Genomic DNA, 115343 nt, shown 5'->3' with positions numbered 1-115343 from the left:
AGAATAAAGGCCGCCTACTGACACCGCGTGTCTTGAATACCGCTAATGCTGGCTTTGCTGGTCTCGATCGCGAACTGAAAAACACCAACACTATTTTCGATACGATACTGGTGTCGCCAGTCGGGGAAGATCATCTGCTAACGGTTGGTGGGCAATTCTGGGATGCGCGCCTGAAAGATGGCATTGTGCTGGCAAACAGCGGTGAAACATTTGAGCAGAAGAGCTGGTCGTTGTATGCAGAAGACGACTGGCAATTACTCGACCCGTTGTCACTGACGTTAGGCGCTCGCTATGAGAAACATGATAGCTTCGGTGGTCATCTGAGCCCACGCGCTTATCTGGTATGGAATGTGGCCGATGACTGGACGGTCAAAGGTGGCGTCAGTACCGGATATAAAGCACCATCGCTTGCGCAATTGCATAACGGCATTAGCGGTGTTGGCGGAAACGGAACAACGAGTACGATCGGGAATCCGAATCTTAAACCGGAAGAGAGCACTAACTTTGAAGCCGGGGTGTACTACGATAACCCCGCGGATGTAAAGGCAAATATCACCGGATTCGTTAACCACTATAAAAATGCCATCGACTCGGTCGAACTCAATAGTTCAACGGGGACATATCGCAATATTGGAAAAGCCAGAACGCAGGGGGTGGAACTGGCGACATCTTTCCCGGTATTCTTGCCAGATGTCACTCTGGCGTTGAATTACACCTATACACATAGCGAACAAATTGGTGGAGACAATCCCGGTGCGGCGCTGACGACAACGGCGAAGCATATGGCGAATGCCCGCTTGAACTGGCAGATTGATGAGCAGTGGAATAGCTGGCTAGCGGCAGAATACCGGGCGAATACGCCACGCTTTACGACTAATTATGCGAATCTGAATGCTGCGCAAAAGCTGGTTTATGACTCTCGTGGCGCTGACCTTAAGGCTTGGACGGTAGTAAATTTGGGCACGTCTTACAAAGTAACGAAAAACGTGACATTGAATGGTACAGTGAACAATGTACTGGATAAGGATTTCTCAGATGTACATCCTTATACTGCTATCGTAAATGGTCGTTCTGGCACCTACTATGCTGGTGATTACTACGGTTCCCAAGCTTCCACTACGGGTTATGTTATTCCTGGTCGTAACTACTGGGCATCAGTAAACGTCAGCTTCTGATAGACTCTTTTCCCCGAAACGGCGCTTCTTACGTTTCGGGGAACTTAACCTACGAAGATGGCATATCACGTTTCATCACCGCTCTCGTTTACGTTCACGTTGTCTGCTTTTCGCCGAGATTATCTTTCTCCCTTTCTCTATTGTGCTTCCACACTTATTATTTTTTTGTGATATTTCTGAATATCGCCGTTAACAACGTCGATGAATGGAATTCATTATATTAGGTATTGTTAATTGCTTTAATGCTGACTACGCTTCACGTTACGGAGTGATGGATTCCCGATGAGGCAGGAAGTGTAACGTTATTAATACGTTCGTTGTCTTGTGTCGTACAGAGAATTTAATTCATTATTTTTGTATGAGAATACTTGCCGTGATTGCCGATTGCGGAGCACTTGATATCGGCAATCAGTGTATGAATAGCAACCAGGGCACGATGATGTTAAAAATTACCTTTTTGGATAAAGGCTCACTGCCTGAAACCATTTTCCTGAAAAAGACGAATTTTAGGCGGCCACAATGCCGCCATGAATGGATTGAATATAACTATACCTCGCCCGATCACGTTATCGCCCGAGCAAAAGACACCCACGTTATCATCACGAATAAAGCCCTTTTAACGCGAGACACCCTGTCTGCGTTGCCTGAGTTGAAGCTGATTGCCGTGACGGCAACGGGAACCGACAATATCGACCTTGTTGCTGCCAAAGAGCTAGGTATCACGGTCAAAAATGTACCGGGCTACTCAACGCAGGCGGTATCCGAGCACGTGATTGCCATGATTTTCGCGTTAAAGCACAGCCTGATGGCGTGGTATCGCGATCAGTTGAGCGATCGCTGGGCCAGCCAGTCGCAGTTTGCTTATTTTGATCATCCCGTCAAAGACATTGCTGGCGCGACGTTGGGCATCATCGGGGCAGGTGCGATTGGGCGGGAGGTCGCGCGTCTGGCGCAGGCGCTGGGGATGAAGGTGATTTTTGCCGAGCGCCGGGGGGCCGCACAGTGTCGTGCCGGTTACCTGCCTTTTGAGGACGTTCTGCGGCTGGCGAATGTGATTTCACTCAACTGCCCGCTCAATGCGAGTACGCAGCATCTGATTAATGCGGAGACGCTTGCACTGTGTAAGCCCACCGCATTTATTATTAACACTGCCAGAGGCGGATTGATTGATGAACACGCACTGGCAGAGGCATTGCAGCAGCGCGTCATCGCCGGCGCAGCGCTGGACTGCCTGACGCAGGAACCACCGCAAAAAGACAATCCATTGCTAATCGCGATGAAAACCCTGCCGAACCTTTTGATTACGCCGCATATCTCTTGGACATCAGCTTCATCGCTGCAACTGTTGATGGAAAAGACGATTGAAAATATTGATGAGTATGCTCAGCAGAACGGATACAAATAAGATGTAGTTTGATTTCGCCGGGTATGCGGGAATATTGCCCGGCAGCGAAAATATGATATTCATCAATTTTAATTGATTACCAAAATTGAACGTTTCATCAGATTGAATCCTGTGTCATAGATTATCTACGTCAGATGCACGATATCTATGAAGGAATGAAAGATATCTGAGCGGGAATGAAAGTAGTGTACATGATGCCTAAAGTGAAAATGTTATTCGTTGTGATTATTCTGAATTGCCTCTTTATCTTATGGGGGAATATTCATTCCTTAATAATAACATTGGTAAATAATAAAAGGGTGTGGCGATATACTTTTTGCGGGAAAAATCCTATTTAATGCAGATTGGCATTGATGGATTGTATTGTGAGCCCGCCCCGAATACGGATGCTCGGGGCGGAAGTCAGCGCATATCAGCGTTTCTGGATATAAGTCATTGCCAGCGCGAGCGCCAGAACCAGACCTTTGATGATATCCATGGCGTAATACGGCACGGAGAGCATCACCAGCCCGTTCTGCAAGACACCAAGAATAACGGCGCCGAGCAGCGTACCTAGCGCGTTCGGTTTGCCGGACCCCGCCAGCGAGAAACCGATGTAGGCAGCGGCAACGGCATCCATTAAATAGCCGCCTCCGGCATTGACTTGAGAAGAGCCGATGCGTGATGCCAGTAAAATGCCGCCCAGCGCCGCGAGTAATGAAGAAAACACATACGCTTGTACCCGATAACGCGCCGTGCGAATCCCTGCCAGTCTCGCCGCCTCGGGGTTGCCGCCGATGGCGTACATCCGGCGACCGTGTTTGGTGAGGGACAGATACAGCTGCACCAGTACCGTTACTGCCAGCATGATGACAACAATGACCGGTACCTGACCCAGCGTGGCAAAGAACTCAGGAATGACGCCCTCCGCCATCTCACCGCTGGGCAACACCATGTTCTGCGTAATAGAGCCGCCATAGCTGTAGGTCATCGCAACGCCCTGAATGACGAACAGGCTGGCGAGCGTCGCCAGCATATCGGGAATCTTCAGTACAACGATGAGAAAGGCGTTGAATAGCCCGACCAGCGTACACAGCAGCAACGTCAGAACGATCGCACCTGTAGTGCCGAATCCGTACCAGACAAATAGCGAGATAACCAGCGCATTAGCCAGCGAGGCGGTCGATCCCACGGAAAGATCGAATCCGCCGACGGACAGTGAAATGGAGACGCCAATGGCAATCACCGTGACGATGGCGATAGAGCGCAGAATATTGATGATGTTATACGGATCGAGAAAGTTGTCCGACGCCAGCCCGAAGAGCGCAATCAGCGCGACAACCGTGATCAGCATCCCCCACTTATAGAGAAACTCAAAAATGTGGTGACGGAAGGGGAGCGCTCCGTTAGATGAAAGTGGGTGACTCACGCGGGAGTTCCTCCAGTTGAATAGAAAAGTAGGGTTTCTTCGTCAATCTCGGCGGCGTTCAGCTCTGCGACAATGCGGCCATCCCAGAGCACGCAGATGCGATCGCAGAGCCCGACCAGTTCGGAGAACTCGCCCGACGCATAAATAATGCCTTTGCCCTGACGGGCGAGGCTGTCAATCAGCGAGAATAAGTCCTGTTTGGCCTTGATATCCACGCCTTTGGTGGGTTCGTCAAAAATCAGAACCTGTGCTTCACTGCGTAGCCACTTGCCGATCGCCACTTTCTGCTGATTTCCACCCGACAGGCGCGCCAGCTTTTGTGCCGGACCGGTGGTACGAACCGCAAGCTGTTCAACGATTTGTTTCGCCCAGTTCACTGCCTTACTGCGGCTGAAGAAGCCCCAGTGGGAAAAACTGTCGGTGGCCGTGATGCTCAGATTCATGGTGACGGATTCATCAATAAAAATGCCTTCTTTGCGCCGCTCTTCAGGAACCAGCGCCAGACCCTGTTCGACGGACTGGTGTGGAGAATGTGGTCGCCAGGGCTTGCCACGATATTCGCCCTGTGCGATCTGGCAGGGTTCCGCACCGAACAGCGCTTTACACAGCTCGGTTTTCCCCGCGCCAGCCAGCCCGGCAATGCCCAGAATTTCTCCTTTGCGTAGCGTAAGAGAAATATTGTGCAGCAGTGTTTCGTCGTGTAAACCGGTGACCTGAAGCAGCGTCTCGTTGGCAGGTGTCGCTCGACGCGGTGGGAAAATGTCATCAAGCCGGTGCCCCAGCATTCTCTCTACGATCGCTTCCCCGCTGAGTCCCTGCATGGCGCCGCTGCTAACAAACTCGCCGTCGCGCAGCACGGTCAATGTATCGCAGATCTCGCTCAGCTCATGAATACGGTGGGAAATAAACACGATCCCGATGCCATCGGCCTGTAAACGGCGTACTACCTCAAAGAGGCGCGCGCTTTCGGCCTGATCCAACGGGGCTGTGGGTTCATCCAGAATCAGGAAGCGACATTCGTGGGATAAGGCGCGCGCGAGCAGAATTTGCTGCTTCTCGGCCAGCGAACAGTTATCCAGTCGCTGACGAACATTCAGGTGAACGCCAAGCTGATCGAGCAGCGTCTGCGCCTGACGGTATATCTGCGACCAGCTCAGCAGATGTCCGCCCTGCGCCAGCGTATCCAGCATAATGTTTTCCGCCACAGATAGGGTGGGGACCAGCGCGACATCAACTTCCTGCTGCACCAGATGAATACCGTACCGCTTGGCATCACGGGGTGAATGGACGTCGACCTGCTTGCCATTAATCAGAATGTCGCCCTGATAGTGATCGTAAGCGCCTGATAAGATCGACATGAGCGTGGATTTACCCGCGCCGTTTGCGCCCGTCAGGGCATGAATCGAACCACCTTCCAGTGTGAAATTAACCTGCTTGAGGGCGTGGAAACCAGAAAAGGAGATGGAAATATTGTGCATTTCCAGTCGGCTTTGGGAGGTAGGAAGCATGGTCGGTAACGCTCTTGGCGGTCAAGTCATGAAATAACGGAAAAGAAAGGTAGCACATATCTCAGAGTATTTAATATAGCTTCAAGTGTTTGAGATTGGTTGGCTATGAACGAAAAAGCATAAATTAAGTAAAAAAGTTCTTAAGCTGGCGCAGGCAAGTGAATAAGATGGAATTATCAACAGGGTAGCGCAGCAGATTCATCTATCAGGCAAACATAGTATAAGAGCCGGGCTTAAGAGAGCACGGCGAGGAATATTTAAGCATGCACACAACGACAGTTCGCGTACAGGTTGGCCCTGCTAACTATTTTTCTTTCTCTGGCGCTATCGGTAAGCTGCTGGAGTTTTATCCGCCAGACGTGCTGAAAAACGCACTGTGGATCTACGGTGAGCGGGCGATAACTGCGGCGCGACCGTATTTGCCTGCCGAGTTCGATGCCCCTTCAGCTCGACGCGTTCAGTTTGGCGCGCATTGCAGTGAGGGGGAAGTCGCAAAACTGGTGGCGCAGGCGGGAGATGACTGCCGAGTAGTTATTGGCGTCGGTGGCGGGGCGGTGCTGGATACGGCGAAGGTCGCTGCGCGCCACATTGGTGTGCCGCTGGTGGCTATTCCGACTATTGCGGCGACCTGTGCGGCCTGGACGCCGCTGTCCGTCTGGTATAACGATGCCGGACAGGCGTTGCGCTTCGAGATTTTCACTGATGCTAACCATCTGGTGCTGGTGGAACCGAGGATTCTGCTGGCGGCACCGGTGGAATACCTGCTGGCTGGCGTCGGCGATACGCTGGCGAAATGGTATGAAGCCGTTGTGCTTAGTCCCCAGCCAGAAACGCTGCCGCTTTCTGTTCGGCTGGGGCTGCAGGCTGCGCTGGATATCCGCAATGTGTTGCTGCAACAAAGTGAATCTGCGCTGGAAGCCGTCAAACGTGGTGAACTGACGCAGGATTTTCTAGATGTGGTCGATGCGATCATTGCTGGCGGCGGCATGGTTGGCGGGCTGGGTGAGCGTTACACGCGTGTGGCAGCGGCGCATGCGGTTCATAACGGTTTGACGGTGTTGCCGCAAACGGAACGCTTCCTGCATGGTACTAAAGTGGCTTATGGCATTCTGGTGCAGAGTGCTTTGCTGGGGGATTGTGAGACGCTGCGCCAACTGAAGGTGGCATTTAAGGCATTCGGTTTGCCAACCTCACTGGCCGCGTTGGATGTGGATATTCACGATCGTGCGGCGCTTCAGGCCGTTATTACCCGTACCTTGCAGGAGGGGGAATCCATTCATTATCTGCCGTTGGCACTGAATGAAGACGTTCTGCTAGCGGCGTTTAATACCGTTGAGGCAGTGGAAGAATAGAGCGGTGAGAAGAGGCGGAGAGGACTCTCCGCCCTTAAAGACGATGTTTTATCTTCAAAAACAGCGTGTTATATTTAAAAGGCTATTGTGTTTTCTCGTAGGGGAATGAATTTTTGATGTAGCTGGCGTAGTAGCGGTACTTCGTCTTGCTTGCCATTAGCTCTTCATAAATCATACGTGCGACGCCACTATAGAGGTAAATACTCCCATTCAGCAGTTCGACTTCCAACTGACTTTTTTCTGCATCGTATCCGACGGAAAACAACTCTGTTGATGAAACGCGTTTTCTCTGCAAAATTAATCACTCCCAACGTATTAATGCCGCATCCTGACGGTATACCACCCTCTTTCGAGCCCTCAAAAATAGTGTTATAACTCGAAATATATCGGGGGTAAACCGCAGGATATCGTTATTACTGCATGAATAATCAGTAAACGCTCACAGAATTCTTTCTCTGTCGCTCCTGACCGGTTTGTTATTTATCACCGATGAGGAGGTGCTCTGATTACCCCGTTAATCCTGAGCGAGAGCCCGTTGAAACGCTGGCTGGCTTTCTATCCGCTCAATGTATTGCTTGATGTGCGGGTAGTGGCTGAAATCCAAACGCGTTTTCGCCAACACCAGCGGGACGGCCATTTGTATATCGGCACCGCTGAGCGACGTTCCCGCAAACCACTCTTGTGTACTCAAATGTTGTTCGATGAACTGCAACTGCGTCGTCAGCCGCGGCAGAATAAAAGCCTGCTCAATACTGTGCACAATTTTTCGCGCCACGGGGCGGACGAAGAATGGCATTGGCGCGGATTCCGTTTTCGCTAATACCAGACGCATCACCAGCAGCGGCATGAGTGAGCCTTCAGCAAAATGCAGCCAGAAACGATAGTCCAGTAGCGCTTGTCCGCTCTGTGGACGAAGTCGGCCGTTGCCGTAAGTCTCAATCAGATATTCCACAATGGCTCCGGATTCGGCAATCGTCAGTTCGCCATCGGTAATCACCGGCGATTTCCCTAGCGGGTGGATTTGTTTGAGTGACGCCGGGGCGCTAAACGTTTTTGGGTCACGGGCGTAGCGAATGATTTCATAGTCAACGCCCAGTTCTTCCAGTAGCCAGGTCACGCGGGTCGAACGGGATTTTTCGAGGTGATGAACGTGTATCATCAAGGTTTCCTTTTTTTCTTTTTTTATCCGTCATGTTGCACGCGGCAGGCGCGCTCATGTTGTTCAGGGATGATGACGATGGGGAGAGAAAACGCGCTCAGGAGAATCCTGAGCGCGGCGCTCAACGAGGTAAGCATAGCACCATTATTCTTCCAATAAATAGCGGGCGTGGAAGCGCAGGTGATCCTCAATGAAACTGGCGATGAAGAAATAGCTGTGGTCATAGCCGGACTGTGTCCGCAGCGTTAGCGGCCAGGCATATTGGCTGGCGAGCTCTTCCAGTTTTGCCGGTTGCAACTGGTCGGGGAGGAACTGATCGCAATCCCCCTGATCGACCAATATTGGCAGCTTCTTCTGGCTATTGGCCAGTAAATGACAACTGTCATACTGCAACCACTGCGTTTCATCCTCGCCAAGATAGGCAGTCAGCGCTTTGCGCCCCCAGGGAACCTGACTGGGGTTAACGATAGGCGCGAACGCGGATGCAGACAGGAATTTTTCCGGGTTGCGCAGCGCCAGCATCAGCGCGCCGTGACCGCCCATCGAATGCCCACTGATGGACTGACGGCTATTCACGTTAAAATGCTGCTGGATTAACGCTGGCAATTCACTTCTGATGTAGTCATACATCCGGTAGTGTGCTGCCCAGGGTGCCTGCGTGGCATTCACGTAGAATCCCGCGCCCTGACCCAGATCGTACCCAGCATCGTCCGCTACGCCATCGCCGCGCGGGCTGGTGTCTGGCATGACCAGCACCAGACCCAGCTCTGAGGCAACGCGCTGCGCGCCGGCTTTCGTCGTAAAATTTTCGTCGTTGCAGGTTAACCCAGACAGCCAGTAAAGCACGGGCGGCGGCGTGTCATCCTGCGTCGGCGGCAGATAGATGCTGAACGTCATCGCGGTGTTCAGCGTGTCTGACACATGGCGGTAGCGCTGTTGCCAGCCGCCAAACATACGGTGTTCTTCCAGCAGTTCCAGTGATGAAGTCATCGCTGTACAGCCTCCTTTTTCTGTTCCTGACGGTGGTGCAATTAACCGAAATGAATCACTGAGCGAATCGATTTACCTTCGTGCATTAAATCGAATGCGGTGTTGATGTCGTCCAGCCCCATGGTGTGGGTGATGAAATCATTCAGCGGGAACTCGCCTTTCAGGTAACGATCGACAATACCTGGCAGTTCGCTACGGCCTTTTACGCCGCCGAAGGCGGAACCGCGCCATACGCGACCGGTCACCAGTTGGAACGGACGAGTAGCGATTTCTTCGCCTGCACCCGCTACGCCGATGATGATGGATTCCCCCCAGCCTTTATGACAGCATTCTAGCGCGGAACGCATGACATTGACGTTACCGATACACTCGAAGGAGAAGTCCACGCCGCCATCGGTCAGCTCAACGATGACGTCCTGAATCGGCTTATCGTAATCTTTCGGGTTGATCAGATCGGTGGCACCCAGTTTACGCGCCAGCTCGAATTTGCTGGTGTTGAGATCGATCCCGATGATGCGTCCGGCTCCCGCCATCTGTGCGCCGATAATTGCCGACAAACCAATGCCGCCGAGACCGAAAATCGCAACGGTATCGCCCGCTTTAACTTTGGCGGTATTCAGCACGGCACCCATACCGGTAGTCACGCCGCAGCCCAGCAGGCAGACTTCTTCCAGCGGTGCTTCTTTATTCACTTTCGCCAGAGAAATTTCAGGCACGACGGTGTGCTCTGCGAAGGTGGATGTGCCCATGTAGTGGAAAATCGGCTGGCCGTTTTTAGAGAAACGGGTGGTGCCGTCTGGCATCAGGCCTTTGCCCTGTGTGGAGCGAATAGCCTGACACAGGTTGGTTTTGCCGGAGCGACAGAATTTACATTCGCCGCATTCTGGCGTGTAAAGCGGAATCACGTGGTCGCCGACGGCGACGCTGGTGACGCCTTCCCCAATCGCTTCCACAATCCCGCCACCTTCATGACCCAGAATTGCCGGGAACACGCCTTCAGGATCTTTGCCCGACAGCGTGTAGGCATCCGTGTGGCACACGCCGGTTGCGACGATACGTACCAGGACTTCACCTTTCTGTGGCGGCATCAGATCCACTTCTTCAACCGACAGTGGCTGGTTGGGACCCCAGGCGATGGCAGCACGGGTTTTAATCATTTGCATGGTGGAGACTCCTAATGGCATTCCGTTATGGGTTGTAAATTGAATGAAGGACGGGGTATTCATCGCCGCGTCGTCCTGTCTCGAAAAAGGTTACTCAGAGAAAATAAGGGTTATTCCTGCTGAGCGGGTGGTTCAATCATGCTGCTCTGTTCAATAATGAGCTTTTTCAGCGCCTCGACATTGGGGCCGAAGGCGTCGCGTCGCCAGACGAGCCACGTAGACGCGGTGGCGATGTCGGGCGGTAATTCATGTATCTGAACGCGTGCGCCAGCGGGCAAAAATTCAAGAATGGCATACGGGAGCATGGCCAGCCCGGCCCCCCCGGCTACACAGGCAAGCATGGCATGGTATGAGTGGATTTCCATGATAGTACCGGGTACTACGCCATCCTGTCGGAGCCAGCTCTCGAGGTGCTTTCGATAGGAACAACTGGGGCGGAAGGCAAACAGCGTATCGTGGCTGGCATCCCGCGCATGAGTAATCGGTGCGTGCGTTGTGTCGGATATCAGTACGAGTCGTTCCGTAAAACATGCACAACCATTCAGCTCATCGTAGACGACGGGGCCATCGACTAACGCGGCTGCCAACGTTCCCGCCCGCACGCGCTCAATGATTTCTCCGGAGGTACCGGTATTCAGAGACAGCGACACGTTGGGATAACGCTGATGGTAAGACGCTAATAGCGTAGGCAAACGGGTTGCCGCCGTGCTTTCCATCGAGCCTAGCGCGAAATTACCTGCAGGTTCACCCGTGCGCGTCATGCTGATCGCTTCTTCACTAAGCGCCAGAATGCGCTGCGCATAACATAAGAAATTGTGCCCAATAGGGGACAGGCGCAGGCGCTGTTTCTCACGGATGAACAGATCGGTACCCAATTCCTGTTCCAACTGGCGTAACCGTGTGGTCAGATTTGAAGGCACCCGATGAAGCTGTTCTGCGGCGCGCGCGACTGAGCCCGTTTCAGCAACGAGACAAAACATGCGGAGCTGGGTCAAATCCATATATTTCTCTTTTTGTAATGAACTTGGGTTTTATTATTCATTTTTTGTGAATTTTAGCGGCAAGCTGCGCATTTCGCAACTGGCTTACGCCACACTGATGTGAACGTTACGTAAACCCGGAGTGATGGAATGTGATTTGAATGATGAAAATGACGGGCATAATTATCATCATGATTAATATTTTGGCTTAGAAAGAGATAAAACGATGGCGGCCTGAATTACTTGCACCGTAATCAACTTTATAAGGAATAGGGACATATTTTTCTAAAAATGGGACCAGAATAGAAAATAAGAATAATCACAGAAAAATAGAACTGTTTTTTATCCTGACGTAATAATGAAGGCGGGGAGATAAATAGATAATTAAAATAAATAGTTAAATGCGCAGATCCATTGTTGCAATGAAGCAATAGTTAAAAACTATCGTGATTATTGCTTTTGATCGCATTTGTTGATGGAAAAGCGTAAAGTGCCTGCCATAAGTGCCGATAATGTTAATGCATGATAGGAATATCTTATCGTTATTGTAAGGAAATGTATCTTTTTGTCATTAAAGGAAAATAACTCTAACTAATGAGAGCCTCTGCTCTTCATTAAATGACGTAACACTGGGCGTATTTCCAATTAAAAATGTGCAGCCATGTTGCATAAAGCACAGAGGAAAGTCGCCAGATAATTTATAGGAGTCTTCTGTGAATTTTTTAAAAAATATCACCATCAGGGCAATGCTTTTAACAATATTGGGTCTGTTTCTGGTTGTATGGGGCGGTGCGTCTTTCTTTACTACCACCTCGTTAAGCGACATGACCAAACTGTTGGAATCCGGCGAAACTCAACGTAAAAACGTAGAGATGCTGGTAAAAGGCAATGACCAGTATTTTCGTACGGTTACTCGGTTGTTACGCTCGATGGATTTCCAGCAAACGGGCGAAACGGCGGAAGCAGAAAAAGTATTTACGTCAGCAACCACCGCGTTTAAAAACACGTCAGATCAACTGGCTGCGTTTAAAGCCGTTGAGCACGCTGGCGTCGATAAAGAAACCACGGACAATATGATCGCCGCGTGGACCCAGTTACTGGATAACGGGGTGACGCCGATGCTGAACGCTGCGCGTGAGAATCGACAGGAGGAGTTCCGTCAGCTTTTCCGTAAAACCTACCCGCCGTTGAGCGTGGCGTTTGGCGCGAACATGGATAAGTACCAGATTGCGATTATTTCGTCGTCAGAGCGGTCAATGAGCGAGGTCTACGAGCTGGTTGGCTGGAGCAACCATATTCTGCTGGGGGCGGCGGTGCTTGGATTGATCATCCTGCTGCTGACAGATCGTTATCTGGTTCACTATCTGGTTAAGCCGTTGAATATGATCAAAGGGTATTTTCAGGTGCTGGCTGCCGGGCAGCTTAACCACCCGATTGACGAGTTTGGTCGTAACTGTGCTGGACAGTTGATTCCTTATCTGAAGGAGATGCAGGGCAGTCTGGTTAATACGGTGTCCATTATCCGCGACAGCTCTGCATCAATTCATCAGGGCTCCAGCGAAATCAAAAGCGGCAATAACGATTTGTCCGCACGTACCGAGCAGCAGGCTGCGGCACTGGAACAAACGGCCGCCAGCATGGAAGAACTGAGTGCGACGGTGAAACAGAACGCCGATAACGTTCATCAGGCCACCAAGCTGGCGCAGGACGCTTCCGTTGCGGCGAAGAAAGGGGGCGACGTCACGGCAGATGTGATGGCGACGATGGCGAGTATTACGACCAGCTCGAAGAAAATTGCTGATATCACCAGCGTGATTAACGGCATTGCCTTCCAGACTAACATTCTGGCGTTGAACGCGGCGGTGGAAGCTGCCAGAGCTGGTGAACAGGGGCGTGGTTTTGCGGTGGTTGCGGGCGAAGTGCGTAATCTGGCACAGCGCAGTGCTCAGGCGGCGAAAGAAATTGAAAGCCTGATTACGGAATCGGTTGAACGTATCAACACGGGGTCAAATCAGGTTACGCAAACTGGCGAAGCGATGGATTCCATCATTTCTGCCATCACCCGGGTGAACGATCTGATGGGGGAAATCGCATCGGCATCGGATGAGCAAAGTCGCGGTATTACTCAGATTGGTCAGGCGGTGACCGAGATGGATGGCGTGACACAGCAGAACGCCGCGCTGGTTCAGGAATCTGCCGCTGCCGCTGCATCGCTGGAAGATCAGGCTCGCCAGTTGACTGAGGCGGTATCGGTATTCCAACTGTCGGCCGCAGAGGCGCATCGTCGCCCTCAGCCGCGTCTGGCGGAGAAAGCGCCAGCCGTCGAGAAACCGATGTTATTAGCGGCCGCTGGCGGTAAAAAAGGCAATGCTAACGACAACTGGGAAACCTTCTGATAGCCCCGTGACACGCGGCGTTAGCGCGCTGACGCCTGCAAAAATCAGATGATTTATCGCTAAAAGCACCGGGATTTTCCCGGTGCTTTTTTTGTTTATCACGGAGTCATTGATGACTGAATTGTGGTTTTTCTGTGCGTAAAATTTGCCCCTCGTTACGGTACACAGGGGCACCTGCTACGTGTGATAACCTGAATCTATTTCAACAATCATGACGTACAATCACTGGATAATCGTAACTCTCTCAACTAGAGTGTTGACGGCGCTAGGGTCTGATCAAGGCCGTGATAGTGCGATAGGCATAGTTACACCTGCAGGAGAATAATAATGTCATCACTAAGTAAAGAAGCCGTTATGGTGCACGAAGCCCTGCTGGCACGCGGTCTGGAAACGCCGCTGCGCGGGGCGCTGTTGGATCGGGATACGCGTAAGCAACGTATTGCCGAGCATATGACGGAAATTATGAATTTGCTGAGTCTCGATCTGAGCGATGACAGCCTGGCTGAAACACCGACTCGTATCGCCAAAATGTACGTTGATGAAATATTCTCCGGCCTGGACTACGCCAATTTCCCCAAAATCACCATCATTGAAAACAAAATGAAGGTCGATGAAATGGTTACCGTACGGGATATCACACTGACCAGCACCTGCGAACACCATTTCGTGACAATCGATGGGAAAGCGACGGTGGCGTATATTCCGAAAGATGGCGTCATCGGTTTGTCGAAGCTCAACCGCATCGTCCAGTTTTTCTCTCAGCGCCCTCAGGTACAGGAACGCTTAACGCAGCAGATTTTAGTCGCGCTGCAAACGCTATTGGGTACCAATAACGTTGCGGTGTCGATTGATGCGGTGCATTACTGCGTGAAGGCGCGCGGCATTCGTGATGCGACCAGCGCCACAACCACGACATCGCTCGGCGGGCTGTTTAAATCCAGCCAAAACACGCGTCAGGAATTCCTACGCGCGGTTCGCCACCACAATTAAGCCCGTTCTTATTGGCGATGATGAAGGAAATACACTTTGTCATCGTCAAATCGGACATCATCAAATCTATCGTCTTCGCTTTTTCCCTTTCTGTGCATACAATCGCTATTTCGATGATTTGAAAATGTAATTTGTATGCCTTCTCACACTATACCGTCACCTCATTTGCCACTTTCGCGGCCACCTTCACGGATAGTTACGCTGGATTTCGTGCGCGGCGTCGCCATCCTGGGTATTTTACTGCTGAATATTACGGCGTTTGGTTTACCGCATGCGGCATACCTCAATCCAGCCTGGCAAGGAGACCCCACGTTGCCCGATGCCTTGACGTGGGCGGCGATGGATCTGCTGGCGCAGGCAAAATTCCTGACGCTGTTTTCTCTCCTTTTTGGTGCGGGGCTACAGCTATTGCTGCCGCGAGGGAAACGCTGGGTACATGCACGTCTGTTCTGGCTGATGATCATCGGGCTAATTCATGCCATTTTTCTGTGGGATGGTGACATTTTGCTCGACTATGCGCTGATAGGGCTGGTGTGTTACGGCATGGTTCGCCATGCAGAAAGCAGCCAGTTGCTAATGCGCACGGGGGCGGTTCTGTATCTGGTGGGAATCGGCGTGCTGTTTGTACTGAGTCAGATTCTGAGTCTGCAACCGGGGCGATTCTGGCTGCCGGGTATGGCGGATGTCACCTACGAGGCTTATTGGCGGGCGTTAGGCGGGCCGGAAGCATGGAGTAATCGCGTCGATCTGCTCACGGAAAGCCTGTTGTCGCTGGGCGTGCAGTACGGCTGGCTGTTGGCGGGATCGATGCTATTAGGTGCAGGGTTGATGCGCAGTGGCTGGCTGAAAGGGGAATTCAGCACGGCGCACTATCGTAAGGTGGCACTGTGGCTGATTCCGCTGGGCGTGGCGATTAACAGCATTGGCGTGGTGGGGCAATGGCTGGTGGACTGGGAATATCGCTGGAGCGGGCTGTTATTGCAAATTCCACGCGAGCTGAGTTCACCCTTGCAGGCGATAGGTTATCTGGCGTTGTGCTACGGTTTTTGGGGGACGCTGTGCCAATGGCGCATCACGTACTGGATTACCGATGTCGGGCGCATGGCGTTAACCAACTATTTGCTGCAAACGCTGATTTGTGTGCTGCTGTTTAACCAGCTTGGTCTGTTTATGGCCTTCAGCCGCCTGCAATTGTTGGCACTGGTTCCCATTATCTGGATCGCCAATCTGATCTTTTCTCACTACTGGCTGCGCTATTTCCGTCAGGGGCCGCTGGAATGGCTATGGCGCAAACTCACCAATGCGGTAGGGAAAACCGAGTAGAAAAAACCTTACGGTGCGGCGTGCTCGTTCTGCGGTTTGGATTCGGGCTCGGTTTTCGCTGGTTGGTCAGGTTTAGCCTGATGAACGGGCGAGGGCAGCACCTGCTCCGGCAGGACGGCAGGATAATCCGGGGCATCTTCTGGAATGGTATGTTCTGCGGGAATTGGCACCTGCGGCCCTAAAAAGCGTGGTTCGCGTTTGAGGATATACAGATCGAACAGCGCGCCCAAACGAGCGCCAAACTCACGAACCCGCACGGTCATCATATTTTTAGGAGAAGGCACAGCATAACATTGCGCCTGAATGCCGAGGTGCAGCGCAATGAACAGTGCTCGTTCGCAGTGGAAACGTTGGGTGATGATGGTGAAATCGTTGGTATCAAACACCTTGCGTGTTCTGACGATGGAATCCAGCGTGCGAAACCCCGCATAGTCCAGCACGATATCCGAAGGCGGAACGCCCGCAGCGATCAAATCGCGACGCATTGTCATCGGTTCATTGTAGCTTTGCAGCGCGTTATCACCGCTGAGGAGCAGATAGCTGACTTTTCCGCTGTTGTAGGCGTTAATCGTCCCTTGCATACGGAACAAGTAATACTGATTGATCACGCCGGTACGGTAGTATTTCGCCGTCCCCAGCACGACACCAACCTGACGCTTCGGCAAGGCTTGAAGTTCATCGTAAATAAATGGCGCGGTTTTCCAGCTGATCCAACGATCGAGGGCAAAAGCAGAGAGCAGCAGCACGCCAATGAGAGCTAACAAACCGAATGTCAGGCGTTTCCACATGCTTATGCCTCGGGTAAGGCTAGTCGACTAATCATGCCTCAAGGCTACTTTACCTGACAGAGTGACGCAAGACGAAGGCGAGGAAGGGACGGTCTATTGATTGAATTTTCAGCGTTAGGGTGAAAGGTCGAGAAAATAACACGCCAGCTTTTCGGGCAGAAAAGCTGGCGTGGTGGGGCATACCGGTCTTGCTCCTAACCGATTGGCATGAAGCGTGATGGGCGTGTTAAACCCGGCTACCCCACAGATCGTATTCATCGGCGTGTTCGACTTTGACCTTAACGATATCGCCGACTTTCACACCCGTTTCTCCGTTCAGGTAAACCGCACCGTCGATTTCAGGAGCGTCGGCCATGCTGCGGCCAATCGCGCCTTCTTCGTCGATTTCATCGATCAACACCAGCACTTCACGGCCAATTTTATCCTGCAAGCGCTGGGTAGAAATGGCCTGCTGAAGCTGCATGAAACGATGATAACGTTCTTCCTTGATCTCTTCCGGCACCGGATCCGGCAATGCGTTGGCGGCTGCGCCTTCGACCGGACTGAATTTAAAACAGCCCACGCGGTCGAGTTTGGCTTCTTTCAGGAAGTCGAGCAACATCTGGAAATCTTCTTCCGTCTCGCCGGGGAAACCGACAATAAAGGTAGAACGCAACGTTAAGTCTGGGCAGATTTCGCGCCAGCGCTTAATACGCTCCAGCGTTCTTTCTACTGCGCCTGGACGCTTCATCAGTTTGAGAATTTTCGGGCTGGCGTGCTGGAGCGGGATGTCCAGATAAGGCAGGATTTTGCCTTCCGCCATTAATGGGATCACATCGTCTACGTGCGGGTAAGGGTAGACATAGTGCAGGCGCACCCACACGCCGAGAGACGCCAGTTGCTCACACAGGCTGACCATGCTGGTCTTGACCGGCTGCCCGTTCCAGAATCCAGTGCGCTGTTTCACATCCGCGCCGTACGCCGAGGTGTCCTGAGAAATCACCAGCAGCTCTTTTACGCCGGCATCCACCAGACGTTTCGCTTCATCCAGCACTGAACCGATTGGGCGGCTGTCCAAGTTGCCACGCATGGAAGGGATAATGCAGAATGTACAGCGGTGGTTACAGCCTTCTGAAATTTTCAGATACGCGTAATGGCGCGGCGTGAGTTTCACTCCCTGCTCGGGAACTAAACTGGTAAACGGGTTGTGTGTCGGTTTAGGAACATATTGATGCACGTGCGACAGCACCTGCTCGTAGCTATGCGGACCGGTAATTTCCAGCACTTTTGGATGCACTTCGCGTATTTGATTTTCTTTGGCACCCAGACAGCCTGTGACGATCACTTTACCGTTCTCATTCAGCGCTTCGCCGATGGCTTCCAGCGACTCTTGTACGGCGCTGTCAATAAAACCACAGGTATTGACGATCACCAGTTCAGCGTCGTCATAGCGGGGGACGACCTGATAACCTTCAGTACGCAGTTCGGTCAGAATCCTCTCGGAGTCGACGAGGTTTTTCGGGCAACCGAGGGAAACAAAGCCGATACGTGGTTGTTGCATATTATTCGCTCACAAAATAAACAGAAAATAAAAACCGGAGGATTCTACACCATAGTTGATTATCCTTATAGTCAGTGGTGTAAAACTCAGCATTTTATCGCCGTGGTGATGAGGTCTCGTGGAAGGTGCTTCGCAAAGCGGCGCTAAATAGTAAATGCATGCAGAACGTTATGGTATAATTTTTCATCATTACCACGAGTCAGGAGGCAGGATGGTGCAACGAATTAAAGTCGTGCGGAAGCATCAGCGTAAAAGCAAGATTGATGATAATCGAACCTTAATGCAGATTGGTGCCCGTGCCTCAAAGCAGGCAATCAAAGAAGCGTTAGATTCCGGTGTATCAATCACTTATATCAAAGATGGCTGGCTGGTCAGTCAAGCACCTGATGGTACGCTCTCAGAAATTAAACCCGTGGACGGTCAACCGCCAATTAAGCTCAGGGAGCTGCTTTGCCGAGCCTGAGATTGGTTGCAGGCCCGAATGGATCGGGCAAAACGACGTTGACTAAAGAATTGCGAGAAACCTACGCCGTTCCTTTGGGGCAGTACCTGAACCCCGACGATATTGCAAAGCACATTGATCTACCTGCGTTGCTGGGGGAGACGGTCGATAAAGCACTATTGTCTGATGAATCAGCGGCCAGGCTGGCACAGAGAATTTCCTTAGGTTTGAGGGAGGACTGGATTCGCGATCGGCTTTCTTTTACCTATGAGTCCGTGATGAGTCACAAAAGTCATCTCGATTTTGTAAAAGCGGCAAGAGAAAGCGGTTATAAACCTTACCTTTATTATGTCTGTACGTCAGATCCAGAACTCAACGAGGAGCGAATAACTCAGCGTGTTGCATTAGGCGGGCATAGTGTGCCGAAGGATAAGGTATTCGGGCGTTATCAGCGTAGCTTGATGTATCTCTCTGAGATGATCCGACTCTGCCATCGTGCTTATTTTTTCGATAATTCAACGACGACGTTGACGTTTCTTGGTGAGGTTACACCGGATGGCTTTCTTGATATCGTTGAGGGGTCGTTTGATAACGTGCAACCTATGTGGCTGTACAACAGTGTGATGACGTCGTGGGATGGAGATAAAATCAGGATGATTCAGCCGAGATAATCTCACTTATTCATTTCCGCCGCTTTAGCTACTGGTTTCTTTGAATTTCTTCAATAAATGTAAACCTTGCCCCGTTTTTTTGCACAAACATTGCCCGCCGCCTAAATTTACAGGACTTTTTGTTGGATGGAGACAACGCTATGTCCTATTGCCTGATGCCTCGCAATTCTGCTTCACCCCCCCTGTTACGACGATTTCTTGTTGCGCCGCATTGGCTGCTGCTTAGCGCGACGCTGCTGTTTTCCAGCCCGTTATTGGCGGCGGAACCGAAGGTGACGGAATTGCAGGATAAGCTGGATCACCCGTGGTCATTAGCATTCTTGCCGGAAGATCAGGGAATCCTGATTACGGAACGCGCCGGGAATCTACGCTTATGGAAAGCGGGCAGTGCGCTGTCTGCGCCGATAGCGGGTGTACCGAAGGTCTTCGCTAAATCACAGGGTGGACTGCTGGAGGTCGCGCTATCGCCGGATTTTGCGCAGGATCGACGCATCTACCTGAGTTTTGCTGAAGAGGGCAGTGATGGTAAAGCGGGAACCGCAGTCGGCTATGGCAAACTCTCCGAGGACAATAAGCGGTTAGAGAACTTCACGGTCTTCTTCCGTCAGGAACCGAAGCTGTCGACGGGTAACCACTTCGGCGGCAAGCTGGCGTTTGATCGACAAGGTCACCTGTTTATTGCGCTGGGTGAAAACAATGAGCGCCCGACCGCACAGGATCTGGATAAATTACAGGGCAAAATTGTGCGTCTGACGGCAGAGGGTAAGGTGCCGTCCGATAACCCGTTTGTGAATACCCCTAATGCGCGGCCGGAAATCTGGTCTTACGGACACCGTAACCCGCAGGGGTTGGCGATTAATCCGTGGTCTGGCGTGCTGTGGGAAAATGAACATGGCCCGAAAGGCGGCGATGAAATCAATATCCCTAAAGCCGGTGAGAATTACGGCTGGCCGATTGCGACACACGGCATTAACTATTCAGGGTTAAAGATTCCAGAAGCGAAAGGAAAAGAGATCGCAGGGATGGCGAACCCTGACTTTTATTGGGAAAAATCACCGGGCATCAGCGGAATGGCCTTCTATAACAGCGACCGTTTCCCGCAGTGGAAAAATTCAGTCTTTATCGGCGCGCTGGCAGAGAAGAACCTGATTCGTTTGACGCTTGATGGCGACAAAGTCGCTTCACAAGAGCGCTTGCTGAGCGATCGCGGTGAACGTATTCGTGAGGTAAGGCTGGGGCCTGATGGCTACCTCTATTTGCTGACCGATCATGACAATGGCAAATTGCTGAAAGTCGGGCTGGAGTAAGAAATCAGGCACCTTACGGTGCCTGTTCTACTTAAGACAGTGGAATCATGACGTGTTTCTGATACGCCGGGTGTTCGGTGAGTTGTTGATACCAGCGTTCCAGATGCGGGTGCGGCTGCTGCTCAATCGGCATATTCAGCCAGCCGTAGACAATACAGCCTAGCGGAATATCGCCAATGCCAAACTGTTCGCCAGATAGCCACGGCTGATTAGCCAGAACGGTATCGACAATATCGAACAGGCGTTCGCATTCGGCGATGCCTTTCTGTACTAACGCCATATCGCGTTTTTCCGGCGCGACGCGCACCATATTGATGAACACTGGCCCGAAAGAGACGGCGAGGGCGCTGGCCCAGTCCATCCACTTTTCAGCACTGGCGCGTTTGCCGGGATCCGCGAGATACAGCGAATCCTGACCATACTGCGCCGCCAGATAACGGACGATGGTGTTGGACTCCCACAGCACCAGCTCGCCGTCCCGCAAACAGGGGATAAGGCCATTCGGGTTCATCGCCAGATAATCGGCTTCATGGTTAAGGCCGAATTGCCCACCCGCCGCAATATGCTGATAAGGCAGCGCCAGCTCTTCCGCGCACCACAGGACTTTCTTTACGTTGGTCGAATTATCACGACCCCAAATCGTTATCATACCTGCCCCTCTTTCTTCGTGAAGCCTGCCCGATCATCCGCAGCAGTCGATGAGAAATAATGATATGCCTTTTTAGTCTTTATGATTTAGCTTGTCATTCTTAATAATGACAGCAAGTTACATTCAGACAGGAAAGTTACACAATGACATTGACGCATTCTGTTCGTGCCGTGCTGGGCATCACTCTGCTGGCTGCCGGCATGCAACTGGCGATGGCCAGCAGCGATCCGCAGACGATCACATTTGGCGTGGCGCCAGGGCCGTATGGCGACATGGTGAATCTGGCGATCAAACCTGAGCTGGTGAAGAAAGGCTACAAGGTCGTCGTGCGTGAATTCAGCGATTACGTTCAGCCCAATTTAGCGCTGGCTAACGGTAGTATTGATGCCAACCTTTTCCAGCATACGCTGTATCTGGAAAAATTTGCCGCCGATAAAGGGTTAAAAATTTCCCCGCTGATTACCGTACCGACGGCCAGCATGGGCTTCTACTCGAAGAAAATCAAATCGCTGGATGAGCTGAAGAAAGGGGATGTCGTCACGCTTTCTAACGACGCCACCAATCTGGCGCGTGGTCTGCGTTTCCTGCAATCGCTGGGGCTGATTACGATTAAGGCGGACATCGATCCGACGAAGGCTTCCGAGAAGGATATTCTTGAAAACCCACGCGGGTTGGTCTTCAAACCGATGGAAGCGGCGCAACTGCCCCGCACGCTGGATAGCGTGACGGCATCGTTGGTGAACGGTAATTTCGCGCTGGCGTCTGGCCTGAAACTGTCATCTGCCATCAAGCTGGAAACGCTGGATGAGAACCTGAAAAACGTTATTGCCGTGCGCACCGGCGATCTCGATAAACCCTTTGTTAAAGATACCAAGGCGATTGTCGAATCACCCGCGTATGCCGCGGTGATCAACGATCCGGCATTGATGTATAGCCAGTTCCAGAAACCTGAGTGGATGCAGGCAAAGACGCCAGCGCCCGCACAGTAAGCGTCAGGCTTGCACAGAATATCCTTTGGCCGGTCTATGACCGGCTTTCTTCTTTTCCGCTCAGGCCAGGAGTTTGCGGATAATGATTCAGTTAGAAGGGGTAAGCGTTGACTTCTCTCATGGGAAGCAGCCAGAAAACCGCGCGGTAGACAACGTGTCGCTGCACATCCAGCGCGGGGAAGTTTACGGCATTGTTGGCACCAGCGGTGCGGGAAAAAGTACGCTGCTGCGAACCATCAATCTCCTACAGCGGCCGACGTCAGGCCGTGTGCGCGTCAATGGCGTGCTCATCAGCGAACTGTCAGGTCAGCCTCTACGGGAACAGCGGCAAAAAATCGGCATGATATTTCAGCATTTCAACCTGATGCAGACGCGTACCGTGGCGGAAAACGTGGCCTTTAGCCTGAAAGCCGCCGGGAAATCCAACGCGGATATCGCGACGCGCGTGCCGGAAATCCTGAATCTGGTGGGGCTGGCGGATAAAGCATCGTCCTATCCGGCGCAGCTTAGCGGTGGTCAGAAACAGCGCGTAGGGATTGCCCGAGCGATTGCCAACGATCCCGAAGTCTTGCTGTGCGATGAGCCAACGTCGGCGCTCGATCTGGAAACTTCCGCTGCTATTCTGGCGCTGTTGAAAGAGATTAACGACAAACTGGGCATTACCATCGTACTGATTTCTCATGAAATGAGCGTGATTAAAGCTGTTTGCGATCGAGTGGCGGTGATGACGGGGGGGCGGGTGGTGGAAGAAGGCGATGTTTTCGATATCTTCGCGACGCCGCAGCACGCGTTCACGCGTCAACTGGTGTCCCATACGCTCGATCTCGCCTTGCCGCCGCGCCTGCTGAAAGATTTGCAGGGCACATTATTGAAGATTCTGTTCGTCGGCGAATCGGCGGAACAACCCGTGTTGTCGGATGTCGCGACGCGCTTTGGCGTGTCCGTCAATATCTTGCACGGTAAGATCGAATACATCGGCAATCGTGCGCTAGGCATCCTCGTGGCGCTATTGACCCATCCATCCGACCCCGTAAAAGTGACGGAAGCGGTGGAACATATTCAGGTAAGGACGGCGAACGTGGAGGTGCTGCATGGCTGATTTATGGATCGATCTGGTCGCGGCGTTCGGCGAAACGTTCCAGATGGTGGGGATTTCCACGCTGCTTGCTGTCATCGGCGGTTTACCGCTGGGGCTGCTGATTTACGTTACGGACAGGAATCTATTCTGGCAAAACCGTGCCGTCTATCTGTTTGGTACGCTGTTGGTGAATATTATCCGCTCGATTCCCTTCGTTATTCTGCTGGTCTTGCTGTTACCGCTCACGCAGTTTCTCTTGGGGAACACGATTGGCCCAGTGGCGGCGGCGGTGCCCATGTCGGTGGCAGCCATTGCGTTCTATGCGCGTCTGGTGGATAGCGCACTGCGTGAAATTGACCCCGGCATCGTGGAGGCGGCCGAAGCATTTGGCGCCAGCCCGATGCGTATTATCGGCACGGTGTTACTGCCAGAAGCGAAAGCAGGATTATTGCGTGGCCTGACGATTACGCTGGTGAGCCTCATCGGCTATTCGGCGATGGCAGGCATTGTCGGCGGTGGTGGCGTCGGGGATCTGGCGATCCGCTTCGGCTATTACCGCTATGAAACCGAGGTGATGGTGATCACCGTGGTTGCGCTGGTCATTCTGGTGCAGGTGGTACAGACGCTGGGCGACTGGCTGTCAAGGCGTGCAGATAAGCGCGAACGCCGTTAAGGGTTTTCCATGCACTGGCACGAGGGCAGGGGTGCCATGTTCCTCGTGCCATCCGTTATTTCCTCTGATTATCTGATACCTACATTTTCAGATATTCCTTATTTTCCCTAAGTCATTTTTTTATCAGCGTTTTTTTAGAGGCTTCCATTTCTTTGACTATCTTTACAGAAGGAACGGTTTTCATCCCAGAGATGACGCGTTACCTTTATGTGTTACTAAAGTTTTCAAAGCATATTGAAAATTAATAATTTTTAACGACTGATGGACATTGTGGCGAACTCATGAAAACAACCCCTTTCCTGACCAGACTCACGTCTTTCTCTGTAGGCGCGGTATTGCTTGTTGGTTTGGTGCCCTTCACCTATGCGGAACAGTTGCCAGCGGTGCCGCAGATCGACGCCAAAGCCTATATCCTGATGGATTACCACAGCGGCAAAGTGCTGGCGGAGAGCAATGCTGATGAGCGCCTTGATCCTGCCAGCCTGACGAAAATCATGGCGAGCTATGTCATTGGTCAGGCGATTAAATCCGGTAAAATTAGTCCGACGGATGAAGTGACCGTCGGAAAAGATGCCTGGGCAACCGGCAATCCAGCGCTGCGTGGCTCGTCGCTGATGTTCCTTAAGCCGGGTGACCGTATTCCCGTTTCTGAGTTAAATAAAGGGATTGTCATTCAGTCTGGTAACGATGCCAGTATTGCACTGGCGGATTATGTAGCGGGCAGTCAGGATGCGTTTGTCAGCCTGATGAACAATTATGTGAAGGCGCTTAACCTGACGAATACGCATTTCCTGACCGTACACGGACTTGATGCCACAGGGCAGTATAGCACCGCACGCGATATGGCCCTGTTAGGGCAGGCGCTAATTCGCGACGTGCCGGAAGAGTATGCGTTGCACAAGGAAAAAGAGTTTACCTTCAATAACATTCGCCAGCCTAACCGCAATCGCCTGTTGTGGAGCACGAATCTGAATGTGGACGGTGTGAAAACCGGCCATACCAACGGCGCAGGGCACAATCTGGTCGCCTCGGCAACCGAAAGCAATATGCGCCTGATTTCCGTGGTGTTGGGCGCACAGACCGATGCCATCCGTTTCCGTGAAAGTGAAAAGCTACTCACATGGGGCTTCCGCTTTTTTGAAACGGTGACGCCTGTCAAGGCGGATGCCCCCTTTACCACGCAGCGGGTTTGGTTTGGTACCGAGAAAGAAGCGAGACTTGGCGTCGCACAAGATGCCGCACTGACTATCCCGAAAGGGCAGATGAAGAACCTGAAAGCCAGCTTTACGCTCAATCAGCCGCAGCTTTCCGCACCGTTAACCAAAAATCAGGTTGTCGGCGCCATCGATTTTCAACTGGATGGTAAAAGCATTGGGCAGCGCGAACTGGTAGCAATGGATGATATCCCCGAGGCCGGTTTCTTTAGCCGCCTCTGGGATACGGTGATGATGAAGGTGCAGCAGTGGTTCGGTGGGCTATTCGGTTAAGAGCCTATCCCATTAAGGCTATTTTATTTGCCATTTTGAACCTGGGCAGTGCTCAAACAAACGCAATTGCGTTTGAACGCCCCTTGGGGCGGCCCGTAGGGTGAGCGTAGCGAATAATCCTCACGTACTACGTGTACGCTCCGGTTTCTGCGCGCTGTCCGTGTCCAAACTGGCTGCACCAATAACGCCTACTGGGAAAGACTCTGGTTCCCGGCGTGGATTAACTGAATGCCGTTGTTGGCGAAGTAGCGTAGGTACGGTTCGCCTGGGGCGCTGTCGGAAATGATTGTATCAAACAGCGTGATCGGGCCGATACAGGCACGCTTAATCTTACCGAACTTGCTGCTGTCTGCCACCATAATGATTCGCTGTGCGGTTGCCATTGCGCGTTGCTTCATACTCAACTCGGCAAAGTTAAAGCATGTTGCGCCCGCGTTAAGTTCAATACCCGCCGCAGAGATAAACGCTTTATTCGGGCAGATGTTGTCCAACTCGCTGCGCTGGTTGAGCGGAGTGAAAATTGCGTTATCCGGATGGTATTCCCCGCCGCACAAAATCACTCGGCACGCCTTTTTTTCCTGTAGTGCTAAAAAAGTATTCAGGGAATAGCAAATCGCGGTAAAAGGCAGTTCATCAGGAATGGCATCAATGATGAAGGGGATTGTGGTGCCGCAGTCGAAAAAAACGGTATCGTTTGCTTCCACGAGCTGCGCAGCAGCCACACCGATAGCCCGCTTTTCCCTCACCTGTTTGTTCTGCTGGTCGGAGACAAAATAATTCGTGACGCCGTTATTTTTCAGGTCGCTCACGACGTAGCCGCCGAGTAGCATAACGCAGGTGGAATCTGCATTCAGATCGCGGCGCACGGTCATCTCGGACACGCCGAGTAGCTGTGCGGCGTCCTTCAGATGGAGTTTATCGGTTTTCTTTAATGCCTGAGCCAGTCTGCCGATTCGTTCGTCGCGCCGCGTTTCCATAAAATTCCCAGCTCGTAAGCTATTTTTGTTGTTAGTAGTTTCCTGCTGCGGCAGCTTCGCCTGAAACGATAGCAACGCCTGAGCTGGTGCCGATACGCGTGGCGCCTGCTTCAATCATACGCTGTGCCGTTTGGCGATCGCGAACCGCGCCGGATGCTTTGACACCCATCTCGCTGCCGACGGTGCTACGCATCAGTCGAACGTGCTCTTCGCGTGCGCCGCCGGTGCTGAAACCGGTAGACGTTTTGACGAACGCGACATCCAACTGACGACACATTTCACACACCAGTACAATCTGTTCGTCATCAAGCAGACAGGTTTCCAATATTACCTTCAACGGTATAGCGGCGCAAACCTCGCGCACGGCCTGAATATCCGCTTTGACGGCGTCAATCTTCCCGCTTTTCAGCCAGCCGACGTTAATTACCATGTCGATTTCCTGAGCACCGGCATCAATCGCCGCTTTGGCTTCAAAAGCCTTGCTGGCCGTCAGACCTGCACCGAGAGGGAAACCGATAACAGAGCACACCTGAACGTTAGTGCCTGTCAGCTTTTCGGCGACTAAGGGTACATAGCCTGAATTCACACAAACGGCATAAAAACGGTGTGCGACCGCTTCCTCGCACAGCGTGATGATTTGCTGTTCGGTGGCATTGGCGGCCAGCAGTGTGTGGTCGATATAGCGTGCGTAATCAGTCATGGTAAATCCTCGGTGGTATCGATAAAAATCAGATGGTGCGATTATGACACTCAATGATTTATATGTCATAAAAATAACAATAAAATTAATTTTTGTTATTTTAATAACAAATAATGAAGCGAATGTGATTATCTGTGCATGGGGGGAGATAGAAAGAGAGAGGGGTTTACATCGCGTACAGTAGAAAAGAAAACGCCCATCGTTCTTGAACCTGAAAGGCGGGAACGATGGGCTCCTCAATAAGGGGAATCAAAGAAAAGCAGTGGCACTTATTCAGACTTTAGAGCACAGAAAAAGTTCTCACTTCTCTGGAAAAAATATTGACGATTTTTTACATTTTTTCAGCCGGGTAATTCGGGCCAGATAATCACGATAAGTGAACCTGCCAATGTCAGCAGCACGTTAGCGATAGCGTAGGTGCCCGCATAGCCGAGCGCAGGGATGTTACTGCGAGCCGTATCACTGATAATGTCCATGGCAGGGGCGCAGGTTCGTGCGCCCATCATCGCGCCAAACAGCAGCGCCCGGTTCATTTTCAGTACATAGGCACCGAACAGGAAACAAATTACCACTGGCACCAGACTGACAATGAGCCCCGAAGCCAGCATCTGAATACCGACTTCTCCCAGGCTGCTGTTGATTGTGCTACCCGCACTCAGGCCAACGCCAGCCATGAAGACCATCAGGCCAAATTCTTTGACCATGTTGAGGGCACCTTGCGGAATATAGCCGAAGGTCGGGTGGTTGGCGCGCAGGAACCCCAGCATGATACCGGCGAATAGCAACCCGGCTGCGTTACCGATACCAAAAGTGAAGTTGCTAAATTGGATGGTGATCAGTCCGACCATGATACCGATAACGAAAAAAGCGCAGAAAGCCAGTAGATCGGTGACCTGGCTGTGAATAGAAATAAACCCGATTCTGTCAGCGATGCTTTTTACCCGACGGGCGTCGCCGCTGACCTGCAAGACATCCCCTTTATTCAGCACGACGCTATCGTCAATCGGCATTTCAATCTGGCTGCGGACAATACGGTTCAGGAAACAGCCGTGATCGGTCAGCTTCAATTGGCTAAGGCGCTTGCCGACGGCATTGTGGTTCTTGACGACGATCTCTTCGGTGACAATACGCATGTCCAGCAAATCACGATCGAAAACTTCCTTGCCGTCGCGGAAATTGGAGTTCAGGCGGGAGTGCGAGTCTGGGTAGCCAACCAGCGCGATCTCATCGCCGATTTGTAAAACGGCATCGCCGTCGGGGCTGGCCAGAATGCCGTTACGTCGGATGCGTTCGATGTAGCAGCCAGTCTGGCGATAGATTCCCAGTTCGCGTAAGTTCTTACCGTCCGCCCAGGCAACCAACTCCGGCCCGACGCGATAGGCGCGAATCACTGGCAGATAGACTTTTCTCTGACTGTCTGCGTCCAGCCCACGCTCACGTGCAATCTGCTGTGCGCTGGTGGGCAGGTCCTGATGTTGGAGTTTGGGCAGATAGCGTGCACCAAAAATGAGGCTGACCAACCCGACCAGATACGTCAGCGCATAGCCCAGGCTCAGGTGGTCTTGCTCAATACCGAGCTGGCTGCCCATACTGGCGGTATTGCGCAGCGTGTCGCCCGCACCGACCAGCACTGGCGTCGATGTCATGGAACCGGCCAGCATCCCCGCCGTCAGGCCAATCCCCCAACCAAATAATTTACCTAAACCCAGCGCCAGTAGCATCGCGCTACCGACCATCACCAGCGCCAGCATGAAATAATTTTTCCCGTCGCGGAAGAAAATAGAAAAGAAATTGGGTCCGGCTTCCACTCCCACGCAAAAAATAAATAACATAAAACCGAGGCTCAGCGCTTCGGTATTAATCGAAAAGTGTTGTTGTCCGAGTAATAAAGAAACCACTAAAACGCCAATAGAATTACCGAGTTGTACTGGCCCGAGGCGCAATTTCCCCAGACAGAGTCCTAATGAAAGAACTACAAATAACAGCAGAATGTAATTCCCATTTAACAAATCAGCGACGTTTATATTCATGGAATGTAACTTGTTGTTTACCAGTAAGTTCTTGATGTTATTCATTATAGCGGCTAGATTTAGCCATGAAATGCATGAATTCCCGTGACGGTATCAATACGCGTCAGCTGAAAGGAATCAGCCTCGTTCAGTATAATTTATCCGATAAAAATTGTTCAGTGTAATTATTGTTTAATTTAATGATTGTGGTGTCGCTGTTGAAGGAATGTAGCAGGTTATTGTCTTTTTCTGCGGACAACCTGCGCGTCGAATAAATCGTAGCGAAGCCTCATGTTTTTCATATCGGGGAATACGATAACCATCATTTTTACCATGCCGCATGTTTTCTCGCATGTTGCGGTATCTGGTGGATGCAGGTTGGGAGGCATATTGAAAGGGGCGATTTATGGCAAAAAATAAAGGTTGGGTGGGCGCGATCTGCTGTTTTCTCTTGTTCACCGTCGTATTTCTGAGCCAAAAATTTGAGGTATCGGATGTCGCGGTGAATGACGGGTTGCGTGGCAGTCCGGGGATGTTGCTTTTTCTGCTGCCCGGCATGGTAGCCTGTTTTCTTTCCGCGCGTGGTCGCTTGCTTTACCCGCTGTTTGGTGCGCTGGCGGCGATGCCTGTATGTTTACTGGTGCTTCACCTGTGGAATACGCCGATGCGCTCTTTCTGGCAAGAGCTGGCCTACGTGATGAGTGCGGTCTTTTGGTGTGTGCTGGGTGCGTTGGGTATGCTGTGTTTACGCGGTGTTTATCGACGCTATCTTCGCTAAGCGCTTATTTCATCACCATAAACGCATCGCCATAAAAAAGCGCGGACTTTCGCCGCGCTATTGTCCTGTCAGTTCGATGATTATGGCTGGAACAGAGCCAGATGCTCTTTGGCATAGGCTTCAAAATCGGTGCAACCGCCGATGTGTTTTTCATCCAGGAAAATCTGCGGTACGGTTTCAACTGGCTTTCCTACCGTCTTGGACAAATCTTCTTTCGAGATACCTTCTGCATGGATGTCTACATAGCGGAAGCTGAAGTCATCACGTTGCTCGGCCAGTTTTTCTGCCAGTTCTTTCGCACGTACACAATAAGGGCAAGCTGGGCGCCCGAAAATTACAGCGAACATGTAAACTCCTTTGTAAAATTAGAAAAATGTTCTCATTCTTTAAACGTATAGCGTGACGTCTGTTGCAGACAAGGTCACAGCTAAAGGTGTTACGGTTAATGAGGTTACTGCGAATTACGTTACTATGCCTGTATTCATTGATGAAAAAAAGTCGTCATTACCTGTTACAACGATTTGCTGAAGCTATTAGGCGGTGGAGTAATGCAGCTTCTGCCTGAGCTACGATATAATTCCGCCATACTTCAAGCTGCCTATTAGATGTACTTTATCGACTGAAGGATGCCAGTGTGACACCAACCATTGATTTGCTACAGCGCCACCGTTCTATTCGCGCGTTTACGTCTCAGGCAGTGACGGATGAGCAACGCCACGCCATTATTACCTCCGCACAAAGCGCGTCCAGCTCCAGCTTTTTACAATGCAGCTCGATTATCCGTATCACCGATCCTGCCGTGCGTGAAACGCTGGTTCACTATACTGGCGAGCAAGGCTATGTGGCACAGGCGGCAGAATTTTGGGTCTTTTGTGCCGATTTCCACCGCCATGTGGAGATCTTTCCACAGGCTGAAACCGGGCTGGCTGAGCAACTGCTGATTGGCTGTGTCGATACCGCCCTCATGGCGCAGAATGCACTGGTCGCCGCAGAGTCGCTGGGGTTGGGTGGGGTATTTATCGGCGGAATCCGTAATCGAATTGCTGATGTGACACAGTTACTGCAATTGCCGCCGCTGGTTATACCATTGTTTGGCCTGTGTCTGGGATACCCAGACGCGGAACCGATGCTGAAGCCGCGCATGCCAACCGCCATGATGCTGCATGAAAATATCTATCAGCCGCTCGATCGTGATGTGCTGGCGCAATACGACCAGCACATGGTGGAATATTATCTGCAACGTACCGGTAGCCGCCGCGAGAGCTGGAGTGAGCACGTCGAACGGTCGCTGAAAAAAGAGTTACGTCCATTCATGCTGGACTACTTACATCAACAAGGATGGGCGATACGCTAGTATCTGTAGGATATTTATGAAGATAGCCATTCTGTCTCGTGATGGGGCGTTATATTCCTGTAAACGCCTGCGTGAAGCGGCTGAGGCGCGCAAGCACAGCGTTGAGATTATCGATCCGCTTTCCTGCTACATGAATATCAATTCAGCTGCGCCGTCGGTGCATTACCGTGGTCGTCGGCTGGATAAATATGACGCGGTGATTCCGCGCATTGGTTCACAGATTACGTTTTACGGCACGGCGGTATTGCGCCAGTTTGAGATGCTGGGAAGCTACCCGCTGAATAACTCGGTTGCGGTCATTCGCGCCCGCGACAAACTGCATTCACTACAGCTGCTAGCCCGCGAAGGCATTGACCTGCCAATCACCGGTTTTGCCCACTCGCCGGATGATACCGGTGACCTGATCGCGATGGTAGGCGGCGCGCCGCTGGTCGTTAAACTGGTGGAAGGTACGCAGGGAATCGGCGTGGTATTGGCCGAGACGCGTCAGGCAGCGGAAAGCGTGATTGATGCCTTTCGCGGGCTGAATGCCCATATCCTGGTGCAGGAATACGTGCGTGAAGCGCAGGGTAAAGATATCCGTTGTCTTGTGATCGGTAATCGGGTTGTTGCGGCGATTGAACGGCAGGCGAAAGCGGGGGAGTTTCGTTCAAATCTGCATCGCGGCGGATCGGCGAATAACGTGAAAATTACGGCGCAGGAGCGTGCGATAGCCATCAAGGCGACGAAAACGCTGGGGCTGAATGTCGCTGGCGTTGATATTTTGCGCGCCGACCGGGGGCCGCTGGTGATGGAAGTCAATGCCTCGCCGGGGTTGGAAGGGATTGAAACGACGACCGGGTTCGATATTGCTGGCATGATGATTGAGTTTATTGAACAAAATACTCAGAGACGCTTCGCAACATCGGCAACAATAAGTAAAAGTTAGCTTTCTGAAACCGGGGTTGCGCCGTAAAATACGGCGTTCCTCATTGGCGTGTGGGCATGGTGCAGCGTGCGCAATCGCGCAACCGAACGAGGAATGCGGGTGGCTGCGCGCTTTTATCATGGCATCATCGCGCAATATTCCGTAAGCTATGTGCCGTTTTTAACGATGTTTCTCTGTTACGGCAGCGTCTGGTTTACGTTTTAACATCGCTCTGGTGTGAGCGGTGCTTTCTTTTCAACAACGCTGTTTTTACGGCGACAGGTATGAGGCAAACATGATGGATTCACTCATCGTCCCGGATTTGGCTATGCTACGGCGGTGGCTGGATCAACTGAATATTCTGTATTTCGAATGTGACTCCTGTCAGGCGCTCCATCTTCCTCATATGCAAAATTTTGATGGCGTGTTTGATGCGAAAGTTGATCTGGTAGATAACGTGATCCTGTTTTCCGCACTGGCTGAAGTGAAGCCCAGCGCGTTGATTCCTCTGGTTGGCGATCTGAGTCAAATCAATGCTAGCTCGTTGACCGTCAAGGCGTTTATCGATGTTCAGGACGATAATCTGCCGAAACTGATTGTCTGCCAGTCATTCAGCGTTGCCGCCGGCATGACAGTGGAACAGTTCCGACATTTCATGCAGCAGTCCGAAGAACAGATCTCAATGGTGATCCTTGAAGCTGGCGCTAATAATCTGCTGTTTATCGGCGAGGAAGAAGAGGGCTCTGCTGTAAGAGTCACAACCTCACATCTGCATTGATACGGTTGCTGCCAAAGGCAGCAATTGGTTTTACTTATTTTCCTCTCGCCGACATTTATTCTGGTTGTTTCTCATTATTGCCAGATATTTCTCTTTGTTTGTCGCTAAACGCCTGCATCACATCGATAAAATGTGAGTAAATAATCGTTAAAACCCATTTTTACGTTCAAGTATGGTGCGCAGGATGTTGTGGGGTTATGCTTTATTCCTGTAAGGAACAGACAGCTAAATCAGAGCTATGTCTGTGTCTGGGCGAATAAAAATCGGTGCATACGTATTCATCGGTTGGAGAGCGCGGCAGGACATATTTTGTATCAGAACGATACAGGTTTATTTCCATGAATCACCCCCTTATATGGAGGAAGGAACGGATGTTCACCCAACGTAAAAAATGGCTATCGGGTGTTGTCACCGGCTTGCTGATGGCCGCGTCCGTCACCGCATCTGCGGAAGAGAAAACGCTGCATGTTTATAACTGGTCCGACTATATCGCGCCGGACACGTTAGCCAATTTCCAGAAAGAAACCGGCATTAAAGTCGTCTATGACGTGTTTGATTCCAACGAAGTGTTGGAAGGTAAGCTCATGGCGGGCAGCACGGGTTTTGATCTGGTGGTGCCTTCTGCCAGCTTCCTGGAGCGTCAGCTCTCTGCGGGCGTTTTTCAGCCATTAGACAAGAGCAAGTTACCGAATTACAAAAATCTGGATCCTGAGCTGATGAAGCTGATTGCGCAGCACGATCCAGAGAATAAATATGCCCTGCCTTACCTGTGGGCGACCACGGGCATCGGCTATAACGTTGAGAAAGTCAAAGCAGCGCTAGGGGCTGACGCACCGGTTGACAGCTGGGATCTGGTACTGAAACCAGAGAACCTGGAAAAACTGAAAAGCTGCGGCGTCTCCTTCCTGGATGCACCGGAAGAGATCTTTGCGACCGTGTTGAACTATCAGGGTAAAGATCCGAACAGCACCAAACCGGGTGATTACACCACGTCTGCAACCGACCTGCTGCTGAAGCTGCGTCCTAGCATTCGCTACTTCCATTCATCGCAGTACATCAACGATCTGGCAAATGGCGACATCTGCGTCGCGGTAGGCTGGGCTGGCGATATTTTGCAGGCAGGAAACCGTGCGAAAGAAGCGAAGAACGGGGTGAATATCCAATACAGCATTCCGAAAGAAGGCGCGTTGGCATTCTTTGATGTTCTCGCGATTCCAAAAGATGCTAAAAATCTGGATGAAGCCTATGCGTTTCTGGATTACCTGATGAAGCCGGAAGTGATGGCGGGAATCAGTAACCATGTGTATTACGCGAGCGGTAATCTGGCATCCTTGCCGTTGGTGAACGCAGAAATTCGTAATAACCCGGGCGTTTATCCGCCGGCGGATGTGCGTGCCAAACTGTTTACGCTTAAGGTGCAGTCTCCTCAGATTGACCGCACGCGTACACGTGCATGGACTAAGGTTAAGAGCGGCAAATAGCCTTTTAGCTTTGAATAGTTACCCAAGCGCTTGATGGTTGCTGGTTTCAGCAACCAAAGAATGGATGGGTATAAAATGTGGCAAAGAACAGGCGGATAACCCGCCTGTTTGCGCTCTATATTGTGTTACATCGCTGAATGCAAAAAACGCCGAAGGGCGGCATCTGCGGTGTGACTTGTTCTGCTTTTGCCGGAGAGCAATGCGAAGTGAATGACGCGATCCCCCGCCCTCAATCAAAACCTCAAAAAGCGGCCACGCCGCTGCTGGAAGTGCGTAACCTGACGAAGTCGTTCGATGGTCAGGCCGCCGTCGATGATGTCAGCCTGACGATTTATAAAGGCGAAATTTTTGCCCTGCTGGGTGCATCCGGCTGTGGAAAATCCACACTGCTGCGCATGCTGGCAGGTTTTGAGCTCCCCACGCAGGGGCAGATTGTTCTGGATGGTCAGGATTTATCATTGGTGCCGCCTTACCAGCGTCCCATCAATATGATGTTTCAGTCTTATGCGCTGTTCCCACACATGACGGTGGAAAAGAATATCGCGTTTGGTCTGAAGCAAGACAAGCTACCGCGCGCAGAAATCAAAGATCGTGTGGAAGAGATGCTGTCGCTGGTGCACATGCAAGAGTTCGCCAATCGTAAACCGCATCAGCTTTCCGGCGGCCAGCGTCAGCGTGTTGCGTTGGCTCGTAGTCTGGCGAAGCGTCCCAAACTGCTGCTGCTGGACGAACCGATGGGGGCGCTGGACAAAAAATTACGCGACCGCATGCAGCTTGAAGTCGTCGATATTCTGGAACGCGTGGGCGTGACCTGCGTGATGGTGACGCACGATCAGGAAGAAGCCATGACCATGGCGGGTCGTATTGCCATTATGAATCGCGGTAAATTCGTACAGATTGGCGAGCCCGAAGAGATTTATGAGCACCCGAATACGCGTTTCAGCGCGGAATTCATCGGTTCGGTCAATATGTTTGAAGGGATCTTGCAGGAACGTCAGGACGATGCGCTGATCATCAAAAGCCCCGGACTGGTGCATCCGCTGAAGGTGGATTCAGATGTCTCGGTGGTGGATGGCGTTCCGGTCTACATCGCATTGCGTCCAGAGAAAATCATGCTGTGCGAAGAGGTTCCAGCCGACGGCTGTAACTTCGCGGTAGGGGAAGTGGTGCATATCGCTTATCTGGGCGACCTGTCGATTTACCACGTCAGGCTTAACAGCGGGCAAACCATCAGCGCACAATTACAAAATGCTTATCGCTATCGCAAAGGCGCACCGACCTGGGGAGATGAGGTCCGGCTGTGTTGGGATGCGGATAGCTGTGTGGTTCTGACGGTGTAGCGAGGAAGAATGCCATGACTTTATTTCCCGAACATAACACGGCGGAACCACCGGGCAAGGCCAGACTCTGGCTCCGTGTGCTGATGGCGCGCTGGCGTCAAAAGCACGGACGTAAGCTCGTCATCGCGCTGCCGTATCTGTGGCTGCTGCTGCTGTTCATGCTGCCATTCCTGATCGTGTTCAAAATCAGCCTGGCAGAGATGGCGCGGGCGATCCCACCGTATACCGATCTGGTTTCCTGGATGGACGACAAGCTGGATATTTCCCTGAATCTTGGGAATTACCTGCATTTGTTGGACGACCCGCTGTATTTCGATGCCTATATGCAATCGCTTCAGGTTGCTGCCGTGTCGACGCTGTGCTGTCTGCTTATCGGCTACCCGCTGGCCTGGGCGGTGGCACATAGCAAACCGTCAACGCGTAACATTCTGTTATTACTGGTAATCCTTCCCTCCTGGACGTCATTCTTGATTCGCGTCTACGCCTGGATGGGGATTCTGAAAAATAACGGTATCCTGAATAACTTCCTGCTGTGGCTGGGCGTGATCGATGAACCACTGGTCATTCTGCATACCAATCTGGCGGTTTATATTGGCGTCGTGTACTCCTATCTGCCGTTTATGGTGCTGCCGATCTATACCGCGCTGATGCGGCTGGATTACTCGCTGGTGGAAGCGTCGTTGGATCTGGGCGCGCGGCCGCTGAAAACCTTCTTCAGCGTGATTGTTCCGCTAACAAAAGGCGGAATTATTGCCGGTTCGATGCTGGTCTTCATCCCTGCGGTGGGAGAGTACGTCATCCCAGAACTGCTCGGTGGGCCGGACAGCATCATGATTGGCCGTATTCTGTGGCAGGAATTCTTTAATAACCGAGACTGGCCGGTGGCGTCTGCCGTTGCCGTCGTTATGTTGCTGCTGTTGATTATGCCGATTATCTGGTTCCACAAGCATCAGAGCAAAAGTGCGGAGGGTGAAGCGTGAATAATTTACCTGTTGTTCGCTCACCGTGGCGTATTGTGATTTTGGTGCTGTGCTTTACGTTCCTCTATGCGCCGATGCTGATGTTGGTGATTTACTCGTTCAACAGCTCCAAGCTGGTTACCGTATGGGCAGGCTGGTCGGCACGCTGGTATGTCGAGCTGTTCCACAATACGGCGATGATCAGCGCGGTGCTCTTGAGCCTGACCATTGCCGCCGCCTCGGCCACAATGGCGGTGATTCTTGGAACGATTGCCGCCGTGGTCATGGTGCGTTTTGGCCGTTTCCGTGGCGCTAATGGCTTTGCCTTTATGTTGACGGCGCCGCTGGTTATGCCAGATGTGATTACCGGCCTGTCACTGCTATTGCTCTTTGTGGCATTGGGGCATGCCATTGGGTGGCCAGCGGAAAGAGGGATGCTAACTATCTGGCTGGCACACGTCACATTCTGTACCGCGTATGTCACCGTGGTGATCAGTGCGCGCCTGCGTGAACTTGACCGTTCTATTGAAGAGGCGGCGATGGATCTGGGCGCGAATCCGCTCAAGGTGTTCTTCATTATCACGGTGCCGATGATTGCCCCTGCGCTGCTTTCCGGCTGGCTGCTGGCGTTTACGCTGTCGCTGGACGATCTGGTTATCGCCAGCTTCGTGGCAGGCCCCGGCTCAACCACGTTGCCAATGCTGGTGTTCTCCAGCGTCAGAATGGGCGTTAATCCACAAATTAACGCATTGGCTTCCCTGATATTGTTAGTCGTTGGTATTATTGGCTTTATCGCCTGGTGGTTTATGGCGAGAGCAGAGAAGCAGCGCTATCGCGATATGCAAAAAGCGAGACGCGGCTGATTCGATCTCTCACCGTAATTTGTTAGCCTAGCGAAGATTTCCAGCAACGCCGCCAGAGTATGGGGGCGTTGCTGTTTTATATTCGCGTTAGGTTTTGTATCAGCATCCACATTTTATGTGGGTGTTGTATTTGGGGGCGGATAAATGACCGCATGAAGGGAGAGCGTTGAAATTCTGTACACAAAGAAGGAAATGACACAACGCAAAGTTTATGCCCCGGTACCAGTCATGGTGGCGGGGATTGCGATCATTGCTACTCGTTTTTTGGGGATTTTGCTGCTGGTGTGGGAGCTAGGGGTTAGCGATTTTAGCGGCTGGATTGGCAGCAACGCGGAAGCCTGGGATTCGACGTTGGTGTTACTGCTATCGCTTGTTGTCGTTGGCGTTGAGATTCGCTGCGGCTTTGCCGTTTTGGCCGGTGTGAACTGGGGCCGATGGGGCTATGTGGCCTGCCAGGGCGTGGTGGTGTGTTACCTGTTGCTGGCGTCGTTCAGTGAGTTTATGCCGGCGATATTCCATATTTCAGGAGAGAACAATGCCGCTGTGCTGAATCAGCTCCTGCTGCAAAAGATCCCGGATCTTCTTGTGATTGTTTTACTGTTTCTGCCACGACGCAGTAAGCGTTTTTTTATGCGCCAGAAATAGACATTTCTCTCTTGAGTCAGTCTGTCTGCTGGCGTTACCCACGACCACGTGGAAAGATCGCAGGGTAACGCCATCAGGGTGTTATAATCCTCTCATTCCGTATTATTTTTGATAGTTAGATTTTTATGCATTGTGCCCGCTACAGCACGGGAACCTGTCGTTCCTGCCAATGGCTGGAAAAAGCCTATCCCCAGCAACTCTCCGATAAGCAGCAGCACCTCGAAGGCTTGCTACAGCCGCACGCCGTGCAGCGTTGGCTACCGGTACAGCCCTCTGTGCAGTCCGCCTTTCGTAATAAAGCCAAAATGGTGGTGAGCGGCAGTGTGGAACGCCCGCTACTGGGGATGTTACATCGTGATGGAACGGCGGTGGATCTTTGCGATTGTCCCCTTTATCCGTCCAGCTTCGCACCGGTTTTCGATGTGCTTAAAGTCTTCATCGCTCGAGCGGGGCTGACGCCTTATAACGTAGAACGACGCCGTGGGGAGCTGAAATATCTGCTTCTGACGGAAAGTACGCAGCGCGGTACGTTTATGCTGCGCTTTGTTTTACGTTCGGAAACCAAGCTGGCGCAGCTGCGAGCTGCATTGCCCTGGCTACAGCAGCAGTTGCCGCAGCTTGAGGTGATATCCGCCAACATTCAGCCGGTACATCAGGCGATTATGGAAGGGAAAACGGAAATTATCCTGAGTGAGGCTGCCGCGTTGGCCGAACAGTTCAATCAGGTGCCGCTGTATATCCGCCCGCAAAGTTTTTTCCAGACGAACCCGCAGGTGGCTGCCGCGCTGTATGCGACGGCACGCGACTGGGTTGCAGAGTTGAATATCACCAGCATGTGGGATCTGTTTTGCGGAGTAGGGGGTTTTGGCCTGCACTGTGCGTCACCCGAGATGCGTTTGACGGGTATTGAAATCAGCGCCGAGGCGATAGCCTGCGCGCGTCGTTCTGCGGAGCAGCTTGGACTAAAACAGGTGGAATTTCAGGCGTTGGATTCAACGCAGTTCGCGACAGGTAAAGCGGAAATTCCCGAGCTGGTGCTAGTCAATCCGCCGCGCCGCGGTATCGGCAGCGAACTGTGCGCCTACCTGAGCCGCATGGCACCGGACTATATTCTCTATTCCAGCTGTAATGCTGAAAGCATGGCGAAAGACATGACAGAGCTGACGAATTACCGCGCGCTGCGCGTACAGTTATTCGACATGTTCCCGCACACGGCGCACTACGAAGTGCTAACGTTATTGAAGCGTGAGGATGGCTAAGGCAAAGTCAGGACATCTGAATACTTTACGGTGTTGCCACAGTAGGCGTAAAAAATTGCGCTGAGGTGGGCGTGGCCGCCGGATGAGCGGCATGGACGCCGCGAAAGTCTGCGCCGCGAAAGTCTGCGCCGCGTAAGGAACGCGTCGCAGACGGTCCGAACAGCGGATACGAACGCCGAAGGCACCGCGAAGCGGCGCAATTAACGCCGAAAAGCCAGTGGTCAAGGCGCTGCGGCGTTTGAGCGCGCCTTGTCGGGCGTGTGATGAAATGACAGAAAAATGCGGTAATCAACACGCACGAAACCTTTGAACTATCTGACATGGAATGTAGAAGCGTTTTATAACGCGGTGCATCCACACCGCGCCACGCGAAGTAAATCTTATTGCGGAAACCACTTATCATTGATGGTTTTATACGTGCCGTCAGCTTTGATGGCATCCAGCGCTTTATTTAACTTCTCCAGCAGTGCTTTGTCATCGGGACGAACGGCGATGCCCAATCCGGTGCCGAAGTATTCTGCGTCAGTCACGTGTTCTCCAACCGTCGCCAGCTCAGGGTTTGTCTTAATCCACTCGTTAACGACGGCGGTATCACCGAATACGCCATCAATACGGCCGTTTTTCAGATCCAGTACTGCGTTCTGATAGCTGTCATAAGAGACCGTTTGCACTTCCGGGTGCTTATCGTGCATGTATTTCTGGTGTGTCGTGCCGTTTTCCATCCCAATACGTTTGCCTTTCATCGCTGTAAAATCGCTGAATTTCCCTTTTTGCGCGATAACCACGGCTGAGTTGGCGTAGTAAGGCTGCGTGAATGCCACTTGCTTGCTGCGTTCTGGCGTGATGTCCATACCGGAAATCACCGCGTCATAGCGACGGAATTTCAGCGCAGGAATCAGGCTGTCAAACGCCTGATTAGTGAACGTACAGGTCGCCTGCATTTGTTTGCACAACGCTTTCGCCAGATCCATATCGAAACCAACGATCTCATTGCTGGCATCCAGTGATTCAAACGGCGGGTAGGTGGCTGATGAGGCGAAACGGATGGTGTCTGCGGCGGTGGCGCTGAAGGCGATTCCTGCCAGCAAGGTGGCGAGCACTAATTTTTTCATTACCTACTCCTGTTTTTCTTATATTGATAAATATACTTGCGCGGAAGGATTCCGGCGTCATGGCAGTTACCATGCCATCAAATGAATTTATATGCAATTAATATGATTAATAAGTCGATTTGTCGCGTGTTTTTACATCAGAGCACCATAAAAAAAGCAGGCTGATAAGCCTGCTTTCTAAACGGATAAGTGTGATAAGGATTAATTACGACGTTCGAATACCAGCGAGCGGCGCTCAACCCAGCGCATCAACAATGTCAGTAACCCATTGACACACAGGTAGATAATCCCAGCGGCACCAAATACCATCACGTCATACGTCCGGCCGTACATCAGTTGGCTATAGCCCATGACTTCCATCAGCGTGATGGTGTACGCCAGCGACGTACTCTTAAACACCAGCACCACTTCATTTGAATAAGAAGACAGCGCGCGTTTAAACGCGAACGGCAACAAAATACGCAATGTCTGCTTCTGATTCATTCCCAGCGCCGCACAGGATTGCCACTGTCCGGCGGGAATCGCTTTTACTGCGCCGTAGAATAACTGCGTGGTATAGGCCGCGCTATTGAGCGCCAGCGCCACCATCGCACACAGCCACGGCTGTGAAAGCAGGTTCCACAGCCAGGGAATTTGCTGGATAGAGGTAAATTGCCCAGGGCCGTAGTAAATCAGGAAGATTTGCACCAGCAGCGGCGTACCGGTAAACAGCGTAATGTAGCCTTTTGCCAACAGTGATATGACAGGCGTTTTGAGCGTCAGCACGACGGTCAGCAGCAGTGATAACACCAGCGCTACGACGATGGAGACAGCCGTTAAGGTCAGGCTGGTATGCAGGCCTTTTAATAGCTCAGGTAAATAAGCGAGCATCAGGAAGGTCTCCGCTCAAAACGCGTAGTGCGCAGTTCAATGCGTTTCAGCACATACTGACTTAGCAGCGTGATAATCAAATAAATCGCTGCCGCGATTACGTACCAGGTAAAAGGTTCCTGTGTTCGTGTCGCAATACTTTTGGTTTGCAGCATCAAATCATTAACGCTAATCAGCGACACCAGCGCAGTATCTTTCAGCAATACCAGCCACTGATTGCCTAAACCCGGCAGGGCATGACGCCACATCTGCGGCATGATCAGACGGAAAAAGATCGCGGATTTACTGAGCCCCAGCGCCTGACCCGATTCCCATTGCCCTTGCGGAACGGCTTTCAGCGCGCCGCGCAGCGTTTGGGAAGCGTAGGCGGCATACAGCAGCGCCAGCGCAATCACACCACACAGGAAGGGGCTGATTTCAAACATGCCGATATCCAGTTTTACCGGAATCTGCACAATGAAGAGATTCAGGGTAAAACCGTCTGCCAACATCAGCAGCAGTTGGGACGATCCGAAATAGATAAACAGCACGACCAGAATTTCTGGCAGGCCGCGCAACAGCGTGACGACCGCCGTTCCCGTCCAGCTAACGGCTTTCCAGCGGACGGTTTCCCAAACGGCAAATAACATCGCCAGCACGAGGCCGAGCACCAGTGCACAAACGGCAAGGCCGACGGTCATCCCGGCGGCGCTTGCAAGAGGTTGAAATTCAATCATTGAGCGTCAGATTACTGCTGGAACCATTTCTTGTAGATGGTCTCGTAAGTACCATCCTGTTTGATTTTGTTGAGCGCATCGTCGAATTTTTTCAGCAGCTCATCGTTGTTCTGGCGCACAGCGATGCCCAGGCCGATACCGAAGTAACCTTTATCCGTCACTTTCTGACCCACGGTGCTCAGCGTATCGTTTTGTTTCAGCCATTCGTTAACGACGGCGGTATCACCGAATACGGCATCCAGACGACCATTTTTCAGATCCAGCACGGCATTCTGATAGCTGTCGTAAGGCACGGTTTTGATATCGCTATGCTTTTCCATCAGGTATTTCTGATGCGTGGTACCGTTCTGTACGCCAACGCGTTTGCCCGCCAGTGCGGCGATATCGGCCACTTTCCCTTTCTGGGCAATAAACTGCGCGGAGTTGTCATAGTAAGGCTGGGTGAATGACACCTGCTGCTGACGCTCAGGGGTAATATCCATTCCCGCGATGACTGCTTCAAAACGACGGAATTTCAGACCGGGGATCAGGCTGTCGAAAGCCTGGTTGCTGAACGTGCAGGTTGCCTGCATTTCTTTGCACAGTGCATTGGCCAGATCGATATCAAAACCCTGAATTTGGTTATTGGCATCGACAAATTCGAACGGAGGGTAGGAGGCTTCTGTCGCGAAACGAATGGTATCCGCAGCGTTAGCAGAGGCGGCACCCATGGCGAATAAGGCTGCAACAATCAATTTTTTCATTATCATTTTCCTGATAGTAATCAATGTGATAAGTAACCAGCGAATTCAGGCGTCTGCGGCTGGGTAAAGTGCGTCGCATCCCCCTGTTCAACAATGCGGCCGTTTTCCATATACACCACACGGCTGGCCGTTTTACGGGCAAATTCAACCTCGTGAGTCACGATCACCTGCGTGATGCCGGTTTCTGACAATTCACGGATGATGTTGACGACCTGAGCGGTAATCTCTGGATCCAGCGCGGCAGTCGGTTCATCAAACAGTAGAACCTGAGGTTCCATCATCAACGCACGCGCAATCGCGACACGCTGTTGTTGTCCGCCAGAAAGATGAAGAGGGAAGCGATCGGCAAAGTCATTGAGGCGCAGACGCGTCAGCAGTTTGTCTGCGCGCGCTTTGGCTTCTTCTTTACTCAGCCCCAGCACGCGGCAGGGCGCTTCAATCAGGTTTTGCACCACGGTCAGGTGCGGCCATAAATTGTATTGCTGGAACACCATTCCAACGTTCTGACGCAACTCACGGATCGCGCTGTCGGATGGCGTGCGCTGAAAATCAAACTGATTACCGGCGATGGAAAGCGTGCCAGAGCGTGGCATTTCCAACAGATTAAGAACGCGTATCAGCGAGCTCTTTCCCGCACCGCTGGGGCCAAGAAGCACCAGTGTTTCACCCGCAGGACAATCAAGGGTGATGTCAAATAGCGCCTGGTATGTGCCGTAGAAACAGTTAATGCCGTTTAGTTGAATACTCATGCGTAAGAATTGAATAGACATTGATGCGGCGAATGTTAACGTTGGCAGAATAGTTATGCAATCACCGTGGGTTAAAATTTGCCAATAAGCGATTTGTTGGTTAAATAATAGCACAAAATAACGGCTTACAGCTTGGATCCGCGCTTTCTCATCGTGGGTTGCTGACAGTGCCGCACGTTGATAATCAGTAACAGTAAAATTTCTCAGATAGCGGCGAATGGCTTCAAATAATTGCGCGCGAGGGTGAGTGAACGCGTGTGAGTTGGCGAAAGCATGTAGTGAAAAGCGCACATAATAGTGGAATAACGATGTTGAAATGGATGGTCTGCATAGCGTTGGGGCTGTTGACGGGGTGCCAATCGGCTTCCTCGTTACAGGAACAGAATAATTATGTGCTGGAGACCGCATTGCAGTCGCGAGCGCAGGAATCTCGCATCCGCTTTCTGGTGATTCACTACACGGCGGAAGACTTTGCCTCCTCGCTGAATATTCTGACGAATGAACACGTCAGTGCGCATTATCTCATTCCTGCACACCCACCCTTGCGGCGCGGCAAACCGCTTGCCTGGCAATTGGTGCCGGAATCTCAGGCTGCCTGGCATGCAGGAGCCAGTAGCTGGCGCGGGTTTAGCCGGTTGAATCATTCCTCGATTGGTATTGAGATCGAAAACGCGGGCTATCAGCGCACGTTAACGGGCTATACGTGGGAACCGTTCACCGCCTCGCAGATTCAACTTGTGACGGCTCTCGCCCGCGATATTGTCGAACGCTACCAGATTGCCCCGCAGAATGTCGTCGCGCACAGCGATATTGCCCCACAGCGGAAACAAGATCCCGGGCCGCTATTCCCCTGGCGGGCGCTGGCACAGGCGGGCGTTGGTGCCTGGCCGGATGCGCAGCGGGTCGCATTTTATTTGAACGGACGACCCGCGACACAGCTGGTGGATGAGGCGGTTCTGCTGGAAAAATTGGGGCGCTATGGCTATGCGGTGCAGGAAACGATGACCGCGCGTGAGAAGCGGCAGGTGATTGCCGCTTTCCAGATGCATTTCCGCCCTGAGAACTATCAAGGCCAGCCAGATGCGCAGAGTGAAGCGATTGTTGATGCGCTGCTGGAGAAATACGGCAGCCGCTAAATCGCTTCCTTCTCTGCCAGTTTCGCAATACGCGCCGCCATGCCACGGAAGATAAACAGGTGAGCGGGCATCATCAGAAACCAGTAAACCAGCCCGTTGAACCCGGAAGGGTGCCATCGGGCGCGGACGTCCACGGTGCGGTGAGTGCCTTTGTCCGTGATAGTAAAGTTGAGTTTACCCAGCCCCGGCGCTTTCATACCAAATAGCAGCACCAACTGACGCTGTGGTTTGATCGAAATGACCTTCCAGCCGTCAATCTTGTCGCCCACTTCCAGCGTCGGGCGCTCGGGGCGCCCATAAGTCACGCCGTTGCCGCAGAGATCGTCCAGCCGAGCGCGGATATTCCACAGCGTATTCGCGTAAAAATAGCCTTCTTTCCCGCCGACCTGCTGGATGACCTGCCAGAGCGCCTGACTGGAAGCGGTCGTTTCCATCGTATGGCCCGCCTGTTTAGGGTAAAAGCCGTAATTGGGCTTCCAGCGTGCGCGAACCTCGGTGTCATCGCCCCAATCGGCCTGCTGCACACTTTCCATTTCGCTTTGCAACGTGAAGCGCACTGCATCATCAAAGCTAATCAGCGTTTGTGGGATCAATGCCTGGAGTTCGCGGCCATCGGCCTGTAAATCGTGTTTTAGCCCCTGAATCAGCGCGCGGGCGATAGAAGGGGGAACCGAGGTCACCAGATGCAAGAACCAGACGGACACCAGATGGGTTGGCATCGGAACGGGAATCAGCACTCTGCGCTTGCCGCTAATCTGAATGAAACGCTCGAACATCGTCTGGTAGCTGATGTATTCAGGGCCTGCGGCGTCCATGATGCGGTTTTCTGTCGCGGGGTGCTGCATGATGTCGATCAGATAGACCAGCAGGTTTTCCAGCGCAATGGGGGATGATTTAGAACGCACCCAGCGCGGCGGCGTCAACACCGGCAGGTTATAGACCATATCACGCATGATCTCGAACGCCGCTGAACCCGCGCCGATAATAATGCCCGCACGCAGCTCCGTGACGGGAATACCGCTGCTGCGCAGAATATCACCAGTAATCTGGCGCGCCTGCATATGCGGCGAGGTGTCATCTTTCGCCTGAAGCGATCCCAGATAGATAATCTGTTTTACGCGGCTGGAAGCCAGTGCCAGCAACAGATTCATGGCCGCCATCCGCTCCCTTGCCACGAAGTCTGCGCCGTCGCCCATGCTGTGCACCAGATAATAGAGTGTTTCCGCGCCCCACAGGCCATCAGGCAGGCTTTCTGGCTTGGCGAGATCCACCTGTTGGCAGTCGACACCCGACCAATTCCGTGACGCGAGGGATTCGGTATGACGACCCGCGGCGATGATCCGATTGCCTTGTTTGCTTAACCGCTCGGTTAAATGGCGGCCAATGTAGCCGGTTGCGCCCAGAATCAGGATCGGGGCAGAGGAGGATGTCATGTGCCAGCGGCTCCACAGCAAAATATAACCATGGCTTACTATATCCTAAATAATTCGTGACGGGGAAACGGGGAAACAGCGAAAAGTCTGCGATAACAAGGGGTAATTGACGATAAGCCTGCCTGCCCGATAGCAGACGCTACCGGGCAGAAGGGGGTAAAGCAAGGGGTGTATCAGGCCAGAACGGTGTCGCCTTGCAACTGGCAACTACAGGCCAAAACATAGCCCTGTTCGATTTCGGCTGGTGTTAGCGTCATGGTACTGGTCGTCGTGAAATGGCCGGATAGCACGCGGGTTTTACAACTCCCGCAAACCCCGGCGCGGCAGGCGGCGACAATCGGCACCTTATTGGTTTCCAGTGCGGCCAACAGGCTGAGACCGACCGGCACGCTTAGGTTTTTCAGCGGACGGCTGATGGTCAACGTGAGCCGATCGGCATCTTCATCCAGCGCTTCATCTGCTGGACGGAACTGTTCTTTAAAGATGCGGTTTGAGGCAACGCCAAACTGCTGACTCAGGGCTTCAATCTGGTTCATGTACGGAGCCGGGCCGCAGGTCATCACGGTACGGCTGGCGATATCCGGCACCTGTTCGACTAACCGATCGCCGCTGATACGTCCGGCGAGAAAACCGGGCACGGCGTCAAACTCCGCCATCAGCGTCAGATGCAGCTGCTGCGGATAACGCTGCACCAGCTCTTGCCATTCGCTGGCGAAAATCACCTGCAACGGATTGCGCACGTTGAAAATGACGTGGATATCGGTTTGCGGTTTGTTTGCCAGCAGCCAGCGACACATCGACATAATCGGCGTGACGCCACAGCCTGCCGCCGCCATCAGATAGCGATCGCTGACCGCGTTGGTGCAGGTAAATTCGCCCTGTGCATCGGACAGCCACAGGTAATCACCGGCTTTCAGCGTTTGGGTCAGCCAGCGAGAACCGATACCGTCGTCCAGCCTTCTTACCGTGAGAGTAATAAAGCGGCTGAGCCCCGGTGAAGAAGAAATCGTATAAGCCCGCAGCGTCTCCGCGTTGTTAGCAATGCTGACCAACGCATACTGACCCGGCTGGTACGGGTAAAAATCATGATTAACCAGTGAAATCGTCCAGACATCGGGCGTCTCCTGAGTAATGGAATGCACCTGCATGCGGTTAGAACAAAGCGGTGTCGGCCCAATCTGTAGTGCGGGCATGGTCATAATCAATCTCCATAACAAACGGGTACGGTGAAGCGTGTAAAAATGGCAGCCCATAAGACAGTGGGCTTAGCGTGAGGCATCAATGCCGACACCTCACGCTGCGTGACGAGGAACGCGCTCCTCCGTCCGCATTGATTCATCAAGCGGCCAGAATGGTGTTCATGTCCTGTTCAACGGTGGTAATCGCCCGCATACCGAATTTCTCGTTCAGAATGGCGAGCAGGTTGTCCGTCAGGAATCCCGGCGCCGTTGGCCCGGTATAGATATTCTTCACGCCGAGGGACAGTAGGGTGAGCAGGATGACGATCGCCTTCTGTTCAAACCAGGACAGCACCAGACTCAACGGTAGGTCGTTCACACCACAGCCCAGTTTTTCTGCCAGTTTGACGGCCAGAATAATGGCGGAGTAGGCATCATTACATTGGCCGACATCCAGCAGACGCGGCAGACCTTCCAGCGTACCGAAATCCAGCTTGTTGAAACGGTATTTACCACAGGCCAGCGTCATGATCAGGCAGTCCTGTGGAACGTTCAGCGTGAAATCAGTGAAGTAGCTACGTTCTTCGCGGCTACCGTCGCACCCGCCAACCAGGAAGACGTGGCGCAGTTTTTTCTGTGCGACCAGATCGATCACGGTATCAGCAGCGCTCAGCAGGGTTTCACGACCAAAGCCAACGGTGATCATGTGCTCGATTTCGCTGTATGGGAAACCAGCCAGACTCTGTGCCTGTTCGATAACTGGGCTGAAATCGTCGCCTTCCAGGTGGTTCACGCCCGGCCAGCCAACGATGCTGCGCGTCCAGATACGGTCGCCGTAGTTGCCTACGTTTGGATCGATAATACAGTTGGAAGTCATGACGATCGCGCCAGGGAATTTGGCAAACTCAGTCTGTTGGTTCTGCCAGCCGCTGCCGTAGTTACCCGCCAGATGCGAGAATTTTTTCAGCTCTGGGTAACCGTGCGCAGGCAGCATCTCGCCGTGGGTATAAATATTCACGCCGGTGCCTTCGGTTTGCTCCAGAAGCATGCGCAGATCTTTCAGGTCATGACCGGAAATCAGAATCGCTTTACCCGCAATCGGGCGGACGTTAACGGAGGTCGGCTGTGGATGACCGTAAGCATTGGTTTCGCCATGGTCGAGGATCGCCATAACGTTGAAGTTCATTTTACCGATGCCCATGGCGTTGTTCAGCAGGGTGTCAACATCGGATGGTTGCGTGCCCAACCATGCCATGAAAGAATGATATTCGGCATAAATCGCGTCATCGTATTGGCCGAGAACGTGAGCGTGCTCCATATAGGCTGCGGCACCTTTCAGGCCGTAGAGGTTGAGCATGCGCAAGCCGTGAACATCATCGCCGACGAGAGCTTTATCGCTGTCCAGCGCAAAATCCGCCGCCTGTTGCAGCAAGGTCGGAATATCGTTGCCAGCCAGTTGCAGCGCTGCCATTGGGTGATCCACCGTCGCAGTGGCATCATGCAGACGGCAGCGAACGGCCAGAGACTCACGCAGTGTGATGGCTTCCTGTGCGTAGCCAATAATGCGCTGGGAATCGAAATTTACGTTGGTCAATGTAGAGAAAAAGGCGCGTGGCGCAAAACTGTCTATCTCGTGATCGATGATATCCAGCTCGCGCGCTTTCAACACCCAGGCAGAAAGCCCTTGCAGCACAGCGACCAGCAGGTCTTGCAGGTCGGAGGTTTCTGCGGTTTTACCGCACATGCCCTGCGCGTAAGAGCAGCCGTTTCCAACAGGGGTACGAATCGTTTGTTCACATTGCACACAAAACATAATGATGTCCTTTTTTAAGTTGCATTTTAAATGCTTGTTTAAAGCATAGTGTCAGCCGAGGCAGGTAAAAAGGCTTTTTTACTGCAACTTTAGGTAAATTTGATTTAGCGCAATTTTGATGATGAGCAATGAAAATCACTCTCAATCACGGGGGATCTGTGAGGGTAAAAGGCGACCATTAAGTAAAATAAATCCCTCTTGTTGAATGAATCACGTGCAAGGTAGCCAGATGATCTACACTACACGCGATGACAGCAGAAACCCGCAGGCAGCCGCTACAGGAGAGAAGGATGCATCTGGAAAGTATTGAAATCCTGGGATTTCGGGGAATCAATCGTCTGTCGCTAATGCTGGACGAGAATAATGTGCTGATTGGTGAAAACGCCTGGGGGAAATCAAGCCTGCTGGACGCGCTCTCCCTGCTGCTGGCTCCGACGTTGCCGCTTTATCATTTTGATATGCAGGACTTTCACTTCACACCGGGAGATGAAAATAGTCGGGAAAAACACCTTCAGATTATTTTTACGTTCTGCGAAACCGCACCCGGTCACCATTTAGCCCCTCGCTATCGTTCACTTAGTCCCGTTTGGGTGGAGGGTGAGGCATCGCTATGTCGTATATTTTATCGGCTGGAGGGGGAGGTAGACGAAAGCCAATCGGTCTTCACCTGGCGTAGTTTTCTCGGCGCAGACGGGCACCCGATACCGCTGGAAGATATTGATGAGCTGGCCAGAGAGATTATTCGCCTGCATCCGGTGCTGCGGCTGCGCGATGCGCGTTTTATGCGGCGTCTGCGTTCCGGGACACTGGCGGCAACATTAGATAATAGTAATGAAAAGCTGGCGCAGCAGTTTGAACAACTGATGCGTGAGCTGGCGCAAAATCCGCAGAAGCTGACGGATAAAGAGCTGCGTCATGGCTTAGTGGCGATGCGGCAACTACTGGAGCACTATTTTTCCGAGCAGAACGCCACGGGCAACGACCGACGCCACCATCGTCATGCGCGAGCGCACAACGGTAAATCGTGGCGATCGCTGGACAACATCAACCGCCTGATTGCTGACCCGAATAGCCGCAGTCGCCGCATTATCCTGCTGGAGTTGTTTTCTACGCTGTTGCAGGCGAAAGGATCGGTGGTGCTGGATCCGCATGCCCGCCCGCTGTTGCTGATTGAAGACCCCGAAACCCGCCTGCACCCGATTATGCTGTCAGTAGCGTGGGGGCTTCTGACGCAATTGCCGCTCCAGAAAGTCACGACAACGAATTCGGGAGAACTGCTGTCGCTGGTACCGATGGAACAGGTGTGCCGTCTGGTGCGTGAATCTTCACGGGTTGCGACGTACCGGATGGGTCGTCAGGGGATGAATGCGGAAGACAGTCGACGTATTGCGTTTCATATTCGTATGAATCGGCCTTCTTCACTCTTTGCCCGCTGCTGGCTACTGGTGGAAGGTGAAACTGAAGTCTGGATGCTGAATGAACTGGCGCGCCAATGTGGGCATCATTTTGAAGCTGAGGGGGTGAAAGTGATTGAGTTTGCTCAGTCCGGGCTCCGGCCATTACTGAGATTCGCACGGCGAATGGGGATTGAATGGCATGTGCTGGTCGATGGTGATGACGCGGGGAAAAAATATGCGGCAACGGCGAAAAGCATGTTAACCGCACAGGACGAAAGCGAACGAGATCATCTGACCGTTCTGCCTGCATCAGATATGGAGCACTACATGTATCGTGAGGGATTCAGCCACGTTTACCACCGCACTGCGCAATTGCCGGAGAAGGTAGCGCTATCGATGCACAAAATCATCATCAAAGCGATCCATCGTTCATCCAAACCCGACCTGGCGATTGAAGTGGCGATGGAAGCCGCGGCGATGGGAAACGATGCCATTCCGCCGCTGATTCGCAGTATGTTCTCCCGTGTACTGTGGCTGGCTCGTGGACGTGCAGATTAGTTGCACGATAAAAAAATGCCGCTCAGTGTCGTGAACGGCATTTGTCGCATTATAGTCATTTTACGGTTTAGCGTAGGTGTTCTGAGTAAACGTGTAGGGTGATAGAAAGGGTCAGGATGCGGCCTCGGTGATTTGCGGGACGATCAGGCAGGCATGATTGCCTTTCGGCCCTTGATGAACATCAAACCTCACAACCTGTCCGGCTTTCAGAGTCCGGTAGCCATCCATTTGAATGGTTGAGTAGTGCGCGAAGATATCGTCACCCCCCCCTTCTGGACAGATAAAACCAAACCCTTTGGCATTATTGAACCATTTAACAGTACCTGTCTCCATGCATTGACATCCTTCGCAAGAGTATTCTTTTCAGTAAGGTGTGGTTATTTGGTTACTACGAATACGAATTGATTAAAACCCCATCAATTCATTCGTACACTTTAGTGAAATCGATCCCGGCGTCAAGCGATCTACCGCGTGGTGTTGAGGGGAGTTTGTCAAAGTTTGATGCAGATAACGCTATTGATGAACCCACGATCGCGCTGCGTACTCAAGATATCGATTACAGGCCTTGAATTTTACTTTCCAGGAACCATTTAATCCCTTAGGTGGAAAAATAAAAAGTAGACGTGATACTGTAAATACAGAGATATCCGTAGTGTCGATCGTTTAAGAATCGAGATACCGGGGGCTACCACGGTGTGAGGCATCCCTGTGGGAGCCTTATCATCATGTTTTCCCCTAATCCTATACTTAAGTGAGCCACATTAAGAGATACCCGTCATCTTTCAAGTCGCAGGTCTCATTTCCTGCTTCTCGAATCTATTGGGAATAACAGACCAATGTCGCGGGGCGCGATATTCGTTACATGATGTGGATAGAGAATGGGAAACAACAGTACGTGGTCACAATCCGAGAACCTGACTGTCGATAAACAGAAAGAAAAATTGCAGCCACCGTCCATGTATAACGTGGTGTTGAATAACGATGATTACACCCCGATGGAATTTGTTATTGACGTTCTGCAAAAGTTCTTTTCTTATGATATTGAACGTGCCACGCAGCTTATGTTAACCGTGCATTATCAGGGTAAAGCGATTTGTGGCGTATTCAGTGCTGAAGTGGCTGAGACCAAGGTCGTACAAGTCAATCGTTATGCCAGAGAAAATGAGCACCCGCTGCTCTGTACGCTGGAAAAAGCCTGAAGTCAGGCGATTTATTGGGAGAGGTGCCTATGCTCAATCAAGAACTGGAACTCAGTCTCAACATGGCTTTCGCCAGAGCGCGTGAGCACCGACACGAGTTTATGACCGTGGAGCACCTGCTGTTAGCACTGCTCAGTAACCCAGCCGCCCGTGAAGCACTGGAAGCCTGCACGGTAGATTTAGCCGCCCTGCGCCAGGAACTGGAGGCGTTCATTGAGCAGACCACACCAACATTACCGCAGAGTGACGACGAGCGAGAAACTCAGCCGACGCTCAGCTTTCAACGCGTACTCCAACGCGCTGTTTTCCATGTGCAGTCCTCCGGTCGCAGCGAAGTGTCCGGTGCCAACGTTTTGGTCGCGATTTTTAGCGAACAGGAATCTCAGGCTGCCTACCTGCTGCGTAAGCATGACGTCAGCCGTCTGGATGTCGTGAACTTTATTTCTCACGGCACGCGTAAAGAAGAAACCGATCAGGCGCCGAACCCTGAAAATCCCGTCAATGAAGAACAGGCAGGAGGGGAAGATCGTATGGAAAACTTCACCACCAATCTGAATCAACTGGCTCGTGTTGGCGGCATCGATCCGCTCATTGGCCGGGATAAAGAACTGGAACGCACGATTCAGGTATTGTGCCGCCGTCGTAAAAATAACCCGCTGCTGGTCGGCGAATCCGGTGTGGGTAAAACCGCAATTGCTGAAGGGCTGGCCTGGCGTATTGTGCAGGGCGATGTGCCGGAAGTGATGGCGGAGTGCACCCTGTACTCGCTTGACATCGGTGCGCTGCTGGCAGGAACGAAATATCGCGGTGATTTTGAAAAACGCTTCAAGGCGCTGCTGAAACAGCTCGAACAGGATAAAAACAGCATTCTGTTCATTGATGAAATTCACACGATTATCGGTGCGGGTGCCGCGTCCGGTGGTCAGGTTGATGCCGCTAATCTGATTAAACCGCTGCTTTCCAGCGGCAAGATTCGTGTCATCGGTTCAACCACCTATCAGGAATTCAGTAATATCTTTGAAAAGGATCGGGCGCTGGCGCGTCGTTTCCAGAAAATCGATATCACTGAACCCAGCGTGGAAGAAACCATACAAATCATTAATGGCCTGAAGCCAAAGTATGAGGCTCACCATGATGTTCGCTATACGTCGAAAGCAATTCGCGCAGCGGTAGAGCTGGCGGTGAAATATATCAACGATCGTCACCTGCCGGATAAAGCGATTGATGTGATCGATGAAGCGGGCGCACGCAGCCGTCTGGTGCCAGTCAGCAAGCGGAAGAAAACGGTTAATGTGAGTGACATCGAATCCGTTGTCGCCCGTATTGCCCGTATTCCAGAAAAAACCGTCTCCGCCAGCGATCGCGATGTGCTGAAGAACCTCAGCGACCGCCTGAAAATGCTGGTGTTCGGACAGGACAAGGCTATTGAAGCGCTGTCTGAGTCTATCAAGATGAGCCGTGCAGGGCTGGGTCAGGAGCGTAAACCGGTCGGTTCCTTCCTGTTCGCCGGTCCTACTGGTGTTGGTAAGACGGAAGTGACGTTACAGCTGGCTAAAGCGCTGGATATTGAACTGCTGCGCTTTGATATGTCCGAATATATGGAACGTCATACGGTTAGCCGCTTGATTGGTGCGCCTCCCGGCTATGTGGGCTACGATCAGGGCGGCCTGCTGACGGATGCCGTCATTAAGCATCCTCATGCGGTACTGCTGCTGGATGAGATCGAGAAAGCGCATCCTGATGTCTTTAATCTGCTGTTGCAGGTGATGGATAACGGGACGCTGACGGACAACAATGGCCGCAAAGCGGATTTCCGTAATGTCATTGTCGTCATGACCACCAACGCGGGCGTGCGGGAAACACAGCGTAAATCTATCGGTATCATCCATCAGGACAATAGCAGTGATGCGATGGAAGAGATCAAGAAGGTATTTACGCCGGAGTTCCGTAACCGTCTGGATGGCATTATCTGGTTCAACCATCTGTCTACCGACGTCATTCAGCAGGTTGTCGATAAATTTATCGTGGAACTTCAGGCGCAGTTGGATGCGAAAGGCGTATCGCTGGAAGTCAGTGAGGAAGCGCGTAACTGGCTGGCAGAAAAAGGCTACGACAAAGCCATGGGAGCCCGACCGATGGCACGCGTAATGCAGGAAAGCCTCAAGAAACCGCTGGCCAACGAGCTGCTGTTTGGTTCGCTGGTGGATGGTGGCTCTGTCACGGTGGAACTGGATAAAGAGACGCAGCAACTGACTTACGGCTTCCAGAGCGCGGAGAAGCGGAAAGCGGAAAGCGTTAATTAATCGATATCGTATGTTGTTATCTAAGAGGGATGCTAAGGCATCCCTTTTTTACATCCCTTTGTCAGACGTTCTCCAAAAAACAAAAGCCCTTACCATGAAAGGGAAGGGCTGGGGAGGGAGTCACATCCTCATATATCGCTGTTCTCAGCGATGGGCGAACCGGTTAACGGCTGCGGAAGACAATGCGGCCTTTACTCAGGTCGTACGGGGTCAGCTCTACAGTGACTTTGTCGCCCGTCAGGATGCGGATATAGTTTTTACGCATTTTACCGGAGATATGAGCGGTAACCACGTGCCCGTTTTCCAATTCAACGCGGAACATGGTGTTGGGCAGCGTATCAAGCACGGTGCCTTGCATTTCAATATTGTCTTCTTTGGCCATCGAATCCTCTAGGTCTCACTACCTTTATTTTTTAACCGCAAGATAATGCCGAAAAACCGCCATTATGTAAAGAAGCGTTCACGTTTGGGACGTTATTTACCCGGTTTTCTCTGTCATAGTACGGGTTCGGCGAGCGATTGTGGTAACCAGCAACCGTCATCGACGGTGAGATCCTGCCACTGAGAAAGCAGTTGCAGGAAGCGATCGCGGGGGATTTCACTCACGCCCAGCGACGCGGTATGGGCGTTTAACACCTGACAATCGATCAAATGACCACCGTGGCGGGTAAAATGTTGTTGAAATGCCAGCAGTGCGTATTTTGACGCATTATCCGTACGGCTGAACATTGACTCACCGCAAAATAATCTTCCTTGCTCAATGCCATATAATCCACCAACCAGTTTGTCATCCTGCCACACTTCGACGGAATGGGCTTTCCCAACCTGATGAAGTTGGCGATAGGCTGTAATAATGCCCGGTGTAATCCAGGTGCCGTCTTGGTGCTCGTGCGCGCAGGCGTGAATGACATCATCAAACGCCTGATTGAGCGTGGCATGGAAAGTATGACGTTTCAGGAACTTTTTCATGCTGCGGCTGAGATGGAATTCACCGGGAAAGAGAACCGCACGCGGATTCGGAGACCACCATAAGATAGGTTCACCGGGGGAGTACCAAGGGAAAATGCCCTGTCGGTAAGCCGCTTTCAGCCTGGCAACGGAGAGATCGCCGCCAACGGCCAGCAGGCCGTTGGGGTCATCCAGCGCATGATTCGGATCAGGAAACTGAAGCGATTGAGACGATAGCTGGTATAGGCGCATATTTTTCAAACGTTGTGTTTCAACTGAGTTTGCCTCAAACGTGTTGGCGGAATTGCCAATAACGCCCTTTTTCTGCCATTAACATCTGATGGCTACCCTGCTCGATCACTTTGCCGTCGTCCAGAATACAGATGCGATCCATTGATTCTAAGCCGTATAACCGGTGAGTGATGACGATCAGCGTCTTATCAGCACAGTGCTGGCGGAGCAGTTGCAGAATACGTTTTTCGGTTTCTGCATCCAATCCTTCAGTAGGCTCATCCAATAGCACGAGCGGTGCGTCGTGCAATAAAGCGCGTGCTAATGCGATACGGCGCTGTTCGCCGCCGGAGAGCTGGCGACCGCCTTCTCCCAGCCAGGCATTCAGCCCTTCATTTTCCAACAGTTTTTCTAATCCAACCTGCTGTAATATCTCTGCCAGCTTTTCGTCCCGCGCAGTGGGGGTGGCCAGTAGCAGGTTGTCGCGCAGCGTTGCGCTAAAAATATGTACGCGTTGTGGTACGACGCTCATCATTGCACGGAGATCGGCTTCCCGCCAATCGGCAAGGGGATGACCATTCAGCGTAATGTCTCCGTATTCACAATTCCATGCCCGAGTCAGCAATTGTAATAGCGTCGATTTCCCGCATCCGGTACGCCCCAGCAGTGCCAGATGCTCGCCCGGTTGAATGGAAAGGGTAATATTCTGTAGCACGGACTGGGGTTGACCGGGATACGTGAAACCGACATGTGAGATGTCTAGCGACGCCTCACGCGAGGTTTCTGGCCCATGCTCCGGGAACGTGACGTCAACGGGCTGACGAATGATTTGATCGACCCGAGCCGCGGAGGCAATCACTTGTCCCATATGCTGAAAAGCCACCGTGACGGGAGCCAGCGCCTCGAAGGCGGCAAGCGAGGCAAACACGAACAGGGCAATCAACGCGCCGGGCTGTGGATTACCACCAACGCCATCTGCTGCCAGCCACAGAATCAGGGTAACGGTCAGCCCACTGCACAGAATCATCGCCGCCTGAGACAGGCCGGTAAGATTGGCTTGCTGGCGTTGACGACGCAGCCAGTTAATTTCCACCAGCGCCAACTGCTGACGAACGCGTTCGAGTGCGCCGAAGACGGTTAGCTCCGCCTGACCTTGCAGCCAGGTCGTCAGTTGGAGGCGGTATTGTGCCCGCCGCGCGGTCAAATCCTGCCCGATACTGTTTCCTGCCCGATAAAACAGAATTGGCAGACATAACAACAGCACCAGCATGATGGCACCAAGCGTTAACGCCAATGAGGCATCAATGAAGCTCAGACCGTAACAGACGATAAGAATGACGGCGAATGCGCTGACGATGGGGGAAATCACGCGAAGATAGAGATGGTCGAGCGTATCCACGTCCGCCACAAGCCGATTGAGCAGTTCAGCCTGACGAAATTGCGCCAGCCCACCCGGAGAGAGCGGCAAAATACGTGAAAAGGTGAAAACACGTAAGCGCAGCAGAACGCGAAAGGTGGCGTCGTGACTGACGACTCGTTCGCCATAGCGCCCGGCCGTACGTGCAATCGCCGCACCCCGCACGCCGGCGGCTGGCAGCATATAGTTAAAGGTGAGTAGCCCAACAATGCCTGCCAGTGCAGCACCCGCCAGAAACCAGCCGGATAGCGCGAGCAGGCCGATGCTGGCAAGTAGCGTAGCGATAGCCAGCACAATGCCCAGGCTTAAGCGCCAGATGTGTTGGCGGTAGAGTGCCAGAAACGGTTTTAATACTTGCATCGTTTTTCTCTGAGCCATTACAGCGCCTCCTGTCGTTGTGCCAGCAGCGCCGCGAAGGGGCCAGCTTCGGCGCGGAGTGTTTGATAATTACCCCGTTGGACTAACTGACCGCTGTCCATGACCCAAATCGCGTCATACTCGGTGATATCCGTGAGCTGGTGCGTGACCAGCAGTGTGGTCTGGTGGCGTGCGGCTTCGTTCAACGCCGTCATGACCAGCTCTTCGCTATGGGCATCGAGACTGGCTGAAGGTTCATCCAACAGCAATAAGTGGCAAGGATGGATCAGCGCGCGGGCAACGGCGACGCGCTGTGCCTGCCCGACGGATAAGCGCGCCGCGCTGTCACCGATCGTGGTTTCCAGCCCTTGTGGAAGCTGTGGTAAAAACTCCTGCACATAGGCACGCTCAATCGCCTGCTGTAACTCCACAATACTGGCCCGCGGGTTGCCCAGCAGAATATTGCTGCGCAGCGTTTGCTCCGGTAAATGGGGATTTTGCCCAACCCAGCTCAGTTGTTTACGCCATGATTCAGGGGTTAGCGTGTTTAAAGCCTGACTGTTAACGGTCAGTGATCCGCGATAGGGCAGGAACCCCAGCAGCGCATTAAGCAGCGAACTTTTTCCTGCGCCGCTGAGGCCGACTAGCGCGATACGCTCGCCTGCGTGAATATCGAACGTCAACGGTTGAGTTAGCGGTGTGCCATTCGGCGCGAGGACAACCAGCTCTTCCGCCCGAATGGCAATGGCAGTATTGCTGCTGAATACTTGGGTGCCAAAGCCCACCGTTTCTCCTTCCTCGGCTAAAAAGGTCACCAGTGATTCTGCTGCGCCGATAGCTTGGGCTTTGGCATGATAGAAGGTGCCCAGATCGCGTAGGGGCTGAAAAAACTCCGGTGCCAGAATTAGCACGAGAAAACCAGCAAAGAGCGTTACCCCCATTCCGTAATGGCCGAAGTCCAGTTCCCCAAGATAAGAGAAACCGAAATAGACGGCGACAACGGCGATCGAAATGGAGGCAAAAAACTCCAGTACGCCCGAGGAAAGAAACGCCATGCGCAGCACTTCCATCGTGCGGCTACGGAAATCTTCGGAAGCGTGGCGGATTTGTTCGGTTTCAGCCTGGCCACGATGAAACAGGCGTAGCGTCTCCATTCCGCGCAGGCGATCGAGGAAATGTCCGCTCAGGCGTGCCAGCGCCAGAAAATTGCGTCGGTTGGCATCCGCCGCGCCCATGCCGACCAGCGCCATAAAAAGCGGGATGAGCGGGGCAGTCAAAAACAGAATCAAGCCAGCAGCCCAGTTGAGCGGGAAGATCGTGATTAAGATAAGTAACGGAATCAGCGCGGCAAGATACATTTGTGGCAGGTAGCGGGCGTAATAATCCTGCATATCATCAACCTGCTCAAGAATCATCGTTGCCCAACTACCGGCGGGTTTGCCCTGTACCCAGGCAGGACCAAGCTGTTGCAATCGGTCCAGTACCAGCTTACGAATTTGCTGTCGAACCGCTTGTCCGCACAGAAAACCGACGTGCTCGCGTAACACACTGTTGAGCGCACGCAGAATGAAGGTCGCGATTAGTAGAAAAAACGGGGAGAGCAGGGATTCTCGGGGGGCATGCTCAATGATCAGGGCATGAAGCAGCGTAGCTAATAGCCAGGCTTGTGCCACGATTAACGCGCCGCTCAGGAATCCAAGCAGCAGTGAAATCCGTAGCCAACGTTGCGCCAGCTTACTCTGCTGTTTCAGCCAGGCGGTCAGTTCTTGCTGTCTGGTTTTTTTCATCAGGCACCAGTTCGTTATATTGCAGAAATGGACTTAACAGAAAATAACTCTTATGTAACTGTTAGTTAACAAAATTATCTTCTATCAGGCAGAATGATGCCATGTTACCGCGACGAGGACGCGCTGCAAACGAAAAGGAGAGGGGAAATGGGTGAGACGATCAATTTTTGTGTTGCGTGAGGTAAAGCAGAGGGAAGAAAACGGAACGGCTGTCGCCGCCCCGTTCTTAACAGCGAATTACTTGCTGACGGTCAATCCGTCCAGGTAACGTTCTGCATCCAGTGCCGCCATACAGCCGGTACCCGCGGAGGTAATGGCCTGACGGTAAATGTGGTCCATGACGTCGCCTGCGGCAAAAACGCCAGGAATGCTGGTTTGTGTCGCGTTGCCGTGAATACCGGATTGCACTTTAATGTAGCCGTTTTCCAGCTCCAGTTGACCGCCAAATACGGCCGTGTTCGGGCTGTGGCCGATGGCGATAAACACGCCAGCCAGTTCCAGCTCTTCCGCTGCATCGCTTTGCGTATCGCGGATACGAACTCCGGTTACACCCATATCATCGCCCAGCACTTCGTCCAGCGTGCGGTTAGTATGCAGGATGATGTTGCCATTTTTGACTTTGTCCATCAGGCGGTCGATCAGAATCTTCTCTGAACGGAACGTCTCGCGGCGGTGGATTAAATGCACTTCCGCAGCGATGTTAGACAGGTACAGCGCTTCTTCGACGGCGGTATTCCCGCCACCCACCACGGCAACTTTCTGATTACGGTAGAAGAACCCGTCACAGGTTGCACAGGCGGAAACGCCCTTGCCTTTAAATGCGTCTTCAGATGGCAGACCAAGGTAGCGAGCCGATGCGCCGGTGGCGATGATCAGCGCGTCACAGGTGTATTCGTCGCTATCACCGAATAAACGGAAGGGACGGTTCTGCAAATCAACACGTTCAATATGATCGAAGATTACTTCGGTATTGAACTTGGTTGCATGCGCGTGCATGCGTTCCATTAACAGTGGGCCTGTTAAATCATCGGCGTCGCCCGGCCAGTTTTCGACTTCGGTCGTGGTCGTCAACTGACCGCCTTTTTCCATACCAGTAATTAATACTGGCTGTAAGTTCGCTCGTGCAGCATAAACTGCGGCGGTATAGCCAGCCGGGCCTGAACCCAGAATCAATAACTTGTGATGTTTAACGGTACCCATGCTTTCCTCATTTCATGACGGCGGATAATGTTCATATTAACGGCCTCTACGACAAATTCGCTGCCTTATTACGAACAGTCTCTGCCACGGACAATGAGAATGATTGTAAGGAAATTACAGGAGTAAAAAAAGTATGCAGAAAAGTTGCTGGCTATTTGTTTAATCGTTAATGACGATGGTGACGACAAATAGCTGAAAAATCAGCCACATTCATAAGTAAAATGATTGAAGTCACCTTGGCGAATGGCTCTGGCTTATCCAATCTGGCAGTTTCTTCTGATTTTCGTTGTTTTGCTTTGACAATCGGCTGTGCATTTGCGAAAACATCTGGGTAAGAGGAAATTTTTTGTATGTGAACAGTTAAAAGCTCGGCTTTTTATTCGTTTTTGCGCAGGTAGTCGGCCTTTGGGGCACGGATATGACGTGATGGTCTTTTTCGCGGGTGAGCAATACGTGGGGCGAGAACGAGAAGTTGATGACTGTTGATATACAAAATAGGCAGCGTGTCTTCTTTAAGGGTAGCTCTGATACATGAGGTCTATCGGGGTAAGCGGGTGCAGGGAAAAGTGAAGAGAGACAATAATAATGGTAGACACTAAAAAACGGCCAGGAAAAGATCTCGATCGTATTGATCGTAACATCCTGAACGAATTGCAAAAAGATGGGCGTATTTCCAATGTCGAGCTGTCCAAACGTGTTGGGCTGTCGCCAACACCTTGTCTGGAACGCGTGCGTCGTCTGGAAAGACAGGGGTTCATTAACGGCTACACAGCGCTGCTAAACCCGCATTATCTGGATGCGTCACTGCTGGTTTTTGTTGAAATAACGCTAAACCGCGGCGCGCCTGATGTGTTTGAACAGTTTAATGCTGCGGTGCAGAAGCTGGAAGAAATTCAGGAATGTCATCTGGTTTCTGGTGATTTTGACTACCTGTTGAAAACGCGCGTGCCGGATATGTCTGCTTACCGTAAGCTCCTGGGTGAAACGCTGCTGCGTTTGCCGGGCGTAAACGACACCCGTACTTATGTGGTGATGGAAGAAGTGAAGCAAAGCAACCGTCTGGTTATTAAGACGCGATAAACGTGTGGGTGCAAAACCCGATAAATTCAGCTACACTCCTGTGAATTTATACAGTCCCAGCGCCGGGTTTTCTCGGCGCTTTGTCATAAACCTTACAGGCCCCTGGAGAGACTCTTGAGCCAGGAATATACAGAAGATAAAGACGTTACCCTGAAAAAACTCAGTGGAACACGTCGCTTGCTTGAAGCGATTTTAATCGTTGTGGCACTTTTGGCGGTTTATCTCAGTGTCGCACTACTCAGTTTCAGCCCCTCCGATCCCAGTTGGTCACAGACGGCATGGCACGAACCGATTCACAACCTTGGTGGTGTAGCAGGCGCATGGCTGGCGGATACGCTGTTCTTTATTTTTGGTGTGCTGGCCTATGCCATTCCGCCGATTATGTTATCCCTGTGCTGGGCTGCTTTCCGCCAGCGTGATAACCACCAGTCTATCGACTACTTTACCTTTTCACTTCGCCTGATTGGGACATTGGCGCTGATCCTGACCTCGTGTGGTCTGGCTGCGTTGAATATTGACGATCTCTACTATTTTGCTTCCGGTGGTGTGTTGGGAAGCCTGTTGAGCAGCTCAATGATCCCGCGTTTTAACAGCATGGGCGCGACGTTGATTCTGCTGTGCGTGTGGGGCGCTGGGTTAACGCTGTTTACCGGTTGGTCATGGTTAACGATCGCTGAAAAAATTGGTGCCGGTGTCTTGGGCTGCCTGACATTTATGTCAAACCGTTCACGTCGCGATGAAGACTACCGCGAAGAAAACGACCGTGAAGAAGATGAACGCAACGTGCTTAACTTGCGCCACGATGAAGCGGCGGACGAGGCGGTAACGCAACCGCGCGATGACGATGATGTGCTGTTTTCTGCGCCTTCTGTGGCTGATGCAGCAAACGACATTGCGGCAGACAATAAGATGGAAGCATCACTATCCTCTTCAGCCGAAAATGCGTCGACCACTACACCAGCGAGCTTCTCCGCAGAAGCGTCAACATTCCCTGAACTGGCCGCGTCTGATTCTGCGTTGCCTGATGCATCGTCTGCTATTGTGCCACCTGTTGCCCCATCAACGATCGATAAGACATCATCGCTGAATCCGCCGCTGTATTCGTTTGAAATCCCTGAAACGCCAGCAGCGATGCCAGAGATTGCGACGTCGCCTGAACTTCATAGCAGTGCGTATGCACCTTACGGGAATAGTTACGGAGAGAGTGCCGTACCGCCGATCGTAACAGCACCAGTGGTTCAGCCCTTTGCTGAAGCGCCATTGCCTACACGTGATGCAGATTTCAACGCGAACAATACCTTTATGCCGGCGTTCAGCGCCGATGAGGATGACAACCCGCAGATTAAACGCGGCGTTGGACCGGAACTGCCGCGCCCTAATCCGGTGCGTATTCCTACTCGTCGCGAATTGGCGTCATACGGAATCAAACTGCCGTCGCAGCGGCTGGCCGAAGAGCAAGCAAGGCTACAGGCGCAGAATAAGAGTGCGGAAACGGAATTGACGAACGACATCTATCAGGAAGAAACACCTGATGAGATTGCCCGTCAGGAAGTCGCGCTACAGCAGGAGTACCTGAATCAGCAGCGCGAGCGTTACGGTGAGGAATATCCGTCACAGGAAGAGGATGAAGACGCGCTTCTGCAAGCGCAGCTCGCCAGGGATTTCGCTGCACAGCAACAGTCCCGCTATGATGCTAATGCACCACAGTACGATGAGGAGAGGCCTGCTCCGACAGCATCGCCTGCGGTCAGTGAACCTGTTCAGCCGACGCCTGTGGCATCGCATAACGCTTTTTCATTCTCGCCGTTTAGCGCGGAGAATAATCGTGAACCTGAGCCGCCTGCGTTTAGTGAGCCGACGTATACACAGCCGTCTTATCGTGCCGAACCCGATCTTCCACCGATGCACGCTGGTGAGGATAACGACGACGCTGATGAGCGTAACCCGTTGACGTTTGGTCAGCCAGCGCAACCAACGCCAGCGCCTGTTGAGGTCGCGAAACAGGAAACTGTGGCAGCACCAACGCATCATCCGGCAATGGATGGCTTGATTCACCCGTTCCTGATGCGCAATGAACAACCGCTGCAGAAGCCAACTACGCCGCTGCCAACGTTGGATTTGTTGACTCCGCCACCGGCCAGCGAAGCGCCTGTTGATAATTTCGCGTTGGAACAGACGGCGCGACTGATCGAAGCGCGTTTGGCTGATTTCCGGGTAAAAGCAGATGTGGTCGATCATTCTCCAGGCCCGGTGATCACGCGGTTTGAATTGGATCTGGCGCCGGGTGTTAAAGCGGCGCGTATCTCGAATCTGTCGCGCGATTTGGCGCGTTCTCTGTCAGTCGTCGCGGTGCGTATTGTTGAGGTCATTCCGGGCAAACCGTATGTCGGGCTGGAATTGCCGAACGCGCATCGTCAGACGGTTTATCTGCGCGAAGTATTGGACTGCGATCAGTTCCGGGATAATCCATCACCGCTGTCGATTGTGCTGGGTAAAGATATTGCAGGCGAGCCTGTCGTTGCCGATTTAGCGAAAATGCCGCACCTGCTGGTTGCGGGTACGACGGGGTCGGGTAAATCGGTCGGCGTCAACGCCATGATCATCAGTATGTTGTATAAAGCGACGCCGGAAGACGTACGCTTTATCATGATTGACCCGAAAATGCTGGAGCTCTCGGTGTACGAAGGTATTCCACATTTGTTGACGGAAGTCGTGACCGATATGAAGGATGCGGCAAATGCGTTGCGCTGGTGTGTCGGTGAAATGGAACGCCGCTATAAGATGATGTCGGCGCTTGGCGTGCGTAATCTGGCGGGATACAACGAACGGGTGATGATGGCAAATGCGATGGGACGCCCGATCCCCGATCCGTTCTGGAAGCCGGGTGACAGTATGGACATGACGCCGCCAGTGCTGGAAAAACTGCCGTATATTGTGGTGATGGTCGATGAATTTGCTGACCTGATGATGGCGGTGGGCAAGAAAGTTGAAGAACTGATTGCCCGACTGGCGCAAAAAGCCCGTGCTGCGGGTATTCACCTGGTACTGGCGACGCAGCGTCCTTCCGTTGATGTGATCACCGGATTGATCAAGGCAAATATTCCGACGCGTATCGCGTTTACTGTGTCCAGCAAAATTGACTCACGGACTATCCTCGATCAAGGCGGCGCAGAGTCGCTATTGGGGATGGGGGATATGCTGTATATGGCCCCGAACTCCTCGATACCTGTCCGTGTTCATGGCGCTTTTGTCCGTGACGAGGAGGTTCACGCCGTCGTTCAGGACTGGAAAGCGCGTGGGCGTCCTCAATATATCGATAATATTGTCAGTGGTGGCGATGATGGTGAAGGTGGAAGCCTCGGCCTTGATGGCGATGAAGAACTCGATCCTCTGTTCGATCAGGCAGTAGAGTTTGTGGTCGATAAGCGCCGTGCATCCATTTCCGGTGTACAGCGCCAGTTCCGAATCGGCTATAACCGCGCCGCGCGAATCGTTGAGCAAATGGAAGCGCAGGGCATCGTCAGCTCCCCTGGGCACAATGGCAATCGCGAGGTATTGGCTCCGCCATCCATGGAATGAGCACGTTGTATTGATTGACCTCACTCCACTATAAGGGCTGCGCGTGCAGCCCTTATGCAAAGAAGCGTAAAAGCGGTGATAAGCAGATAATTCACCTATCACCGCCCGAGTGGGTTCAGATAACATAGATCTACAAATAACATAGATCTACAAATAACATAGATCTACAGATAACGTAGTTCGACAAATAACACCGATCCACAAATCACATTGGTCTCGTGCAAGGTACCTGACCTCATTATGTGAAGGTTGTTATATCAGGAAATTCAAAGGATTATGCGTATGAAAAAGTGGTTAGCTATCAGTTGCCTGATTGCCGGTGTGACCTCAACCGCTGTCTATGCGGACGCGGCAAAAGATTTGCAGGGTCGCCTCAATAAAGTAAACAGTTTCCATGCAAATTTTAGCCAGAAAGTCACCAGTGCCGACGGCGCAGCCGTGCAGGAAGGGGAAGGTGAACTGTGGTTGAAGCGGCCTAACTTATTTAACTGGAAAACCACATCACCTGATGAAAGTACGCTGATTTCTGACGGAAAAACGCTCTGGTTCTACAATCCGTTTGTGGAGCAAGTCACGGCAACCTGGCTGAAGGATGCAACAGGAAATACGCCGTTCATTCTGATTACGCGTAACGATGCCAGCGACTGGAGTAAATACGATGTGCGCCAGAAAGGCGATGATTTTGAGCTTACGCCGAAATCCGCGAGTGGCAATCTGAAACAGTTCGCGATTAATGTGACGACCAACGGCACAATCAAGCAGTTTACCGCGACGGAACAGGATGGGCAGCGGAGCGCTTATGTGCTGAAGAACCAGCAAAATGCCGCTGTTGATGCCGCGAAATTCACGTTCACACCGCCGAAAGGCGTCACGCTGGATGACCAGCGTCAGTGAGGCCAGAGTGAGCAACCTGTCCCTTGATTTTTCCCACAACGAATTCCAACCCCTGGCCGCGCGTATGCGGCCAGCGACGTTGGCGCAGTATATTGGCCAACAGCACCTGTTAGGTGCGGGTAAGCCTTTGCCACGGGCAATCGAGGCAGGGCAATTGCACTCCATGATTCTCTGGGGGCCGCCAGGAACGGGAAAAACCACGCTGGCAGAATTGATTGGGCATTACGGGCAGGCTGATGTAGAACGCATTTCTGCCGTGACGTCAGGGATTAAAGAGATTCGTGAAGCGATTGAGCGTGCCCGGCAAAACCGCAATGCCGGGCGTCGCACTATTTTGTTTGTCGATGAAGTCCATCGCTTCAACAAAAGTCAGCAGGATGCGTTTCTGCCACATATTGAAGACGGAACGATCACCTTCATTGGGGCGACAACGGAAAATCCTTCTTTCGAACTCAATTCCGCTTTGTTATCTCGCGCCCGCGTCTATTTGCTAAAAGCGCTGACGGCGGAAGATATCGAGCAGGTCTTGCAGCAGGCGATGAGCGACAGCGAGCGAGGATACGGCGGACAGAATATCGTCTTGCCTGCTGACACCGCACGGATGCTGGCTGAATTGGTCAACGGCGATGCCAGACGCGCGCTGAATAGTCTGGAAATGATGGCCGACATGGCGGAAATCGACGTGCAGGGCATGCGTGTTCTAACGCCGGCACTCCTCAACGAAATCGCTGGTGAGCGTAGTGCTCGCTTTGATAACAAAGGCGACCGTTATTACGACCTAATTTCGGCGTTGCATAAATCGGTAAGAGGTTCCTCGCCGGATGCGGCGCTTTATTGGTACGCGAGAATCATCACCGCCGGTGGCGATCCGCTGTATGTTGCCCGACGACTGTTGGCGATTGCATCGGAAGATGTCGGTAACGCCGACCCGCGTGGGATGCAGGTGGCTATCTCCGCCTGGGATTGCTTCACCCGCGTTGGCCCCGCAGAAGGGGAGCGCGCCATCGCCCAGGCGATTGTTTATCTGGCCTGTGCCCCTAAAAGTAACGCCGTGTATAGCGCGTTTAAAGCGGCGATGCAGGATGCGCGCGAGAAGCCAGACTATGATGTTCCGGAACACTTGCGTAACGCGCCGACCCGATTGATGAAAGAAATGGGGCTCGGGGCAGAGTATCGATACGCACACAATGAATCCAATGCCTATGCGGCCGGCGAGATCTACTTTCCACAGGAAATGGCGGATACGCACTATTACACGCCGACGTCGCGCGGCCTTGAGGGCAAAATTGGTGAAAAGCTCGCCTGGCTTGCCGCTCAGGATCAAAATAGCCCGACAAAACGCTACCGTTGAACTAAGCGTTGCGGTAAGGTTATTGAGGTATTTTCTGAAACCGGCCGCGTAGCGCGCCGTGTACGACATCATTTCATTTGATAATCATAAGCACAGGATTAGCATGCTCGATCCCAATTTACTGCGTAATGAGCTAGACGCAGTCGCCGAAAAGTTACTGGCTCGCAGAGGCTTTAAGCTGGATGTTGAGACCCTGCGTAAGCAGGAAGAACGTCGTAAAGTATTGCAGGTAGAAACGGAAAGCCTGCAGGCAGAGCGTAACTCCCGATCGAAAGAGATTGGTGCAGCGAAAGCACGCGGTGAAGATATCGAGCCTTTGCGTCGTGAAGTCAACACATTAGGCGAAAAACTGGATGCCGCGAAAGCCGAACTGGATCAGTTGCAGAATGAAATTCGCGATCTGGCGTTAACGATCCCAAATCTGCCTGACGATGCCGTGCCGCTTGGCAAGGATGACTCAGAGAACCAGGAAGTGACTCGCTGGGGTGAGCCACGTAAGTATGATTTCCCGGTGCGCGATCATGTTGAACTCGGCGAGATGGCTGCCGGGCTGGATTTTGCCGCGGCGGTGAAATTGACCGGTGCGCGTTTTGTTGTGATGAAAGGACAAATTGCTCGTCTGCATCGTGCGCTTGCCCAGTTCATGCTGGATTTGCATACGCAACAGCATGGCTATCAGGAAACCTATGTGCCTTATCTGGTTAACCACGCCACGTTATACGGTACTGGTCAGTTGCCTAAATTTGGCGAAGATCTGTTCCATACCCGGCCGTTGAGCGAAGAGGCGGAAAACAGCAACTATGCGCTGATTCCGACGGCTGAAGTTCCGTTGACCAATCTGGTGCGTGACGAGATTCTTGACGAAGAATCCTTGCCGTTGAAGATGACCGCTCACACGCCTTGCTTCCGTTCTGAAGCAGGTTCGTATGGTCGTGATACGCGTGGGTTGATTCGTATGCACCAGTTTGACAAGGTTGAACTGGTACAAATCGTCCGGCCTGAAGATTCTATGCAGGCGCTGGAAGAATTGACGACCCACGCCGAAACGGTTCTGCAACTGCTGAAATTACCGTATCGTAAGGTCTTGCTGTGCACAGGTGATATGGGTTTTGGCTCCACCAAAACTTACGATTTGGAAGTCTGGCTACCGGCGCAGGATACGTACCGTGAAATCTCCTCTTGCTCAAACATGTGGGATTTCCAGGCGCGCCGTATGCAGGCTCGCTGCCGTAGCAAGTCCGACAAGAAGACCCGTCTGGTTCACACGCTGAACGGTTCTGGTCTGGCAGTCGGTCGTACTCTGGTGGCTGTTCTGGAAAATTACCAGCAGGCTGATGGCCGTATTGAAATTCCTGAAGTGCTGCGTCCGTACATGGGCGGGCTGGAATTTATTGGCTAATCGCTGATGACCTGAAAAAAGCGCCCGTTTATGGACTGACCCCATAAAGTTGGACAGTTCATGTTAAGCGGCTATCAGGGCCCGGGTTCGGTATTCTACCGGACTCAGGCCTTTTAATTTCAGGCTGATCCGCTCGTTGTTATAGTAATGGATATAGTCCTCTATCGCCTTCCTCAGTTCATTCAGATCGCTGAACCTGTTCAGGTAAAAACACTCCGATTTCAGTGTGCCGAAGAAGTTCTCCATCACCGCGTTATCCAGGCAGTTTCCCTTGCGTGACATGCTTTGCGTCATACCCTGTGCCTTTAACTTTGCCTGATAGCCTGCCATTCGGTATTGCCAGCCCTGATCCGTGTGCAGCAGCGGTGTATCCTCCGGTCCGAGCGCTGAGAACGCATCGTGCAGCATCGTATTAACCATCTCCATCACCGGCCTTTCCGACAGGCTGTAGGAGATAATCTCCCGGTTAAACAGATCGAGAACCGGCGACAGGTACAGCTTTTTACCCTGCACCGAGAACTCTGTAACATCCGTGACCCATTTTTCGTTGGCTTTCGATGCACTGAAGTTCCGGCTCAGGATATTGGGCGCAGCCTTGCCCATTTCCCCTTTCCAGGCACGATATTTCTTCACCCTTATCAGAGAGCGGAGTGACAGCTCCGCCATCAGTCTCTGCACAGTTTTATGGTTTACCAACAACCCCTGTTTTCTCAGTGAGAGTGTGATCCTGCGGTAGCCATAACGCCCTTTGTGATAGTGGTAAATCTCTCTGATTTTATCTTTCAGCCCGGCATGCCTGTCCACTCGCTTCAGCGCATTCATATTGTGATACCACGTACTACGGGACATACCCGCTGCACGCAGAAGATCACCGAGCGCATACTCCAGCCTTAGCTCACTGATTATTCCGGCTTTCTGCCGCTTTTCTCGCTTTGAACTAAGGCCTTCAGCTTTTTTAGATAGGCATTCTCTGCGCGCAGGTAACGAAGTTCAGCCCGCAGTTCTTCGGGAGATAACTTTTCCAGTGCAGCATCGGTAAGTGGAGGTGTTTTTTTGGGTTTTGTCATGTCCTTGCTCCGGCCTGGTTTTATGCTCAGAAGTCCTTTCTCACCTGCGTCTTTGTATACATTCACCCAGTGCCGGACAACGGTTTCAGTTGAGATATTAAACCGTGCGGCAGCTTCACGCATCGAAAGTTCTTCATTGAGAACAGTCTGGACAACAGTCATCCGGAACGCCGGAGAATGGCGGTCATTTTTCCAGGTAATGCCATCAATACCATGGAGTTGCCAGGCTCTTACCCAGCGTCGCACTGATGTTCTCTCAACACCAAAGCGTTCAGCTGTACGATGTGTTCCATCTTTTCCGGCGAGGTAGTGATTAACTACAGCTAATCTGGTTTCGAGGGAATATTTTGGCTTTGCCATAAAAAACTGCACCTTACTCAGTTGGGTGTCCAACTTTTGGGGTGCAGTCCATTAGAGGCGCTTTTTTTACGCCTGGCGCTCGGTAATATTTTTTCATCGTAAAAATAGCTTCTTTGTTTTAAACAACCTGTTTGACTGAATTTTAAAGCTAAAAATGATTTAAAATCAGTGAAATAGATTGCTCCTGTTTTCAAGTGTAACGCATCCTTGTATGCGTTGATGAATTCTTTCAATCCATCTTTTGAGAAAGGACTTTTAGCACTTTTTGCCCGGATTGACTTTTATATACGCAGTGGCATGATGCGCTCACTCTTCTCCGGTTGTTTGGTTATCCACTTCGCTATGTCTGCTTATTCCCGCCCAGTGCTGCTATTGCTCTGCGGACTCTTGCTGCTGACAGTTTGTATCGCGGTATTAAATACTTTGGTACCACTTTGGCTGAGTTATCAATCTCTTCCCGTCTGGCAGGTTGGCCTCGTTGGCTCATCCTATTTCGGCGGCAATCTGGTTGGAACGCTAGTCGCCGGTAAATTAATCAAACTTTATGGGTTTAACCGCAGCTATTATTTCGCCGCTTTATTATTTGGCATCGCGATTGCTGGTCTCGGTATTTCTACGGATATTGGCAGTTGGCTATTCTGGCGCTTTCTTGCTGGGATCGGCTGTGCATTAATCTGGGTCGTGGTTGAAAGCGCCTTGTTGTGTAGCGGAACGCCGACGCAACGAGGGCAACTGCTGGCTGCGTATATGATTGCCTATTACCTCGGTAGCGTGATTGGACAGCTCCTGCTTGGCGTATTGCCGACAGCATTGCTGAACGTGCTGCCGTGGATGGTCGCACTAGTTATTTTGGCAGTATTACCACTGTTGTTTACTCGTCTTCCTACGCCGCCAGAACAGCAAGAAAAGTCTGTTAGTCTGTGGAAAATGTTGACGTATCGCAGTGCGCGTTTAGGCGTACATGGCTGTATTATTTCCGGCGCAATTTTAGGATCGCTGTATGGCCTGATGCCGCTGTATCTTTCTCATCAGGGAATGAATGATGCGCAGGTTGGATACTGGATGGCACTGCTGATTAGCTCTGGGATTATCGGTCAATGGCCTATTGGACGTATGGCCGATCGATATGGGCGGCTATTAGTTCTGCGGGTATTGGTCTTTGTTGTCATTATTGGCTGTATTGCCATGTTAAGCCTCAGTCACTATGCCATGGCGCCGTCGCTGTTCCTGCTGGGATGCGCAGGGTTTACGCTGTACCCCGTTGCCATGTCGTGGGCATGCGAAAAAGTACGCCCTGATGAGCTGGTCGCGATGAATCAGGCCTTGCTCCTCAGCTACACGCTTGGCAGTCTTTGCGGGCCAAGCGTTGCTGCGGTATTGATGCAGAGCTACTCCGATCGCTTGCTGTTTGTACTGATTGCTGCTGTTGCCATGCTCTACCTGATGATGTTGCTCAGAAAAGCCGATCATCATCCAACTCCGTTAGCTGCTGCTTGAGCTAGCGGTATCGAGACTGGCCAACGAGCTTTGTCCTGCTTCGACCATGTTATTCCACAGCGCTTCAGCCACCGGGCTAAGGCGCTGTTTTGCGTTTCGCACCAGATAAAATATGCTGGTTAGCTCCAGTTTCTCTGGTGCAATCGCGGTAAGTTGTCCTTTCTCAACCCATTTTTCTGCGTAGTGATCGGGAAGAAAGCCAACATGCGTCCCAGCTAATAAAAGCAGCAAGCTACTTTCCAAATTCCAGGCTGTATTTTGCAGACCTTTCTTTGCCACTGGCCCTAGCTGTTTGCTAATTTCGTGTAGTGCATGACCACCAATGAGTAATCTATTGGGGTTAAGTGTTCCGTCCTGCCACTCTTTTTTTATCCTCGCTGCATTTTCTGAAACAGAATAAAAATAACTATTTTCAACGAAAACAGGTTGAAAATAGATTTCTGTTGGAACATCGTCCGGCAAAACGCTCAGGATAATGTCTATGTGACCATTTTTTAGACGCTCCATGAGCGGTGTGTAATCGCCAATTTCTAGTTCAACAGCAACGTCAGGGCTCTGCTCATACAATTTTCCAATAGCATTAGAAATCACTTTATCTGGGTGAGTGACGGTATTATCCAGACAACCAATCCGAGCTTTACCAATAAGTTGATGTTTTATACTTGCCAATCGATTAGCAAAATCGTCCAACGTAGCAATGACAGATTTAGCTTCCTGATAGACCACTTCCCCTTCGGTTGTCAGGGCAAAACCCCCGCGTCCACGTTCGCACAGGACTAACCCGAGCGTATCCTCAAGGCGAGACAGGTAGTGGCTCAGTACGGGTTGGCTCAAGCCTGTTGTATCTTGTGCGTTAGTAATTCCTTGTTTTTCAACGATTTTACAAAAAAGTTTTAACCAGCGGATCTCCAGTTTATCTAAGCGCATAGCATTTCCTTCGCATACATTACATATCTGAATGTTAACATCAAAATATATCTGTATTAATCGATATGAAACCCATTTATGGTGTTGCCACACCACATCGCTGATGTGGTTGCCACGAAAAGTGTGGTTTTATGCGTCACATCAGGGTCTCTCATAAGCACAATGGTGTTGTTAGCTTGCTGACGACACCATTGTTCTATACGCCGTCAGGCAACCTCTATAAAATATCACAACGATACAATAATTATTTGCCGCTTATTTAATGGAGGGAATATGACTCAAGGGAAAGCTGTACCTGAAAAAGAACAACAGGGACGGCAAATCTATGATTACGAATACGAATCTGTACCGACTGAAGCTAGAAAAAGCTGGTATGTTATCGCGTTAATATGGTTGGCAATGGGAATTGACATCTCAGGTCTATTTCTTGGTGCTTTCTTAAGCGGTGGGTTGCCTTTTTCTCAGGCTGTTAGTGCCACGCTTATTGGTTCTGCTTTTTTAGGCGTGTTGGCAGCATTATGTGCTAACGTCGGTTATGGCTGTGGGCTATCAACAACGCTACTCAGTATTTCCGTTTTTGGGCGTCTTGGTGGAAAGATCATCGGTATTTTCTCTGCGGTATCATTGATTGGGTGGTTTGCTTTTCAACTGGATTTTTTTGGTGTGATGCTGCAAAAGGCGCTCCTCCATTATCAATTTGAACCAGATCGTTTTCTTATTTTAGTTTTCGGTATGGTGCTGATGACCTCTACTGCTATCTGGGGTGTCAGGGCATTAGGCAAACTGAGTGTATTCAGCGTGCCATTAATGCTGGTATTGATCATTACAGGCCTGATTTTAGCAGCGAATACCCACCCTGAAATACCTCTTCCAATAATTAAAGCGCCAATTAGTATAGGAAGCGCGATCTCTTATGTTGTTTCTATCTGGATAGTCTCTGCCGTGATGTCACCGGATATTGCGCGCTATGCAAAAACGCGTAAAGACGCGCTTCTCGGTGCAGGATTGGGGTTCTTTTTGGGTAATAGCTCAACGATAGTAGTGGCACTCACTCTGACTCATCTGGTCGGGACAGAAGATTTAGTTGAGGTCTTTTTCAGTATTGGTTTGGGTATGTCTGCTATTGTGGTGCTTATTTTTGCCCAATGGACAACCAATAGTACCAACCTTGTTTCTGCATCACTGGGCCTATCCGTTGTTATTCGAGCGCTATCGCGACCAGTATTGGTTGTACTAATGGCTATTGCCGGGTTGCTGTTAGCTTACAACGGTATGATTAATAATTTTACTCAATTCTTGTCACTGCTTGGTGTCCTGATTTCCCCTATCGCGGGTGTTTATCTCGTCGAATATTATTTTATTAAATCTTCACGTTTGCAGGAAAGTATATCAGAGGCTTCATTCTTGAATGTTGCGGCGGCTATATCTTGGTTTCTCGGTAGTATTGTGAGCCTATTAACCTCCCCTGATTTTTTTGACTTATTTACGATAAGCTCGATCTCTGCTCTGGATGGCGTAATGGTGAGTATGGCGGTTTATATCGGTATACATAAATTTTTCCCTAAATTGGCAGATTAAACGTGTTACGCAGATAACATGAGATCTTGGGTAGAGTATGTCTCGTTCTATTAATACACAAATAATCGATGATATAGCACTAGGGGCTGCTGTTCTTGGTACAGGGGGCGGCGGCGATCCGTATGTAGGCTCTTTGATGGCAAAACATGCATTAAAAAATGCAGCCGAAGTGACTATATTCGATTTAGATGAAATTAAAGATGATGATGTGTTTGTGCCTTGCAGCATGATTGGCGCAACGACGGTAGTTGTTGAAAAAATTATGTCAGCGGGCCAGTTTGTTCGGGCATTTGATGCGATGGAAAAGGCGCTTGAGCGGCCTATCACAGCAACGTTTCCAATCGAAGTCGGCGGAATGAATTCGCTTATACCGTTTGTCGTTGCGGCTGCGAAAGGGTTACCTGTCGTCGATTGTGACGCGATGGGGAGGGCCTTTCCCGAAGCACAGATGGTGACTTTTTTTCTTGATGATTTACCTTCTGCACCCAATACGTTAGCTGATGAAAAGGGAAATACAGTTACCTTAAACCCTATTGATGGTATGTGGTCCGAGCGTTTGGCCAGGGTGATTGCAGAACAAATGGGGGCGGCATGTGCCATGTGTGATTACCCATTGCGCGGTAGTCAACTTAAGCGCAGTGCAATCAAAGGTACGCTCACGCTGGCGCAGGATATTGGAAAGACACTGCGTCAGGCTCATCAGTCGGGAAGTCATCCCGTGCAATCTTTGCTTACCATACTTAGTGGTCACGTCATTGCATCTGGCAAGGTTGTTGATGTCGACCGCCGTACCATAGGAGGGCTTGCCCGGGGCAAAGTCATGTTGGATGGCATGGGGAACGACAAGGGTGAGTCGTTTACGGTGCTTTTCCAGAATGAACTATTACTCGCTTATCGCTCCTCACAGGTGACAGATCCTAGGCAGGATAATCTGCTGGCTGTTGTGCCTGATTTAATCTCCATCGTAGACAGTGAAACCGGACGTCCAATTATTACGGAACATTTACGTTATGGGCAGCGAGTTGATGTCATTGCCTATCCGTGTAATGAAAAGTGGCGAACGCCAAAAGGGATTGATGTTGCGGGGCCGGAGTATTTCGGTTATCCGGTGCAGTATGTGCCGATAGAACAGCTTGCAAATCGCTGAGGCTTTCCCGATGTTACATAAAAATGATTACCGACTCGGGATTGATGTCGGCGGCACCAACACGGATGCGGCAATTTTAGATGCAGATCTGCGCTGTATTGCGACGGCCAAATTTCCTACCAGCCTGAATATTTATAGCGGCATCGAACGAGTTATTGCAGACGTTCTGACACAGTCAGGTATTGAGCCACAACATATTCGCTATGCGATGTTGGGCACAACGCAATGTACCAATGCGATTGTTGAGCGGAAAGGGCTGGATCGCGTTGGATTATTACGCCTGAGCCTGCCAAGCAGCGATAGCGTCCCGCCGCTATTTGGCTGGGATGACGAGTGGCAAAGGACATTAGGCGAGCATTTCTACCAAATTCATGGCGGCTATGAATTTGATGGCCGCGAGATTCATCCCGTAGTGCGAGATGAGGTCTTGGCGGCCTGTGACAGGATGCGCGGTCATGTGGATAGCGTGGCGATTTGCGGCGTATTTTCTCCCGTTAATAATGAACAGGAGATGCAGGTTGCTCAATGGGTGAATGCAGCATTACCTGAAGTCTCCCTGTCGTTATCCCACCGGATCGGCAGCACGGGACTACTGGAAAGGGAAAACGCAACCATCCTGAATGCATCGTTACAAAGCACTGCCAACCGCTTTGTTAGCGGTTTTACGCAAGCGCTAATCCGACACGGTATTAAGGCTACGCCGTTCTTCGGGCAAAACGACGGTACATTGATGTCCGAAAGTATGGTGAAGCAATACCCCATTCTGACGATGGCCTGCGGGCTAACGAACTCGATTCGTGGAGCGTGCCACCTTTCTGGACTGGATAATGCACTGATCATCGATGTTGGCGGCACGACGACAGACATTGGCGTGTTGGTGAACGGCTTCCCACGTGAATCGGCCATCGCTGTTGAAGTGGGCGATGTGCGAACGAATTTCAGAATGCCGGATATTATTTCTATCGGCATTGGCGGTGGAACCTGCGTGCGGCAGTCTCCGGATGGAAAGCTCACTCTTGGACCTGATAGCGTCGGCTATCGCCTGCTTGAACAGGGCGTCAGCTTTGGCGGGGAGACGTTAACGCTCAGCGATATCATGCTGCAACTCCACCCTGAGCGGTGGACATCTGGTCTTCCTCGTCCGTTGCCCGAGCTGGGTAACGTATTTTGCCAGCAGGTTTATCGTCAGATGATTGATAAAGTGGAAAGTGCCATCGATCGGATCAAATCGTCAAGTGCGGCTATTCCCGCTGTGCTTGTTGGTGGCGGCAGTATTTTACTGCCTGATGTTTTATCGGGAATCAGTCAGATTGTGCGCCCGCAGAATTTTGATGCGGCAAATGCGGTTGGTGTAGCGTTAGGGAAGGTCGGTTCACAGATTGAACGCGTGGTGAAAATGCCGGATAACGATCGTGAAAAGATAAAAAGCGAGCTGCTACTGCAAACCGTTTGTCTGGCAGAAGAGACGGGAGCGATGCCGGGCAGCGTTGAAATCATCGACTACCAGGAAATTCCGTTGGCTTATTTACCGGGGAATGCGGTACAGGTGAAAATCAAGGCAGCAGGAAATCTGGCTTAGCGCTGCACTTAATGATGTATGGATATCTCTTCGCTACAATGAAAATAGCGCGCCATGAGCGCGCTATTTTTTCAGGAAATGTCAGAGATTAGTACATGACCTTGTGACCGTAGCTTTCAAGAATCGACTTAATACGATCCATGGTATCGGCCTTCGGTGGTTTAACACCGTCTAATTTGTACTCTTCACCCATCGCAATCCACTTGTGTTTGCCAAGTTCATGATAAGGAAGAAGCTCAATTTTCTCGATGTTCGTCATATCCTTGGTGAACTCACCCAGCTTGTGCGCAGACGCATCATCATCAGACCAGCCGGGGACGACCACGTAACGTATCCAGGTACGCTGGTTGCGTTTTGCCAGATAGCGAGCGAAATCCAGGGTACGGTGGTTCGATACGCCCACTAAATTCTGATGTATATCGTCGTTCATTTGCTTCAGATCGAGCATCACTAAATCGCTGACGTCCAGTAGCTCGTCAATGACCGGGTCATAGCGGCGAACAAACCCGTTGGTATCCAGACAGGTATTGATGCCTTCTGCCTTGCACGCGCGGAACCAGTCGCGAACAAACTCAGCCTGGAGAATAGCCTCACCGCCGGATGCCGTTACGCCGCCGCCGGATGCATTCATAAAGTGGCGGTAGGTCACGACTTCTTTCATGAGTTCTTCCACCGTCACTTCCTTGCCGCCGTGCGTATCCCAGGTATCTCGGTTATGGCAATACAGGCAGCGCATCAGACAGCCCTGGAAGAAGATGATGAAACGGATACCTGGGCCATCGACGGTGCCGCAGGATTCAAAGGAGTGGATGCGACCGATTACTGACATTGCGAGGTTTTCTCCAAATTTGACCGAACAATAGCGGTCTTTATGAACGCAGTCATGAGAAAGCAGGTGTGAATCTGGCAGGGATGGCTGGCAGAAGAACACCGTGTGACAGATGCTGCGTCGAATCTGTTTTGCGAGCCATCCACAGAATGAGGTCAATATAGCGGGCTGGCAAAACAGGCTAACAAGCTGGACGACAATCGGGGGTGAGAAAAAGGCCCCACTGACGTGGAGCCTTTATTTTACGCCTTTTCAGACAGTCATGGAAATTAGATTGACTGAGTGAAAGTACGGGTGATGACGTCTTGCTGCTGTTCTTTCGTCAGTGAGTTAAAACGCACTGCGTAGCCAGATACACGGATAGTCAGCTGCGGATATTTCTCTGGGTTTTCCATCGCATCAAGCAGCATTTCACGGTTCATGACGTTGACGTTCAGGTGCTGACCGCCTTCGATGCTAGCTTCGTGGTGGAAATAACCATCCATCAGGCCGGCAAGGTTAGCTTTACGCACGTTGTCATCTTTACCTAACGCGTTCGGTACGATAGAGAAGGTATAAGAAATACCATCTTTCGCGTAAGCAAACGGCAGTTTAGCAACAGAAGTCAGAGAGGCAACGGCACCTTTCTGGTCACGACCGTGCATTGGGTTCGCACCTGGTCCAAATGGCGCACCTGCGCGACGACCATCTGGCGTGTTACCGGTTTTCTTACCATATACCACGTTAGAGGTGATGGTCAGAACAGACTGAGTTGGGGTTGCACCACGGTAGGTAGCCAGTTTCTGAATTTTCTTCATGAAACGTTCAACCAGATCACAAGCCAGTTCATCTACGCGAGCGTCGTTGTTACCGAACTGCGGATATTCGCCTTCGATATCAAAGTCGATAGCCAGGCCATCTTCATCACGAATTGGTTTAACTTTGGCATATTTGATGGCTGACAGGGAGTCAGCAGCAACAGACAGACCCGCGATACCACATGCCATAGTACGGAACACATCACGGTCATGCAGTGCCATCAGCGACGCTTCGTAGCTGTATTTGTCGTGCATGTAGTGGATGATGTTCAGCGCGGTGACATACTGTTTCGCCAACCAGTCCATGAAGTGATCCATACGATCCATCACTTCGTCGAAGTTCAGAACGTCGCCTTTGATCGGTTCTGATTTCGGGCCAACCTGCATTTTCAGTTTTTCATCCACGCCGCCGTTAATCGCGTACAGCATGGTTTTTGCCAGATTTGCACGGGCGCCGAAGAACTGCATTTGCTTACCAACGATCATTGGGCTTACGCAACAAGCAATCGCGTAATCATCGTTGTTAAAGTCAGGACGCATCAGATCGTCATTCTCGTATTGCAGAGAAGAGGTATCGATGGAGACTTTAGCCGCATAGTTTTTGAAGTTCTGTGGCAGTTTTTCAGACCACAGGATGGTCATGTTCGGCTCTGGAGACGGCCCCATGGTGTACAGGGTGTTCAGGAAACGGAAGCTGGTTTTACTTACCAGCGTACGACCATCCAGACCCATACCCGCCAGAGATTCGGTTGCCCAGATTGGGTCACCAGAGAACAGCTCATCATACTCAGGAGTACGCAGGAAACGCACCATACGCAGTTTCATGACCAGGTGGTCAATCATTTCCTGAGCTTCTTCTTCGGTGATTTTGCCGGCTTTCAGATCGCGCTCAAGGTAGATATCCAGGAAGGTGGACACACGTCCGAAGGACATGGCTGCACCATTCTGTGATTTCACCGCGGCCAGGTAGCCGAAGTAAGTCCACTGAACTGCTTCCTGAGCCGTTGTTGCTGGGCCAGAAATATCGCAGCCATATTTAGCGGCCATTTCTTTAATTTGGCTCAGGGCATGGTGCTGATCGGCAATTTCTTCACGCAGACGGATTGTTGCTTCCAGATCTTCGCCGTTTTCCAGTTTGGTTTGCAGAGAAGTGAACTGAGCAAACTTGTCTTTCATCAGGTAGTCGATACCGTACAGCGCAACGCGACGGTAGTCACCGATGATACGGCCACGGCCGTAGGCATCAGGCAGACCTGTCAGAACGCCAGATTTACGGCAACGCAGGATGTCTGGGGTGTAAACATCGAACACGCCCTGGTTGTGCGTTTTGCGGTATTCAGTGAAGATTTTTTTCAGTTGAGGATCCAGTTCACGGCCGTAAACTTTGCATGAACCTTCAACCATTTTGATGCCGCCGAACGGAATCAACGCACGTTTCAGCGGAGCGTCAGTCTGCAGACCAACGATTTTTTCCAGACCTTTGTTGATGTATCCCGCGTCGTGAGACGTGATAGTTGCGGCAACATTGGTATCAAAATCAACAGGGGCGTGAGTGCGGTTTTCCTGCTTGATGCCTTCCATGACGCTGTCCCACAGGGCAGAAGTCGCTTTGGTTGCACCAGCCAGGAAAGACTCATCACCTTCATACGGTGTGTAGTTTTTCTGGATAAAGTCACGAACGTTGACGTTATCCTGCCATTCACCTTTGCTAAAGCCTTGCCATGCATTGGCCAATTTTTCATTCAGCTCGGTCATTTTACACCTACCTTTGATATGGATTTCTTAAAACCCGACGTTGCGGCCGATTGCACCTCAGTGGTGCTTGTCTCCACCGCGCAAATAAATTACCCAATATGTTAAACCGACCAGGACACCACCGCCGATGATGTTCCCCAGCGTCACAGGAATCAGGTTATCAATAATGAAGTTACTAACGGTTAAATGTTCAAATTGAGACGGTACCATTCCAATCGCATTCCAGAATTCCGGTCCCGCAAAGTTTTTGATGACGATGCCCATGGGAATCATGAACATGTTAGCGATACTGTGCTCAAAGCCGCTGGCAACGAACATGGCGACAGGCAGAATCATGGCAAACATTTTGTCGGTAAGCGTACGGCCGGAATAGCTCATCCACACGGCCAGACATACCATCAGATTAGCCAGAATCCCCAGACACAGTGCTTCGACAAATGTGTGTTCCAGCTTGTGTTCTGCCGTTTGCAGGACATTGAGGCCCCACGCGCCGTTTGCGACCATGTGCTCTCCCGAGAACCAGATAAGCCCAACGAAGAAAAGTGCGCCAATCAGGTTGCCGACATAGACATTTGCCCAATTATAGGCTAGTTGCTTCCAGGTAATACGCCCACTGGCCTTGGCAATCACGATGAGAACGGTTGAGGTGAACAAGTCCGCACCGCAGACGACAACCAACATGAGACCAAGGGAGAAACAAATACCACCGATCAGTTTCGCGATACCGAAAGGAATCGTTGAGGTTCCTGTGGTGGCGGTAATATAAAAGACAAAGGCGATCGAAATAAATACACCCGCGGTTATCGCCAAATAAAACGTTGTACACGGTTGTTTGGTCGCTTTATAAACTCCGGCGTCTTCAGCAACTTTTGCCATTGCAGCCGGGAGTAATAGAGTAAAGGGGTTGTCAGCTTTCACACTAACTCTCTCTTAAAAATTATCAGCATTGAGATACTAACAAAGCAGTATACGGTAAAATTTGACGTGGATCATATTGCAAGAAATTAACAGGGTGGTGAAGTGGGTGGAAAGCACGGGTTTAACACTTAACTGATTGAATATTATTATAAAAAAATATTTTAAATTTTACAAAAAGAGTTGAATGAGATAGGTTAAACCTACCGATTTAGCGTTAATGAAAATCATGTTTTGTAGAGTTTCAGTACCACCTTGACGACGTAATTTAATTAAAAATTCACCATTCAATAACAATGTTCTGATTATGCATTACGAATAATAAATATTGCCCTGTAGATAATAAAATAGCCCTTTAAGATAAAGGGCTATTCGGGATGACCAGAGGCAGATGGCTATTTGCCATAGCGCGTATTCATCAATATAAGACGCACTGGTTGCCTCAGTCAGACATTATTTTACCTGCCAGTAACGACGTTTAGCCTGTTGCAGTTTCTCATAGGCCGCCAACAGGGACTGGTGCGCAGGTAACGTGGTAAAGGTGTTATCCACGGCAAACAAGCCGTAGAAGCAAGCTTCGCCAGCCACGGCGGCACTGGCGGCATCAACCGTTTCACTGCCGTACATTTTGGTAAAGGCGTCGTAATATTCTGCTGGGTCGCGCTCAGGCTCTTGAGCCAGTAGCAGCAGGGTCTGAAGGCAACGGTAATAATTGCTGCGCTGCGCCGTAAAGACGGAGTCGTTGAAGTCCTGCGTCCACTCTGTCCAGCTTAGCGCCTGATCCAGATCGCCGCCGGCCAGTGCCAACATCGCTTTCAATTCGCCAATGCGCAGAGTAAACCAGCCATTATCTTTACCGGTGGCAATGCCGAGCAGTTCGCGCACGCGGGTGAAGTCATCCAGCCCTTCGTCATCCAACTGTTGTAACAGAGCCAGATACTCTTCTTTCTCCCATTTGCTATCAGGCAGCGCCAGCAGCGTGTCACGCAGGTGAGCGCCCATACTGTTATTGGCCAATAACAGATCGTCAGCAGGGTAGATGTCTGACATTCCTGGCACGATGATGCGGCAGGCGTAAACAGACAGATGCTCATAGTCGGCAATATAAACTTCTTTATCTTCCTGTTTGAAGATCGCCATCAGCGTGGCGAATTCTTCCTCTGTCGACCCTTTAAAGCTCCAGTCGGCAAATTCATAATCCGCGTCTTTCTTGAACATATCCCAGGAGATCAGGCCGCTGGAATCGATAAAGTGGGTTTCCAGATTAGCGTGTTCGGCCACTTCTTCATCATCAAACGTCGGTGGGGTGAAGACGTCCAGATCTTTCAGACCGCGACCTTGCAGCAGTTCGGTGACGGTACGCTCCAGCGCTACGCCGAAATCAGGGTGCGCGCCGAAGGAGGCAAAGCAGGTGCCGTTAGCCGGGTTAAACAGGACTACGCAAATAACCGGGTATTTTCCGCCTAGTGAGGCATCGTAAGAGAAAATCGGGAAGCCTTCTTTCTCCAGCGTCGCAATCGCTTCGACCACGCCAGGGTAGCGATTCAGCACCGCTTGCGGAATTTCCGGCAGGCTGATCGACTCGGCAATGATGCGGTTTTTGATGCTGCGTTCGAACACTTCAGACAGCCCCTGAACGCGGGCTTCGTTGGCGGTGTTCCCGGCGGACATCCCGTTAGAAACGTACAGGTTACCGATGATATTCATCGGAATATAAACGGTTTGCTGATCGGACTGGCGGGTAAATGGCAGCGCGCAAATGCCTCTGTCGGCATTGCCAGATTGCAGATCGATCAGATCGCTAGCGCTCAATTCCTGCTCAGGATCGTAGAACTGGTGCAGACGGGCATCCAGAATACCTTCCGGTAGCGCATCATCTTCTGGAATAGGGAACCATTTTTCATTCGGGTAGTGAACGAAATCACCGTTGGCGATCGTCTTGCCGAGATAGAAATCAGCGAAGAAATAGTTAGTAGACAGACGCTCGAAATACTCGCCTAACGCGGAAGCCAGTGCCGCTTTTTTGCTGGCACCTTTGCCGTTAGTGAAGCAGAGCGGGCAATCGCGGTCTCGAATATGGACAGACCAGACGTTGGGCACCGGGTTCAGCCATGACGCTTCTTCGATGTTAAACCCCAGGTCCTGGAGCTGATGTTGAAAACGGGCGATGGAGTCTTCCAGGGCGGCGTCTTTGCCTGGGATAAACGTTTGAGTCATGGAGTTCACTCTTATCGAGATTAACGGAAGCGGCATGATACGGATTTTTCTGTCCAGACTCTATGTATTCATAACAGATTAGCAACCGTGAAAAAGAACAGACGGTGTAACGTGCCGTTTTGCATAATGAAAGCGCAATAAGCGTTGCAGCCGCGATTGACGAGTGATAAAACCGATAGCAGGGTAAAAGTAGTGTGGTTATGGCGGTCGTTCCGTTATAACTACTATCTTGTAACAGCGGTATTTTTATAACCGACAGGTTTATAAAAATGGTATTTGTAACAACGGTGATAAAACAGCCGCTATTTTTCAGGTGTGGTGAGGGGAAATGACTCAGATTTTTAATTTTAGCGCCGGTCCAGCAATGCTGCCGGTTGAAGTACTGCGTCGTGCTGAACAGGAATTGTGTAATTGGAATGGCCTGGGCACATCGGTCATGGAAATCAGCCACCGCAGTAAAGAGTTTATGCAGGTTGCCGCTGAATCCGAACAAGATCTGCGTGATTTGCTGAAAATCCCCTCCAACTACAAAGTGCTTTTTTGCCACGGCGGCGCTCGCGCGCAATTTGCGGCAGTCCCATTAAATCTTCTGGGCGAGCATACCACTGCGGACTACATCGACGGCGGATATTGGGCGCACAGCGCAATCAATGAAGCAGAAAAGTACTGCACGCCTAACGTGATTGACGTGAAAACGCGCGTAGACGGCCTGCGTGGTATTAAACCGATGCGTGAGTGGCAATTGTCTGATGACGCGGCATTTGTCCATTACTGCCCGAATGAAACCATTGACGGTATTGCGATTGAAGAAGAGCCGGATTTTGGCGACAAAATTGTGGTCGCTGACTATTCTTCCAGCATCCTGTCTCGTCGTATTGACGTCAGCCGCTATGGCGTGATCTATGCGGGTGCGCAGAAAAATATTGGCCCTGCGGGTCTGACGCTGGTGATCGTGCGTGACGATTTGTTGGGTAAAGCGCGTCGTGAGCTGCCATCGATTCTGGATTATCAGATTCTGGCGGACAATGACTCCATGTTCAACACGCCACCGACCTTTGCCTGGTATCTGTCCGGTATGGTCTTCAAATGGCTGAAAGAGCACGGCGGTCTGGCTGAAATGGAAAAACGCAACCAGGAGAAAGCCGACCTGCTGTATAGCGCGATTGACGGTAATGATTTCTATCGTAATGACGTCGCGGTAGCGAACCGTTCTCGTATGAACGTACCGTTCCTGCTGGCGGATGCTGCGCTGGATAAAGTCTTCCTGGAAGAATCCGTTGCCGCGGGCTTGCATGCGCTGAAAGGCCACCGTGTAGTGGGCGGCATGCGTGCGTCGATCTACAACGCCATGCCGTTGGAAGGCGTGAAAGCGCTGACTGAATTTATGGCTGACTTCGCACGTCGCCACGGTTGATTAATACGACCTCGCTATACCCTAAATAATTCGAGTTTCAGGCAGGCGGCAAGAGAAGGCATCCCGATGAGCTTACTCAAGTAAGTGATTCGGGTGACTGAACGTAGCCAACGCACATGCAACTTGAAGTATGACGGGTATATACATTTTGATAAACCCCGGGCTTACCGGGGTTTTTATGTCCACGTTGAAAGAATAGGCTTCACATGCAGGAATCCCTGACCCTACAACCCATCAAACTGATTAACGGTACCCTTAACCTTCCAGGATCAAAAAGCGTCTCTAACCGTGCGCTGTTGCTGGCCGCCTTGTCTGAAGGAAAGACGAGACTGACTAACCTGTTAGACAGTGATGATGTTCGCCATATGCTGACCGCGTTAACGGCGCTGGGCGTGGAATATCATCTGTCCTCCGATCGGACTGTGTGTGAAATTACCGGCCTAGGGGACGCGTTTACGGCATCGCAACCGCTGGAGCTGTTTTTAGGGAACGCGGGTACAGCAATGCGTCCACTGGCCGCTGCGCTGTGCCTGACGGATGGTGATATTGTGCTGACGGGTGAGCCCCGTATGAAAGAACGGCCAATCGGGCATCTGGTCGACGCACTGCGTCAGGGCGGGGCGAAAATTGACTATCTGGAGCAGGAAAACTATCCGCCGCTGCGTCTGCACGGCGGTTTTCAGGGCGGAGAAATCAGTGTCGATGGTAGCGTATCCAGCCAGTTCCTGACGGCGCTGTTGATGACCGCGCCTCTGGCTACGCAGGATACGCAAATCAGCATTCAGGGCGATCTGGTTTCTAAACCATATATCGATATCACGCTGCACATGATGAAAGCGTTTGGTATTGACGTACGTAATGAGAACTACCAACACTTTTTTGTTACGGGGCGCCAGCAGTATCGTTCTCCGGGTGACTATCTGGTGGAAGGCGATGCGTCATCAGCGTCTTATTTCCTGGCAGCCGCGGCGATTAAAGGCGGCGTGGTGCGCGTGACTGGTGTTGGCCGTCATAGCGTGCAGGGCGATATACGCTTCGCCGATGTGCTGGAAAAGATGGGGGCGATCGTGCGCTGGGGTGAGGATTATATTGAATGCGAACGCGGTGAATTGCACGCGATCGACATGGATATGAACCACATTCCCGATGCTGCGATGACTATCGCGACGGCGGCGCTTTTCGCACAGGGCGGTACTACTACGCTGCGTAATATCTATAACTGGCGCGTGAAAGAGACCGATCGTCTGGCCGCCATGGCGATTGAACTGCGTAAAGTGGGCGCGGAAGTGGAAGAGGGTAACGACTATATCCGCATTACGCCACCCACCACGCTGAAAGCGGCAGAAATCGGGACGTACAACGATCACCGTATGGCGATGTGTTTCTCGCTGGTGGCGCTGTCGGATACGCCGGTCACCATTCTTGATCCGAAATGTACCGCTAAAACTTTCCCCGACTACTTCGAACAGTTGGCACGCCTCAGCGAGCTGGCTTGATTCCTCTCTAAGGCACGGTCTCCGTGCCTTTTTCTCTCCCTATTTTTCTCAAACGGTGCTCGGTTTTTCTTCCTGAATTGCGCACTGCATTCAGAGAATGCCTTATTTTTCCCACCATTCCGGCATTTGGGTAACCTTTCTCTGCATTGATGCGTATAATGAGGCTCCGTGATGCCATAAAACGGCATAAGCGGAACTTCCCAGTATTAAAGGAGAGAGAAATGACGGTGATGGCACCGGTAATTACGGTTGACGGACCGAGCGGCGCAGGCAAAGGTACCTTGTGTAAGGCATTGGCTGAAGCTTTACAGTGGAATTTGCTGGACTCGGGAGCTATCTATCGTGTTTTGGCTCTGGCGGCGTTACACCACCATGTCGATATCAGTTCGGAAGACGCACTGGTCCCGCTGGCCTCTCATCTTGATGTGCGCTTTGTGGCAGAAGACGGGCAGTTAAAAGTCATTCTGGAAGGTGAAGACGTTAGCCATGAAATTCGTACTGAAGCGGTGGGTAATACGGCTTCTCAGGCCGCGGCGTTTCCTCGTGTTCGTGAGGCATTATTACGTCGGCAGCGTGCTTTCCGTGAAGCCCCAGGGCTGATTGCCGATGGCCGTGATATGGGTACCGTCGTTTTTCCTGATGCGCCTGTGAAAATTTTCCTGGATGCCAGTGCGGAAGAACGCGCACAACGTCGCATGCTACAGTTGCAGGGGAAAGGCTTTAATGTTAACTTTGAACGTCTTTTGTCTGAGATAAAAGAACGGGATGAGCGCGATCGTAACCGTCCCGTTGCGCCGTTAGTGCCGGCTGCCGATGCGTTGGTGCTGGATTCAACGGAAATGACAATCGATGAAGTGATAGCGCGCGCGTTGGCTTATGCCCGCGAAATTTTAGCGTAATCACAAAAAACTGAATTTTTTACCTCGCTGTAAGGATGCACAGCGGGGCATGTTAAACAACCCCATCGAGCAGGATGCCAGATGGACGTTAAATTGAAACCCTTAAGATTATCAACATGACTGAATCTTTTGCTCAACTCTTTGAAGAATCCCTGAAAGAAATCGAAACCCGTCCTGGTTCCATCGTACGCGGTGTTGTTGTTGCTATTGACAAAGATGTCGTACTGGTTGACGCCGGTCTGAAATCTGAATCTGCCATTCCGGTAGAGCAATTCAAGAACGCATCAGGCGAACTGGAAATTCAGGTTGGTGATGAAGTTGACGTTGCTCTGGACGCTATCGAAGATGGCTTCGGTGAAACGCTGCTTTCTCGCGAAAAAGCTAAACGTCATGAAGCATGGCTGACGCTGGAAAAAGCCTACGAAGAAGCTGCAACGGTTACTGGTATTATCAACGGTAAAGTTAAAGGCGGTTTCACTGTTGAGCTGAACGGCATTCGTGCGTTCCTGCCAGGTTCTCTGGTAGACGTTCGTCCGGTTCGCGATACGCTGCATCTGGAAGGCAAAGAGCTTGAGTTCAAAGTTATCAAGCTGGATCAGAAACGCAACAACGTTGTTGTTTCCCGCCGTGCAGTTATCGAATCTGAAAATAGCGCTGAGCGCGATCAACTGCTGGAAAACCTGCAGGAAGGCATGGAAGTTAAAGGTATCGTTAAGAACCTTACTGACTACGGTGCATTCGTTGATCTGGGCGGCGTTGATGGCCTGCTGCATATCACTGATATGGCTTGGAAACGTGTTAAACATCCAAGCGAAATCGTCAATGTGGGCGACGAAATCACTGTTAAAGTGCTGAAGTTCGACCGCGAGCGTACTCGTGTATCTCTGGGCCTGAAACAACTGGGCGAAGATCCATGGGTTGCTATCGCTAAACGTTACCCAGAAAGCACGCGTCTGACTGGCCGCGTGACTAACCTGACTGACTACGGTTGCTTCGTTGAAATTGAAGAAGGCGTTGAAGGTCTGGTACACGTTTCCGAAATGGATTGGACCAACAAAAACATCCATCCATCCAAAGTTGTTAACGTTGGTGACGTAGTGGAAGTCATGGTTCTGGATATCGACGAAGAACGTCGTCGTATTTCTCTGGGCCTGAAACAGTGCAAATCTAACCCATGGCAGCTGTTCGCAGAAACCCACAACAAGGGCGACCGCGTTGAAGGTAAAATCAAGTCTATCACTGACTTCGGTATCTTCATCGGCCTGGACGGCGGCATCGATGGTCTGGTGCACCTGTCCGACATCTCCTGGAACGTGGCTGGCGAAGAAGCCGTTCGCGAATACAAGAAAGGTGATGAAATCGCCGCTGTTGTTCTGCAAGTTGACGCAGAGCGTGAGCGTATCTCCCTGGGCGTGAAACAACTGGCTGAAGATCCGTTCAATAACTACCTGTCTGTTAACAAGAAAGGTGCTATTGTTACTGGTAAAGTTACAGCAGTTGACGCCAAAGGTGCTACAGTTGAATTAGCAGACGGCGTAGAAGGCTACCTGCGTGCTTCTGAAGCCTCTCGTGACCGCGTTGAAGACGCAACACTGGTACTGAACGTTGGCGACAGCGTTGAAGCGAAATACACCGGTGTTGATCGTAAAAACCGCGTTGTTAGCCTGTCTGTTCGTGCGAAAGATGAAGCTGACGAGAAAGATGCAATCGCAACTGTCAACAACAAGCCTGAAGAAAGCAATTTCTCCAACGCAATGGCAGAAGCGTTCAAAGCAGCTAAAGGCGAGTAATCACAACGGTAGAGTGAGCAACGCAAGTTGCTCACTCTTGTAACGGTAGTCAGTTATCCTGGTTATCAATAACCACGCATTTGGAGGCGCTATGACCAAGTCTGAACTTATTGAAAGGCTTGCTGGACAGCAATCTCATATCCCGGCCAAAGTGGTTGAGGATGCAGTGAAAGAAATGCTTGAACAAATGGCTTCTACGTTAGCCGAAGGCGACCGTATTGAAATCCGTGGGTTTGGCAGCTTCTCACTTCACTACCGTGCACCGCGTGTAGGTCGTAATCCGAAGACGGGTGACAAAGTTGAGCTGGAAGGCAAGTATGTCCCTCACTTTAAGCCGGGCAAGGAACTCCGCGACCGCGCTAACATTTATGGTTAATCGCTAGTCATAAATGCCAGCCTTATAGAAGCACCCTTCATTGGGTGCTTTTTTTATGTTTATCGTTATTCTTCTTGTCTTTAAAATGCTACGCGATAGGTGCCTTAGACTGATGATCAATCAGGGGCTCTCCTGCACTGTACGCCTCTTCTTTCCTGCTTATTTGATCGACCCAGTGACCGTTCGCACATGAAATATGAATTTTTTGATTTTCAACTGTGTGGATGTTGAAGTTTTGACGGTTGTTGCCTACTTTTCATTCGGTACATTAACATTTCTAATGCGTTATCTCTAAATAAGGAAAGTGTATGAGTGAAGCGTGTGGTCATTCCGGTAGCATAAGCTGTTCCTGTTGCAGCCCTCTGTGGAAATCATTTCTCCCCGATACGCCAGTTGAGATCCCTGAGGGGGAGAACAGTCTACATATTGAAACGCGGTTATTCCGTTCCGCGCCAAATAAGGATGGTAGCCCTGGAAAAGCTATTTTGACGTTAGAGGATGGGAAGGAAGTTGCGGTTGAAGCCATGGGCATTCATGACGGACTGGTGGTTGCGACGGGTTCGTATCTAGATGTGAAAGCCAAGATGCCGAAAAACACGTCGGAGCATCAATTATCAGGCAAACAAACGCTGTTACCGGGGCTGATTGAGCCGCATGTCCACATCACTAGTACCGCGATGCTTTCTGGTATTGGTAATGATGTTAGCCCATTTGAAGAACAGATATTACGCAAGAATTATAATAGGAATTGGGTGATATCCCATCTACAGGATAAGGCGTTACCGCATAAATCCGATAAATGGCTTATCGGATTTGGTGCCGATCCCTCGCTGTTTATTGACGGAGATAAGGGATTTGATGTTAATACCCTCGATCGAATCACGAAGACACAACCTGTATTTGTTCTCAATGCCTCGATGCATCTGGCCTATATCAATCATGCCGCTATCGAGACTGTTACGCAATTTAATAAAGAGCATAATATCGATTACGCCATTCCATCAGACGGCATCCTTAAGGAAATAGACGGTATCCAGCCGGTTTTAAATGTTATTGTCAGTAATTATCCCAAAAAGGAATTGGCGGAAAAACTTCTTGAATCGGTTCACAAGCTGTTTGCTTTGGCGAACAAACGTGGGGTGACGTATATGCTTGATGCCGGAGTCGAACCCAAAGAACGTGGTAAGCCTGGCTTCGATCAAGTGAGTTTTCTGGAAAAATGGGCGCATTTGCCGATTTGTCCGGTGCGGATAGGTGGGGCGCTGATCGTTACGAATAGTGATGACTTCAATAATAAGGTTGCAGGTCATTACTCACCGGGCTACGGAGATGAACATTTTCACTTGCCGTATATCAAGGTTATTTCAGATGGTTCAAATCAAGGGCTGACGGGGTATCAATCCACGCCGTACTGCTGTGATACCCTCTATAACATACCGCCGAGTGAGGAAACCTCTGGTGCCTTCAACTTTACTCCATTAACTGATATCAATACGCTGGTGCAGAACGTTGTGGATCATAACTGGCCATTGATGATTCACACGAATGGTGATGAAGCGATTAGGCTGACTTTAGAGTCATTTAAACTAGCCGGTGTGACATCGGCTACCTATGAAAAGCGCCGTGACCGTCTGGAACATGCGTCACTGCTCACTGACGACCATCTTTCTGAAATGAAACAGCGCGGTATTTCACCCAGTTTCTTAATTGGCCATGTGGGGTATTGGGGCTGGGCATTCCAGCAGACCATATTGGGAGAAAAGCGTGCTAAACATCTTGATCGCTGCCAATCCGCTCTTAATCACGGGATGAGAATTACGCTACACAGCGATAACGGTGTTACACCACTTGGCCCATTGCGCATGATGGAACAGGCTATTTCTCGCGTAATGGAACGTGCACCTCAGGATGCTACTTCACCCGTGTTAAATGGGGATGTGGAGGAGCGGATTTCCCGTTTCGCTGCGCTTAAAGCCGCAACCTATGATGCCGCCTGGCAATGTCATGCGGAGCAGTGGGTTGGTTCGTTGGTCGCCGGAAAATGTGCCGACTTTATTATTCTGGAGGATTCTCCGCTAACCTATGATTCAGCAGATAAAAATAATCCGGTGAAAGGGATGCGTGATATTCCGGTTCTGGAAACCTGGAAAGGAGGACGTAAGGTGCACTCAAGCTAACACGGCGATGTTGCCATAATAAAGCCCCGCGTTATCACCGATCGATAACGCGGGGAACAGATTTACTTATTGTGACGCGCTTTCAGGCGATTGATGATCGTCGCCAGATCTAAATCCTGATCCTGCAACAGCACCAGCAGGTGGTACATTAAATCGGCGGCTTCGTTGGTCAGTTCCTCGCGGTCATGCACCGTTGCTGCTAATGCGGTTTCCAGTCCTTCCTCACCCACTTTCTGCGCAATACGCTTGGTGCCGCTGGCATACAGGCGTGCGGTATACGAGCTATCTGGATCGGCGTGCTTACGCTCGGCCAGCAACTGTTCCAACTGATAGAGGAACGTCCAGTCGCTGGCAGCAGGCGAGAAGCAGCTGCTGGTGCCCAGATGACAGGTTGGCCCGATTGGGTTAACCAGGATCAGCAGCGTATCGTTATCGCAGTCTGGCGTAATAGAGACGACATTCAGGAAATGTCCCGAAGATTCACCTTTGGTCCACAACCGCTGTTTGGTACGCGAGAAAAACGTGACTTTACCGCTTTCTTCCGTAGCCTGTAAGGCGTCCTGATTCATGTAGCCCAGCATCAATACTTCACCGGATACCGCGTGTTGCACGACAACAGGCAGCATACCGTCCGTTTTTTCCCAATCGAGTTGGTTTCGTTGTTCGTCGTTTAGAAAAACCGCTTCGCTTAACACACTCGAATCTCCACACCCTGTTGCTTAAGATATTGTTTCAGTTCGCCAATATTAATAATTTGCTTGTGAAACACCGATGCTGCCAGCGCGCCATCCACGTGGGCGGTCTGGAATGCATCCAGAAAATGTTCCATGGTGCCTGCGCCGCCGGAAGCGATAAGTGGAACATGACAGACATCACGCACCAGATTTAACTGGTGTAAATCATAGCCGTTGCGCACGCCGTCCTGATTCATCATGTTCAGCACAATCTCACCCGCACCGCGCTTTTGCACTTCCTCTACCCAATCCAGCGTTTCCCAGGTAGTAACCTTGGTGCGCGTTTCGTCGCCCGTGTATTGATTGACGTGATAGCGACCCGTCGCGGCATCATGCCAGGTATCAATCCCAACGACGATGCACTGCACGCCATAGCGGTCAGCCAGTCGGGTAATCAGCTCTGGGTCAGCCAGCGCCGGTGAGTTGATGGAAATCTTATCCGCGCCGAAAGAGAGGATTTGGCCTGCTTCTTCCACGCTCTTAATGCCGCCCGCCACGCAAAAGGGAATATCGATGACTTCCGCAACGCGGGATACCCAGCTTTTATCGACCACACGGCCATCGGAAGAGGCGGTGATATCATAAAAAACCAGCTCATCGGCACCTTCCTGCGCGTAGCGCTGCGCCAGTGGCACGATGTCACCGATGATTTCGTGATTGCGGAACTGCACACCTTTGACGACCTGGCCGTTACGCACGTCCAGACAGGGGATTATCCGTTTTGCCAGCATGAAATAGCCTCCGCGACGTTAAATTTACCTTCCAACAGCGCACGACCCACGATAACGCCCTGCACACCGCTACCGCGCAAATTGGCGATATCTTCCAGGTTGCCGATGCCGCCGGAGGCCTGAAAGGCGATCTGCGGATAGCGCTGGCTGATTTCACGATAGAGCTCGACGTTGGAACCGCTCAGCGTACCGTCACGGGAAATGTCGGTACACAGCACGTGCTTCAGACCGAACGGCAGATATTGTTCGACGACCTGCTCAAGCGTGGCGTCAGAATTTTCCTGCCAGCCGCTGATAGCGACGAACTTCGTACCGTTGGCATCGATACGCACGTCTAGCGCCAGCACCAGCGCCTCTGCCCCGTAGCGGGTGAACCATTGCTGAACGAGCTCGGGTTGTTTCACGGCGGTGGAGCCGATAACGACACGGCTGGCCCCGGCTTTTAATAACGCTTCCACGTCCTGTTCGGTGCGGATGCCGCCGCCGATCTGAACCGGTACACTCACGCCAGCCAACAGCGTGGTTAATAGCGGAATCTGGCGGGCAGAGGGATCTTTTGCTCCGGTCAAATCCACTAAGTGCAGCACGCCAGCCCCTTGCTGCTGGTAATCCTGCAAGCGGGGAAGCGGATCGCTGCCGTACTGGCGCTGTTGGCCATAATCACCCTGATGCAGACGGACAACCTGTCCATCAATCAGATCTAATGCGGGAATAATCATGACGCTCTACATCTCCAGAAAATTTTTCAGCAACTGCGCGCCCGCAGCACCAGAACGCTCAGGGTGGAACTGCACGCCAAAGAAGTTATCTTTTTCCAGCGCGGCGGTGAACGCTTCGCCGTAATTGGCTTGTGCAATCGTGTTTTCGCAGACTGGCATGGCGTAGCTGTGAACGAAATAGAAATAGGCACCGTCATCGATATCGCGGAACAAACGGTGTCCGGCCTTTGGAATCACCTGATTCCAGCCCATATGCGGCAGCGGTAAGCCATGGTCAACCATCTTTTTCACCGGTGAATCGACAATTTCCAGCGTGGGGATTCCACCATTTTCGTCGCTGTTTGTGCCCAGTAACTGCATACCGAGGCAAATACCGAGAACGGGCTGGGTGCAGGCCTTGATCAACGCAATCAGGTCGCGTTCTTCCAGTTGATTCATCGCGGCCTGCGCGGTGCCAACGCCCGGCAGAAACAGCTTGTCCGCTTGCAGGACTATCTCGGCCTCGCGGCTGACAACGGGCGTATACCCCAGCCGCTGCACGGCATAGGTCACCGAAGAGAGATTGGCGCAGCCGGTATCAAGAATGACGACCTTCATCAGAGCACTCCTTTCGAGCTCGGCAACGTATCACCCTCGACGCGGATTGCCTGACGCAGCGTGCGTCCGAAGACTTTAAACAGGCTTTCCACACGGTGATGATCGTTACGCCCCTTGGTTTTCAGGTGCAGCGTGCAGGCCATGGAATAAGACAGCGAACGGAAGAAGTGTTCGACCATTTCGGTGCTCAGATCGCCCACGCGCTGGTAGCTGAATTCCGCTTTGTATTCCAGGTGCGGACGGCCTGAAATATCGAGCGCACAGCGTGCCAGACACTCATCCATTGGCAGGACAAAGCCAAAACGACCGATACCGCGTTTGTCACCCAGTGCTTTATTCAGCGCTTCGCCCAGCGCCAGACCGGTATCTTCCACCGTGTGATGATCGTCAATATACAGGTCGCCTTTCACTTCAATATTCATGCGGAAGCCGCCGTGGGTGGCGATTTGATCCAGCATGTGATCGAAGAAGCCGACGCCGGTGTTGATTTTGCTGCCACCTTCCTGATCTAGCCAGACGTTCACATCAATGGCGGTTTCACGCGTGACGCGGTTAACGTGCGCATGGCGGTTACGCTTGGTTAACTGGTTAGTAATCGCTTGCCAGTTCAACCCGCCGCGCTGGTAGAGCAGGCCGGTAATGCCCATGTTTTGCGCCAGTTGGATATCGGTCTGGCGGTCGCCGATGACGTAGCTATTTGCCACATCCATCAGGCCGTTGTTCAAATAGGCGGTCACTAGTTCGGTCTTGGGTTTGCGGCAAGTGCAGTTATTCGCCGGCAAATGTGGACAGATCAGCACTTGTTCAAACTGGATGCCCTGCGATGTCAGAATCTGCATCATCAGATTATGCGGTGGATCGAAGGTTTCCTGCGGAAAGCTCTCGGTTCCCAGCCCATCCTGATTTGTGATCATCACCAGCGTGTAACCGGCCTTTTGCAGCGCCAGCAGCGAGGGAATGACATCGGGTTCCAACGCCAGTTTATCCAGACGGTCAACCTGAAAATCCTCAGGCGGTTCAGCAATCAGTGTTCCGTCACGGTCGATAAAGAGGTATTTCTGGCCCACGTGAGCTCCTTAAAATTAAGCGTTGATGCCTGGCAATGATTGTAATGCAGCAACAACGCGTTCACATTCGTAGCGGTTGCCGATAGTAATGCGCAAACAGCCCGCAAGGCTCGGTTGCTTATTTTGGTCACGCAGAATAATGCCCTGATCCCACAGCGTTTTAAATACCGAAGGGGAGGCGGTAAAGCGCACTAGCAGATAGTTACTCTCGCTGGGGAAGACTTCTTCAATGCAGGGAATGTCTTTCAAGGCATCACTCAGCCAGCGGCGAGCGGACGTAATCTCCTCAACATTTGCCTTCATTTTGGCGACGCCTTCACGGCTCAGCGCCTGCGCCGCAATATCTGCCACTGGGGTGGACAGCGGATAAGGTGCAATGACTTTCAACAGAAGCTGAATCACTTCAGGGTTTGCCAGCGTAAAGCCACAGCGCAATCCGGCGAGCGAAAAGGCTTTGGACAAGGTACGCAGAATCACCAAATGCGGGAATTCGTCCAGCCAGACTGAGGTGGTCGCCTGCGGACAGAATTCGATGTAGGCCTCATCGATAACAACCAGCGCTTTCCCCTGTGCCAGCGTGAGCAACTGGCGTAAATCTTCCCGTGCAATCAGATTGCCGGTTGGGTTATTCGGGCTGCAAACGTAAACGACTTTGGTGCCGTCCAACTGTGCTTCAATCGCATCGAGATCCAACTGCCAGTCTGATTTACTGGCTACGGTGCGGCGTTCCACGCCGAACGTTTCGGCGCTGACGGCGTACATACCGTAGGTTGGTGGACAGAACAGGATGGCGTCTTTCCCCGGCTCGCAGAATGCGCGGATCAGTAATTCGATCCCTTCGTCGGCACCGCGGCTGACCAGAACCTGCTCTGGCTGTACACCGGCATACTCGGCGTAACGGTTGATCACCAGCACTGGCTGACATTCCGGGTAGCGGTTCAGCGTCTGCAACGTCAACTGATATTCCGGTGCTTCCGGGTATTCATTGGCGTTCAGCCAAACATCCCCGTTGCCGCCCAGACGACGGGCTGACTGGTAGGGGGTTAACGCACGGACGTTGGCGCGTGCCAGTTCTTCAATGCTGCTCATACTTGCTCCTTCAGTGCTGCAACACGCAGGGTAACGGCGTTTTTGTGGGCGGTCAGTTGTTCGGCCTGTGCCAATGTTTCGATCGTCGGTGCCAGTTGCAGTAACCCCTGCGGCGTGAGCTGCTGTACGGTCATGCGCTTCTGGAAATCGGCCAGACCCAGGCTTGAATAGGTTGAGGTATAGCCATAGGTCGGCAGAACGTGGTTGGTGCCGGAGGCGTAGTCGCCGGCGGATTCCGGTGACCAGTCGCCCAGAAATACGGAGCCAGCGCTGGTGATGCTATCAACCAGTGATTCGGCGTCGCGCGTCTGGATGATCAGGTGCTCCGGGCCATATTGGTTACTGATTTCAACGCACTGCGCCAAATCACGCGCGACGATGACGCGGCTGCTGGCAAGCGCCTGACGCGCGATGTCCGCCCGGGACAGTTGCGTGAGCTGTTCTTCAACGGCATCCGCCACAGCTTTGGCCATCGCCGCGTCTGGCGTGAGCAGGATGACCTGTGAATCTGGGCCGTGCTCTGCCTGCGACAGCAGGTCGGAAGCGACAAATGCTGGCGTCGCGTCGCTGTCGGCGATCACCAGAACCTCGGAGGGGCCGGCGGGCATATCAATGGCTGCGCCATCAAGCTGCTGGCTCACCTGACGCTTGGCTTCTGTGACATACGCGTTGCCGGGGCCAAAAATTTTGTCCACTTTAGGTACGCTCTCGGTGCCAAACGCCATCGCAGCAATCGCTTGCGCGCCGCCGAGCTGAAAGACTTCTTTAATACCGCACAGTTGAGCGGCATACAGAATTTCATCGGCAATCGGCGGCGGCGAACACAGCACGACGCGGCCGCAGCCGGCGATGCGTGAAGGTGTTCCCAGCATCAGCACGGTTGACGGCAACGGCGCTGAGCCGCCAGGAATATACAGGCCGACGGTCGCGATAGGGCGAGTGAGCTGCTGGCAACGCACGCCCGGCTGCGTTTCGATATCGACAATCGGCAGCTTTTGCGCGTTGTGGAATGTTTCGATATTACGTACGGCGATCGCCATCGCCTGTTTGACGTCATCACCCAGACGCGTTGCGGCCGCGGTGATCTCGGCATCGGTGACGCGAATGGCATTCACCTGAACTTTATCAAACTGGGCACTGTAGTCGCGCAGCGCGCTATCACCGCGGTTTTTTACGTTTGCCAGAATATCGCTGACGATGGCGGTAATACGGTCTGATGCGGAAATGGCCGGGCGAGTCAGTAACTGACGCTGCTCTTCTGCTGAACAGCGCTGCCAGTCGACGAGCGTGCTGAAACTGCCGGTGCCGTTGGTGTTATCAGCCATCGTCATCACTCCATCATTTTTTCAATAGGCAGAACCAGAATGGAGCTGGCACCCAACGATTTCAGTTTTTCCATGGTTTCCCAGAACAGCGTTTCGCTGCTGACCATGTGCATGGCAACGCGACTTTGGTCACCGGCCAGCGGCAGAATGGTTGGACGCTCGGCACCGGGCAGCAGGGAAATGACTTCTTCCAGACGTTCACTTGGCGCGTGCAGCATGATGTATTTTGATTCGCGCGCCTGAATTACGCCTTGCATACGGGTCAGCAGTTTATCGATCAACTGTTGTTTCTCAGCAGGCATCTCGCCGTCGCGTTGAATCAGGCAGGCTTTGGAGCGGTAAATCACTTCCACTTCGCGCAGGCCGTTAGCTTCCAGCGTGGCACCGGTCGAGACTAAGTCGCAGATGGCATCGGCCAGACCAGCACGTGGCGCCACTTCGACGGAACCGTTAAGCAGACAGGATTTGAAGCTGACAGATTGTCTGTCGAGATACTGTTTGAGCAGGTGAGGATAAGAGGTGGCGATACGTTTGTTTTGCAGGCATTCCGGGCCGGTATAGGGTTCGTCCAGCGGCATCGCCAACGACAGACGGCAACCGCCAAAGTCCAGACGGCGCAGGGTGAAGTAACGCGGATCTTCGCCCTGAGCGCGGCGGTTTAACAACTCTTCTTCCAGCACGTTTTCGCCGATGATGCCCAGATCGACTACACCATCCATCACCAAACCAGGGATATCGTCATCACGCACGCGCAGAATATCAATCGGCATATTTTCTGCGAACGCAATCAGACGCTGTTGCTGTAAGTTGATTTTGATCCCGCAGCGTGCCAGCAGTTCGCGTGAATCGTCGCTCAGGCGGCCTGACTTCTGCATTGCTATCCGTAAACGTGTTTTATCCAGCATGGAAACCTCATTAACCTGTCAAATTTAAATTTCTAGAAATAGAGTGAGCATAAAAAAACCCTCGGAAGATGATCTTCCGAGGGCTCTCTTTGTGTTCTGCGCCACTGGAAGATCTGAACGTCTTCCAGCACCAACTGCCCGAAAGACTAATCAGGATGATGGTGATGATGGTGGTTAAACAGAACGCGTGTCATAAGTTGTCTCTTTGTTGTACAAATATTGTTGTGTCAGTATTTATTAAATCAGTAACGATTTATCTGTCGAATAACCTAAACCATGTGCGGGCTGTTGTGCAACATTTTTTTAGCAGATGTGGGAAGTTCGTTTTGGTTGGGGAATACGCCAGCATAATTGCATGGGATATTGGTGATTTATAGGCAGAAAGACCGGTTGAAATTGGGCAGGCTCCGTAGCGATGCGCGTCAAAGCCGTTTACTCTGTAGGGATAGCGTAGGGTTAATTAAAGACGCCTTGCAGGGGAGAACGACTGATGAAAAAAGTAGCGATTGTTGGATTGGGCTGGCTGGGTATGCCGCTGGCTCTGGCGTTGAATGGGCACGGTTACCACGTAACGGGAACAAAAACCACGCTGGATGGCGTCGAAGCGGCACGTATGAGTGGGATTGAGTGCTATCAATTGGCTCTGACGCCAGAATTGGAATGCGACGCTGACGAGCTTAACGCGTTACTACAACAGGTTGATGTATTGATCGTGACGCTGCCCGCGAGTCGAACGGCGGAGGGGGGAGAAGGGTATGCGCAGGCGGTACAGCAGTTGGTGAATATGGCGCGTGTCTTTCATGTTCCACGCATCATCTTCGCCAGCTCGATCTCGGTTTATGGCGATGGCAGCGGCACGGTAAGAGAAAGCTCGCCGCTACAACCGACGACGATCGCTGGGAAGACATTGGCATCCCTTGAACAGTGGTTACAGCACTTGCCTGATACCTCCGTCGATATCTTGCGTTTATCTGGGTTAGTCGGTGGCGATCGCCACCCCGGACGCTTTCTTGCTGGTAAAACCAATCTGCCGCGCGGCAACCACGGTGTGAATCTGGTGCATCAGGAAGATGTGCTGGCGGCTATTCTATTGCTGCTTAAGCTACCGAACGGTGGACATATCTATAACCTGTGTGCGCCAGAACACCCGGCCAGACAGGATTTTTATCCCGAACAGGCACGCCGATTGCGTGTATCTCCACCACAGTTTGCCCCCGTAACCGAGAACGATAAGGGCCGGATTGTTGATGGGCAACGTATCTGCCATGAACTTGGGTTTGACTATCAGTATCCTGATCCTTCAACAATGCCGTTGAATGAAGGTTCGCGGCAATAACCGCAATGCGCATTGTGGTTATTGCCGTCGTGGCGGATGACGAAACCGCGCTGTTACGCACGCTGCTGGTATTGATGGCTCATAATCCTGACACCAATGTTGTTTCTCGCGGTGGAATGGGCGGGCTGGTGTTTGTGCAAGATTACGCGCAGAAGTTACTGGTTGTTCCGTTGGGTCGGCAGGCGCTGATAGCGATGGATAACGCGCTGATTGCCAGAAACCTTAGCCCGGGCGGCAGTGCTGATTTACTGGCGTTAACCTGGCTGCTGTATCACTATCCTGCCGAATAGCGCTGCGACGCCAATACACTGGGGCGGAAGAGGCTCTGAATGGGAATGTTTTACTCATCAGAGATGTACAAAAAAACGCCATTACTTGGTCGCTTCTGCTCACTTTTTTCTATTCTTCCGCTAAAGTTGTTGAGCAAACTGCCGATAACGTTTTCACGAATCTATATCGTACGATTTTAGACGCTCCGCATAATCGTTTTCAATATGCAGCCAGTACGGTGGCATCGTGATGGCGCACATGGGACTTGAAAGATAACGGAGAGGCGTGCATCAATATAAGCCATTGGCACATAATTCATGTAAAAATGGTAGGGATGAAAGCGGTGAATGAAAATTTGAAAGAGCAGTTTGTTAAGCGCAACAAACTGGCTATCTGTGCAACGCTACGCGAATTAAAGAAAAATGACACATCTCTGATGGTTCATCATTCTCACGGTCAGTTCATCAGTAAAATTCTTGACGTTGTCCCTGACAACAACGTGTTTGTCTTCGATTTAGGCGGCATTGAGCGTGAAAACAACCGCGCGCTGTATGCCGGTTCGCTGTCTTTTGTCGCAGAGCCTGCTGGCGCAAAAGTCGAATTTCATGCTGAAATCGCGAAAACGGTGACGTACGACGGGCTACCAGCCTTTAGCGCGCATATTCCTGAATTGCTTTATCTTATCCAACGCAGAACCTATTTCCGCATTAACACGCCGCTGTGGCCGCCGTTGACGTGCCGTGGAGAACTGCCGGATGAGAGTGTTTTCTTGTTTACGATTAAAGATCTCTCTCTGGGGGGCTTGAGCCTGTATACCGACCGTGACACGACGGGGCTGTTGACCGAAGGCGACATTATCAAGAGCGTGGAGATGGATCTTGCTGACCACGGTTTTTTCTGTGTCGATTTGCAGTTCGTCGGTCAGGCAATGGTGAAAATTGTCGATAGCAAAGGCGAAGTGAAACTCACGCAGCGTCTGAGTTTCAAGTTCCCTTCACTGAACGCGGCACAGGAGCGAGATCTTCAGCAGGTGATTTTTGAGCTGGAAAGATTACAAAACGAAAAGAAAAAGCGGTTCCAGGAGTTGTAATTTTTAAGCACAACGTTTTGTCTGGGCTTCACACATTTTTTTGTTTCACACCGTTTTTTCGCTTCACACATAGCAGCAACGTTTTTCATAATAAGTATTAACGTATTTCCCCTAAATATTTCAAGCTGTAGAACAAAACATGACTGTTTTACAGGCACAAAACTAATGTGCTGGTTGTTTGATGTATAACGGCGATAAATAAATTGTTTCCAACGTTCTCAGAGCCTTGTCAGAAGAGATCGTCTGGTGCAGAATACGCGCCTTGCAAATAACCGACGTCTAACAGCGTCGGTTATTTTTTTACATTTATGCTCGTCAACCTTCAGGTTACAGGGGTATTGGTGTGGTTTCTTGCCTTCTCTGTCGCCCAGGTTTGCTGGGTATAGGGTCTTCAACCAAAGAGGCCGGACAACGATCCGGATAGATAATTTTGTGTGTGCCTGTGAGCACAGTGAGGAAAGGAAAGATGGGGCAATCAGTAAGTTTCGCACCGGTGCCCGCCGGTTTGGGCTGCAAAGGTATTGGTTATGGCGCGACGCCGTCGCAAGTTATTTCTGGTGCTGTTACAGCTACCTCTTCTCATCGTGATTCAGGCGAGCCCTGTATCCATTCATTTGTTTCCGGTGCGTATGCGCCTGCCGTGATGAACGGAGGTGCGCGTCATGTCGCTTGATTCTCAGTTGCCTAATGCTGGTGCCAAACGTGCTCAACTAAAAAGAACGCTCACGCTGTGGCCTGTCGTAATGATGGGGCTGGCGTACATGCAGCCGATGACCATTTTTGATACCTTCGGTATCGTGTCTGGCCTGACCGATGGCCATGTGGCGACCGCCTATGCGTTTGCGCTGGTTGCTATTCTGTTCACGGCGCTGAGCTATGGTAAATTAGTAAAACGTTTCCCGTCTGCGGGATCGGCTTATACCTATGCGCAGAAAGCGATCAGCCCGCACGTCGGGTTTATGGTCGGCTGGTCATCACTGCTGGACTATCTGTTCATGCCGATGATCAACATTCTGTTGGCGAAAATCTATCTGGAAGCCATCTTCCCCGGCGTGCCGTCATGGATTTTTGTCGCGGCGCTGGTTGGGCTGATGACGCTGTTTAACCTGCGTGGCATTAATCTGGTTGCTAACCTGAACTCCATTATCGTGGTAGTACAGGTCGCTATCATGGCGGTGTTCCTGGGTCTGGTGATCCACGGTGTTTATCTGGGTGAAGGTGCGGGTACGCTGACCAGCACGCGTCCATTCTGGTCTGAGAACGCGCATGTGGTGCCGATGATTACCGGGGCAACCATTCTCTGCTTCTCGTTCCTGGGCTTTGACGGCATCAGTTCTCTGTCGGAAGAAACACAGGACGCTGGTCGGGTGATTCCAAAAGCCATCTTCCTGACGGCGCTGATCGGCGGCGTGATTTTTGTTGCCGTGGCGTACTTCCTGCAACTGTACTTCCCGGATATTTCCCGCTTTAAAGAGCCGGATGCCTCTCAGCCAGAAATCATGCTGTACGTCGCGGGTAAATTCTTCCAGTCCATTATTCTGGTGTTCTCCTGTGTTACCGTGCTGGCATCGGGGATGGCCGCTCACGCGGGTGTTTCTCGCCTGATGTATGTGATGGGGCGTGATGGTGTATTCCCTGAGCGTTTCTTCGGTTATATTCACCCGAAATGGCGTACGCCAGCGCTGAACGTCCTGCTGGTTGGCGTGATTGCACTGTCTGCGGTGTCGTTCGATCTGGTGACAGCAACGGCGCTGATCAACTTCGGTGCGCTGGTCGCGTTTACGTTTGTGAACCTGTCGGTCATTTCACAGTTCTACATTCGTGAACGCCGTAACCGCACAGTGAAAGACACCATTAACTTCCTCGTGCTGCCTGTGCTGGGCGCGTTGACGGTAGGGGCGCTGTGGGTGAATCTGGAAGCCAGCTCAATGACGCTGGGTCTGGTATGGGCAACGATTGGATTGCTCTATCTGGCATTTGTGACGCGCAGCTTCCGTCAGCCAGTACCGCAATGTAGTGAAGAGCCGGTTTAAATACACTGACGGCTTACGGCTTGCATAAGAGAAAGTGGAGCCAATATGCTCCGTTTCAGACTGCTGACAAACCTATTTTCTGAACGAGAACGGGAGTAACGGAATAGAAGAGTAAAGCGTTTGCGCCATGGACAAAAGCGTCAGGAACGCTTTTGAACGTCGCTTGCGACAGCCCTGAAAGGCTGAGGAATCCCCAGAAAACAAGACAGGCATAGAGTTTTATGATCTACTGATTTTCGCCAAAAAATTCAATGAGATCACCCTATGCCTGTCCGTAAAGTATGCCAGACTTTTTTCCGTCACGCTTTAGCTTCAACACATCAATATCGACAACATGCGCTTATTGATTCCACCGCTGCGTTGATAAGCGGTGCCACGCTTTCACTCACCTGCATCGGGCGTTATTTACCCGGCCCTGCTCGCGTGAAAGATAAAATAAAACGGGTTGACCGCCTTTTGGGAAACACTGCGCTTCATCACGATATCCCGAAAATATTTAATCAGATTACATCCATGATGACCAAAAACATGCCGTGGTGTGTTATTGCTGATTAGAAGTGAGATAAATAACACAGAGTCTGCGAGATAATTGTGGGACTGAGTGGGCTGAACTGGGAAGAGATTGGATGGTAATTGTAATTCTCTTACAGTATGTGAAAAAACAGGCCGGACGAAAAATTTAGTCATTCTTCTGTTCGACCTGTGAAATTTTACTCCCCTTGCTGTGGTTCGTCATCAAATTCACCATCATCAAACAGACGCCCCTGAAGCCTATCTGTTTCAGCTTTTCTGACGCGCTTGATTACGCTGTAAACCCACTGAAGAGAAACGCCGTATTTACGTGCTAGGTCATGATGATTGCGGCCATTGAAGTCGTTGAATATGTCGTGATCGCGCTGGGAGATACGCCATAGCGTTCCCATCGGAAAGTAGACGCTTTGTCCGCCCCAGACCTGCATCATGCGGTTTGCCACTGCCTCTCCGATTTGTTCAGCGATAGCAGTGTCGATCTCGACAACCTCCTTTATTGTGCTTGCAGTATGCTGCGCCAGTTCCACCAATAGCTCAGGCCCTTTGCTGCGGAAATTATTGCCGTTGTTCATTCTGGCTTCCTTACGCGGCGTTGCCACCGCTTCAGCTTCTCAATAATGACGCTGGCCTGTTCTGAGTTCAGCCATTGCAGGCTATCAACGCCAGTTTCACGCTTCACCCAACGCGCCAGCGCGGCTTCAGAACGGTCACGAATGATGCCTGCATCAGCCATTTCTAACCATAATGAGCGGATTTTTCGGGACTGGGGAGAATCATCCAATGGACGGGTGCTGCTAGCCTTTTTTGCCACTTTGATCTTAAACCCGCGTTTCTTCATGGCATTCAGGACATTATCTAACTGCGGGACTGTCATGTCCCGCGTAGATGACTTGCCTATAACGGTGATTAGCAACTGGCGATAGGTATCATCGTCCAGTTGTAGATCGCGTTTGGCTATATGGATCAACTTAATCAGTTGATTCTTTGTCATCGCTTTCCTCCCGCCAGACTTCGCCGCATAGCAATATGGCTTCAGGGCGGCGTTCATGGATAGCATCCAACACTAACTGGCACGACTCTTGGTTCAGATAGATGTCGTCTGAAACAGGCATGGCATCGCAGAAATCAGCGCTACAGGCTGATACCAGTAATATGAAGCCAATAATCACGCATCACCCCCGACATATTCCACCTCCAGCCTCTCAGCCAGTCGTTTTAATTTATTGTGCTTTGCCAGTTCGATTAACTTATCCATGCCATTCAGGCGGAACTGTTCGATCATGATCTCAACGTCGGCCATTTCCTCCGCTAAAGCGACCTCGTTACCGAGGCCGTTCAGGTTGCGTGATGCGGCAGCACCTAACTCTGCCGCTTCTTCGATAAGTTTTAACGTCTGAGCTTCAGGGCCAAAGTGCTTTAACGCCATGCGGTACAGCGTTGAGCGATTGTGTGCAATACCTTTAATCATGTGCTCTCCAAATAGTGGTTATGCTGAATTACGCGTGCAGGACTCCCCGGCGTTGACGCCGAAATAAAAGCAAATTTCATTTTTTTATATTTAAATCGCGGCGATATCTAACGGGATATTAACCAGTTTCCCTGAGTTGTCTTTTTTTCTGAAATTGATATATGTTTTCGATACAGCGACAAGTAATGACTCTGAAATAGCTTCCATTGCCTTTTTCCAGCGCTCGTCGTCAATTTTTACCCTGCGCAAAGACAAAATGCGGGTGGTACTGAGATTGCCTTCTTTATCAACCTGAAAGGCGTCAGAAATCAGCGCCAGCAGCTTTTCGTCAGCGCCTTGTGACCACTCCTTAACACACTCATCAATCATTTCTTTTGCAATGTGCAGCTCCGGCCCGAACGTCAGTGATTCCTGCACTTTGATGGTGATTTGCTTGTTGCCGTCAAAGCTGGAGAACGTCACGTTACCCTTCACACCGCCGCGCTGACGGCCATATTTTTCTGCAACTAAATCCATGAACGCATAGCACTCATCAAAAGAGCGCGTTTTAAAATCAGACAAATCGGCGCTTTTAATTTCTGCTGCATCAACTCGTTCATTTACAAAGGTATCCATTGCCAGATCGTAATCAGAGATCTGGCTAATTGGGACTAACCGACCTTTACGGTCAGTCATGTAGTCATCTTTATTAATTTCCACGTTTATTCCCTCTGCTACTAGTCTCGTTAATTTGTCGTGCTAATAACGTTATTTGCTCTGCGATATCCAAAAGGCGTTGAGATGCCCATCCATCAACATCATCCCATCGATCACTCATCTGAATTAATTCACGATACATGCGCGTTAACCGACGATGATGAAATGATGCCAACTGCCGCTTTGTTGCCATCGTTTCCCCTCAATGTAATGACTCAGACCAAATAATTCGGCATCCGTGCTGTTCAAATTCCCCTTGTCGAAACCGGCCATTGTTATTCACACCAGTCAGCACATAACGCGCCACACCGTTTTCAATCAATTTTGCACAGTGGCCATTTCTGGCAATGCGAATAATAGGTTGGCTACCCTTGAGCATGACACTGTGAACCGTCGCATTCATGGCTCGTAGCGCCGTCATGACGGCTTGCACATTGGATAATTGCTCATCAATATTCAAAACAGACGTCATATATCAGTCCCCCAGAATATAAGGTGCTCAGTGCAGATCCCTGTGATTACGCATCATTTGGCTGGTGAAGCTCATTCCTGCCGCATTGAGATGTTTCATCAGCCTGGTGTTGGCCGCATTAATCGCATTAGCCATCTCATCTTTAATCATCGTTGCCAGCAGTTGTGTCACGACGATGTCACCTGTTTCATTTTCAATTGAAACGTTAATGGACTGGCTGAGTACCTGATCCTCATTGACCAACCCAGCAGGCAGTTGTTGTACAGAAATAATGATTTTGGCCACTGCTAAACCCCCTTAACGACATCAGCATTAACCACTGGCACGCCGATCTCAGCGGCCAGATTCATTGCAGCAATCACTAAGTTGGAAACGGCCAGCGGGTATAGAAGGCTGACATTCTTCCGACTGCCGAGATTGCTGCTGAGACGGCCCCGGATAGCGTCAATCGCGCTGCTATCCATAATGTCGCTTAGCTTTTTGCCTGTGCGCTCAACTTTGAATGTCAGAAACGCTTCCAGGCTGTTATCAAGGGGCAGCAGTTCGACGATTTCACAGCGCTGGACGACTTCACGAACTTCCATATTGCGTTCGCTTAGCTTGACGGCTAGCTCTGGCTGACCGATCAGGACGATAGATAGCAACTTCTTAAACCCGCTTTCCAGCTCGTAAAATCGCTTCAAATGCTTCAGCGTGGGGATCGGCAGGCTATGCGCCTCTTCAATCACAAGAACGTGACTGTAGCCCGCATTGCTGCTGTCTTTTAGTACGCGGTGCAGTTGGCGATAACGTGCTTCTTGTGACCGCTTCACGCCTTCCAGCGGGGCGATGGTGTTGATGATCGCTTCGGCAATGGCGGCGGCTTTCAACGTCTTACCTTTAACGTCGTTGTCTTCCATCGCAATCACATACGGCTCAATCACGATAACGGGCGCGTTCTCGCGGTTGATACGTTCGATAAGGTCGCGGCGCAGCGTGGATTTACCCGCTCCAGACTCGCCGATAACCGCCATCAGGCCGCCATGTTTCGCGGTCTGATACAGTGATTCACGCACATAGCGGCTATCCGGCGTAGTAAAAACGTCTTCCGCGCCCTGCATGGCATCATCGGAAAAGGGGTCACGGAACAGTCCGAATGCCTTTTTTGTTGCTGGAAATAACACCTGTTTTTTGAGTAACATGTTTTCCTCCGTTGTGAGGTCTGTTGTATCTGCTGTGCGGGATGTGCCGTCCTGCACAGCATCAAAACTACGTTGTGTTTCAATGCCATTAGCCGACAGAAAGGCTGTCAGACGCTGGCGAATTTCCCCGGTGTTGGTGCGTGGCCACTGGTCGTGATTAACAATTTGTGCCAGCGTGGCCTCTGACACTGCGATATTTCTGGCGACAACGGCCTGCGAGAGCCGTGCCTGTTTTAACTGTTGTTTCAGTACCAGCATGTTCCCCCCTTAATTCCCGTTGACGATGTTGATGACATTGCCGGAAACCGGTGTTAGCAGCGCATCGACAGCGTCATCAAGTTGTTCTTCCGGCACGCCAGCGGGATAAAGTTCAACCAGTTGGCGAAAGTGTCCGGCTGTCCATGTCTGGTTACGGGCTGCAAACCGCTCACGCAGCGCCTTAGCCGCTTCAACATGCGTAAGGGGCCGCTGTTCGATACGCGGGCTGCGTACATCAGATTCCGTACCACGACGCGGCATAAATGCAGGTAACGTGGTGTCGTCAATGTGTTTGTATGGGTCAAGTTTGCCGCCGAACGGCAGCGCCTTCGCTTTACGTGCCGCCGCCGCATCCGTCGCGTTATCCGTTCCCGTCACCAGTTGTTCAATTTCTTTGGCAGCAGTTTGAGCTGGCGTATCTGCGTGCGATTTGTAGTTTTCGCCGATCACTGCGGCAGAGTCGGCAAAGCCAAATTCATTTTTGGTGACTTCATCGATCAGGAAGAAAGTGTCGTGGCCATCTTCACCTGTCAGTACCACTTGCGCGGCATCGGTGCGCCACGGATTGCGGGTGATCAGCAACTTCTCGCCGACCCTCACATCGGGTACGGTAGACACATCGTATTCAATGCCACGGAACGACACGCGCAGCTTCGGCTTGACCTTGCGCTCTTCTGGTGTTGCGACGGCCAGTTCGCGGCAAACCTCAATAGACGGCGCTTTCACCAACTGTTCAGCGTTGATTTTCAGCCAGATATCGGTGCGAGTCTGTCCGTGGCGGCTATGAACAGCGGTAGCATTGAAGTGAGAACGCCATTTCACAGCCAGCGCATTCAGCTCTTCCAGACTATGAACCGGTTGAAACTTCAGGCCCGGCTCCAGTTTGCGTTCGATGATGTCGCGGGCCTTCTCAACGCTGCCTGTTGAACGCGCCGCATGGGCTTTATGCGCCTTCAAATCGATACCCAATGCACGACACAGGTTTTTTGTCATGCTTGCGGTGTTGGCAGAACCGGGGTCGAGATACAGCAGCTTAGGCACGCCGTGCAGCACATCCGCGCCGCCGCGCTCTTGCAAGGCGTTGATGAGCACAGAGCACAGGTTTTCGCCAGATTCAGCGCCCATCACATACTCGACGTAGATCCAGCCGCTGGTGTGGTCAGTGATTTCATAGCTCCAGACGCGGTCACTGGCGATACGTGCCACATTTGCTGGTTTATTCTTGTAGAACCTCGCGCTGTCCATCACCTGCAAGCCCTTATGTCCGTTGCTCAGGTAATAGAGGGTGCAAAGTGAGGCGTCGATTTCCCATACATGGTTAGGGTGCAGACTGGCCAGCTCGGTCACGGGCGCAGGCTGGCTTAACTGATCGGGATGCAGGCCGTAATTGCGCAGAGCGCGGCTGATAGCGGTCTCTGACAGGGCATAAAACTCGCCCGTGGCTTCATCAATGCGCCCAGCAGCGATCATGTCGTTTGCCCGCAAGGTCTCTACGGCGTCAGCGATGGAGTACAAGCGTTTGCCGTTTTTACGGGTTGCTTCCATCAATGTGGCGGAAATCATGGCAGCTTCATCCCGCGTCAAGGCGCTTTGTCCAGCATCGGCACGCTTTTTGCGTTTGTCAGTCACGGCAACCTCCTTTAACTTGCGTAGCAACGTGGCGCGAGATAGCCCCAGCTCAATACAGGCGGCGTCATAGATGGCACCGCGTTCGCCATGCCCGGCCTGCCGTGCGACACGCGCGATAGCTACTAATCGTTCTGTCAGGGCGGCACTCATGGCGTCCCCTTATGCGTCTGTACGCGGAATCACAGGTTCCGGCGCATCTAGCCACGTTGGACGTTCGCTACCTGTAGGTGCTGCCTCAAGGTCAAAAACTGCGCGGATATGGTGTAACGCACGCTCTATCTGGCACACCAAACCCGCCATAAAATCATACGGTGGCTCTACATCGTTATCGGATGTGAAGGTGGTCAAGGTTGAAAATGCTGTGTGAAGACGAACGGTGATGGCAGCTTCCGCTTCAAAGGCAATGGCGCTGACTTCTTTACGTAGCTTCTCCGCTTCCTGATCGGGCGGCGGTGGCTGAATGCGGGATTTCTTATCCAGTTTGGTGGTCAGGTCATCTATCTTCTGGTTTTTGTCGGTCAGAACGCGTTGCTGGGCGGTATTGGTCTCGCGGGCTTCGCGCAGTGCGGCTTTCAGTTCGCGGCTGGTCATGCGATCAATGTCATCCAGCGTCATACCTGCAACTGTACCGCCATCGGCTAACTCAGAGAGGACATCATCATCCTCGGTCATTAATTCAAATAACTTGGTCTTTCCCAAAAGCGCCAGCGCTGGCGCTTTTGAACTTAACTGTGGAGACATATATTTAATTGATGCTTGCATTAGGCGCTGAGCTGTTCGCTCAGGAATACCTAACTCGTCCCGAACAATAGATTCAAATTCTCCATGTGGTTCACAATCCTTGAGAATAGCCAGACGTTTCCCTGCTTCAAGCATCGCCTCTGCACTTTGTGTCATATAAAACCGTGCTTCATGAACAATACGGGAACGTTCATATGGCAAACCATCGCCAAACTGATCCATGACTTGCATCCGGTGTTCCGTCAGAGCATTGAGTTTCACATTCAGATCGCCCGCTAACGGAGCATCTTCTACTAATTCAACCGTTTGTGACTTGGTGCGTGCCATTTCTTATCCTTAGCGACTGCCAGCCAGCAGGCGTTGGTTCATTTCGTTAATACGGTCTTGCGCCCGTGAAATTTCGTTTGCATGTGCCTGGGCGATTTGTAGCGCCTGCATCGAGAGGGCGAACCTGCCGTTATCCAGTTTTTGCGCCAGTCCTTCCTCAATAAGGGTGTTCAAGGCACGGTTAACGTTGGCCGGAGAATCGTCCAGCGCCGCCGCCAGTTCACCGTTTGATACCCCGTTCAGGGTATGGCCGCGTAGCGCTTTGAGAACGCGCAAGATCCGAGCGCCTGCGCTGGAAACATTTGCCTTAGTCATGTCATTCCCCTTTTTGCGATATGTGATAATCTGTTACGCAGGATGATAGATATCAGGCGGCACGGGCCGTGGTTTTAAGGCCGAGTTTGACGGCGATTTCATGTGCCTGGCCGTACTTGGCTTTTGTTATGCCGCTCAGTACGCGATAGACCGCTTCACGAGAGTAGCCATTCTCTCGTGCCCATTGGGTGATGGTGATACCGCGTTGCTGCAAGCGGTTTTTAACTTGTTCGGGTGTCATGCTATGGCCTCCGGTTATGCAATGATGTTTGTAGAATACGTGGTAGATTATGGTATAAAAATTTATACCAGTCAATAGAGATTAGTATGCAAAATTATATCGGCGAGCGCCTAAGAGAAGAACGTGAACGGTTAGGATTGAGCCAGCCCGCTATGGGAGAGATCGGCGGAGTGAAAAAACTTACCCAGCTAAACTATGAAAAAGGTGAGCGTTTTCCTGATGCTTCTTATTTGGCTGCGCTAGCAAAATTTGGCTTAGATGTTCAGTATGTTGTCACAGGGGTAAGAGCAAGTGCGGCTTTACCCAATGATGAACTGGAATTGATTAATCACTATCGATCTGCACCATTAGCGGTCAAGTCTGCTGTACTCGCAGCTTTAACAGTTGGTTCTGTTCCGCAAGGTGCTGCTCCTCAGATATTCAATGGCGATATTAGTGGTCAATTTGCCGGTAATCAGATTGTTAATAATGGCGCGGTCAGTAATAAAAAAAATAAATAGAACGAGTAACACACAGTAATAAAGGAGATAGGATGCGGCAGGAATTTAATGGAACTGCACAGGGACAGTTCTCATCCAGAGACATTATCAATATACATCCCCCTTCAGGTGAAAACCCGACAGATGATGAGTCGCTACTTCCAGCTCAGCGTCATCGCCTGCACCAATTGCTAGATGACCTTGTTACTGCCAGCGGCGAGCCTAAGAAAGATCTGTGGCGAGCCGTTCATGCCCATATTGATGTTCACAGTATCAATGGCATTACAACCAAGAAATATCATAAAGCTGAGACGTATCTGCGACATAGACTGGCAGAGGCTAAGCTGGCAAAAGAGTGCCGCCGATTAGTCAGCGAAATATTGCGATTAACCGTGGATACCGCAACAGAACGCGATAGATTTTGTTTGAAAAAATTTGGTACGAAAACGCTCAACGATTTATCCCGTGAACAACTTCAAGTAGCGTTTGACCATTTTGATCGAGATGAATTGCGGCAACACCAGCCAAACCCCATACAGCCTAAAGCAGTGGATTGGCAAGAACTCATAAAAACTCACCCTAAAGTATTTGTCGGTGTTTTCTTTTTAGGATTTTTTACATCTTTTTTATTTAGATAAGGATATTACATGAAGGAATTTTTGATTATTGCTGGTTCTATTGTCATTTGGATCTTAGTCGCTAAATACCTTTCGCGTACTTTCATTAAGAAAGGTAATAAACCGTGGTTAAGTAAATTCAGCGGTGTTTGTGTTGGTGCTGTTGCTGCTTTAGCTTTTCTTCTAGCGTTTGTTCCAACACCAGAAAAAGAAGCGCCGGTGCAAGATGTATCTGCTGAGATCAAAAACACGCAAAAACCACATGACGGATGCCTTGAAACATACAAAGCTGATGGTTCTTCAGAATGGAACTGTGAAAATAAAAGGACACCAGCACCAGCACCAGCACCAGCACCAGCACCAGCACCAGCACCAGCACCAGCACCAGCACCAGCACCAGCACCAGCACCACAGGATAAAGCTGAGACAAAAAAACAAGTAGAAAAATATTTTGATATAACACCGCAGGAATTTGCAAAGCGGATAAATGCAAACTTAACAAAAAACGACGTACCATTTCGTCTAAAGATAAAAATTCAATCGGGTGAAGTTAATAATACATTTAATCACTCGTTTAATGAGCGTATTGGTCTGGTTGGTTCTGTAGATAAAAAAACAGGGCTATTAGCCGGAATAACGATTATTACTAGCGGGGATGGTACAACTGAATCTGGCTTGAACGTTATGGCTGTTGTAATTTCTGCGTATTCTGCCGTTCTTGGCGAAAACACAATGGGCACCGGCGAGCCTGCAAAAATTATGATGAAGTTGGTAGAACACTATCAGAACGAACCAGAGACTTCTCAGGAGGTTATTCTTAACGGAGTTAAGTTTGGATTTGTTCCAAGCCAGCAGATTGGTAACTGGTTCTTGGCACAACCGCTATAGACAACAAACCACCCTATAATCAGGGCCAGATTCGTGTGAATATGGCCCTGATCGAACGCCAGAATTAATCTTTGACCATATACCAGCCTTCGTAATAAGTTCCTTTAGTTCCTGTCTCTTTCTTTTCGCAGGCGAAATTTTTCCCGTTTGATAAATAACCCGTCACAATATCCGGCTTGTCCCTAATCACCTTCAAGGATGATGATCCTGAATGGGCCTTTATAGAAGATAAGCATTCTTGCATAGTTCTAAACTCTGCCTTCATAACACTATCGGCCAAACAGGAGCCTGCGGCTGTGAGTGTAAACGCAAACAATAACACCCTTGATATAATTGACTTTTTCATGGTTTTTCTCGTTACGATAAAATGTGCCATGTATAATAACCGACAGTAATATCCTATTGAATGATAGAATTTCAGAAAATTGTCGATTCGGTCAAAAATTACAAATAACCAGCTCCCGCCGTAGGGCTGGTTTCCCAGACAGGCTGTAGTTGATCCCCACACTCTGTAGATTCAGTCCCTCAAACGTCTGTCGCATTTCTGGTATATCGTTCACCGAGATAATCATCTTCCCTTTGATCTCCCGCGCCAGTTGCGCCATCTGAACGTAGTTTTCCAACCCAAACTCAACGCCATAGCCTTCTGTTCCCCAGTATGGCGGGTCGCAGTAGAACAACGTGTGTGGACGATCATAGCGCTGGATACACTCTGCCCAGTCAAGGTGTTCAATCACCGTTCGGGATAGCCGCAGGTGTGCCATTGACAGTTCTTCCTCAATGCGTAGCAGGTTAAAACGTGGTGGAGCAGTCGTTGCGGTGCCAAACGTGCGCTCTTCCACTTTGCCGCCGAACGCCTGTTTTTGCAGGTAGTAAAACCGAGCTGCACGCTGAATATCCGTCAGCGTCTCTTCTGGTACAGCCTGCAACCATTTGTATATCTGACGGCTGACCAGCGCCCACTTGAACTGCCGTACAAACTCTTCCAAATGATGTTTAACTACCCGGTAGAGGTTCACCAACTCGCCGTTGATATCGTTGATCACCTCGGCCTTGCTAGGGTGCTTCAGAAAATACAACGCTGCCGCGCCGCAGAACGGCTCGACATAGCAGGTATGAACAGGAAACAGTGGCAGGATGTGTTTGGCCAGACGGCGTTTTCCACCAATCCACGGAACGATGGGCAAAGATTGCTCTTTCATTATCTGTAAGCCTTTTTCACAGGGTGAAAATACGGTAGGCTTTTCCGGTTCTCGAGAACGGGAGAGCCTCGGTTGACTCACAGGTCGCATCTGTGTGTTGACGGCTTGTCCGGTGTTCCACCACCAGACAGGCCGCTCTTTTCCCTGCCATACTGGTGTTCCCCCTTGTTTTGCCACTATTAACGCCGTTTAAAATCCCCGCGCGACGCGATGCGTCATGCTGTCTCCACTTACATAAGGAGACAGCAATGAAACTCAACCTCTTTCGACTCACTCGCCTGAAGCGCCTTTTAGGCTGGCAACTGACTGCCGTGTTGCTGCTGGCTGTGATCGCGTTGGTATCACCGCAGCAACTCCCCGTCGTCATTTACAAAATCTCACTAATCACACTCGCTGCGGTTCTCGGCTACTGGCTTGACCGTTCATTGTTCCCCAAAGCGCTGTTGGGCCAGTATCTGGTACATGACTCGGAACTGATGAAGCACGGCGAATACCCGGTCAAAAATGGCTACCAGCGGGTATTTGCTGCGGCATTGATCCGTCGCGCCATTATCGTGGCGGCGGTCTGTCTGGCCGTGGCGATGGGGCTATAGCCATGAACTGGCCGCA

General features: G+C 51.4%; 108 protein-coding genes, 2 pseudogenes and 1 other annotated feature (2 of these 111 cut by a window edge). Of the genes and pseudogenes, 53 read left to right on the top strand and 57 right to left on the bottom strand.

Annotated features, from left to right (window positions below; genetic code table 11):
- Both O1Q74_RS12120 and O1Q74_RS12115 read left to right on the top strand, forming a co-directional pair.
- Positions 1–1175 carry the 3' portion of a TonB-dependent receptor gene (locus O1Q74_RS12120; RefSeq protein WP_271873465.1) on the top strand. Its footprint begins 958 nt before the window's first position, so only the last 1175 of its 2133 coding nucleotides appear in the window; the start codon falls outside the window, past its left edge; the stop codon is at positions 1173–1175.
- A gap of 415 nt (positions 1176–1590) precedes the next feature.
- Entirely contained in the window at positions 1591–2580 is a 990-nt protein-coding gene (locus O1Q74_RS12115) for a 2-hydroxyacid dehydrogenase (RefSeq protein WP_271873463.1), read from the top strand.
- Positions 2581–2992: 412 nt separating this feature from the next.
- On the opposite strand, the gene O1Q74_RS12110 is transcribed toward O1Q74_RS12115, so the two are convergent.
- Together O1Q74_RS12110 and O1Q74_RS12105 are read right to left on the bottom strand one after the other, a co-directional pair.
- Positions 2993–3913: an ABC transporter permease gene (locus tag O1Q74_RS12110; RefSeq protein ID WP_271878905.1), complete on the bottom strand. Its 921-nt coding sequence runs from the start codon at positions 3911–3913 to the stop codon at positions 2993–2995.
- Positions 3914–3984: 71 nt separating this feature from the next.
- Positions 3985–5496: a sugar ABC transporter ATP-binding protein gene (locus O1Q74_RS12105; protein WP_271873461.1), complete on the bottom strand. Its 1512-nt coding sequence runs from the start codon at positions 5494–5496 to the stop codon at positions 3985–3987.
- Between the two features lie 263 nt (positions 5497–5759).
- On the opposite strand from O1Q74_RS12105, the gene O1Q74_RS12100 reads away from it, so the two are divergent.
- Positions 5760–6848: an oxidoreductase gene (locus O1Q74_RS12100; RefSeq protein WP_271873459.1), complete on the top strand. Its 1089-nt coding sequence runs from the start codon at positions 5760–5762 to the stop codon at positions 6846–6848.
- 82 nt (positions 6849–6930) lie between these two features.
- Here O1Q74_RS12100 and O1Q74_RS12095 read toward each other — a convergent pair whose 3' ends face one another.
- From O1Q74_RS12095 to ptrR, 5 genes are all read right to left on the bottom strand, one after another.
- Positions 6931–7143: a KTSC domain-containing protein gene (locus tag O1Q74_RS12095; protein WP_039350901.1), complete on the bottom strand. Its 213-nt coding sequence runs from the start codon at positions 7141–7143 to the stop codon at positions 6931–6933.
- Between the two features lie 219 nt (positions 7144–7362).
- Positions 7363–8007: a glutathione S-transferase family protein gene (locus O1Q74_RS12090; protein ID WP_271873455.1), complete on the bottom strand. Its 645-nt coding sequence runs from the start codon at positions 8005–8007 to the stop codon at positions 7363–7365.
- A gap of 144 nt (positions 8008–8151) precedes the next feature.
- Positions 8152–8997 (bottom strand): S-formylglutathione hydrolase, encoded by an 846-nt coding sequence (gene fghA / locus O1Q74_RS12085; RefSeq protein ID WP_271873453.1) that lies wholly within the window; start codon positions 8995–8997, stop codon positions 8152–8154.
- Positions 8998–9038: 41 nt separating this feature from the next.
- Positions 9039–10160, bottom strand: a complete 1122-nt coding sequence (locus O1Q74_RS12080; protein WP_180741299.1) for an S-(hydroxymethyl)glutathione dehydrogenase/class III alcohol dehydrogenase — start codon at positions 10158–10160, stop codon at positions 9039–9041.
- A gap of 110 nt (positions 10161–10270) precedes the next feature.
- Positions 10271–11161 carry a putrescine utilization regulator PtrR gene (ptrR, locus tag O1Q74_RS12075; protein ID WP_271873450.1) on the bottom strand — a complete coding sequence of 297 codons (891 nt, stop codon included), beginning with the start codon at positions 11159–11161 and terminating at the stop codon, positions 10271–10273.
- A gap of 692 nt (positions 11162–11853) precedes the next feature.
- Between ptrR and O1Q74_RS12070 the strand changes: the two genes are divergently transcribed.
- The 3 genes from O1Q74_RS12070 to yeiB all read left to right on the top strand — a co-directional run bounded on the left by O1Q74_RS12070 (position 11854) and on the right by yeiB (position 15849).
- Positions 11854–13536, top strand: a complete 1683-nt coding sequence (locus O1Q74_RS12070) for a methyl-accepting chemotaxis protein (protein ID WP_271873448.1) — start codon at positions 11854–11856, stop codon at positions 13534–13536.
- A gap of 327 nt (positions 13537–13863) precedes the next feature.
- Entirely contained in the window at positions 13864–14526 is a 663-nt protein-coding gene (folE, locus tag O1Q74_RS12065) for a GTP cyclohydrolase I FolE (protein WP_005967317.1), read from the top strand.
- Positions 14527–14661: 135 nt separating this feature from the next.
- Positions 14662–15849: a DUF418 domain-containing protein YeiB gene (gene yeiB / locus O1Q74_RS12060; RefSeq protein ID WP_271873443.1), complete on the top strand. Its 1188-nt coding sequence runs from the start codon at positions 14662–14664 to the stop codon at positions 15847–15849.
- A gap of 8 nt (positions 15850–15857) precedes the next feature.
- Here the strand turns inward: yeiB and sanA are convergent, their stop codons facing one another.
- Together sanA and rimO are read right to left on the bottom strand one after the other, a co-directional pair.
- Positions 15858–16637: an outer membrane permeability protein SanA gene (gene sanA, locus O1Q74_RS12055; protein ID WP_271873441.1), complete on the bottom strand. Its 780-nt coding sequence runs from the start codon at positions 16635–16637 to the stop codon at positions 15858–15860.
- A 226-nt stretch (positions 16638–16863) separates the two neighbouring features.
- Positions 16864–18177: a 30S ribosomal protein S12 methylthiotransferase RimO gene (gene rimO / locus O1Q74_RS12050; protein ID WP_271873439.1), complete on the bottom strand. Its 1314-nt coding sequence runs from the start codon at positions 18175–18177 to the stop codon at positions 16864–16866.
- 211 nt (positions 18178–18388) lie between these two features.
- On the opposite strand from rimO, the gene O1Q74_RS12045 reads away from it, so the two are divergent.
- From O1Q74_RS12045 to O1Q74_RS12035, 3 genes are all read left to right on the top strand, one after another.
- Positions 18389–18640: a hypothetical protein gene (locus tag O1Q74_RS12045; RefSeq protein ID WP_271873437.1), complete on the top strand. Its 252-nt coding sequence runs from the start codon at positions 18389–18391 to the stop codon at positions 18638–18640.
- Entirely contained in the window at positions 18628–19290 is a 663-nt protein-coding gene (locus tag O1Q74_RS12040) for a zeta toxin family protein (RefSeq protein WP_271873435.1), read from the top strand. Before O1Q74_RS12045 ends, O1Q74_RS12040 begins: the two co-directional genes overlap by 13 nt.
- 140 nt (positions 19291–19430) lie before the next feature.
- Complete coding sequence (locus O1Q74_RS12035; RefSeq protein ID WP_271873433.1) at positions 19431–20597, top strand: PQQ-dependent sugar dehydrogenase; 1167 nt, start codon at positions 19431–19433, stop codon at positions 20595–20597.
- A gap of 31 nt (positions 20598–20628) precedes the next feature.
- Here O1Q74_RS12035 and O1Q74_RS12030 read toward each other — a convergent pair whose 3' ends face one another.
- Complete coding sequence (locus O1Q74_RS12030; protein ID WP_271873431.1) at positions 20629–21246, bottom strand: glutathione S-transferase family protein; 618 nt, start codon at positions 21244–21246, stop codon at positions 20629–20631.
- A gap of 143 nt (positions 21247–21389) precedes the next feature.
- Here O1Q74_RS12030 and O1Q74_RS12025 point away from each other — a divergent pair, with 143 nt between their 5' ends.
- The 4 genes from O1Q74_RS12025 to O1Q74_RS12010 all read left to right on the top strand — a co-directional run bounded on the left by O1Q74_RS12025 (position 21390) and on the right by O1Q74_RS12010 (position 25473).
- Positions 21390–22235 carry a MetQ/NlpA family ABC transporter substrate-binding protein gene (locus tag O1Q74_RS12025; protein ID WP_271873429.1) on the top strand — a complete coding sequence of 282 codons (846 nt, stop codon included), beginning with the start codon at positions 21390–21392 and terminating at the stop codon, positions 22233–22235.
- 82 nt (positions 22236–22317) lie between these two features.
- The gene (locus O1Q74_RS12020; protein ID WP_271873427.1) at positions 22318–23334 is read left to right on the top strand and encodes a methionine ABC transporter ATP-binding protein; all 1017 of its coding nucleotides are present in this window, start codon (positions 22318–22320) and stop codon (positions 23332–23334) included.
- Positions 23327–23986, top strand: coding sequence for a methionine ABC transporter permease (locus tag O1Q74_RS12015; protein WP_271873425.1), 660 nt, complete (start codon positions 23327–23329; stop codon positions 23984–23986). Before O1Q74_RS12020 ends, O1Q74_RS12015 begins: the two co-directional genes overlap by 8 nt.
- A gap of 281 nt (positions 23987–24267) precedes the next feature.
- The gene (locus O1Q74_RS12010; protein WP_271873423.1) at positions 24268–25473 is read left to right on the top strand and encodes a serine hydrolase; all 1206 of its coding nucleotides are present in this window, start codon (positions 24268–24270) and stop codon (positions 25471–25473) included.
- Between the two features lie 188 nt (positions 25474–25661).
- Here the strand turns inward: O1Q74_RS12010 and deoR are convergent, their stop codons facing one another.
- The 3 genes from deoR to O1Q74_RS11995 form a co-directional block, all read right to left on the bottom strand.
- Positions 25662–26450 carry a DNA-binding transcriptional repressor DeoR gene (gene deoR, locus O1Q74_RS12005; protein WP_271873421.1) on the bottom strand — a complete coding sequence of 263 codons (789 nt, stop codon included), beginning with the start codon at positions 26448–26450 and terminating at the stop codon, positions 25662–25664.
- Between the two features lie 31 nt (positions 26451–26481).
- A complete protein-coding gene (gene deoC / locus O1Q74_RS12000; protein WP_271873419.1) occupies positions 26482–27150 on the bottom strand; it encodes a deoxyribose-phosphate aldolase in 669 nt (222 codons plus the stop codon).
- A 341-nt stretch (positions 27151–27491) separates the two neighbouring features.
- Positions 27492–29180, bottom strand: coding sequence for an aspartate:alanine antiporter (locus tag O1Q74_RS11995; protein WP_271873417.1), 1689 nt, complete (start codon positions 29178–29180; stop codon positions 27492–27494).
- Between the two features lie 385 nt (positions 29181–29565).
- On the opposite strand from O1Q74_RS11995, the gene O1Q74_RS11990 reads away from it, so the two are divergent.
- Positions 29566–29937, top strand: coding sequence for an inner membrane protein YbjM (locus tag O1Q74_RS11990; protein ID WP_225087815.1), 372 nt, complete (start codon positions 29566–29568; stop codon positions 29935–29937).
- 80 nt (positions 29938–30017) lie between these two features.
- On the opposite strand, the gene O1Q74_RS11985 is transcribed toward O1Q74_RS11990, so the two are convergent.
- The gene (locus O1Q74_RS11985) at positions 30018–30284 is read right to left on the bottom strand and encodes a GrxA family glutaredoxin (protein ID WP_271873415.1); all 267 of its coding nucleotides are present in this window, start codon (positions 30282–30284) and stop codon (positions 30018–30020) included.
- A 287-nt stretch (positions 30285–30571) separates the two neighbouring features.
- On the opposite strand from O1Q74_RS11985, the gene nfsA reads away from it, so the two are divergent.
- The 9 genes from nfsA to rlmC all read left to right on the top strand — a co-directional run bounded on the left by nfsA (position 30572) and on the right by rlmC (position 39523).
- On the top strand, positions 30572–31291 hold the full coding sequence (gene nfsA, locus O1Q74_RS11980; RefSeq protein ID WP_271873413.1) for an oxygen-insensitive NADPH nitroreductase: 720 nt from the start codon (positions 30572–30574) through the stop codon (positions 31289–31291).
- Positions 31292–31307: 16 nt separating this feature from the next.
- Positions 31308–32219 carry a 30S ribosomal protein S6--L-glutamate ligase gene (rimK, locus tag O1Q74_RS11975; RefSeq protein WP_225087817.1) on the top strand — a complete coding sequence of 304 codons (912 nt, stop codon included), beginning with the start codon at positions 31308–31310 and terminating at the stop codon, positions 32217–32219.
- Between the two features lie 277 nt (positions 32220–32496).
- A complete protein-coding gene (locus O1Q74_RS11970) occupies positions 32497–32976 on the top strand; it encodes a YbjN domain-containing protein (protein WP_271878903.1) in 480 nt (159 codons plus the stop codon).
- 371 nt (positions 32977–33347) lie between these two features.
- Positions 33348–34457, top strand: coding sequence for a spermidine/putrescine ABC transporter substrate-binding protein PotF (gene potF, locus O1Q74_RS11965; RefSeq protein WP_010277286.1), 1110 nt, complete (start codon positions 33348–33350; stop codon positions 34455–34457).
- Between the two features lie 206 nt (positions 34458–34663).
- Positions 34664–35797 carry a putrescine ABC transporter ATP-binding subunit PotG gene (potG, locus tag O1Q74_RS11960; protein ID WP_181829136.1) on the top strand — a complete coding sequence of 378 codons (1134 nt, stop codon included), beginning with the start codon at positions 34664–34666 and terminating at the stop codon, positions 35795–35797.
- Positions 35798–35811: 14 nt separating this feature from the next.
- Positions 35812–36777, top strand: a complete 966-nt coding sequence (potH, locus tag O1Q74_RS11955; protein WP_194430074.1) for a putrescine ABC transporter permease PotH — start codon at positions 35812–35814, stop codon at positions 36775–36777.
- Positions 36774–37619, top strand: coding sequence for a putrescine ABC transporter permease PotI (potI, locus tag O1Q74_RS11950; protein WP_271873406.1), 846 nt, complete (start codon positions 36774–36776; stop codon positions 37617–37619). The genes potH and potI overlap by 4 nt, the downstream gene beginning before the upstream one ends.
- A 192-nt stretch (positions 37620–37811) precedes the next feature.
- The gene (locus O1Q74_RS11945; protein WP_271873404.1) at positions 37812–38264 is read left to right on the top strand and encodes a YbjO family protein; all 453 of its coding nucleotides are present in this window, start codon (positions 37812–37814) and stop codon (positions 38262–38264) included.
- Between the two features lie 125 nt (positions 38265–38389).
- Positions 38390–39523 (top strand): 23S rRNA (uracil(747)-C(5))-methyltransferase RlmC, encoded by a 1134-nt coding sequence (gene rlmC / locus O1Q74_RS11940; RefSeq protein ID WP_271873402.1) that lies wholly within the window; start codon positions 38390–38392, stop codon positions 39521–39523.
- Between the two features lie 380 nt (positions 39524–39903).
- Here the strand turns inward: rlmC and artJ (O1Q74_RS11935) are convergent, their stop codons facing one another.
- From artJ (O1Q74_RS11935) to artP, 5 genes are all read right to left on the bottom strand, one after another.
- Positions 39904–40635, bottom strand: coding sequence for an arginine ABC transporter substrate-binding protein (gene artJ, locus O1Q74_RS11935; protein ID WP_271873400.1), 732 nt, complete (start codon positions 40633–40635; stop codon positions 39904–39906).
- Between the two features lie 201 nt (positions 40636–40836).
- Complete coding sequence (gene artM / locus O1Q74_RS11930) at positions 40837–41505, bottom strand: arginine ABC transporter permease ArtM (protein WP_271873398.1); 669 nt, start codon at positions 41503–41505, stop codon at positions 40837–40839.
- Positions 41505–42221 (bottom strand): arginine ABC transporter permease ArtQ, encoded by a 717-nt coding sequence (artQ, locus tag O1Q74_RS11925; protein ID WP_271873396.1) that lies wholly within the window; start codon positions 42219–42221, stop codon positions 41505–41507. The genes artM and artQ overlap by 1 nt, the downstream gene beginning before the upstream one ends.
- Positions 42222–42232: 11 nt before the next feature.
- Complete coding sequence (gene artJ / locus O1Q74_RS11920; protein ID WP_271873394.1) at positions 42233–42964, bottom strand: arginine ABC transporter substrate-binding protein; 732 nt, start codon at positions 42962–42964, stop codon at positions 42233–42235.
- A gap of 20 nt (positions 42965–42984) precedes the next feature.
- Positions 42985–43713 (bottom strand): arginine ABC transporter ATP-binding protein ArtP, encoded by a 729-nt coding sequence (artP, locus tag O1Q74_RS11915; RefSeq protein WP_225087825.1) that lies wholly within the window; start codon positions 43711–43713, stop codon positions 42985–42987.
- Between the two features lie 308 nt (positions 43714–44021).
- On the opposite strand from artP, the gene O1Q74_RS11910 reads away from it, so the two are divergent.
- Positions 44022–44849: an N-acetylmuramoyl-L-alanine amidase gene (locus O1Q74_RS11910; protein ID WP_271873392.1), complete on the top strand. Its 828-nt coding sequence runs from the start codon at positions 44022–44024 to the stop codon at positions 44847–44849.
- On the opposite strand, the gene O1Q74_RS11905 is transcribed toward O1Q74_RS11910, so the two are convergent.
- The 3 genes from O1Q74_RS11905 to hcp form a co-directional block, all read right to left on the bottom strand.
- Positions 44846–46282 carry a DUF2867 domain-containing protein gene (locus O1Q74_RS11905; RefSeq protein WP_271873390.1) on the bottom strand — a complete coding sequence of 479 codons (1437 nt, stop codon included), beginning with the start codon at positions 46280–46282 and terminating at the stop codon, positions 44846–44848. The genes O1Q74_RS11910 and O1Q74_RS11905 overlap by 4 nt on opposite strands.
- Positions 46283–46455: 173 nt before the next feature.
- A complete protein-coding gene (gene hcr, locus O1Q74_RS11900; protein WP_271873388.1) occupies positions 46456–47481 on the bottom strand; it encodes an NADH oxidoreductase in 1026 nt (341 codons plus the stop codon).
- Between the two features lie 139 nt (positions 47482–47620).
- Positions 47621–49273 (bottom strand): hydroxylamine reductase, encoded by a 1653-nt coding sequence (hcp, locus tag O1Q74_RS11895; protein WP_271873386.1) that lies wholly within the window; start codon positions 49271–49273, stop codon positions 47621–47623.
- Positions 49274–49563: 290 nt separating this feature from the next.
- Between hcp and O1Q74_RS11890 the strand changes: the two genes are divergently transcribed.
- Positions 49564–51228 carry an ATP-dependent endonuclease gene (locus O1Q74_RS11890; RefSeq protein WP_271873384.1) on the top strand — a complete coding sequence of 555 codons (1665 nt, stop codon included), beginning with the start codon at positions 49564–49566 and terminating at the stop codon, positions 51226–51228.
- A gap of 111 nt (positions 51229–51339) precedes the next feature.
- Here O1Q74_RS11890 and cspD read toward each other — a convergent pair whose 3' ends face one another.
- On the bottom strand, positions 51340–51561 hold the full coding sequence (gene cspD, locus O1Q74_RS11885; RefSeq protein ID WP_039489892.1) for a cold shock-like protein CspD: 222 nt from the start codon (positions 51559–51561) through the stop codon (positions 51340–51342).
- A 545-nt stretch (positions 51562–52106) separates the two neighbouring features.
- Between cspD and clpS the strand changes: the two genes are divergently transcribed.
- Positions 52107–52427, top strand: a complete 321-nt coding sequence (clpS, locus tag O1Q74_RS11880) for an ATP-dependent Clp protease adapter ClpS (protein WP_271873380.1) — start codon at positions 52107–52109, stop codon at positions 52425–52427.
- Positions 52428–52456: 29 nt separating this feature from the next.
- The gene (clpA, locus tag O1Q74_RS11875) at positions 52457–54730 is read left to right on the top strand and encodes an ATP-dependent Clp protease ATP-binding subunit ClpA (RefSeq protein ID WP_271873378.1); all 2274 of its coding nucleotides are present in this window, start codon (positions 52457–52459) and stop codon (positions 54728–54730) included.
- 163 nt (positions 54731–54893) lie between these two features.
- Here clpA and infA read toward each other — a convergent pair whose 3' ends face one another.
- From infA to trxB, 5 genes are all read right to left on the bottom strand, one after another.
- The gene (gene infA, locus O1Q74_RS11870) at positions 54894–55112 is read right to left on the bottom strand and encodes a translation initiation factor IF-1 (RefSeq protein ID WP_002211347.1); all 219 of its coding nucleotides are present in this window, start codon (positions 55110–55112) and stop codon (positions 54894–54896) included.
- Positions 55113–55225: 113 nt separating this feature from the next.
- Positions 55226–55930, bottom strand: a complete 705-nt coding sequence (aat, locus tag O1Q74_RS11865) for a leucyl/phenylalanyl-tRNA--protein transferase (RefSeq protein WP_271878900.1) — start codon at positions 55928–55930, stop codon at positions 55226–55228.
- 34 nt (positions 55931–55964) lie between these two features.
- The gene (gene cydC, locus O1Q74_RS11860; protein ID WP_271873376.1) at positions 55965–57704 is read right to left on the bottom strand and encodes a heme ABC transporter ATP-binding protein/permease CydC; all 1740 of its coding nucleotides are present in this window, start codon (positions 57702–57704) and stop codon (positions 55965–55967) included.
- A complete protein-coding gene (cydD, locus tag O1Q74_RS11855; RefSeq protein ID WP_271873374.1) occupies positions 57704–59470 on the bottom strand; it encodes a heme ABC transporter permease/ATP-binding protein CydD in 1767 nt (588 codons plus the stop codon). Before cydD ends, cydC begins: the two co-directional genes overlap by 1 nt.
- Before the next feature lie 237 nt (positions 59471–59707).
- A complete protein-coding gene (trxB, locus tag O1Q74_RS11850) occupies positions 59708–60670 on the bottom strand; it encodes a thioredoxin-disulfide reductase (protein WP_271873372.1) in 963 nt (320 codons plus the stop codon).
- A gap of 585 nt (positions 60671–61255) precedes the next feature.
- On the opposite strand from trxB, the gene lrp reads away from it, so the two are divergent.
- The 5 genes from lrp to serS all read left to right on the top strand — a co-directional run bounded on the left by lrp (position 61256) and on the right by serS (position 68973).
- Entirely contained in the window at positions 61256–61750 is a 495-nt protein-coding gene (gene lrp, locus O1Q74_RS11845) for a leucine-responsive transcriptional regulator Lrp (RefSeq protein ID WP_010277211.1), read from the top strand.
- Positions 61751–61864: 114 nt separating this feature from the next.
- Entirely contained in the window at positions 61865–65329 is a 3465-nt protein-coding gene (locus O1Q74_RS11840) for a DNA translocase FtsK 4TM domain-containing protein (RefSeq protein WP_271873367.1), read from the top strand.
- Positions 65330–65611: 282 nt separating this feature from the next.
- Complete coding sequence (gene lolA, locus O1Q74_RS11835) at positions 65612–66223, top strand: outer membrane lipoprotein chaperone LolA (RefSeq protein ID WP_271873365.1); 612 nt, start codon at positions 65612–65614, stop codon at positions 66221–66223.
- A gap of 7 nt (positions 66224–66230) precedes the next feature.
- A complete protein-coding gene (locus O1Q74_RS11830) occupies positions 66231–67574 on the top strand; it encodes a replication-associated recombination protein A (protein WP_271878898.1) in 1344 nt (447 codons plus the stop codon).
- 103 nt (positions 67575–67677) lie between these two features.
- Complete coding sequence (gene serS, locus O1Q74_RS11825; RefSeq protein ID WP_271873363.1) at positions 67678–68973, top strand: serine--tRNA ligase; 1296 nt, start codon at positions 67678–67680, stop codon at positions 68971–68973.
- Positions 68974–69036: 63 nt separating this feature from the next.
- Here serS and O1Q74_RS11820 read toward each other — a convergent pair.
- Positions 69037–70400 (bottom strand): IS3 family transposase gene (locus O1Q74_RS11820; protein WP_271873361.1). Its coding sequence is split into 2 segments (ribosomal slippage): positions 69037–69923 and positions 69923–70400, totalling 1365 coding nucleotides; the frame shifts between segments, so codons are not numbered across the junction.
- Positions 70401–70742: 342 nt separating this feature from the next.
- Here O1Q74_RS11820 and O1Q74_RS11815 point away from each other — a divergent pair.
- A complete protein-coding gene (locus tag O1Q74_RS11815; protein ID WP_271873359.1) occupies positions 70743–71897 on the top strand; it encodes an MFS transporter in 1155 nt (384 codons plus the stop codon).
- On the opposite strand, the gene O1Q74_RS11810 is transcribed toward O1Q74_RS11815, so the two are convergent.
- The gene (locus O1Q74_RS11810; protein ID WP_271873357.1) at positions 71883–72824 is read right to left on the bottom strand and encodes a LysR family transcriptional regulator; all 942 of its coding nucleotides are present in this window, start codon (positions 72822–72824) and stop codon (positions 71883–71885) included. The two genes, O1Q74_RS11815 and O1Q74_RS11810, sit on opposite strands and share 15 nt — an antisense overlap.
- A 273-nt stretch (positions 72825–73097) precedes the next feature.
- Between O1Q74_RS11810 and O1Q74_RS11805 the strand changes: the two genes are divergently transcribed.
- The 3 genes from O1Q74_RS11805 to O1Q74_RS11795 are packed head-to-tail and all read left to right on the top strand — an operon-like array spanning position 73098 to position 77128.
- On the top strand, positions 73098–74402 hold the full coding sequence (locus O1Q74_RS11805; RefSeq protein WP_271873355.1) for a cytosine permease: 1305 nt from the start codon (positions 73098–73100) through the stop codon (positions 74400–74402).
- A gap of 37 nt (positions 74403–74439) precedes the next feature.
- On the top strand, positions 74440–75549 hold the full coding sequence (locus O1Q74_RS11800) for a DUF917 domain-containing protein (protein WP_271873353.1): 1110 nt from the start codon (positions 74440–74442) through the stop codon (positions 75547–75549).
- A 10-nt stretch (positions 75550–75559) separates the two neighbouring features.
- Positions 75560–77128, top strand: coding sequence for a hydantoinase/oxoprolinase family protein (locus tag O1Q74_RS11795; protein WP_271873351.1), 1569 nt, complete (start codon positions 75560–75562; stop codon positions 77126–77128).
- An 88-nt stretch (positions 77129–77216) separates the two neighbouring features.
- Here the strand turns inward: O1Q74_RS11795 and pflA are convergent, their stop codons facing one another.
- From pflA to ycaO, 4 genes are all read right to left on the bottom strand, one after another.
- Positions 77217–77957, bottom strand: a complete 741-nt coding sequence (gene pflA / locus O1Q74_RS11790; RefSeq protein ID WP_015839981.1) for a pyruvate formate lyase 1-activating protein — start codon at positions 77955–77957, stop codon at positions 77217–77219.
- A 269-nt stretch (positions 77958–78226) separates the two neighbouring features.
- Entirely contained in the window at positions 78227–80509 is a 2283-nt protein-coding gene (gene pflB, locus O1Q74_RS11785) for a formate C-acetyltransferase (protein ID WP_271873346.1), read from the bottom strand.
- A 57-nt stretch (positions 80510–80566) separates the two neighbouring features.
- Positions 80567–81427: a formate transporter FocA gene (focA, locus tag O1Q74_RS11780; protein WP_271873344.1), complete on the bottom strand. Its 861-nt coding sequence runs from the start codon at positions 81425–81427 to the stop codon at positions 80567–80569.
- Between the two features lie 450 nt (positions 81428–81877).
- On the bottom strand, positions 81878–83641 hold the full coding sequence (gene ycaO / locus O1Q74_RS11775) for a 30S ribosomal protein S12 methylthiotransferase accessory factor YcaO (protein ID WP_271873342.1): 1764 nt from the start codon (positions 83639–83641) through the stop codon (positions 81878–81880).
- A gap of 328 nt (positions 83642–83969) precedes the next feature.
- On the opposite strand from ycaO, the gene serC reads away from it, so the two are divergent.
- The 6 genes from serC to O1Q74_RS11745 all read left to right on the top strand — a co-directional run bounded on the left by serC (position 83970) and on the right by O1Q74_RS11745 (position 91793).
- Positions 83970–85055, top strand: a complete 1086-nt coding sequence (gene serC, locus O1Q74_RS11770) for a 3-phosphoserine/phosphohydroxythreonine transaminase (protein WP_271873340.1) — start codon at positions 83970–83972, stop codon at positions 85053–85055.
- A 206-nt stretch (positions 85056–85261) separates the two neighbouring features.
- On the top strand, positions 85262–86551 hold the full coding sequence (gene aroA, locus O1Q74_RS11765; protein ID WP_271873338.1) for a 3-phosphoshikimate 1-carboxyvinyltransferase: 1290 nt from the start codon (positions 85262–85264) through the stop codon (positions 86549–86551).
- 221 nt (positions 86552–86772) lie between these two features.
- A complete protein-coding gene (cmk, locus tag O1Q74_RS11760) occupies positions 86773–87450 on the top strand; it encodes a (d)CMP kinase (protein ID WP_225087848.1) in 678 nt (225 codons plus the stop codon).
- A 116-nt stretch (positions 87451–87566) separates the two neighbouring features.
- Positions 87567–89240, top strand: coding sequence for a 30S ribosomal protein S1 (gene rpsA, locus O1Q74_RS11755; protein WP_180741250.1), 1674 nt, complete (start codon positions 87567–87569; stop codon positions 89238–89240).
- Between the two features lie 91 nt (positions 89241–89331).
- A complete protein-coding gene (gene ihfB, locus O1Q74_RS11750) occupies positions 89332–89616 on the top strand; it encodes an integration host factor subunit beta (protein WP_005967571.1) in 285 nt (94 codons plus the stop codon).
- A gap of 308 nt (positions 89617–89924) precedes the next feature.
- A complete protein-coding gene (locus O1Q74_RS11745; protein WP_271873329.1) occupies positions 89925–91793 on the top strand; it encodes an amidohydrolase in 1869 nt (622 codons plus the stop codon).
- A 62-nt stretch (positions 91794–91855) separates the two neighbouring features.
- Here the strand turns inward: O1Q74_RS11745 and hisIE are convergent, their stop codons facing one another.
- The 9 genes from hisIE to hisL all read right to left on the bottom strand — a co-directional run bounded on the left by hisIE (position 91856) and on the right by hisL (position 99154).
- Positions 91856–92419 (bottom strand): bifunctional phosphoribosyl-AMP cyclohydrolase/phosphoribosyl-ATP diphosphatase HisIE, encoded by a 564-nt coding sequence (gene hisIE / locus O1Q74_RS11740; RefSeq protein WP_271878896.1) that lies wholly within the window; start codon positions 92417–92419, stop codon positions 91856–91858.
- A 62-nt stretch (positions 92420–92481) separates the two neighbouring features.
- Positions 92482–93258, bottom strand: coding sequence for an imidazole glycerol phosphate synthase subunit HisF (gene hisF, locus O1Q74_RS11735; protein WP_271873327.1), 777 nt, complete (start codon positions 93256–93258; stop codon positions 92482–92484).
- The gene (hisA, locus tag O1Q74_RS11730; protein WP_127156802.1) at positions 93240–93977 is read right to left on the bottom strand and encodes a 1-(5-phosphoribosyl)-5-[(5-phosphoribosylamino)methylideneamino]imidazole-4-carboxamide isomerase; all 738 of its coding nucleotides are present in this window, start codon (positions 93975–93977) and stop codon (positions 93240–93242) included. The genes hisF and hisA overlap by 19 nt, the downstream gene beginning before the upstream one ends.
- Positions 93978–93983: 6 nt before the next feature.
- Positions 93984–94574 carry an imidazole glycerol phosphate synthase subunit HisH gene (hisH, locus tag O1Q74_RS11725; RefSeq protein WP_271873325.1) on the bottom strand — a complete coding sequence of 197 codons (591 nt, stop codon included), beginning with the start codon at positions 94572–94574 and terminating at the stop codon, positions 93984–93986.
- On the bottom strand, positions 94574–95641 hold the full coding sequence (gene hisB / locus O1Q74_RS11720) for a bifunctional histidinol-phosphatase/imidazoleglycerol-phosphate dehydratase HisB (protein WP_271873323.1): 1068 nt from the start codon (positions 95639–95641) through the stop codon (positions 94574–94576). The genes hisH and hisB overlap by 1 nt, the downstream gene beginning before the upstream one ends.
- A 15-nt stretch (positions 95642–95656) precedes the next feature.
- Positions 95657–96730: a histidinol-phosphate transaminase gene (hisC, locus tag O1Q74_RS11715; RefSeq protein WP_271873321.1), complete on the bottom strand. Its 1074-nt coding sequence runs from the start codon at positions 96728–96730 to the stop codon at positions 95657–95659.
- The gene (hisD, locus tag O1Q74_RS11710) at positions 96727–98055 is read right to left on the bottom strand and encodes a histidinol dehydrogenase (RefSeq protein WP_271873319.1); all 1329 of its coding nucleotides are present in this window, start codon (positions 98053–98055) and stop codon (positions 96727–96729) included. Before hisD ends, hisC begins: the two co-directional genes overlap by 4 nt.
- A 5-nt stretch (positions 98056–98060) precedes the next feature.
- On the bottom strand, positions 98061–98960 hold the full coding sequence (gene hisG / locus O1Q74_RS11705; RefSeq protein WP_271873318.1) for an ATP phosphoribosyltransferase: 900 nt from the start codon (positions 98958–98960) through the stop codon (positions 98061–98063).
- 49 nt (positions 98961–99009) lie between these two features.
- Positions 99010–99131, bottom strand: a sequence feature (His leader region).
- Complete coding sequence (gene hisL / locus O1Q74_RS11700) at positions 99107–99154, bottom strand: his operon leader peptide (protein WP_106389040.1); 48 nt, start codon at positions 99152–99154, stop codon at positions 99107–99109. Its footprint overlaps the feature before it by 25 nt.
- Before the next feature lie 296 nt (positions 99155–99450).
- Between hisL and O1Q74_RS11695 the strand changes: the two genes are divergently transcribed.
- The 6 genes and pseudogenes from O1Q74_RS11695 to O1Q74_RS11675 form a co-directional block, all read left to right on the top strand.
- Entirely contained in the window at positions 99451–100296 is an 846-nt protein-coding gene (locus tag O1Q74_RS11695) for an SDR family oxidoreductase (protein ID WP_271873316.1), read from the top strand.
- A gap of 20 nt (positions 100297–100316) precedes the next feature.
- Positions 100317–100586: pseudogene (locus tag O1Q74_RS11690) on the top strand (triphosphoribosyl-dephospho-CoA synthase); the annotation flags it as partial.
- Positions 100587–100900: 314 nt separating this feature from the next.
- On the top strand, positions 100901–101656 hold the full coding sequence (locus O1Q74_RS11685) for a flagellar brake protein (RefSeq protein ID WP_271878889.1): 756 nt from the start codon (positions 100901–100903) through the stop codon (positions 101654–101656).
- A gap of 466 nt (positions 101657–102122) precedes the next feature.
- The gene (locus O1Q74_RS20280; protein ID WP_334311363.1) at positions 102123–102329 is read left to right on the top strand and encodes a hypothetical protein; all 207 of its coding nucleotides are present in this window, start codon (positions 102123–102125) and stop codon (positions 102327–102329) included.
- A complete protein-coding gene (locus O1Q74_RS11680) occupies positions 102319–103689 on the top strand; it encodes an APC family permease (RefSeq protein ID WP_271873314.1) in 1371 nt (456 codons plus the stop codon). The genes O1Q74_RS20280 and O1Q74_RS11680 overlap by 11 nt, the downstream gene beginning before the upstream one ends.
- Before the next feature lie 264 nt (positions 103690–103953).
- Positions 103954–104238, top strand: a pseudogene (locus O1Q74_RS11675) (IS4 family transposase); the annotation flags it as partial.
- 161 nt (positions 104239–104399) lie between these two features.
- On the opposite strand, the gene O1Q74_RS11670 reads toward O1Q74_RS11675, so the two are convergent.
- From O1Q74_RS11670 to O1Q74_RS11615, 12 genes are all read right to left on the bottom strand, one after another.
- Positions 104400–104792 carry a Mor transcription activator family protein gene (locus O1Q74_RS11670; RefSeq protein ID WP_129705245.1) on the bottom strand — a complete coding sequence of 131 codons (393 nt, stop codon included), beginning with the start codon at positions 104790–104792 and terminating at the stop codon, positions 104400–104402.
- Positions 104789–105211: a gp16 family protein gene (locus tag O1Q74_RS11665; RefSeq protein ID WP_271873311.1), complete on the bottom strand. Its 423-nt coding sequence runs from the start codon at positions 105209–105211 to the stop codon at positions 104789–104791. The genes O1Q74_RS11670 and O1Q74_RS11665 overlap by 4 nt, the downstream gene beginning before the upstream one ends.
- A complete protein-coding gene (locus tag O1Q74_RS11660; protein WP_271873309.1) occupies positions 105189–105389 on the bottom strand; it encodes a hypothetical protein in 201 nt (66 codons plus the stop codon). The genes O1Q74_RS11665 and O1Q74_RS11660 overlap by 23 nt, the downstream gene beginning before the upstream one ends.
- The gene (locus O1Q74_RS11655; protein ID WP_271873307.1) at positions 105386–105688 is read right to left on the bottom strand and encodes a hypothetical protein; all 303 of its coding nucleotides are present in this window, start codon (positions 105686–105688) and stop codon (positions 105386–105388) included. Before O1Q74_RS11655 ends, O1Q74_RS11660 begins: the two co-directional genes overlap by 4 nt.
- 90 nt (positions 105689–105778) lie before the next feature.
- Positions 105779–106363 (bottom strand): DUF3164 family protein, encoded by a 585-nt coding sequence (locus O1Q74_RS11650; RefSeq protein WP_334311410.1) that lies wholly within the window; start codon positions 106361–106363, stop codon positions 105779–105781.
- A 223-nt stretch (positions 106364–106586) separates the two neighbouring features.
- The gene (locus O1Q74_RS11645) at positions 106587–106856 is read right to left on the bottom strand and encodes a hypothetical protein (protein ID WP_225087460.1); all 270 of its coding nucleotides are present in this window, start codon (positions 106854–106856) and stop codon (positions 106587–106589) included.
- Positions 106857–106883: 27 nt separating this feature from the next.
- Complete coding sequence (locus tag O1Q74_RS11640) at positions 106884–107141, bottom strand: hypothetical protein (RefSeq protein ID WP_271873302.1); 258 nt, start codon at positions 107139–107141, stop codon at positions 106884–106886.
- Positions 107142–107143: 2 nt separating this feature from the next.
- Positions 107144–108295 (bottom strand): ExeA family protein, encoded by a 1152-nt coding sequence (locus tag O1Q74_RS11635; protein ID WP_271873300.1) that lies wholly within the window; start codon positions 108293–108295, stop codon positions 107144–107146.
- Between the two features lie 9 nt (positions 108296–108304).
- On the bottom strand, positions 108305–110074 hold the full coding sequence (locus tag O1Q74_RS11630) for a DDE-type integrase/transposase/recombinase (protein WP_271873298.1): 1770 nt from the start codon (positions 110072–110074) through the stop codon (positions 108305–108307).
- A gap of 9 nt (positions 110075–110083) precedes the next feature.
- Positions 110084–110992, bottom strand: a complete 909-nt coding sequence (locus O1Q74_RS11625; protein WP_271873296.1) for a DUF3102 domain-containing protein — start codon at positions 110990–110992, stop codon at positions 110084–110086.
- A 9-nt stretch (positions 110993–111001) separates the two neighbouring features.
- Complete coding sequence (locus O1Q74_RS11620; protein WP_011095206.1) at positions 111002–111307, bottom strand: helix-turn-helix domain-containing protein; 306 nt, start codon at positions 111305–111307, stop codon at positions 111002–111004.
- Between the two features lie 52 nt (positions 111308–111359).
- Positions 111360–111548: a DNA-binding protein gene (locus O1Q74_RS11615; RefSeq protein ID WP_080163237.1), complete on the bottom strand. Its 189-nt coding sequence runs from the start codon at positions 111546–111548 to the stop codon at positions 111360–111362.
- Between the two features lie 86 nt (positions 111549–111634).
- Here O1Q74_RS11615 and O1Q74_RS11610 point away from each other — a divergent pair, with 86 nt between their 5' ends.
- Genes O1Q74_RS11610 through O1Q74_RS11600 form a run of 3 tightly spaced genes read left to right on the top strand, consistent with a single transcriptional unit; the run spans position 111635 to position 113532 of the window.
- Complete coding sequence (locus O1Q74_RS11610; protein ID WP_271873290.1) at positions 111635–112048, top strand: XRE family transcriptional regulator; 414 nt, start codon at positions 111635–111637, stop codon at positions 112046–112048.
- 32 nt (positions 112049–112080) lie between these two features.
- Entirely contained in the window at positions 112081–112665 is a 585-nt protein-coding gene (locus tag O1Q74_RS11605) for a hypothetical protein (RefSeq protein WP_271873288.1), read from the top strand.
- Positions 112666–112674: 9 nt separating this feature from the next.
- Positions 112675–113532, top strand: a complete 858-nt coding sequence (locus tag O1Q74_RS11600; protein ID WP_271873286.1) for a hypothetical protein — start codon at positions 112675–112677, stop codon at positions 113530–113532.
- 64 nt (positions 113533–113596) lie between these two features.
- Here O1Q74_RS11600 and O1Q74_RS11595 read toward each other — a convergent pair whose 3' ends face one another.
- Both O1Q74_RS11595 and O1Q74_RS11590 read right to left on the bottom strand, forming a co-directional pair.
- The gene (locus tag O1Q74_RS11595; RefSeq protein WP_271873284.1) at positions 113597–113878 is read right to left on the bottom strand and encodes a hypothetical protein; all 282 of its coding nucleotides are present in this window, start codon (positions 113876–113878) and stop codon (positions 113597–113599) included.
- Between the two features lie 91 nt (positions 113879–113969).
- Entirely contained in the window at positions 113970–114734 is a 765-nt protein-coding gene (locus tag O1Q74_RS11590; protein ID WP_271873282.1) for a DNA adenine methylase, read from the bottom strand.
- Positions 114735–114982: 248 nt separating this feature from the next.
- Between O1Q74_RS11590 and O1Q74_RS11585 the strand changes: the two genes are divergently transcribed.
- On the top strand, positions 114983–115327 hold the full coding sequence (locus O1Q74_RS11585; protein ID WP_271873280.1) for a putative holin: 345 nt from the start codon (positions 114983–114985) through the stop codon (positions 115325–115327).
- 2 nt (positions 115328–115329) lie between these two features.
- A protein-coding gene (locus O1Q74_RS11580; RefSeq protein ID WP_271873278.1) for a transglycosylase SLT domain-containing protein crosses the window boundary here: on the top strand, positions 115330–115343 show its 5' end (the start). Its footprint extends 718 nt past the window's final position; only the first 14 of its 732 coding nucleotides appear in the window; its start codon is at positions 115330–115332; its stop codon lies beyond the right edge, outside the window.

This window comes from Pectobacterium sp. A5351, assembly GCF_028335745.1.
Lineage (GTDB): Bacteria > Pseudomonadota > Gammaproteobacteria > Enterobacterales > Enterobacteriaceae > Pectobacterium.
This window is presented reverse-complemented; position numbering and strand designations above follow the sequence as displayed.

What these genes read in the sequence shown, in the direction of transcription:
- rimO (WP_271873439.1), bottom strand. Translation starts at nt 18,177, where the DNA reads ATGCAACAACCACGTATCGGCTTTGTTTCCCTCGGTTGCCCGAAAAAC.
- O1Q74_RS11995 (WP_271873417.1), bottom strand. Translation starts at nt 29,180, where the DNA reads ATGAATATAAACGTCGCTGATTTGTTAAATGGGAATTACATTCTGCTG.
- yeiB (WP_271873443.1), top strand. Translation starts at nt 14,662, where the DNA reads ATGCCTTCTCACACTATACCGTCACCTCATTTGCCACTTTCGCGGCCA.
- cydC (WP_271873376.1), bottom strand. Translation starts at nt 57,704, where the DNA reads ATGGCTCAGAGAAAAACGATGCAAGTATTAAAACCGTTTCTGGCACTC.
- rimK (WP_225087817.1), top strand. Translation starts at nt 31,308, where the DNA reads ATGAAGATAGCCATTCTGTCTCGTGATGGGGCGTTATATTCCTGTAAA.
- serS (WP_271873363.1), top strand. Translation starts at nt 67,678, where the DNA reads ATGCTCGATCCCAATTTACTGCGTAATGAGCTAGACGCAGTCGCCGAA.
- O1Q74_RS11810 (WP_271873357.1), bottom strand. Translation starts at nt 72,824, where the DNA reads ATGCGCTTAGATAAACTGGAGATCCGCTGGTTAAAACTTTTTTGTAAA.
- O1Q74_RS11990 (WP_225087815.1), top strand. Translation starts at nt 29,566, where the DNA reads ATGGCAAAAAATAAAGGTTGGGTGGGCGCGATCTGCTGTTTTCTCTTG.
- potF (WP_010277286.1), top strand. Translation starts at nt 33,348, where the DNA reads ATGTTCACCCAACGTAAAAAATGGCTATCGGGTGTTGTCACCGGCTTG.
- O1Q74_RS11745 (WP_271873329.1), top strand. Translation starts at nt 89,925, where the DNA reads ATGAGTGAAGCGTGTGGTCATTCCGGTAGCATAAGCTGTTCCTGTTGC.
- ycaO (WP_271873342.1), bottom strand. Translation starts at nt 83,641, where the DNA reads ATGACTCAAACGTTTATCCCAGGCAAAGACGCCGCCCTGGAAGACTCC.
- lolA (WP_271873365.1), top strand. Translation starts at nt 65,612, where the DNA reads ATGAAAAAGTGGTTAGCTATCAGTTGCCTGATTGCCGGTGTGACCTCA.
- infA (WP_002211347.1), bottom strand. Translation starts at nt 55,112, where the DNA reads ATGGCCAAAGAAGACAATATTGAAATGCAAGGCACCGTGCTTGATACG.
- serC (WP_271873340.1), top strand. Translation starts at nt 83,970, where the DNA reads ATGACTCAGATTTTTAATTTTAGCGCCGGTCCAGCAATGCTGCCGGTT.
- O1Q74_RS12105 (WP_271873461.1), bottom strand. Translation starts at nt 5,496, where the DNA reads ATGCTTCCTACCTCCCAAAGCCGACTGGAAATGCACAATATTTCCATC.
- O1Q74_RS12090 (WP_271873455.1), bottom strand. Translation starts at nt 8,007, where the DNA reads ATGATACACGTTCATCACCTCGAAAAATCCCGTTCGACCCGCGTGACC.
- trxB (WP_271873372.1), bottom strand. Translation starts at nt 60,670, where the DNA reads ATGGGTACCGTTAAACATCACAAGTTATTGATTCTGGGTTCAGGCCCG.
- deoR (WP_271873421.1), bottom strand. Translation starts at nt 26,450, where the DNA reads ATGGAAACGCGGCGCGACGAACGAATCGGCAGACTGGCTCAGGCATTA.
- hisIE (WP_271878896.1), bottom strand. Translation starts at nt 92,419, where the DNA reads ATGCTGCCTGTTGTCGTGCAACACGCGGTATCCGGTGAAGTATTGATG.
- O1Q74_RS11620 (WP_011095206.1), bottom strand. Translation starts at nt 111,307, where the DNA reads ATGACTAAGGCAAATGTTTCCAGCGCAGGCGCTCGGATCTTGCGCGTT.
- pflA (WP_015839981.1), bottom strand. Translation starts at nt 77,957, where the DNA reads ATGTCAGTAATCGGTCGCATCCACTCCTTTGAATCCTGCGGCACCGTC.
- O1Q74_RS11805 (WP_271873355.1), top strand. Translation starts at nt 73,098, where the DNA reads ATGACTCAAGGGAAAGCTGTACCTGAAAAAGAACAACAGGGACGGCAA.
- O1Q74_RS11945 (WP_271873404.1), top strand. Translation starts at nt 37,812, where the DNA reads ATGACACAACGCAAAGTTTATGCCCCGGTACCAGTCATGGTGGCGGGG.
- O1Q74_RS11595 (WP_271873284.1), bottom strand. Translation starts at nt 113,878, where the DNA reads ATGAAAAAGTCAATTATATCAAGGGTGTTATTGTTTGCGTTTACACTC.
- hisH (WP_271873325.1), bottom strand. Translation starts at nt 94,574, where the DNA reads ATGAAGGTCGTCATTCTTGATACCGGCTGCGCCAATCTCTCTTCGGTG.
- O1Q74_RS11605 (WP_271873288.1), top strand. Translation starts at nt 112,081, where the DNA reads ATGCGGCAGGAATTTAATGGAACTGCACAGGGACAGTTCTCATCCAGA.
- O1Q74_RS11610 (WP_271873290.1), top strand. Translation starts at nt 111,635, where the DNA reads ATGCAAAATTATATCGGCGAGCGCCTAAGAGAAGAACGTGAACGGTTA.
- O1Q74_RS11970 (WP_271878903.1), top strand. Translation starts at nt 32,497, where the DNA reads ATGGATTCACTCATCGTCCCGGATTTGGCTATGCTACGGCGGTGGCTG.
- O1Q74_RS12100 (WP_271873459.1), top strand. Translation starts at nt 5,760, where the DNA reads ATGCACACAACGACAGTTCGCGTACAGGTTGGCCCTGCTAACTATTTT.
- O1Q74_RS11685 (WP_271878889.1), top strand. Translation starts at nt 100,901, where the DNA reads ATGAAAGCGGTGAATGAAAATTTGAAAGAGCAGTTTGTTAAGCGCAAC.
- O1Q74_RS11890 (WP_271873384.1), top strand. Translation starts at nt 49,564, where the DNA reads ATGCATCTGGAAAGTATTGAAATCCTGGGATTTCGGGGAATCAATCGT.
- hisD (WP_271873319.1), bottom strand. Translation starts at nt 98,055, where the DNA reads ATGGCTGATAACACCAACGGCACCGGCAGTTTCAGCACGCTCGTCGAC.
- O1Q74_RS12045 (WP_271873437.1), top strand. Translation starts at nt 18,389, where the DNA reads ATGGTGCAACGAATTAAAGTCGTGCGGAAGCATCAGCGTAAAAGCAAG.
- O1Q74_RS11665 (WP_271873311.1), bottom strand. Translation starts at nt 105,211, where the DNA reads ATGACAAAGAATCAACTGATTAAGTTGATCCATATAGCCAAACGCGAT.
- O1Q74_RS11625 (WP_271873296.1), bottom strand. Translation starts at nt 110,992, where the DNA reads ATGGCACGCACCAAGTCACAAACGGTTGAATTAGTAGAAGATGCTCCG.
- hisC (WP_271873321.1), bottom strand. Translation starts at nt 96,730, where the DNA reads ATGAGCAGCATTGAAGAACTGGCACGCGCCAACGTCCGTGCGTTAACC.
- hisF (WP_271873327.1), bottom strand. Translation starts at nt 93,258, where the DNA reads ATGCTGGCAAAACGGATAATCCCCTGTCTGGACGTGCGTAACGGCCAG.
- rlmC (WP_271873402.1), top strand. Translation starts at nt 38,390, where the DNA reads ATGCATTGTGCCCGCTACAGCACGGGAACCTGTCGTTCCTGCCAATGG.
- O1Q74_RS11680 (WP_271873314.1), top strand. Translation starts at nt 102,319, where the DNA reads ATGTCGCTTGATTCTCAGTTGCCTAATGCTGGTGCCAAACGTGCTCAA.
- O1Q74_RS12080 (WP_180741299.1), bottom strand. Translation starts at nt 10,160, where the DNA reads ATGCAAATGATTAAAACCCGTGCTGCCATCGCCTGGGGTCCCAACCAG.
- artJ (WP_271873394.1), bottom strand. Translation starts at nt 42,964, where the DNA reads ATGAAAAAATTGATTGTTGCAGCCTTATTCGCCATGGGTGCCGCCTCT.
- O1Q74_RS11905 (WP_271873390.1), bottom strand. Translation starts at nt 46,282, where the DNA reads ATGACATCCTCCTCTGCCCCGATCCTGATTCTGGGCGCAACCGGCTAC.
- cydD (WP_271873374.1), bottom strand. Translation starts at nt 59,470, where the DNA reads ATGAAAAAAACCAGACAGCAAGAACTGACCGCCTGGCTGAAACAGCAG.
- cspD (WP_039489892.1), bottom strand. Translation starts at nt 51,561, where the DNA reads ATGGAGACAGGTACTGTTAAATGGTTCAATAATGCCAAAGGGTTTGGT.
- O1Q74_RS12020 (WP_271873427.1), top strand. Translation starts at nt 22,318, where the DNA reads ATGATTCAGTTAGAAGGGGTAAGCGTTGACTTCTCTCATGGGAAGCAG.
- O1Q74_RS11795 (WP_271873351.1), top strand. Translation starts at nt 75,560, where the DNA reads ATGTTACATAAAAATGATTACCGACTCGGGATTGATGTCGGCGGCACC.
- O1Q74_RS11600 (WP_271873286.1), top strand. Translation starts at nt 112,675, where the DNA reads ATGAAGGAATTTTTGATTATTGCTGGTTCTATTGTCATTTGGATCTTA.
- cmk (WP_225087848.1), top strand. Translation starts at nt 86,773, where the DNA reads ATGACGGTGATGGCACCGGTAATTACGGTTGACGGACCGAGCGGCGCA.
- hcr (WP_271873388.1), bottom strand. Translation starts at nt 47,481, where the DNA reads ATGACCATGCCCGCACTACAGATTGGGCCGACACCGCTTTGTTCTAAC.
- O1Q74_RS11630 (WP_271873298.1), bottom strand. Translation starts at nt 110,074, where the DNA reads ATGAGTGCCGCCCTGACAGAACGATTAGTAGCTATCGCGCGTGTCGCA.
- artM (WP_271873398.1), bottom strand. Translation starts at nt 41,505, where the DNA reads ATGCTCGCTTATTTACCTGAGCTATTAAAAGGCCTGCATACCAGCCTG.
- aat (WP_271878900.1), bottom strand. Translation starts at nt 55,930, where the DNA reads ATGCGCCTATACCAGCTATCGTCTCAATCGCTTCAGTTTCCTGATCCG.
- hcp (WP_271873386.1), bottom strand. Translation starts at nt 49,273, where the DNA reads ATGTTTTGTGTGCAATGTGAACAAACGATTCGTACCCCTGTTGGAAAC.
- hisA (WP_127156802.1), bottom strand. Translation starts at nt 93,977, where the DNA reads ATGATTATTCCCGCATTAGATCTGATTGATGGACAGGTTGTCCGTCTG.
- O1Q74_RS11635 (WP_271873300.1), bottom strand. Translation starts at nt 108,295, where the DNA reads ATGCTGGTACTGAAACAACAGTTAAAACAGGCACGGCTCTCGCAGGCC.
- ihfB (WP_005967571.1), top strand. Translation starts at nt 89,332, where the DNA reads ATGACCAAGTCTGAACTTATTGAAAGGCTTGCTGGACAGCAATCTCAT.
- ptrR (WP_271873450.1), bottom strand. Translation starts at nt 11,161, where the DNA reads ATGGATTTGACCCAGCTCCGCATGTTTTGTCTCGTTGCTGAAACGGGC.
- artQ (WP_271873396.1), bottom strand. Translation starts at nt 42,221, where the DNA reads ATGATTGAATTTCAACCTCTTGCAAGCGCCGCCGGGATGACCGTCGGC.
- hisG (WP_271873318.1), bottom strand. Translation starts at nt 98,960, where the DNA reads ATGCTGGATAAAACACGTTTACGGATAGCAATGCAGAAGTCAGGCCGC.
- O1Q74_RS11650 (WP_334311410.1), bottom strand. Translation starts at nt 106,363, where the DNA reads ATGACTGACCGTAAAGGTCGGTTAGTCCCAATTAGCCAGATCTCTGAT.
- aroA (WP_271873338.1), top strand. Translation starts at nt 85,262, where the DNA reads ATGCAGGAATCCCTGACCCTACAACCCATCAAACTGATTAACGGTACC.
- pflB (WP_271873346.1), bottom strand. Translation starts at nt 80,509, where the DNA reads ATGACCGAGCTGAATGAAAAATTGGCCAATGCATGGCAAGGCTTTAGC.
- potH (WP_194430074.1), top strand. Translation starts at nt 35,812, where the DNA reads ATGACTTTATTTCCCGAACATAACACGGCGGAACCACCGGGCAAGGCC.
- O1Q74_RS11615 (WP_080163237.1), bottom strand. Translation starts at nt 111,548, where the DNA reads ATGACACCCGAACAAGTTAAAAACCGCTTGCAGCAACGCGGTATCACC.
- fghA (WP_271873453.1), bottom strand. Translation starts at nt 8,997, where the DNA reads ATGACTTCATCACTGGAACTGCTGGAAGAACACCGTATGTTTGGCGGC.
- O1Q74_RS11695 (WP_271873316.1), top strand. Translation starts at nt 99,451, where the DNA reads ATGAAAAAAGTAGCGATTGTTGGATTGGGCTGGCTGGGTATGCCGCTG.
- O1Q74_RS12115 (WP_271873463.1), top strand. Translation starts at nt 1,591, where the DNA reads ATGAATAGCAACCAGGGCACGATGATGTTAAAAATTACCTTTTTGGAT.
- O1Q74_RS12030 (WP_271873431.1), bottom strand. Translation starts at nt 21,246, where the DNA reads ATGATAACGATTTGGGGTCGTGATAATTCGACCAACGTAAAGAAAGTC.
- O1Q74_RS11910 (WP_271873392.1), top strand. Translation starts at nt 44,022, where the DNA reads ATGTTGAAATGGATGGTCTGCATAGCGTTGGGGCTGTTGACGGGGTGC.
- O1Q74_RS11800 (WP_271873353.1), top strand. Translation starts at nt 74,440, where the DNA reads ATGTCTCGTTCTATTAATACACAAATAATCGATGATATAGCACTAGGG.
- rpsA (WP_180741250.1), top strand. Translation starts at nt 87,567, where the DNA reads ATGACTGAATCTTTTGCTCAACTCTTTGAAGAATCCCTGAAAGAAATC.
- clpA (WP_271873378.1), top strand. Translation starts at nt 52,457, where the DNA reads ATGCTCAATCAAGAACTGGAACTCAGTCTCAACATGGCTTTCGCCAGA.
- O1Q74_RS12025 (WP_271873429.1), top strand. Translation starts at nt 21,390, where the DNA reads ATGACATTGACGCATTCTGTTCGTGCCGTGCTGGGCATCACTCTGCTG.
- O1Q74_RS12035 (WP_271873433.1), top strand. Translation starts at nt 19,431, where the DNA reads ATGTCCTATTGCCTGATGCCTCGCAATTCTGCTTCACCCCCCCTGTTA.
- sanA (WP_271873441.1), bottom strand. Translation starts at nt 16,637, where the DNA reads ATGTGGAAACGCCTGACATTCGGTTTGTTAGCTCTCATTGGCGTGCTG.
- deoC (WP_271873419.1), bottom strand. Translation starts at nt 27,150, where the DNA reads ATGACTGATTACGCACGCTATATCGACCACACACTGCTGGCCGCCAAT.
- O1Q74_RS12110 (WP_271878905.1), bottom strand. Translation starts at nt 3,913, where the DNA reads ATGCTGATCACGGTTGTCGCGCTGATTGCGCTCTTCGGGCTGGCGTCG.
- clpS (WP_271873380.1), top strand. Translation starts at nt 52,107, where the DNA reads ATGGGAAACAACAGTACGTGGTCACAATCCGAGAACCTGACTGTCGAT.
- folE (WP_005967317.1), top strand. Translation starts at nt 13,864, where the DNA reads ATGTCATCACTAAGTAAAGAAGCCGTTATGGTGCACGAAGCCCTGCTG.
- O1Q74_RS11585 (WP_271873280.1), top strand. Translation starts at nt 114,983, where the DNA reads ATGAAACTCAACCTCTTTCGACTCACTCGCCTGAAGCGCCTTTTAGGC.
- O1Q74_RS12015 (WP_271873425.1), top strand. Translation starts at nt 23,327, where the DNA reads ATGGCTGATTTATGGATCGATCTGGTCGCGGCGTTCGGCGAAACGTTC.
- O1Q74_RS11815 (WP_271873359.1), top strand. Translation starts at nt 70,743, where the DNA reads ATGTCTGCTTATTCCCGCCCAGTGCTGCTATTGCTCTGCGGACTCTTG.
- artP (WP_225087825.1), bottom strand. Translation starts at nt 43,713, where the DNA reads ATGAGTATTCAACTAAACGGCATTAACTGTTTCTACGGCACATACCAG.
- O1Q74_RS11645 (WP_225087460.1), bottom strand. Translation starts at nt 106,856, where the DNA reads ATGACGTCTGTTTTGAATATTGATGAGCAATTATCCAATGTGCAAGCC.
- O1Q74_RS20280 (WP_334311363.1), top strand. Translation starts at nt 102,123, where the DNA reads ATGGGGCAATCAGTAAGTTTCGCACCGGTGCCCGCCGGTTTGGGCTGC.
- O1Q74_RS12010 (WP_271873423.1), top strand. Translation starts at nt 24,268, where the DNA reads ATGAAAACAACCCCTTTCCTGACCAGACTCACGTCTTTCTCTGTAGGC.
- O1Q74_RS11985 (WP_271873415.1), bottom strand. Translation starts at nt 30,284, where the DNA reads ATGTTCGCTGTAATTTTCGGGCGCCCAGCTTGCCCTTATTGTGTACGT.
- O1Q74_RS11655 (WP_271873307.1), bottom strand. Translation starts at nt 105,688, where the DNA reads ATGATTAAAGGTATTGCACACAATCGCTCAACGCTGTACCGCATGGCG.
- artJ (WP_271873400.1), bottom strand. Translation starts at nt 40,635, where the DNA reads ATGAAAAAATTAGTGCTCGCCACCTTGCTGGCAGGAATCGCCTTCAGC.
- O1Q74_RS11590 (WP_271873282.1), bottom strand. Translation starts at nt 114,734, where the DNA reads ATGAAAGAGCAATCTTTGCCCATCGTTCCGTGGATTGGTGGAAAACGC.
- O1Q74_RS11670 (WP_129705245.1), bottom strand. Translation starts at nt 104,792, where the DNA reads ATGAACAACGGCAATAATTTCCGCAGCAAAGGGCCTGAGCTATTGGTG.
- lrp (WP_010277211.1), top strand. Translation starts at nt 61,256, where the DNA reads ATGGTAGACACTAAAAAACGGCCAGGAAAAGATCTCGATCGTATTGAT.